This window comes from Streptomonospora nanhaiensis (assembly GCF_013410565.1).
GTDB classification, from domain to species: domain Bacteria; phylum Actinomycetota; class Actinomycetes; order Streptosporangiales; family Streptosporangiaceae; genus Streptomonospora; species Streptomonospora nanhaiensis.
The window spans coordinates 2341805-2455436 of the sequence record NZ_JACCFO010000001.1 but is presented as its reverse complement, the minus strand read 5'-3'; the positions used below and the strand labels follow the sequence as shown (position 1 = coordinate 2455436).

General features: G+C 73.8%; 98 protein-coding genes, 3 rRNA genes, 1 pseudogene and 1 riboswitch (1 of these 103 only partly in view). Of the genes and pseudogenes, 74 read left to right on the top strand and 28 right to left on the bottom strand.

The annotated features are described in order from the left end of the window. Positions 1-57: 57 nt before the first annotated feature. Entirely contained in the window at positions 58-735 is a 678-nt protein-coding gene (nucS, locus tag HNR12_RS10555; RefSeq protein ID WP_179767324.1) for an endonuclease NucS, read from the bottom strand. 303 nt (positions 736-1038) lie between these two features. Between nucS and HNR12_RS10550 the strand changes: the two genes are divergently transcribed. From HNR12_RS10550 to HNR12_RS10535, 4 genes are all read left to right on the top strand, one after another. After that, complete coding sequence (locus tag HNR12_RS10550) at positions 1039-1425, top strand: SCO5389 family protein (protein ID WP_179767323.1); 387 nt, start codon at positions 1039-1041, stop codon at positions 1423-1425. A 199-nt stretch (positions 1426-1624) separates the two neighbouring features. Further along, on the top strand, positions 1625-2815 hold the full coding sequence (locus HNR12_RS10545) for a 3-hydroxyacyl-CoA dehydrogenase (RefSeq protein ID WP_179767322.1): 1191 nt from the start codon (positions 1625-1627) through the stop codon (positions 2813-2815). Between the two features lie 85 nt (positions 2816-2900). Continuing rightward, positions 2901-3227 carry an ATP/GTP-binding protein gene (locus HNR12_RS10540; protein WP_179767321.1) on the top strand — a complete coding sequence of 109 codons (327 nt, stop codon included), beginning with the start codon at positions 2901-2903 and terminating at the stop codon, positions 3225-3227. An 86-nt stretch (positions 3228-3313) separates the two neighbouring features. Further along, positions 3314-4057 carry an alpha/beta hydrolase gene (locus HNR12_RS10535; protein ID WP_179767320.1) on the top strand — a complete coding sequence of 248 codons (744 nt, stop codon included), beginning with the start codon at positions 3314-3316 and terminating at the stop codon, positions 4055-4057. A 154-nt stretch (positions 4058-4211) separates the two neighbouring features. On the opposite strand, the gene HNR12_RS10530 is transcribed toward HNR12_RS10535, so the two are convergent. After that, on the bottom strand, positions 4212-5522 hold the full coding sequence (locus HNR12_RS10530) for a DivIVA domain-containing protein (RefSeq protein ID WP_179767319.1): 1311 nt from the start codon (positions 5520-5522) through the stop codon (positions 4212-4214). A gap of 602 nt (positions 5523-6124) precedes the next feature. After that, complete coding sequence (mce, locus tag HNR12_RS10525) at positions 6125-6571, bottom strand: methylmalonyl-CoA epimerase (RefSeq protein ID WP_179767318.1); 447 nt, start codon at positions 6569-6571, stop codon at positions 6125-6127. Positions 6572-6676: 105 nt separating this feature from the next. On the opposite strand from mce, the gene HNR12_RS10520 reads away from it, so the two are divergent. Continuing rightward, complete coding sequence (locus HNR12_RS10520) at positions 6677-7870, top strand: acetyl-CoA C-acetyltransferase (protein WP_179767317.1); 1194 nt, start codon at positions 6677-6679, stop codon at positions 7868-7870. A 150-nt stretch (positions 7871-8020) separates the two neighbouring features. Then, the gene (locus tag HNR12_RS10515; protein ID WP_179767316.1) at positions 8021-8650 is read left to right on the top strand and encodes a DinB family protein; all 630 of its coding nucleotides are present in this window, start codon (positions 8021-8023) and stop codon (positions 8648-8650) included. Positions 8651-8743: 93 nt separating this feature from the next. Here the strand turns inward: HNR12_RS10515 and HNR12_RS10510 are convergent, their stop codons facing one another. The 3 genes from HNR12_RS10510 to HNR12_RS10500 form a co-directional block, all read right to left on the bottom strand. Further along, complete coding sequence (locus HNR12_RS10510) at positions 8744-9088, bottom strand: CU044_2847 family protein (RefSeq protein ID WP_179767315.1); 345 nt, start codon at positions 9086-9088, stop codon at positions 8744-8746. Continuing rightward, positions 9085-9552, bottom strand: coding sequence for a hypothetical protein (locus HNR12_RS10505; RefSeq protein ID WP_179767314.1), 468 nt, complete (start codon positions 9550-9552; stop codon positions 9085-9087). Before HNR12_RS10505 ends, HNR12_RS10510 begins: the two co-directional genes overlap by 4 nt. Before the next feature lie 214 nt (positions 9553-9766). Beyond that, on the bottom strand, positions 9767-10618 hold the full coding sequence (locus HNR12_RS10500; RefSeq protein WP_179767313.1) for a trypsin-like peptidase domain-containing protein: 852 nt from the start codon (positions 10616-10618) through the stop codon (positions 9767-9769). A gap of 340 nt (positions 10619-10958) precedes the next feature. Between HNR12_RS10500 and meaB the strand changes: the two genes are divergently transcribed. The 28 genes from meaB to HNR12_RS10360 all read left to right on the top strand — a co-directional run bounded on the left by meaB (position 10959) and on the right by HNR12_RS10360 (position 37341). Then, on the top strand, positions 10959-11903 hold the full coding sequence (gene meaB / locus HNR12_RS10495) for a methylmalonyl Co-A mutase-associated GTPase MeaB (protein ID WP_179767312.1): 945 nt from the start codon (positions 10959-10961) through the stop codon (positions 11901-11903). Between the two features lie 162 nt (positions 11904-12065). Next, on the top strand, positions 12066-12596 hold the full coding sequence (locus tag HNR12_RS10490) for a MarR family transcriptional regulator (RefSeq protein WP_179767311.1): 531 nt from the start codon (positions 12066-12068) through the stop codon (positions 12594-12596). Between the two features lie 236 nt (positions 12597-12832). Beyond that, the gene (locus tag HNR12_RS10485; RefSeq protein WP_179767310.1) at positions 12833-13459 is read left to right on the top strand and encodes a hypothetical protein; all 627 of its coding nucleotides are present in this window, start codon (positions 12833-12835) and stop codon (positions 13457-13459) included. Between the two features lie 104 nt (positions 13460-13563). Continuing rightward, the gene (locus HNR12_RS10480; RefSeq protein WP_179767309.1) at positions 13564-14268 is read left to right on the top strand and encodes a hypothetical protein; all 705 of its coding nucleotides are present in this window, start codon (positions 13564-13566) and stop codon (positions 14266-14268) included. 477 nt (positions 14269-14745) lie between these two features. Then, a complete protein-coding gene (locus HNR12_RS10475) occupies positions 14746-15564 on the top strand; it encodes a hypothetical protein (RefSeq protein WP_179767308.1) in 819 nt (272 codons plus the stop codon). A gap of 295 nt (positions 15565-15859) precedes the next feature. Continuing rightward, the gene (locus HNR12_RS10470) at positions 15860-17629 is read left to right on the top strand and encodes an acyl-CoA mutase large subunit family protein (protein WP_179767307.1); all 1770 of its coding nucleotides are present in this window, start codon (positions 15860-15862) and stop codon (positions 17627-17629) included. A 263-nt stretch (positions 17630-17892) separates the two neighbouring features. Beyond that, on the top strand, positions 17893-18462 hold the full coding sequence (locus tag HNR12_RS10465; RefSeq protein ID WP_179767306.1) for a hypothetical protein: 570 nt from the start codon (positions 17893-17895) through the stop codon (positions 18460-18462). A gap of 114 nt (positions 18463-18576) precedes the next feature. Continuing rightward, positions 18577-19221, top strand: coding sequence for a hypothetical protein (locus tag HNR12_RS10460; protein ID WP_179767305.1), 645 nt, complete (start codon positions 18577-18579; stop codon positions 19219-19221). 101 nt (positions 19222-19322) lie between these two features. Beyond that, positions 19323-19574: a hypothetical protein gene (locus tag HNR12_RS10455; protein ID WP_179767304.1), complete on the top strand. Its 252-nt coding sequence runs from the start codon at positions 19323-19325 to the stop codon at positions 19572-19574. Continuing rightward, positions 19553-19945, top strand: a complete 393-nt coding sequence (locus HNR12_RS10450) for a hypothetical protein (protein ID WP_179767303.1) — start codon at positions 19553-19555, stop codon at positions 19943-19945. The genes HNR12_RS10455 and HNR12_RS10450 overlap by 22 nt, the downstream gene beginning before the upstream one ends. A gap of 121 nt (positions 19946-20066) precedes the next feature. Beyond that, complete coding sequence (locus HNR12_RS10445; protein ID WP_179767302.1) at positions 20067-20477, top strand: hypothetical protein; 411 nt, start codon at positions 20067-20069, stop codon at positions 20475-20477. A 575-nt stretch (positions 20478-21052) separates the two neighbouring features. Beyond that, a complete protein-coding gene (locus HNR12_RS10440) occupies positions 21053-21871 on the top strand; it encodes a helix-turn-helix domain-containing protein (RefSeq protein WP_179767301.1) in 819 nt (272 codons plus the stop codon). Further along, on the top strand, positions 21846-22025 hold the full coding sequence (locus HNR12_RS10435; protein WP_179767300.1) for a DUF397 domain-containing protein: 180 nt from the start codon (positions 21846-21848) through the stop codon (positions 22023-22025). Before HNR12_RS10440 ends, HNR12_RS10435 begins: the two co-directional genes overlap by 26 nt. A gap of 12 nt (positions 22026-22037) precedes the next feature. Next, positions 22038-22214 carry a DUF397 domain-containing protein gene (locus HNR12_RS10430; protein ID WP_179770532.1) on the top strand — a complete coding sequence of 59 codons (177 nt, stop codon included), beginning with the start codon at positions 22038-22040 and terminating at the stop codon, positions 22212-22214. 68 nt (positions 22215-22282) lie between these two features. Beyond that, a complete protein-coding gene (locus HNR12_RS10425; protein ID WP_179767299.1) occupies positions 22283-23230 on the top strand; it encodes a tetratricopeptide repeat protein in 948 nt (315 codons plus the stop codon). A gap of 247 nt (positions 23231-23477) precedes the next feature. Further along, on the top strand, positions 23478-24200 hold the full coding sequence (locus HNR12_RS10420; protein WP_179767298.1) for a cytidylate kinase-like family protein: 723 nt from the start codon (positions 23478-23480) through the stop codon (positions 24198-24200). 371 nt (positions 24201-24571) lie between these two features. After that, positions 24572-26035, top strand: coding sequence for an NAD-dependent malic enzyme (locus HNR12_RS10415; protein ID WP_308118591.1), 1464 nt, complete (start codon positions 24572-24574; stop codon positions 26033-26035). A gap of 96 nt (positions 26036-26131) precedes the next feature. After that, positions 26132-26719: a YqgE/AlgH family protein gene (locus HNR12_RS10410; RefSeq protein ID WP_179767297.1), complete on the top strand. Its 588-nt coding sequence runs from the start codon at positions 26132-26134 to the stop codon at positions 26717-26719. Positions 26720-26893: 174 nt separating this feature from the next. After that, entirely contained in the window at positions 26894-27130 is a 237-nt protein-coding gene (locus tag HNR12_RS10405) for a DUF3039 domain-containing protein (RefSeq protein ID WP_179770531.1), read from the top strand. Between the two features lie 322 nt (positions 27131-27452). Further along, positions 27453-28259 carry a class E sortase gene (locus tag HNR12_RS10400; protein WP_179767296.1) on the top strand — a complete coding sequence of 269 codons (807 nt, stop codon included), beginning with the start codon at positions 27453-27455 and terminating at the stop codon, positions 28257-28259. Between the two features lie 7 nt (positions 28260-28266). Continuing rightward, on the top strand, positions 28267-28434 hold the full coding sequence (locus HNR12_RS10395) for a hypothetical protein (RefSeq protein WP_179767295.1): 168 nt from the start codon (positions 28267-28269) through the stop codon (positions 28432-28434). Positions 28435-28535: 101 nt separating this feature from the next. Then, on the top strand, positions 28536-28934 hold the full coding sequence (locus HNR12_RS10390; RefSeq protein WP_179767294.1) for a hypothetical protein: 399 nt from the start codon (positions 28536-28538) through the stop codon (positions 28932-28934). A gap of 168 nt (positions 28935-29102) precedes the next feature. After that, positions 29103-29615 (top strand): hypothetical protein, encoded by a 513-nt coding sequence (locus tag HNR12_RS10385; RefSeq protein ID WP_179767293.1) that lies wholly within the window; start codon positions 29103-29105, stop codon positions 29613-29615. A gap of 146 nt (positions 29616-29761) precedes the next feature. Then, positions 29762-31477 (top strand): DEAD/DEAH box helicase, encoded by a 1716-nt coding sequence (locus HNR12_RS10380; protein WP_179767292.1) that lies wholly within the window; start codon positions 29762-29764, stop codon positions 31475-31477. Positions 31478-31718: 241 nt separating this feature from the next. Then, a complete protein-coding gene (locus tag HNR12_RS10375; RefSeq protein ID WP_179767291.1) occupies positions 31719-32798 on the top strand; it encodes a zinc metalloprotease in 1080 nt (359 codons plus the stop codon). A gap of 575 nt (positions 32799-33373) precedes the next feature. After that, a complete protein-coding gene (locus HNR12_RS10370) occupies positions 33374-35260 on the top strand; it encodes a serine/threonine-protein kinase (protein WP_179767290.1) in 1887 nt (628 codons plus the stop codon). A 74-nt stretch (positions 35261-35334) separates the two neighbouring features. Next, positions 35335-36345, top strand: a complete 1011-nt coding sequence (locus HNR12_RS10365; protein WP_179767289.1) for a tryptophan--tRNA ligase — start codon at positions 35335-35337, stop codon at positions 36343-36345. Positions 36346-36546: 201 nt separating this feature from the next. Then, positions 36547-37341, top strand: coding sequence for an FkbM family methyltransferase (locus tag HNR12_RS10360; protein WP_179767288.1), 795 nt, complete (start codon positions 36547-36549; stop codon positions 37339-37341). On the opposite strand, the gene HNR12_RS29510 is transcribed toward HNR12_RS10360, so the two are convergent. The 3 genes from HNR12_RS29510 to HNR12_RS10345 all read right to left on the bottom strand — a co-directional run bounded on the left by HNR12_RS29510 (position 37302) and on the right by HNR12_RS10345 (position 40811). Further along, on the bottom strand, positions 37302-38663 hold the full coding sequence (locus HNR12_RS29510; protein ID WP_308251391.1) for a PucR family transcriptional regulator: 1362 nt from the start codon (positions 38661-38663) through the stop codon (positions 37302-37304). The two genes, HNR12_RS10360 and HNR12_RS29510, sit on opposite strands and share 40 nt — an antisense overlap. 158 nt (positions 38664-38821) lie before the next feature. Further along, a complete protein-coding gene (locus HNR12_RS10350; RefSeq protein ID WP_179767287.1) occupies positions 38822-39394 on the bottom strand; it encodes an isochorismatase family protein in 573 nt (190 codons plus the stop codon). Between the two features lie 97 nt (positions 39395-39491). Beyond that, positions 39492-40811 (bottom strand): nicotinate phosphoribosyltransferase, encoded by a 1320-nt coding sequence (locus tag HNR12_RS10345; RefSeq protein ID WP_179767286.1) that lies wholly within the window; start codon positions 40809-40811, stop codon positions 39492-39494. A 261-nt stretch (positions 40812-41072) separates the two neighbouring features. Here HNR12_RS10345 and clpS point away from each other — a divergent pair, with 261 nt between their 5' ends. From clpS to HNR12_RS10310, 7 genes are all read left to right on the top strand, one after another. Beyond that, positions 41073-41363 (top strand): ATP-dependent Clp protease adapter ClpS, encoded by a 291-nt coding sequence (gene clpS, locus HNR12_RS28390; protein ID WP_246425051.1) that lies wholly within the window; start codon positions 41073-41075, stop codon positions 41361-41363. Between the two features lie 138 nt (positions 41364-41501). After that, positions 41502-42065 carry a DUF2017 domain-containing protein gene (locus tag HNR12_RS10335; protein ID WP_179767284.1) on the top strand — a complete coding sequence of 188 codons (564 nt, stop codon included), beginning with the start codon at positions 41502-41504 and terminating at the stop codon, positions 42063-42065. 80 nt (positions 42066-42145) lie between these two features. Beyond that, positions 42146-42559: a Mov34/MPN/PAD-1 family protein gene (locus HNR12_RS10330; protein WP_179767283.1), complete on the top strand. Its 414-nt coding sequence runs from the start codon at positions 42146-42148 to the stop codon at positions 42557-42559. Positions 42560-42760: 201 nt separating this feature from the next. Then, positions 42761-43039: a MoaD/ThiS family protein gene (locus HNR12_RS10325; protein WP_179767282.1), complete on the top strand. Its 279-nt coding sequence runs from the start codon at positions 42761-42763 to the stop codon at positions 43037-43039. Between the two features lie 4 nt (positions 43040-43043). Next, positions 43044-43991: a PLP-dependent cysteine synthase family protein gene (locus HNR12_RS10320; RefSeq protein ID WP_179767281.1), complete on the top strand. Its 948-nt coding sequence runs from the start codon at positions 43044-43046 to the stop codon at positions 43989-43991. Between the two features lie 141 nt (positions 43992-44132). Continuing rightward, complete coding sequence (locus HNR12_RS10315; RefSeq protein WP_246425050.1) at positions 44133-44993, top strand: thioesterase family protein; 861 nt, start codon at positions 44133-44135, stop codon at positions 44991-44993. 252 nt (positions 44994-45245) lie between these two features. After that, complete coding sequence (locus HNR12_RS10310) at positions 45246-46016, top strand: MBL fold metallo-hydrolase (protein WP_179767279.1); 771 nt, start codon at positions 45246-45248, stop codon at positions 46014-46016. Between the two features lie 16 nt (positions 46017-46032). On the opposite strand, the gene HNR12_RS10305 is transcribed toward HNR12_RS10310, so the two are convergent. Beyond that, on the bottom strand, positions 46033-46818 hold the full coding sequence (locus tag HNR12_RS10305; RefSeq protein ID WP_179767278.1) for a hypothetical protein: 786 nt from the start codon (positions 46816-46818) through the stop codon (positions 46033-46035). Between the two features lie 214 nt (positions 46819-47032). On the opposite strand from HNR12_RS10305, the gene rph reads away from it, so the two are divergent. From rph to HNR12_RS29145, 6 genes are all read left to right on the top strand, one after another. Beyond that, positions 47033-47752, top strand: a complete 720-nt coding sequence (gene rph, locus HNR12_RS10300; RefSeq protein ID WP_179767277.1) for a ribonuclease PH — start codon at positions 47033-47035, stop codon at positions 47750-47752. Beyond that, positions 47749-48399 (top strand): RdgB/HAM1 family non-canonical purine NTP pyrophosphatase, encoded by a 651-nt coding sequence (gene rdgB, locus HNR12_RS10295; RefSeq protein ID WP_179767276.1) that lies wholly within the window; start codon positions 47749-47751, stop codon positions 48397-48399. The genes rph and rdgB overlap by 4 nt, the downstream gene beginning before the upstream one ends. Positions 48400-49187: 788 nt before the next feature. Further along, positions 49188-50720 (top strand): 16S ribosomal RNA (locus HNR12_RS10290). 317 nt (positions 50721-51037) lie between these two features. Beyond that, positions 51038-54134: ribosomal RNA gene (locus HNR12_RS10285) — 23S ribosomal RNA — on the top strand. A gap of 84 nt (positions 54135-54218) precedes the next feature. Beyond that, a 5S ribosomal RNA gene (rrf, locus tag HNR12_RS10280) occupies positions 54219-54334 on the top strand. The 16S, 23S and 5S rRNA genes sit together here, the layout of an rRNA operon. A 558-nt stretch (positions 54335-54892) precedes the next feature. Continuing rightward, entirely contained in the window at positions 54893-58486 is a 3594-nt protein-coding gene (locus HNR12_RS29145) for a transglycosylase domain-containing protein (RefSeq protein ID WP_179767275.1), read from the top strand. A gap of 182 nt (positions 58487-58668) precedes the next feature. Here the strand turns inward: HNR12_RS29145 and HNR12_RS10270 are convergent, their stop codons facing one another. The 4 genes from HNR12_RS10270 to HNR12_RS10255 all read right to left on the bottom strand — a co-directional run bounded on the left by HNR12_RS10270 (position 58669) and on the right by HNR12_RS10255 (position 63175). Further along, positions 58669-59796, bottom strand: coding sequence for a prenyltransferase (locus HNR12_RS10270; protein WP_246425049.1), 1128 nt, complete (start codon positions 59794-59796; stop codon positions 58669-58671). After that, a complete protein-coding gene (locus HNR12_RS10265) occupies positions 59793-60527 on the bottom strand; it encodes a class I SAM-dependent methyltransferase (protein ID WP_179770528.1) in 735 nt (244 codons plus the stop codon). Before HNR12_RS10265 ends, HNR12_RS10270 begins: the two co-directional genes overlap by 4 nt. Before the next feature lie 25 nt (positions 60528-60552). Beyond that, entirely contained in the window at positions 60553-61830 is a 1278-nt protein-coding gene (locus HNR12_RS10260) for a glycosyltransferase family 4 protein (RefSeq protein WP_179767274.1), read from the bottom strand. 328 nt (positions 61831-62158) lie between these two features. After that, a complete protein-coding gene (locus HNR12_RS10255; RefSeq protein WP_179767273.1) occupies positions 62159-63175 on the bottom strand; it encodes an MBL fold metallo-hydrolase in 1017 nt (338 codons plus the stop codon). A 387-nt stretch (positions 63176-63562) separates the two neighbouring features. Here HNR12_RS10255 and HNR12_RS10250 point away from each other — a divergent pair, with 387 nt between their 5' ends. Next, positions 63563-64234, top strand: coding sequence for a TetR family transcriptional regulator (locus HNR12_RS10250; protein WP_179767272.1), 672 nt, complete (start codon positions 63563-63565; stop codon positions 64232-64234). 183 nt (positions 64235-64417) lie between these two features. On the opposite strand, the gene HNR12_RS10245 is transcribed toward HNR12_RS10250, so the two are convergent. Continuing rightward, a complete protein-coding gene (locus HNR12_RS10245) occupies positions 64418-65953 on the bottom strand; it encodes an RNA polymerase sigma factor (RefSeq protein ID WP_179767271.1) in 1536 nt (511 codons plus the stop codon). Positions 65954-66152: 199 nt separating this feature from the next. On the opposite strand from HNR12_RS10245, the gene HNR12_RS10240 reads away from it, so the two are divergent. Continuing rightward, entirely contained in the window at positions 66153-66497 is a 345-nt protein-coding gene (locus HNR12_RS10240) for a hypothetical protein (RefSeq protein WP_179767270.1), read from the top strand. 49 nt (positions 66498-66546) lie between these two features. On the opposite strand, the gene nadA is transcribed toward HNR12_RS10240, so the two are convergent. Further along, positions 66547-67545: a quinolinate synthase NadA gene (gene nadA, locus HNR12_RS10235; RefSeq protein WP_179767269.1), complete on the bottom strand. Its 999-nt coding sequence runs from the start codon at positions 67543-67545 to the stop codon at positions 66547-66549. 368 nt (positions 67546-67913) lie between these two features. Here nadA and HNR12_RS10230 point away from each other — a divergent pair, with 368 nt between their 5' ends. Beyond that, positions 67914-68570, top strand: coding sequence for an NUDIX hydrolase (locus HNR12_RS10230; RefSeq protein WP_179770527.1), 657 nt, complete (start codon positions 67914-67916; stop codon positions 68568-68570). A gap of 24 nt (positions 68571-68594) precedes the next feature. Here the strand turns inward: HNR12_RS10230 and HNR12_RS10225 are convergent, their stop codons facing one another. Next, positions 68595-69197: a class IV adenylate cyclase gene (locus tag HNR12_RS10225; RefSeq protein WP_179767268.1), complete on the bottom strand. Its 603-nt coding sequence runs from the start codon at positions 69195-69197 to the stop codon at positions 68595-68597. Between the two features lie 106 nt (positions 69198-69303). After that, a complete protein-coding gene (locus HNR12_RS10220; protein ID WP_179767267.1) occupies positions 69304-69690 on the bottom strand; it encodes a hypothetical protein in 387 nt (128 codons plus the stop codon). 214 nt (positions 69691-69904) lie between these two features. Between HNR12_RS10220 and HNR12_RS10215 the strand changes: the two genes are divergently transcribed. The 5 genes from HNR12_RS10215 to HNR12_RS10195 all read left to right on the top strand — a co-directional run bounded on the left by HNR12_RS10215 (position 69905) and on the right by HNR12_RS10195 (position 74428). Beyond that, positions 69905-70555, top strand: coding sequence for an HAD family hydrolase (locus HNR12_RS10215; RefSeq protein ID WP_308118569.1), 651 nt, complete (start codon positions 69905-69907; stop codon positions 70553-70555). A 241-nt stretch (positions 70556-70796) separates the two neighbouring features. Further along, positions 70797-71993: a betaine/proline/choline family ABC transporter ATP-binding protein gene (locus tag HNR12_RS10210; protein ID WP_179767265.1), complete on the top strand. Its 1197-nt coding sequence runs from the start codon at positions 70797-70799 to the stop codon at positions 71991-71993. Beyond that, the gene (locus tag HNR12_RS10205; protein ID WP_179767264.1) at positions 71986-72765 is read left to right on the top strand and encodes an ABC transporter permease; all 780 of its coding nucleotides are present in this window, start codon (positions 71986-71988) and stop codon (positions 72763-72765) included. The genes HNR12_RS10210 and HNR12_RS10205 overlap by 8 nt, the downstream gene beginning before the upstream one ends. Next, positions 72762-73445 (top strand): ABC transporter permease, encoded by a 684-nt coding sequence (locus HNR12_RS10200; protein WP_179767263.1) that lies wholly within the window; start codon positions 72762-72764, stop codon positions 73443-73445. Before HNR12_RS10205 ends, HNR12_RS10200 begins: the two co-directional genes overlap by 4 nt. A 74-nt stretch (positions 73446-73519) precedes the next feature. Next, entirely contained in the window at positions 73520-74428 is a 909-nt protein-coding gene (locus HNR12_RS10195) for a glycine betaine ABC transporter substrate-binding protein (protein WP_179767262.1), read from the top strand. Positions 74429-74751: 323 nt separating this feature from the next. Here the strand turns inward: HNR12_RS10195 and HNR12_RS10190 are convergent, their stop codons facing one another. Together HNR12_RS10190 and sppA are read right to left on the bottom strand one after the other, a co-directional pair. Beyond that, complete coding sequence (locus tag HNR12_RS10190) at positions 74752-75222, bottom strand: flavin reductase family protein (protein WP_179770526.1); 471 nt, start codon at positions 75220-75222, stop codon at positions 74752-74754. A gap of 44 nt (positions 75223-75266) precedes the next feature. After that, positions 75267-77054, bottom strand: a complete 1788-nt coding sequence (gene sppA / locus HNR12_RS10185) for a signal peptide peptidase SppA (RefSeq protein ID WP_179767261.1) — start codon at positions 77052-77054, stop codon at positions 75267-75269. Positions 77055-77156: 102 nt separating this feature from the next. On the opposite strand from sppA, the gene HNR12_RS10180 reads away from it, so the two are divergent. Next, on the top strand, positions 77157-77834 hold the full coding sequence (locus HNR12_RS10180) for a hypothetical protein (RefSeq protein WP_179767260.1): 678 nt from the start codon (positions 77157-77159) through the stop codon (positions 77832-77834). 55 nt (positions 77835-77889) lie between these two features. Here HNR12_RS10180 and glgB read toward each other — a convergent pair whose 3' ends face one another. The 4 genes from glgB to HNR12_RS10160 form a co-directional block, all read right to left on the bottom strand. Next, on the bottom strand, positions 77890-80094 hold the full coding sequence (gene glgB / locus HNR12_RS10175) for a 1,4-alpha-glucan branching protein GlgB (RefSeq protein WP_179767259.1): 2205 nt from the start codon (positions 80092-80094) through the stop codon (positions 77890-77892). Between the two features lie 100 nt (positions 80095-80194). Beyond that, positions 80195-81637, bottom strand: a complete 1443-nt coding sequence (locus HNR12_RS10170; RefSeq protein ID WP_179767258.1) for a maltokinase N-terminal cap-like domain-containing protein — start codon at positions 81635-81637, stop codon at positions 80195-80197. A 22-nt stretch (positions 81638-81659) separates the two neighbouring features. Further along, a complete protein-coding gene (treS, locus tag HNR12_RS10165) occupies positions 81660-83519 on the bottom strand; it encodes a maltose alpha-D-glucosyltransferase (RefSeq protein ID WP_308118570.1) in 1860 nt (619 codons plus the stop codon). 162 nt (positions 83520-83681) lie between these two features. Continuing rightward, positions 83682-85655: an alpha-1,4-glucan--maltose-1-phosphate maltosyltransferase gene (locus tag HNR12_RS10160; protein ID WP_179767257.1), complete on the bottom strand. Its 1974-nt coding sequence runs from the start codon at positions 85653-85655 to the stop codon at positions 83682-83684. Positions 85656-86192: 537 nt separating this feature from the next. Between HNR12_RS10160 and glgP the strand changes: the two genes are divergently transcribed. Together glgP and HNR12_RS10150 are read left to right on the top strand one after the other, a co-directional pair. Continuing rightward, positions 86193-88820 carry an alpha-glucan family phosphorylase gene (glgP, locus tag HNR12_RS10155; RefSeq protein WP_179767256.1) on the top strand — a complete coding sequence of 876 codons (2628 nt, stop codon included), beginning with the start codon at positions 86193-86195 and terminating at the stop codon, positions 88818-88820. Between the two features lie 315 nt (positions 88821-89135). Continuing rightward, complete coding sequence (locus HNR12_RS10150; protein ID WP_179767255.1) at positions 89136-89918, top strand: DUF899 family protein; 783 nt, start codon at positions 89136-89138, stop codon at positions 89916-89918. Between the two features lie 141 nt (positions 89919-90059). On the opposite strand, the gene HNR12_RS10145 is transcribed toward HNR12_RS10150, so the two are convergent. Further along, positions 90060-90548 (bottom strand): MarR family winged helix-turn-helix transcriptional regulator, encoded by a 489-nt coding sequence (locus tag HNR12_RS10145; protein ID WP_179767254.1) that lies wholly within the window; start codon positions 90546-90548, stop codon positions 90060-90062. Positions 90549-90664: 116 nt separating this feature from the next. On the opposite strand from HNR12_RS10145, the gene HNR12_RS10140 reads away from it, so the two are divergent. Beyond that, positions 90665-91738: an NAD-dependent epimerase/dehydratase family protein gene (locus HNR12_RS10140; RefSeq protein WP_179767253.1), complete on the top strand. Its 1074-nt coding sequence runs from the start codon at positions 90665-90667 to the stop codon at positions 91736-91738. 262 nt (positions 91739-92000) lie between these two features. On the opposite strand, the pseudogene HNR12_RS27810 reads toward HNR12_RS10140, so the two are convergent. Then, a pseudogene (locus HNR12_RS27810) lies at positions 92001-92804 on the bottom strand (serine hydrolase); the annotation flags it as partial. Continuing rightward, on the bottom strand, positions 92783-93076 hold the full coding sequence (locus HNR12_RS10130) for a serine hydrolase domain-containing protein (protein ID WP_246425415.1): 294 nt from the start codon (positions 93074-93076) through the stop codon (positions 92783-92785). The pseudogene HNR12_RS27810 and the gene HNR12_RS10130, both read right to left, overlap by 22 nt. 936 nt (positions 93077-94012) lie before the next feature. On the opposite strand from HNR12_RS10130, the gene HNR12_RS10125 reads away from it, so the two are divergent. From HNR12_RS10125 to HNR12_RS10075, 11 genes are all read left to right on the top strand, one after another. Next, entirely contained in the window at positions 94013-95620 is a 1608-nt protein-coding gene (locus tag HNR12_RS10125; protein WP_179767251.1) for an MDR family MFS transporter, read from the top strand. Positions 95621-95836: 216 nt separating this feature from the next. Then, positions 95837-96652: a class I SAM-dependent methyltransferase gene (locus HNR12_RS10120; protein ID WP_179767250.1), complete on the top strand. Its 816-nt coding sequence runs from the start codon at positions 95837-95839 to the stop codon at positions 96650-96652. Between the two features lie 45 nt (positions 96653-96697). Continuing rightward, a riboswitch (TPP riboswitch) is annotated at positions 96698-96806 on the top strand. 104 nt (positions 96807-96910) lie between these two features. Then, complete coding sequence (locus HNR12_RS10115) at positions 96911-97513, top strand: ECF transporter S component (RefSeq protein ID WP_179767249.1); 603 nt, start codon at positions 96911-96913, stop codon at positions 97511-97513. Continuing rightward, complete coding sequence (locus HNR12_RS10110) at positions 97510-99201, top strand: ABC transporter ATP-binding protein (RefSeq protein WP_179767248.1); 1692 nt, start codon at positions 97510-97512, stop codon at positions 99199-99201. The genes HNR12_RS10115 and HNR12_RS10110 overlap by 4 nt, the downstream gene beginning before the upstream one ends. Further along, the gene (locus tag HNR12_RS10105; protein WP_179767247.1) at positions 99198-99995 is read left to right on the top strand and encodes an energy-coupling factor transporter transmembrane component T family protein; all 798 of its coding nucleotides are present in this window, start codon (positions 99198-99200) and stop codon (positions 99993-99995) included. Before HNR12_RS10110 ends, HNR12_RS10105 begins: the two co-directional genes overlap by 4 nt. A gap of 81 nt (positions 99996-100076) precedes the next feature. Then, positions 100077-100886, top strand: coding sequence for an enoyl-CoA hydratase/isomerase family protein (locus HNR12_RS10100; protein WP_372451126.1), 810 nt, complete (start codon positions 100077-100079; stop codon positions 100884-100886). 114 nt (positions 100887-101000) lie between these two features. Continuing rightward, positions 101001-101537: a YbaK/EbsC family protein gene (locus tag HNR12_RS10095; RefSeq protein ID WP_179767246.1), complete on the top strand. Its 537-nt coding sequence runs from the start codon at positions 101001-101003 to the stop codon at positions 101535-101537. 420 nt (positions 101538-101957) lie between these two features. After that, positions 101958-104063, top strand: coding sequence for a serine/threonine-protein kinase (locus HNR12_RS10090; RefSeq protein WP_246425047.1), 2106 nt, complete (start codon positions 101958-101960; stop codon positions 104061-104063). A 247-nt stretch (positions 104064-104310) separates the two neighbouring features. Continuing rightward, positions 104311-105090, top strand: coding sequence for an electron transfer flavoprotein subunit beta/FixA family protein (locus HNR12_RS10085; RefSeq protein ID WP_179767245.1), 780 nt, complete (start codon positions 104311-104313; stop codon positions 105088-105090). 29 nt (positions 105091-105119) lie between these two features. Further along, positions 105120-106064: an electron transfer flavoprotein subunit alpha/FixB family protein gene (locus HNR12_RS10080; protein WP_179767244.1), complete on the top strand. Its 945-nt coding sequence runs from the start codon at positions 105120-105122 to the stop codon at positions 106062-106064. 183 nt (positions 106065-106247) lie between these two features. Next, positions 106248-107423: a cysteine desulfurase family protein gene (locus HNR12_RS10075; protein ID WP_179767243.1), complete on the top strand. Its 1176-nt coding sequence runs from the start codon at positions 106248-106250 to the stop codon at positions 107421-107423. Positions 107424-107453: 30 nt separating this feature from the next. Here the strand turns inward: HNR12_RS10075 and HNR12_RS10070 are convergent, their stop codons facing one another. Then, positions 107454-108632 carry a DUF695 domain-containing protein gene (locus tag HNR12_RS10070; RefSeq protein WP_179767242.1) on the bottom strand — a complete coding sequence of 393 codons (1179 nt, stop codon included), beginning with the start codon at positions 108630-108632 and terminating at the stop codon, positions 107454-107456. Positions 108633-108757: 125 nt separating this feature from the next. On the opposite strand from HNR12_RS10070, the gene mnmA reads away from it, so the two are divergent. The 4 genes from mnmA to HNR12_RS10050 form a co-directional block, all read left to right on the top strand. Next, positions 108758-109849, top strand: a complete 1092-nt coding sequence (gene mnmA / locus HNR12_RS10065; RefSeq protein WP_179767241.1) for a tRNA 2-thiouridine(34) synthase MnmA — start codon at positions 108758-108760, stop codon at positions 109847-109849. Positions 109850-109967: 118 nt separating this feature from the next. Beyond that, positions 109968-110498: a DedA family protein gene (locus HNR12_RS10060; protein WP_179767240.1), complete on the top strand. Its 531-nt coding sequence runs from the start codon at positions 109968-109970 to the stop codon at positions 110496-110498. Positions 110499-110764: 266 nt separating this feature from the next. After that, positions 110765-112993, top strand: coding sequence for an MMPL family transporter (locus tag HNR12_RS10055; RefSeq protein WP_338119748.1), 2229 nt, complete (start codon positions 110765-110767; stop codon positions 112991-112993). A gap of 145 nt (positions 112994-113138) precedes the next feature. Continuing rightward, positions 113139-113632 carry the 5' portion of a methionine synthase gene (locus HNR12_RS10050; RefSeq protein WP_179767239.1) on the top strand. The gene runs 532 nt beyond the window's last position, so only the first 494 of its 1026 coding nucleotides appear in the window; it begins with the start codon at positions 113139-113141; the stop codon falls past the right edge of the window.

Here is a 113632-nt window from a genome sequence, read left to right as displayed (position 1 = left end):
GGCGCCGGGCGCGCTCGGGCGGCCCGCCGCGAGCGCGGGCCGCGGGTGCCGGGGCGCTCAGAACAGGCGCGGGGTGTCGGGCTCGATGCCGCGCAGGGCGTCGTAGTCGAGGGTGACGCAGCCGATCCCGCGGTCGGTGGCCAGGACGCGCGCCTGCGGCTTGATCTCCTGGGCCGCGAAGATGCCGCGCACCGGGCTGAGCGCGGGGTCGCGGTTGAGGAGTTCGAGGTAGCGGGTGAGCTGCTCCACGCCGTCGATGTCGCCGCGCCGCTTCAGCTCCACGGCGACCGTGGCGCCCGAGCCGTCGCGGCAGAGGATGTCGACCGGGCCGATGGCGGTGGGGTACTCGCGGCGGATGAGGGTGTAGCCCTCGCCCAGGGTGGTGATGTGCTCGGCGAGCAGTTCCTGGAGGTGGGCCTCGACGCCGTCCTTCTGCAGGCCCGGGTCCACGCCCAGTTCGTGGGAGCTGTCGTGGCTGATCTCCTCGATGCGCAGGACCAGCTTCTCGCCGGACTTGCCGTGGGTGACCGTCCAGATCGGGGTGCCGTCGTCGTCGGCGGACTCGCGCACCGTGCACGGGGGGTTCATCCAGTTCAGCGGCTTGAACGCGCGGTCGTCGGCGTGGACGGACACCGAACCGTCGGCCTTGAAGAGGATGAGCCGGGGGGCCATGGGCAGGTGGGCGGTGAGGCGGCCGACGTAGTCGACGCTGCACCGGGCGATCACGAGTCTCACGCTGCACGATCCTAGCCGCGCGCGGGGACCGCCGCGGGAGCCGCCCGAGAGTGGGGTGTGGCGCGCCTCACGCCGTGCCGGGCGGGTGTTTCAGCGCTTTCGGTGGCGTCGATTGAAAACGATAACTATTTTCATATGGCGTCGAGGCTAGTCAGGTATGGCCTTGACGTCCCGTGACGTCTGTGCGCGCGGGGGCTAACGTCGCAGGAAGGTGCGCGAATCCGACCGGTTTCCCCCGGTCAGGGAGGGGTTCGCGCGGCGGTCTGCCACAGACCCACCGACTTAGTTAGATAGGGACATCCCATGTCGCTGACGGTTTCACCGGAACTTCTGAGCAAGGCGAGGCGCGGCCCGGTTTCGGACGCCGACTTCATCGCCTGCATCCAGGAGTCACTGCCGTACGCCTGGAGTGTGGTCAGCGGGGTCGCCGAGCGCGCCGCGACCGCCGAGGCCGGCTACGAGGCCAACGAGGTACCGCCGCCCGGCGAGGCCGAGCGCGGCCAACTCCTGCGCCTCCTTGCCAGCGACGCCATGCGCGGCGCCGTCGAGCGCCACTTCGGTATGCGCCTGGCCTTCCAGAACTGCCACCGGGTGGCCCTGTTCCGCCCCGAGGCCGACTCCGCCTACACCGACTTCGTCACCCCGCGGGCCCAACTGCTCAACCAGGAGCCCGAACTCGTCGACTGCTGAGGCGCGGCCGCGGCGCGTGCGCGCGCCGCGGCCCGGGCGGGGGCCGGCGCCGCCGGCCCCCGCCGCCGTTCCGCCCCGCCGCGGCCCCGCCCGGTCCCGCGCCCGCCACCGCCCGGCGCCGCCCGCGGGCACCGCCCCGTGACCCGCTGCACGACCCTCGGGCCGCCGCGTCGGGCTACCAACGCGTAAGGTGATCCCCATGCAGGAATTCGACAAGGTCGGTGTGGTCGGGCTGGGCACCATGGGCGCCGGTATCGCCGAGGTGTTCGCCCGCGCGGGTTTCCACGTGACAGGGGTCGAGATCGACGGCGCGGCGCTGCAACGCGGCCGCGCCCACGTCGAGCGCTCGCTGGCCAAGGCGGTCGACAAGGGCAAGCTCACCGCCGAGGAGGAGCGCACCATCCTCGGCCGCATCTCCTTCAGCACCGACCGCGCCGACCTGGCCGACGCGGACTTCGCCGTCGAGGCCGTGCCCGAGCGCATGGACCTCAAGCGCGACGTGTTCGCCGACCTCGACCGCATCTGCCCGCCGGGCACCATCCTGGCCACCAACACCTCCTCCCTGTCGGTCACCGAGATCGCCGCGCTGACCGGGCGCCCCGACAAGGTCGTGGGCCTGCACTTCTTCAACCCCGCGCCGGTGATGAAGTTGACCGAGGTGGTCGCCACCGTCTCCACCGCCCCCGCCACCGTCGCGGTCACCGCCGAGGTCGCCAAGCGCATCGGCAAGACCCCCGTGGTGGCCGGCGACCGCGCCGGGTTCGTCGCCAACGCGCTGCTGGTGCCCTACATCAACGACGCCGTCAGCGTCTACGAGCGCCGCCTGGCCTCGCGCGAGGAGATCGACACCGCCGTCACCAAGGACGCCGGCCTGCCCATGGGCCCGCTGACCCTGGCCGACCTGGTCGGCCTGGACGTCTGCCTGGCGGTCATGGACGTCCTGTGGGCGGAGTTCCGCTCGCCCCGGTTCGTCGCGGCGCCCCTGCTGCGGCGCATGGTCGCCGCCGGCCGGCTGGGCCGCAAGACCGGGCGCGGCTTCTACGTCTACGGCGGCGCCGACAACCCCGCCGAGGAGCCGCCCACCGGCGTCCTCGCCGAGCGGGTGCGCTCCGGCGCGCACGGGTTCGACCTCGCCGGCCTGCTGCTGGCCCCCCACATCGACGACGCCCTGCGGATGGTCGGCGACGGCTACGCCACCGCCCAGGACGTCGACACCGCCATGCGCTTCGGCTGCGGCTACCCCAAGGGCCCCCTCGAACTCCTCGACGAGCGCGGCGTCGACTGGGTCACCGGGGTGCTGGGCGGCATGGCCAACGCCCACCTGGCGTCGATCCAGTGGGCGCCGCTGCTGGTTGACCTCATGCGCGAGGGTCGCCAGTCCCTGCGCTGACACCGCCTTCGGCGGCGCGGGCGGAGCGCGCGCCGGTGGGCGGGCCGCTGCCCGGACCTCCCGGCGGCGCCCCTACCCTGGAGGGGTGAGCCCGCGCCGCAACACCTCCCGCCGCGGCGCCCTCCGCAAGGGGGGCGGCCGCCCGTCCGGTGACGACGACGCCCTGTTCCTGCGCATCACGGGCGGTCAGGCCCGCGAGAACGGCCCCGACGGCGAGTGGGTCATCCGCCGCATCAGCGGCGCGGCCGCCGCCAAGCACTACCGCTGCCCGGGCTGCCACCAGGAGATCCCGCCGGGCATGCCGCACGTCGTGGCCTGGCGGCCCTTCGGCGACGGCGAGGACCGCCGCCACTGGCACTCCTCGTGCTGGGAGCGGCGCACCCACCGGGGCGTGCGCCACCCCCGGCGCTGAACCCGCGCGGCGCGGGCCCGTCGGGCCGCCGCGCCGCTGCCGCCGCCCGACCTCTTCGACCCGCACCTCCACCGAACCGAGGAGCCATGCAGATCCGCGCCACCACGGTGCTGCCCGCCGAGCGCCGCGCCGTCACCCTGCACACCGCCGACGACCTGCGCCTGGTGGGCGAACTCGCGCTGCCGGAGGGCCGCGACCCCGTCGCCACGCTGGTGTGCCTGCACCCGCTGCCCACGGCGGAGGGGATGATGGACAGCCACGTGCTGCGCAAGGCGGCGTTCCGGCTGCCCGCGCTGGCCGACGTGGCCGTGCTGCGCTTCAACACGCGGGGCACGTCGTCGCGGCACGGCACCAGCGAGGGCGAGTTCGGCGAGGGCGAGACCGAGCGCTTCGACGTCGCGGCGGCCATCGAGTTCGCCGAGTTCGAGGGGCTGCCCGCGCCGTGGCTGCTGGGCTGGTCGTTCGGCACCGAACTGGCGCTGAAGTGGGGCTGCGACCCCGAGGTCGCGGGCGCGATCCTGCTGTCGCCGCCGCTGCACCGCGCCACCGACGCCGACCTGGACACCTGGGGGCGGTCGGGCAAGCCGCTGGTGGCGCTGGTGCCGGAGTTCGACGACTACCTGCGCCCCGACGAGGCCCGGCGGCGCTTCGCGCGCGTGCCCCAGGCCGAGGTCATCGGGGTGGAGGGCGCCAAGCACCTGTGGGTGGGCGAGCCGTACGTGCGCCGCGTGCTCAACGAGGTGGTCGAGCGCGTCGCGCCCAAGGCCGCGCCGCTGCCCCAGGAGTGGGACGGCCCCTACGAGCGCGACACCTTCAGCACCCCCGCCTGACCCGGGGCCCGGCCGGCGCGTCCGCGCCGCGGTCCGGAGCGCCCCGCGCACAACGGCGGCGGCCCCGCCCCCGGTGAGACCGGGAGCGGGGCCGCCGCCGTCGCGTTGCGGCCCGTAGGCCGCGGTGTCCTGGAAGCCGGGCAGGCTGTGGGGCCTACTCCTGCCACCAGTCTTCGTCGTCGTTGTTCTTGCGGCCCGAGGCGGCGCCGACCGGCTGGCGCGGGGAGCGCTGGCCGCCCTGGCCCTTGGACTCGATGGCCGCCGGAGGCTCGGCCGCGGCGACCGGGGCGGGCTCGGGAGCGACCGGGGCCGCGGGGGCGCCGCCGCCACCGCCCAGGAGCTGGCGCAGCTGGTCCAGGTGCGACTGGATGCTGTCGCGCTGGCGGCTGAGCTCGTCGACCTCGTGCTGGGCGATGCCGCGGATGCGCTCGGCCTCGGCCTTGGCGTCGCTGACCAGGTGCTCGGCCTTGGACTTGGCCTCGGCCGTGATCTGCTCGGCGTTCTTCTTGGCGTTGGCGACGAGCTGCTTGGCGTGCTGCTCGGCGTCGCGGCGGGTCTGCTCGGCCTGGGCACTGGCCTTGGTGGCGCGCTGCTCGGCGCTGGCGGCCCGCTCCTCGGCCTCGGCCACGAGCTTCTGAGTGGCGGCCTGGGCGGCGGCCAGCCGCTCGGCGTCCTGGCGCTCGGCCTCCTCGCGGCGGGCGGCGAGCTGGATCTCGAACTCCGCCTCCTCCTGGGCCCGCTTGGCCTCGCTCTCCTCAAGCAGGCGCTGGGCCTGGGCGCGCATCTCGTCGGCCTGGCGCTTGGCGGTCTGGAGGGTTTCGTCGCGCTCGCGCTTGGCGGAGGCGCGGGCCTGGGCGCACTCGCGCTCGGTGGTGGTGCGCAGCTTGGCGATCTCGCCCTCGAAGGTCGCCCGCTTCTCGGCGATCTCGTGGTCGACGGCCGAGCGCTTCTTCTGGACCTCGCGCTCGGTGGTGGAGGTCAGCTCGTCGGCCTCGCGGCGGGCGGTCGTGCGGATCTCATCGGCCTCGCCCTCGGCGGAGGCGCGCATCTCGTCGGCCTCGCGCTGGGCGCTGGCGCGCAGCTCGGTGGACTCGTTCTCGGCGGCCGAGCGCATCTCGGCGGCCTCGATCTTGGCCTCGGCCTTGATGTCGTTGGCCTCGGCGCGGGCGCCCTGGACGAGCTCGGTGGCCTGCTCCTCGGCGAGGCGCAGCAGCTGCTCGATGCGCGCGCCCAGACCGGAGTAGGTGGGGCGCTCCTGCTCCTGGAGCTGGCGCTTGGCCTCGGCAAGTTCGTTCCGCTGGCGGTCGGACTCTTCCCTGGCGCGCTGGAGCTCGGACTTCAGTTGGTCGACGAAGGAGAGGACCTGCTGCCGGTCGAAACCGCGCAGCACCACGTCGAACTCGGTGGCTTGGTTGCCTTCCTCGAAGAAATTGGTGAGCTGGGCTTCAATATCGGACGACGACATGTGGCGGAATCCTGAACGAGTGACGAGACGGCTTCTGGACGGATGTTCGTGTCGAGTCGAGGCGCGGGCGATGACGCTTCGGCACGTGCTGCCGCTCCTCTCGCCACGATCCGGCGGTTGTGCGGGTACCTCTCGGGGGAGGGTACTCCGACGAGCGGGGCCCGCGTTGGCGGTTCACTCCATTGATACGGAGATGCACGTTTTGTTCGGCCGTGGGCCGCGGACGCCGTTCGCGACGTGCCCGACTCGGCCGGCCGCGACGGGCGGGGGACGGTGGTCGTACCGGGAAACCCGGCAGCTAGCAGACTTTATCAAGCTCAACGCCCCGCGGAGGAGGGTTTCCGGCACACCGAACGGTTCCCGGTGCAAACGGCGGTGCCGAGACGTGCGGCGATGCCCAATGTGACGGTTTCGTTACACCTGGCCGACGCCTCCCGCGGGGTGGCGGGACGCGCCACGGGTCCAGTGACGCATTAACAGCATAGTGCCGCAAGAGGGCCAAACGCCCCGATGTGTGCTAAAGAAGGGCGGTCTGGACCGGTTCTTCCGGCGGCCCCGGCCGCGCGCCGGCGCCGCCGGACGGCGCGGCCCGGCGCTCCGCCTCACCCCTCGCCGCGGCCGCCGCCCTGGTCAGCGGCCTGCACCAGCTCGGTGAGGACCCCGCCGCAGTCCTTGGGGTGCAGGAACACGATCCGGGAGTCCATCGAGCCGTGCCGCGGGGCGGGGTCGAGCACGCGCACGCCCCTGCCGCCGACCTCCTCGGCGGCGCCCGCCACGTCGGCGGTGCCGAAGGCGATGTGGTGGACGCCCTCGCCGTGCCGGGCGAGGAACTTCGCGACGGGGGAGTCGTCGCGGGTGGGCTCCAGCAGTTGCAGGTAGGTGGCGCCGCCGTCGTCGGTGCCGTTGACGCGCAGCATGGCCTCGCGCACCCCCTGCTCCTCGTTGACCTCCTCGTGGGCCACCTCGAAGCCGTAGGTCCGGCGGTAGAACGCGATGCTCGCGTCAAGGTCCACGCAGGCGATTCCGACGTGGTCGATGCGGGTCAGCATGGGACTCCAACCTCCTCAAGCTGCGGCCGGGGGGCGTCTATGTATGGTGGCAGACGAGGTGTGGCGCGAAGTCGAAAGCCGCTCAAACACTACGGAGGCACGCCAATGCCCGGATCCGTCATCGTCAGTGGAGCGCGGACCCCCATCGGCCGGCTGCTGGGCTCCCTCGCCGGATTCTCCGCCGTCGACCTCGGCGGCTTCGCGATCAGGGCCGCCCTGGAGCGCGCCGGCATCCGCGGGGAGCAGGTCGACTACGTCGTGATGGGCCAGGTGCTCCAGGCCGGGCAGGGGCAGATCCCCTCCCGCCAGGCCGCCGTCAAGGCCGGTATCCCCATGAGCGTGCCCTCGCTGACCATCAACAAGGTGTGCCTGTCGGGCCTGGACGCGATCGCGCTGGCCGACCAGCTCATCGCGGCCGGGGAGTTCGACGTGGTCGTGGCCGGAGGCATGGAGTCCATGACCAACGCCCCCCACCTCCTGCCCAAGTCGCGGCACGGCTACAAGTACGGCTCGATCGAGGTCCTCGACGCCACCGCGCACGACGGCCTGACCGACGCCTTCGACGGCGACTCCATGGGCGCCTCCACCGAGCGGCACAACGCCCGCCTGGGGATCGGCCGCGCCGAGCAGGACGCGTTCGCCGCCCGCTCCCACCAGCGCGCCGCCGCCGCCGTCAAGGACGGCCGGTTCGAGGCCGAGATCGTGCCGGTGCGGGTGCCCCAGCGCAAGGGCGAGGACCGGCTGGTCACCGAGGACGAGGGCGTGCGGCCCGACACCACCGTCGAGACCCTGGCCCGGCTGCGCCCGGCGTTCTCGCCCGAGGGCACCATCACCGCCGGGTCGTCGTCGCAGATCTCCGACGGCGCCTGCGCGGTCGTCGTGATGAGCCGCGCCAAGGCCGAGGAGCTGGGCTGCGAGGTCCTGGCCGAGGTCGGCGCGCACGGCAACGTCGCCGGGCCCGACAACGCGCTGCAGTCCCAGCCCTCCAACGCCATCCGGCACGCGCTGGGCAAGGCCGGGTTCCAGGTCTCCGACCTCGACCTCATCGAGATCAACGAGGCGTTCGCCAGCGTGGCCGTGCAGTCGATGCGCGACCTGGGAATCGCCGAGGACTCCGACATCGTCAACCCCGACGGCGGCGCCATCGCCCTGGGCCACCCCATCGGCGCCTCGGGCGCGCGGCTGGCCCTGCACCTGGTCTACGAGCTGCGCCGCAGGGGCGGCGGCCTGGGCGCGGCGGCCCTGTGCGGGGGCGGCGGCCAGGGCGACGCGCTGCTGCTCCGCGTTCCGGGGGCCTGACCCCACCGGCCGGGCGGCCCGGCCGGCCGGAGCCCGAGGGGCGCCGGCGGGCCGGGCCGCGCCCGTGTCCGGGGCGGACGCGGCCGGGGTTGTCCACAGCCGCCGGACCAACGCTTCCCGTGCCGGCGCCGGCGGCCTAGATTCGCCCCTATGACGGATGCGACACCCGGCCCCACCGCCCCCGCCGCCTTCTCCGCCTCCACCGACCCCGCCCGCCCCGTCGGCGACACCGCCCCGCTGCCCGGCCCCCTCACCGTCGACCAGGTGGCACCGTGGGTGCTGGGCACCACCACCGCCGACGAGCGCGCCACCCTCACCGGGTTCCTCGACTACCTGCGCTGGGCCGCCGCCCGCAAGGCGCGCGGCCTCACCGACTCCGACTCCCGGCGCCGCCTCGTGCCCTCCGACACCACCGTGGCCGGGGTGCTGCGCCACCTCACCCTGGTCGAGCGCAACTGGTTCCAGCGCGTCCTGCGCGCCGACCCCGCCGTCGAGGACGAGCTGCGGCCGCTCCTCGCGGCCGTGGAGTCCACGTTCACCGTCCCCGACCACACCCCGATCGCCGCGGTGATCGCCGATTACGAACGCGAGTGCGCCCGGTCCCGCGCGGCCGTCGCCGACCACGCGCTCGACCACGCCGCCGACCACGACGAACTCGGCCCGGTGTCCCTGCGCTGGATCCTCGTCCACATGATCGAGGAGACCGCCCGCCACGCCGGCCACCTCGACATCCTCCGCGAGCAGACCGACGGCACCACCGGCGACCGCGACCCCGCCTGACAACCCGGGCGGCCCTCCGGCCCCGTGCCCCGGCGGCGGCGCGGCCCCGCCGCCGGGGGTGGGGCCGGGCGGGGTCCACCGCCCCGGGGCGGGTCAGTCGGCGCGGGGTGGGCGGCAGGGGTAGGTCAGCACGACCGACAGCGACGCCTGGGCCGATCCGCTCAGCAGGATGACGTTGCCCTCCGTGGCGATGGTGATCCCGAACTCCACCGACACCGACTCCGGGCGCACCGCCTGGCGGCCGAGGTCGGCCACGGTCGAGGCGAACCGCGCGGCCACCGACACCACGGCGTCCTGGGCCAGATCCAGGGCCTCGACCGCCTTGCGGCCGGCGGCCTCCAGCCGGGCCGACGACGTCGGCTCCGACCCCGGCAGCCGCCGCACCTCGATGTAGACGTCCTGGCCGTCGATGGTGACCGGCACCAGTTCGGTGCTCACCGCTCGGCCCGCTGCAGAACGGCGGCGCCGCTGATCACCATGCCGCCCGAGGGCTGCACGTAGTACCCGGTGCCCGGCGGCAGGCCGTCGGAGTCGAAGAACTCCCGCACCAGGTAGCGCAGCGCCGGCGCGCCGACAGCGACCGCGACGCCCACGGGCGTGGGCCGGCGCAGCAGCGCCAGCAGGGACCGGGGGTTGATGAGCGGACGGTAGGTGCCGTCGGGGTCCTCGCCCGTGAAGTCCAGGGCCAGTTGGTAGTCGCGCCCCGCGGAGTCCACGTAGGTGAACCGCAGCAGCAGACCGTCCGCCTCGCGGATGAACGCGTGGCCGGGGGCGATGGGGAGGTCGGTGCGCTGCCCGTCGGCCAGCAGCAGCGGCAGGGTCATGGGGTGCCGGTTGGACCACGACACGCGGTCGAGCCAGAACGCATAGCCCCGGTCACCGGGGCGCAGGAACGAATCCACGGCAAGGACTCCTGTCGGGGTCAGGTGGGGGAAGAGGGAGCCGGAATCGGGTGCCGCATCGCGCGTCGTGGACGGGCGGTGCGGCGCGGGGCGCCGTGAGAGCGGGAGCACGGGAGGCCGCGCGTACGGGGGAGCGGGGGACACCGGGTGCCGCGGAGAAGGCCGGCGGGCGGGTCGCCGGGGCCGGGCGGATGCGGCGGGCGGCAGGGCGGCCTCAGAAGAGGTCGCGCAGCCACCCCAGCAGGCCGCCCTCGCCGTCGTCGGCGGCCGGACCGCCGCGGGTGCCGGACGCCTCGGCGGCCTCGGGCCCCGGCGGATCGGCGCCGGGCGACGGGGTGAGCGGTGGGGCGACGGCGGCCTCCGGCGCGCCGTCAGAAGCTCCGGGCCCGCCCCGGCGCAGCGCCGCGTCGGCGGCCTCGGCCGCCGCGACCGCGCCCGCCGCGGCCGCGAACTCCGCCCAGGGGCCGCCGCCGTCCAGGTCGGCCAGGCCCGCGCACAGGGCGCGCAGGTCCTCGGTCCGGGCCACCCACACGCTGTGCTCCAGCCAGCCGTCGGTGGAGTTGTAGCGGCCCGAGACCACGCCCACCACGGCGTCGTCGCGCCGCCGGCGGACCGGTGCGCCGCTCATGCCGCGCAGCACGTCGGGTGCGGTGATCCGGCCCAGCAGGACGTCGTCGGTGCGGGTGACGATCCCCTGCCAGGTGCCCAGCGCCTCCAGCGACCGGGGCCGCGGTGCCCCGGCCGCCTCGCGGAGTTCGGCGTGGCCCACGATCACCAGGGGTTCGGCGCGGTTGACCGACGCGGCGGGCCGCAGCAGCCGGACGCTGCCGGCGAAGGCGGATTCGGCGCGCAGGACGGCGAGGTCGCGCGCGCGGTCCTCGCGCACGATCTCGGCGGTCCGCACGGGATTGTCCGCACCCTCGGCGAGCGCGTCGAGGCGAAGGGGGCCGCCGTCGCCCAGCGACACGGCTTCCCGGGCGACGTGCCAGGCCGTGGCGATCACCGAGGGGGCCAGTTGGAAGCACGTGCCCAGCGGGGCTCCCGCGGGGGTGAGAACGCGCCCCATGTAATTCGGGACGGACTTTTCCGGTGGTTTTTTCACGTGGTTCGCCTTTCGGTGGCGGAAACCTCCGGATACCGGGGAAAGGAGAAAGAGGAAAAGCGGAATTCCTGCTTCGAAGGCTAACCCGGCGCCGTTGCCGCGGGCAGGTCCGCGGCGGAAACCGCCGCCGCCGGATCGGGGCCACATGCGGCCGGTGGAGATTGGGTCACGGCGTCATCCCCGGCCCACCCGGGGCGTCGGTACCCCCGGTGTGCGGCGTTTGCCATACTCGGGCCTCTGGACATGCGGCGACCGGGGCGGCTGGGCCACGGGCCGCGGTCGGAGCGGACGCGGAGGGAGCCCGATGCAGGTCGGCGAGCTGGTGGAGCGGGTGCGCGGCGGCGACCGCCGGGCCCTGGCGCGGACGATCTCCCTGGTGGAGAACGCCGCGCCGCAACTGCGCGAGATCACCGCCGGACTGGCCCCCGCCGCCGGCCGGGCGCGCATCACCGGGCTGACCGGGCCGCCGGGGGTGGGCAAGTCCACCTCCACCAGCGCGCTGGTCGCGGCGCTGCGGGCGCGCGGCGAGACCGCGGCCGTCCTGGCGGTCGACCCCTCCTCCCCGTTCACCGGCGGCGCGCTGCTGGGCGACCGGGTGCGCATGCAGGAGCACGCCACCGATCCCGGCGTCTACATCCGCTCCATGGCCAGCCGGGGCCACCTGGGCGGGCTGTCGTGGGCCACGCCGCACGCGCTGCGGGTCCTCGACGCGGCCGGGTTCGACCACGTCCTGGTCGAGACCGTGGGCGTGGGCCAGGCCGAGGTCGACATCGCCGCCCACGCCGACACCACGGTGGTGCTGGCCGCGCCGGGCATGGGCGACGGCGTGCAGGCGGGCAAGGCCGGTGTGCTGGAGATCGCCGACATCCTCGCGGTCAACAAGGCCGACCGCGAGGGCGCCCAGGCCGCGGTCCGCGATCTCCGCCAGATGGTCGCGCAGGTCGACCGCGCTCCCGAGGAGTGGAAGCCGCCGGTGGTGGCCATGTCCGCCGCGAAGGGGGAGGGGGTGGACGACCTGCTCAAACGCCTGGACGACCACGCCGCCCACCTGCGCGCGACGGGCGAACTGGAGCGCCGCCGCCGAGCCCGCGCCCGCCGCGAGATCGAGGCCATCGCGATGGCCGCGCTCGTGGAGCGCCTGGCCGACGTGCGCGGCCACGCCGCGCTCGACGCGCTCGCCGGTGAGGTCGCCGCGGGCGGCGACCCCTACGCGGCGGCCGACTCCGTGCTGGCCGCGCTGGAGGGCTGACCGGCGGGGCGCCGGCCGGCGCCCTTCGGTACCCGCCGACGCACGACCGCAGGAGGGCGCCGTCTTTTTCCGCACCGGCGGAGGCGGGGGCAACCCCGCCGAGCTGCGGTGACCACAGGGTGTGGGGGATCGGCCGCGCCCGGCGCTCGATACAGTGGCGGGGTGGGTAACCCGCTTAATCTTCCGTTCGACCCCATCGAGCGGGCGCACGAGAACTGGACGCGCCGCTGGGGGGCCAACCCGGCGATGGCGGCGGTCACCTCGATCATGCGCGCCCAGCAGATCCTGCTCGGCCAGCTCGACGCCGCGCTCAAACCCTACGAGCTGACCTTCGCGCGCTACGAGGCGCTGGTGCTGCTGACCTTCAGCTCCACGGGCGCCCTGCCGCTGGGCAAGATCGGCGAACGGCTGATGGTGCACCCCACGAGCGTCACCAACACCATCGACCGCCTGGAGCGCCAGGGCTTCGTGCGCCGCAAGCCCAACCCCAGCGACGGCCGGGGCACCCTCGCCGAGATCACCGACAGCGGCCGCCAGGTGGTCGAGGACGCCACCCGCGACCTCACCGCCATGGACTTCGGCCTCGACTGCTACTCCGACGAGGAGAACTGGCGGATCCACGCCATGTTCACCAAGCTCCGGGTGGAGTTCGGCGACTTCCCGGCGGACAAGGGCGGCGCGGCCGGCCGCTGAGGGCGCCGGAGCCGGGCCGCACTCGCCCGCGTTCGTGCGCACGAGGCGGGCGCGGCGACGCGGTGCAGTGTCGCGAGCCCCCCGGCCCGCCGCCGCGCGGGCCGTGCGGGGAAGGGTGAACCGGGCGCGGGAGGGCGGGCCGGGCCGGGAAGATTGCCAGGACGGCCGCCAGGCGCGATCATCGTCCTCGGCCCCGACCCCGCCGCTCGCAGACCCCCCACGACGGAAGGTGCGGCATGCCCGACGACCACTTCGGCGCCGTGGACGCCACGGCCATCCAGGCGGACCTGCAACGGCTGCGCACGGCCGGGGCCGGAGGGACCCGGCCCGCGCCGGAGGTCGGGCTGCTGGAGCGGGCGCTGGAGGAGTACGACCACGCCCGCGCGGCTTGGGGCGCGGGCGGCGACGACGCCCGGCGGGCCGACGAGCAGGCCGCCCGGACCCAGCGCGAGGTCGAGGCCCTGGGCGCGGACCGCCCCGCCGGACTGGCCGACCTGTCCGCCCTGCGGGAGCGCATCGCCGAGGCGGCCCGCCCGCCGGAGGCCGTGGTCCTCGCCTCGCGCCCGCCCGGCCCCGGCGCCGAGCCCGTGGAGCACTCCCGGCAGGTGGTGGCCGATGCCGCCGCCCAGGTGAACCAGGCCCGCAAGAGCCTGGAGGACCGCCACGGCACCCTGGTCGCGGCCACCGTGGACGCCCGCGACGCCGTCCGGCGGATCCGGACGGAGCTCGCGGCAACGGAGCGCGCGCGGGGCGGCGACGCCCGGCTGCCGAGGTCGCCGAAGGCCGCCGCCGCGCGGCGAAGGACCGTCCCGGCCCGGGGACCGCGCCCGGGCGAGGGCCCGGCCCGGGGCCGCGCCCGGTAGGGTCGGGGCGCGCGTGAAGCGGTCCGCGCGGGCCCCGGGGTTGCCGTGCGGACGTTCCCACGCCATCATCCGTTTCGGACCCCGCCCCCGTCCGTCATCCCAGCGTGCTCGTGTCGGACAACGGAGGCGGCATGGTCGAGAGCGGTTCCGCGGACGGTGTGAACCAGGACGGACTGGCGTACCTGGAGCAGTTGATGGCCCAGGCCAAGGGCTCCGTGCGTGAGGAGCTCGGTACGGCGGCCGCACAGTGGCAGGACGCCGTGGAGGCGTGGCGCAGCGCCCGCGAGAAGCTGTCAACCAAGCTCTCGACCGTGCATAGCCTCCGGGACCAGGCACGGGAGAACAACCATCCGGCCGCGGATCGGCTGAACGGCCTGATGACGGCGATCCACGTCGTGCAGTCCCAGCCCACCGACCTGTCGAAGACCGGTGCCGTGGCGGAGGTGCTGAAGAACCAGAACAGCGGCCTCACCGAACGGGTGCGGTCCATGGTCTCCCCGACGTACGCTCGGCAGGCCCTGCAGGAGGTGATCGACGCGCTCCGGCAGGACACCGCCAGGATCGGCAAGCAGTCCGCGAGCATGCGCGAGGACCTCGCGGCCATCGAGGCGTTCCAGAAGGAGCTCGACACCCCCCGCGAAGCGGGGGAGGCACGGGAGACGCAGGACCACCCCGCGCGGAGGATCGCGGGCGAGATGGCGGGCCGGCTCACGGGGAGGCGCGGCGCGCGCTCCGGTCCCGGCCCGACCCAGCCTTCGCGCGCCCCCGTCCCGCGGGCCCGCGACGGCCGGGGCGCCTCGAAGGCGTAGCCGCACCCGTCCGCGCCGCCCGGTCCGCCCGGTGAACGCCCGGCGGAGGGAGGTTGTCCGCAGGGCGGCGAACCGCCATGATCACTCACGACCCGACCCCCTTCCCCGCCGTTCCGGACCGCCCCCCGCCCCGTTAGCCGCTCATGTCGTTCGAACCTCCCGTCGAAGACGCGTCGATCACGCCCTACCTGCGATTCGAGGTCCACCGGCCCGGTGAAAGCTCCTATGCCGACCTGCGGCGGGAGAACGTCGCGGCCCGGGAGGGCTACGCCGAGGCGAGGGGGGTCCTCGGCCGGGCGGCCTGGGAGCTTTCGGACTTCCGAAAGGCGTTCGAGGAGAAGGTCAGCGAGCTGACGGCGTCCTCCGAGAACCCCCGCCTCGCCGACGCCTGGCAGCGGCTGTCGGAGACGGACCGCCAGACCAAGCGGGAGAACACCGGCCCCCACGCTGCAACTCCAGGCGGGCCGGCGGCAGCGGTTGCGGCATCCGACGGAACGCTCCCACGGGGCCGCGGTCGTCGACGGCGCCAAGCGCACCCTGGAGTCCGACACCCGCCGCCTCTCCTACGAGACCGCGAGGTCCATGGCAGCGGCGGCGCGGGCGCGGGAGGCGCTGGCGACGACCGAGCGGGTCCTGGGGGACGCCCTGCGAGCGGCCCGCGCGGGCCGCTCCTCCTACCGGGAGTTTGAGGTGGACGACAGGGCCGTCCAGGGCGCTTTGGAGGCCGTCCGCGCCGACCCGGCCACGGCGCACCACGCGGCGTCCTACTCCGACCTGCTGGACCGCTACAGCGAGGTCCGCCTGGCGCGGGCGAAGGAGATGCGCGAGTTGCGGGCCGCGGCCGAGCGGATCCCGCCCGAGGTCGGAGTGCCCGGCCACGAGGACTTCGACGCCGCCTTCGTCGTCAAGACGACGGTGACCTACCTGGACAGCAGACTGACGCGGGAGGTCAGTCTCGCCCCGCTCGCCGGGGCCGAGCGGCAGCAAGACCCCGTCTCCATCGTCAAGGACGCCAAACGCTTCCTCACCCGCGAGATCGTGGCCCTGGTCGATCAGCGGGCGTCGATCGCCCAGATGGCCGACACGGCCCGCGCCGTGCTGAAGTCGGACGGGGTGAAGGCGGAGGCTCCCGCCCCCGAGCACCGCCCCGACCGCGCCGCGGCCGCCGACGCCCCGCGCCCGCCCCGCGACGCCGCCGCGTCCCCACAGCGCGAGCCCAAGCGCACGGTCATCCAGCCCGCGAGGCCTCGCCGAACTTCGCCCGGCGGAGCCCGGCGCGCGCACAACCACCGCTAGCACCTCCCCTTCCGCCCCCACGGAGCCGCCGTGCCCGACCACGGCCGCCTCGACGATCGGCGCTGAAGCCGTACCCGTCCTACGATCCGCGGACGACGCGTGCGGTCCCCGGCCACGAGAACTGGAGCGGACGCGCCCAAGGGCGTCGCGCTGGGCAAGGCCGACCCCCAGCGCGGCCGAGTCCGCGCGGCACCGCGCGCCGGCGCTCCCGCGGCCTCCCGCGCGGCGTTCCTCGCGTAACGGGCGCGGCGCGCGGTTCCTATACAAATTTAGTTGGACGTCCTAATATTGGGGCATGGCCAAGGCTGAGGAGATCGCCGCGGGCCGGGCCCGCTGGCAGGCGCGCTACGACGCCGCGCGGGCACCGCGCCAGGGGCGCGGCGCCGCCGCGCCCGAACCCCGCACCACGCTGTCCGGGCAACCGGTCGATCCGGTCTACGGACCCCCGCCCGGCGCCGACGTCCCCGGGTTCGAGCGCATCGGGTGGCCGGGGGAGTTCCCCTTCACCCGCGGCCTGTACCCCACCGGCTACCGCGGGCGGCCCTGGACCATCCGCCAGTTCGCCGGCTTCGGCAACGCCCGCCAGACCAACGAGCGCTACCGGATGATCCTGGCCTCCGGCGGCGGCGGGCTCTCGGTGGCCTTCGACATGCCTACGCTCATGGGCTACGACTCCGACGCCCCCATGGCGCTGGGCGAGGTCGGCCACTGCGGCGTGGCCGTCGACTCCGCCGCCGACATGGACGTCCTGTTCGACGGCATCCCGCTGGACGAGACCACGACGTCCATGACCATCAGCGGCCCGGCCATCCCCGTCTTCTGCATGTACCTGGTCGCCGCCGAGCGCCAGGGCGCCGACATCACCACGCTCAACGGCACCCTGCAGACCGACATCTTCAAGGAGTACATCGCCCAGAAGGAGTGGCTGTACCCGCCCGAGCCGCACCTGCGCCTCATCGGCGACCTGATGGAGTACTGCACCGAGAACATCCCGGCGTTCAAGCCGCTGTCGGTGTCGGGCTACCACATCCGCGAGGCCGGGGCCACGGCGGCGCAGGAGTTGGCCTTCACGCTCGCCGACGGGTTCGGCTACGTCGAACTGGGGCTCTCGCGCGGGCTCGACGTCAACAAACTGGCGCGCGGGCTGTCGTTCTTCTTCGACGCCCACATCGACTTCTTCGAGGAGATCGCCAAGTTCCGCGCCGCCCGCCGCATCTGGGCCCGCTGGATGCGCGACCGCTTCGGCGCCACCGACGACCGGGCCATGTGGCTGCGCTTCCACACCCAGACCGCCGGCGTCTCCCTCACCGCCCAGCAGCCCTACAACAACGTGGTCCGCACGGCCGTCGAGGCGCTGTCGGCGGTGCTGGGCGGCACCAACTCCCTGCACACCAACGCCCTCGACGAGACCCTGGCGCTGCCCACCGCCACCTCCGCCGAGATCGCGCTGCGCACCCAGCAGGTGATCATGGAGGAGACCGGCGTGGTCAACGTCGCCGACCCGCTCGGCGGCTCCTACTACGTCGAGGCGCTCACCGACCGGCTGGAGGAGGAGGCCGAGCGGATCTTCGAGCGCATCGAGCGCATGGGCGCCGCCAAGGAGGCCGAGCGCGCCGAGGACGCCGCGGCGGCCGGCCGCGACGCCGCCGAGCACGCCATCGGCCCCATCACCTCCGGCATCCTGGCGGGCATCGAGAACGGCTGGTTCACCTCCGAGATCGCCGAGTCGGCGTTCCAGTACCAGCAGGCGCTGGAGAAGGACGAGAAGCGCATCGTCGGCGTCAACTGCCACACCTCCACCATCACCGGCGAGGTCGAGACCCTGCGCATCAGCCACGAGGTCGAGGAGGAGCAGCGGCGGGTGCTGGCCGAGCGCCGCGCCAAGCGCGACCAGGCCGCCGTCGACGCCGCGCTGTCCGACCTGCTCGACGCCGTGCGCGACCCCGCCCGGCCCAACCTGATCCCGGTCATCCTCCAGGCCGCCCGCGCCGAGGCCACCCTGGGCGAGATCTGCGGCACGATGGGCCAGGAGTTCGGCACCTATACCGAGGACCCCCGGCTCTAGGACGGCGCGCGGCGCAGCGCGGCACGCGAAGGGGCGGCCGGACGCATCGGTCCGGCCGCCCCCTTCCGTTTCCGTGTGCGCGAAGGCGCTCACCCGTCGCGCGTGCCGGTGGACCGGGGTTGTGCAACCGGGGGCGGGCCGCCATCATCGTCCGAACGTCCGGGGCCGGTCCCGGAAGCGAGGAGAAGAGACGAGGGACACGCCATGAAGACGTTCTTCAGAGAAGGCGACTACTACGAGAGGCTCGCGCCGGCGCTGGCAAGGTGCCCCATGTCGTCGCGGAGCAGTTCGGCGACGCCAGGAAGGCATACCGGGACGCCCTGAAGCCGCTGCGCGCAGCCGAGAGCGGGTTGACGGAAAGGCTCAAGCGGATCCGCGAGATCCGTGAAGCCTCCACGGACAACCACGAACGCTGGGAGGCGCTTGGGAAGGTGCTGGCGCAGGCGGAGTACTTCTGGGCCGACTCCCCTCCCCGCGAGCCCGCCTACTGGGACTACCCCGGGTCCGCCCTCGATAGGACGTTCCGGCTGGCTCGTCTGGTCGCCGCGGGCACAAACCTCTACGAACGGCAGACGAAGACCGTCCAGCACAGGACGTCGAAGGCGAACGAGTTTTTGGCCAAGCTCGACGCCGCCATCGCGGAGCACGGGACGCCCCCACCCGCCGAGGCGGCGGACAACGCCGCCGCCCAGGTGCCCACGCCTACCCGTGACAACGCCCGAGGCTCCGGCCGTCGGCAGCGCACCACGATCAAAGCGGGGCGCCAGCGGGGCCGCGCCGCCGCCGGCCGCCGCCCGGACTCCTCCGAGAGCGGCCGGGGGCGCTCCGCCTAGCGTCTCCACGGGTTGTGCGGCGCGCGGGAGTGCACCATGATCGCTGTGCACACCGCCCTTCCCACCTTCCGGCTCGCGGCCGGGGGCGCGCGGCACGGACACGAGAGGCGAGCGATGGTTGCGATCCACGCGCACGAGAGCGACTACCACGCCATGCTGGCGCCCGTTCTCCACCTGGCCTCCGACGAGCTTCAAAAGCAGTACGCCGGTGCCCGGAGGGACTACCAGGCCGCCGCCGGTGAGCTGCGGAAGGCCGCCCGCGCCGTGGCGGGGCGGCTCGCCGAGTTGAAGGAGATCGTCCGCGGCCTGCCCGACACGCCGCTCTCGGACGCCGACGGCTCCCGCGCCTCTGTCGACCGCCTGCGGACCCTGCTGCACAGGGGCGAACGGCTCGTGGACGAGAGCGCCTTCAACGAGCCCAACCTGTGGGTCTACTCCAACGATCCGCCCCGGGACGCCGCGACCAGGGTCGCCATAGGCGCCCGCGTGTACCGCGGCAAGACGGAGGTCGCCCAGACCCGGACGGCCAAGGCGAACGCGTTCGCCGGTGAACTCGCCGATGTCGTCGCCCACTACCGGGAGCGCGAATCCGCCCGGTCCGCCGCTCGCGAGGCCGCCGCCAAGCCGCCGGTCACCCGGGACACCCCCCGAGGCCGGACCGCGCAGCGGCGCACCACGGTGAGGGCAGGCCGCCGGCGGGCAACCGCCGCCGTCCGTCAGGGCCGGGCCACCGGGCGCCGTCCGGGGCGTTCCGCGTAGCGCTCCCGCCGGCCGTGCGCGGGCGCGGCCGTGCGGCATGATCCCTGTGCACTACGGACTCCGCCCTGTCCGCTGAGCGGTGCGGGGGGGGAAGGAGAGAGATGGCGGAGCAGTACTACCGCGCGGAGACCGACTACTTCCAGAACCTGGTGCCGGTGCTGGAGCGGGTCTCTCCGGAACTGAGGAGCCAGGTCTACCGGAAGCGCGAGGACTTCCGGCGCGCGGTGAAGGCCATGAGGCAGGCGGCCGAGACGATGGCCGACAAGAGCGCCGAACTCGCCACGCAGGCCGCAAAGGCAGCCCCCGCCTCGATCCCGGGTTCATGCGGCAGGTGGACGCCTGGATCCGCATGACCACCCGCGCGCTGTCGGACACGTCCTACCACGAGCCGGGCGGCTGGCTCCTCGGGCCGGTCGAGTCCGTGCCCGGCAGCACGGGCGAGGCCGCGCAGGTGGCCGCTCAGGCGATCGCCCACTACGAGGGCAGGACGCGGGACGTGGAGCGGCAGACCGCCGTCGGTGAACTGAAGGCGCGGCACCTCGACCGGGTGTCCGGTGAGCTGGAGCGGCACGAGGCCGCCCTTCGTGCGGCGGACCGGCCGACGCCTGTCCTGCGCGACCGTCCGCGCCGCCGGGTGGAGCGGTGCGGCAAGCGCAAAGCCACCGCCGACGCGGCCCGTCGCCTGCCGCCGTCCCCGGGCGCGAAGAAGGGACCTACGGCATAGCCGTTTCGGGTTGTCGAACCCGCGGTGAACGACAATGATCTTTCCGGACCCTGCCCCGTCCGGTTTCAGTGCCATACGTGGAAAGCGAGAGGCGACAATGGCGTTTTCCCAAGATGAGAAGATGGACCTGCGCGCGGCGGTCGAGGTGCGCGACGAGGAGCCGCAGCCCCAGGTGGCGCCGACAGACGGCCCGGAGGCGGTCCGGTCCGGGGCGGAGATGGCGAAGCTGCTTGAGGGCGCTGCGCGCGGCATGACCAGGGCCGCCGTCGGTACCGCGGTCGGCATCCCGGGCATGGACGCCATCAACCTGGACGCGCCCGCCGCGCCCGCCAACGGCGACCCCCAGGGCGCGGCCGCGGCCGTGGCCGCGAAGTTGGGCTCGGTGTTTCTGAAGAAGAAGGGCGGCGAGCGCCCAGGTGTCACGGACCTCGCCAAGGGCGCCAAGGTGAGCCTCGACAAGGGGCTGACGCGGAGCGAGCGGCCTGCGGTCAACGGCGCCCCGCACACCATGACCAAGGCGCGCACGCTCTGAGCTACGGGCGAGGGGCGGCCGCAACGTGGGAGAAGAACGCGGCCGCCCCTCTGTGTTGTGGGCGGGGGCTGGCACTCCCCGCCCGGCGGGGCTATGCCCTACCCCGCCTTATCCGGCGGTGGCCGCAGTGCTGGTGAGACAGCCGACCGCCGTTGGGAGAGCGCCCGCGACGGCGCCCTCCTCCCTCAACCCTCGTCCCGACCAGGGAGTGCCGGGGGGAGGGGAGTCGGGTACTGGGTGGTGCCGGAAGTGCCGGTGCACGTAGGGCCGGATCCGGGAGGCCCTTCGGACCCGTCGAACGGGTCTTTTATGCGGGAGCGGCGGGAGCGTCGCATTGGCGCTCAAAGGATTTCCGCAGTACCCGCATACCTCCTCAGTGTTGTTGGGCCTGGTGCAAAGCCGACATTCCCACCCTTCTGTCTTTTCCATTCGCGCCTCCGGGGTTCGGATGGTGCTGCTCGGTTCGTGCTTCCAGCATGCCCGCTCCCAGGCTGACCTGCCACTATGGATACATAGTTCTTCCCTTATTGAGAACACGGCGCGAGAGTGAGCCTTGGTGGCGCATAATCGCTCACATGGTGGAGCGTGTGAACGAAAAATGGAAGCGTTGGGGAACGGAGTTGCGTCAGACGCGGCGGCTGGCCGGGGAGACGATGGACTCCCTCGGTCGAAAGGCGTGCATAAGCCGCCAGATGATCGGCAAGTACGAGGCGGGCACACGATGGCCACCACGTGACAAGGTGGAAGCCCTCGATGACGCGCTTACGACCGGGGGCGCGCTTCGGCAACTGTGGGAGGAGTTGGTCCAAGACGCCCATGTGCCAGGAGAGTTCAAGAACGCTCTGAAGATGGAGCGGCGGGCGCGAGAGATTCGCGAGTACCACTCGATACTGGTCCCCGGCCTGCTTCAGACCGCAGACTACGCGCGGAGCCTCATCAGTGCTCGCAAGGTGCGCAGCACGGCGGAAGAGGTCGAATACATGGTGCAGACGCGAGTCGAGCGAATGGCGCACCTGGCGGATACGCGACCTTTGCTGTGCTTTGTTGTCGAAGAGGTGGCGATTTCGCGCGTGGTCGGGAACGTGCAGATCATGCATGAGCAGCGGCAGCGTCTGATCGATCTGGCGGAGGGTGGAAACATCCGGTTGTACCTGATGTCGGATGTGCCCCGGCATCCCGGCCTGTGTAGTGCCTTCCGTCTGATGAACCTGGACGACTCCCGAGTCGTCGCGTTCATCGACGATCCGTTGGGAGGCCGTAGCATCACCAAACCGCAGGAGACCGCCGAACTCAGTACGATCTTCGGGCTGGTCCAAGGCGAGGCGCTGTCCCCGGCTGAATCTCTCAAGCGGATCAAGGAGATAGACAATGTGCAGAGAGTGGCACAAGAGTAGCTATAGCGACGGCAGTGGCGGTGAGTGCGTCGAGGTCTCCGAGGGCGAGCAGACGTTGGTCCGCGATACCCAGCACCGGGACCTCGGGTGCCTTGGGTTCTCCGGGGATGAGTGGAGTGCCTTCCTGGCGGGGGTCAAGGCAGACGAGCTGTAGTAGGTGAGGGCGATGCGAGGCTGGCACAAGAGCAGCTACAGCGGGCCGAAGGGCGCCAACTGCGTCGAGGTGTCCGAAGGCAAGCAGACGCTGGTCCGCGACACCCAGCACCGGGACCTCGGGTGCCTTGGGTTCTCCGAGGATGAGTGGAGTGCCTTCCTGGCGGGGGTCAAGGCGGGCGAGTTGTAGTCCGGTGTGACCCGACTCGGCCTGTGGATACTTCACTCGCGACCTCCCGCATGCGGCAGGATGGAGGCATGCAGCCTTCGGACTACTCCATGCAGGGCGCGGTCGACCTCGGTGCTCGCAAGGCGGCCTTGGAACGCGAGGCCAAGCGGCAGGCCGAGGCGTCGTCCGGTCACGCCAACCCCTACGCCATCGACATCAGCGAGGAGAACTTCCAGCAGGAGGTCCTCGAACGCTCGATGAGCGCCCCCGTCATCCTCGCGGTCCTCCAGACCCGCTCCGAGCAGTCGAACCAGGTCGAGAAGGCCCTCGACAGGCTCGCGGTCGAGGCGGGCGGCCAGTGGGCCGTCGCCAAGGTCGACGTCCAGGCCAGCCCGCAGATCGCCCAGGCGCTGCGCGTGCCCGGCGTGCCCATGGTGGCCATGGTCATCGGCGGGCAGGTCGTGCCCGGCCCCGTCGGCCCCGCCAACTACGACCAGCTCCGCGACTGGCTCGGCCAGGTCTTCGACGGCCTGCGCCAGCAGGGCATCCTCCCCCAGGAGTACGCGGGCCTGGGCCCCCAGGGCGAGGCGGGCGAGGAGCAGGCGGCCGGACCGGCGGGCGGGGGCGACCCCGCCGACGTCGAGGCGCAGGAGGCGCTGCAGCGCGGCGACTTCGCCGCCGCTGAGGCCGTCTACGCCAAGGCCGTCGAGGCCGACCCCAAGAACGACGAGGCCAAGTCCAAGCTGGCGCAGGTCCGCCTGCTCACCCGGGTGCACGCCCTCGACGCCAACGCCGCGCGCAAGGCCGCCGCCGACGACCCCCAGGACGTCGAGGCCCAGATCAACGTCGCCGACATCGACATGTACGGCGGCAAGATCGAGGACGCCTTCGACCGGCTGATCGCCACGGTCAAGCGCACCAGCGAGGACGACCGCGACCGCGCCCGCAAGCACCTGCTGTCGCTGTTCGAGATCCTGCCGCCCGGCGACCCCCGCGTGGGCAAGGCGCGGCGCGCCCTCACCTCGGCGCTGTTCTAGCCGCCGACCGCACCGGCCACCGCGCCGCGGCCGGCACCCGGGCGCTCGCCCGGGCGGCCCGGATCCGTCGACGCTGCTGGTCCGCCCCGCCCCGCCGCCGCGCGGGGCGGGGCGGACGCCCCGGGCCGCCGCGCGCGTGCGCCGGTCATCAAACCGGCACATATGGGGCGGCGGGCGGCTAGGTCCGCCCCGTTGCGGGTACCACCCTGGCACGGAAGAGCACAGCCGACACCGGGCGGTGGCTGCGATGACCCACGTGGTGACGATTTCCGCGACCTTCGGGGCGGGCGGCAGCGTGGTCGGCCCCTCCCTCGCCGAGCGGCTGGGGGTGCCGTTCGTGGACCGCGCCATCCCCACGGCCGTGGCCCGCGAGATCGGCTGCTCCCTCCAAGAGGTCCTGGAGCACGACGACCGCGCCCCCACCGGCTTCCAGCGGCTGCTGGCGAGCGCCGCCCGGCTGCCCGCCATCACCCCCGGCAGCGTGGACATGACCTACATCCCCGCCGCCGACGGCGAAGGGCGCCTGCTGTTCGACCACGAGTTCGTGGACCGCACCGAGCAGGTGATCCGCAAGGTCGCCGAGTCCGGCGGGGTGATCCTGGGCCGCGCGGGCGCCGCGGTCCTGGCCGACACCCCGCGCGCCGTGCACGTGCGGCTGGACGGCCCGCCCGAGCGGCGGCTGCGCCAGGCAACCGTGCTGCGCGAGTCCACCGGCCGCGAACCGGCGCACGGCCAGGGCGGCGACGGCGACGACCGCGAGGCCGGCCACGCCCAACTGTGGAGCCCGCCCACCATGCGCGACCTGCGCGACAACGACCGCGCCCGCGCCGCCTACGTGCGCCGCTTCTACCAGCGCGACCCCGCCTCGGCCGCGCTCTACCACCTGGTGCTGGACTCCACCGTGATCGACCTGGCCACGTGCGCCGACATCATCGAGCGCGTGGTCCGCGAGCGCGCCGCCCAGGAGTAGCCGCCGCGGGCGGGCGGCCCCGGCCGCAAAGCCCGGCCGCCGTCCTCTCCGCCCTGCCACCGCCGCCCCACCGCATCCGCCGCCGCCGAACCGGACGGGAGGCGACACGGCGCGGAACAATCCGGAATACCGTGTGCGATGTCCGCTTTCTCACGATGAGGCCGCACGGAACGAGCGGTGGTGATGGCACTATGAGAGATGCGGCTTGACGCGGCCGTCCGGCCGGCCGGTGCCCGGCCTCTGCCCCGCGCCGCCGCGGCAGCGACCGCCCCGCGCCCCGGCGCCCGGCCGAGTTCCCCCCGCCGCCAAGGCACCCGGCACGCCAAGGCACGTCGCGACCTGTGCCAGATCCGTGAATCAGAGGAGCTTACGTGGCCACCCTTCCCAGCGTTTCCTACTCCATAACGGTTCGTCTGGAACTCGACGGACACGGCAGCGCGGTGGGCAGCCTCACCAACGCCGTCGAGCACGTGGGTGGCGTCATCACGGCCCTCGACGTCGCCTCGGCGGGCCACGAGCGCATCCGCATCGACGTCACCTGCGCCGCCCGCGACACCGACCACGCGCAGGCCATCGTCGACGCGCTCGGCGCCATCGAGGGCGTCACCGTGCACAAGGTCAGCGACCGCACCTTCCTGATGCACCTCGGCGGCAAGATCGAGATGAAGTCCAAGGTGCCGCTGCGCAACCGCGACGAGCTGTCCATGGCCTACACGCCCGGCGTCGCCCGGGTCTCCCAGGCCATCGCCGCCAACCCCGACGACGCCCGCCGCCTCACCATCAAGCGCAACAGCGTCGCCGTGGTCACCGACGGCTCGGCCGTGCTGGGCCTGGGCAACATCGGCCCCCAGGCCGCCATGCCGGTCATGGAGGGCAAGGCCGCGCTGTTCAAACGCTTCGCCGACATCGACGCCTGGCCCATCGCCCTGGACACCCAGGACGTGGACGAGATCGTGCGCACCGTGCAGATTCTCGCCCCCGGGTTCGGCGGCATCAACCTGGAGGACATCTCCGCGCCGCGCTGCTTCGAGGTCGAGGCGCGGCTGCGCGACCTGCTGGACATCCCCGTCTTCCACGACGACCAGCACGGCACCGCCATCGTGGTCCTGGCGGCGCTGCGCAACGCGCTGCGCGTGGTCGGCAAGAACCTCAGCGAGGTCCGCATCGCCATGTCGGGCGCCGGCGCGGCCGGCACCGCCATCCTCAAGCTGCTCATGCACGCCGGGGCCAAGGACGTCATCGTCTGCGACATCCACGGCGCGGTCCACTCCGGGCGCGACGACCTCGACCCCAACCTCGCCTGGATCGCCGAGAACACCAACCCCGAGGGCTACTCCGGCGACCTGCGGGGCGCGGTCAACGGCGCCGACGTGTTCATCGGCGTCTCGGCGCCCAACGTGCTCACCGGCGACGACATCGCCGAGATGAACGACGACTCCATCATCTTCGCGCTGGCCAACCCCGACCCCGAGGTCGACCCCGAGGTCGCCCACCTGCACGCCGCCGTCGTCGCCACCGGCCGCAGCGACTACCCCAACCAGATCAACAACGTGCTGGTCTTCCCCGGCGTGTTCCGCGGCCTGCTCGACGCCCAGAGCGACCACGTCGACTCCGACATGATGGTGGCCGCCGCCAAGGCGCTCGCCGACGTGGTCACCGACGACGAGCTCGGCCCGCACTACATCATCCCCAGCGTGTTCCAGCCCGACCTGTCCGGGCACGTGGCCGCCGCCGTGCGCGAGGCCGCCCTGCGCGAGCAGGAGCGCCGCAACGAGCGGCGCGGCCGGGCCGACGCCGCGGCGCGCGCCGACCGGGGTGACGCGGGCATCCGCTGAGGCCGCCCCGGGCGGGCCGCCCCGGCGCCCGCCCGGCCCTCCACAGCCGGTGCCGCGCCGTTGGCGTCCACGCCGCGATCGGGGTAAAGGTGGAGCATGAGCGAGCCGACCCTCACGGGGAGCCTGCTGGTGGCCACGCCCCGGCTGGAGGATCCCAACTTCCGGCGGGCCGTGGTGTTCGTCGTCGACGACGACCCCGACGAGGGCACCCTCGGCGTCATCGTCAACCGGCCCTCCGACCTCCCCGTCGGTGAGGTGCTGGGCGACTGGAGCGGGTTCGCCAGCGACCCCGCCGTGATGTTCTCCGGCGGGCCCGTGGGCACCGGCGCCGGGCTGGCGCTGGGCCTGGCGGGCGGCGGCCACGCGCCGCTGGGCTGGCGCCCGCTTGAGGGCCGCACCCACGAGGGCTCCCGGGTCGACGGCCTGGGCGTGGTCGACCTCGACACCCCGCCCGAGATCCTGGGTGGCGCGCTGGGCCGCTTCCGCGTCTTCGCCGGCTACTCGGGCTGGGGCACCGGCCAGCTCGCCGGCGAGATCGCCGAGGGCGCCTGGTACGTCCTGCCCGCCGTCGCCGACGACGTGTTCTCCGCCGACCCCGACTCCCTGTGGCCGCGGGTGCTGCGCCGCCAGGGCGGCGATCTCGCCTTGGTCTCGACCTTTCCCGACGACCCGAGCCTGAACTGAGCGGGGGCCGCTGCCGATACCGTGGAGGAAGCGCGACACGGAAGCGGCGACGGCGCCTGCGCAAGGCCCCCGCCCGCCCACGCCGGCCGCGCGGCGAGGCAGGAGCGGTGCCGCGAGGGAGGCACCGCGTGTGAGCACCGAGGAGGTGAGGGCACGATGGCGATGGACACGGCCATGGACGTTGTGAGCAAGGTCAAGCCGGACAGCGAGACCCGGCCGGACATCTCGCACGACGACGGCGACCGCGAGCGGTTCGCGCACTACGTGCAGAAGGACAAGATCACCGAGAGCGCGGTCACGGGCAACCCGGTGATCGCGCTGTGCGGCAAGGTCTGGGTCCCCAACCGCGACCCCAAGAAGTTCCCGGTCTGCCCGGAGTGCAAGAAGATCTACGAAGAGATGATGCAGTAGCGGGCTGCGCGGCGGCCCGGGCGCGGCCCGCACCCGGGCACCCGCACGACCGCCGCCGCGTAGCGCCGCGCGGACGCCCTCGCCGGCCCTGCCCCCGTCCCCGGCCCGGCGGCCGAACCAGGCCGCCCGCGATCCGCCGATGACCGCTGTCCCGCCCCCGCGGGCGCGGTAGGCTCCTCACTGGACAGATCGCCGCATTCGGCCCAATGGAGCCGAACGCGCGGACTCCCCACCACCCGCACCGCCATGCCCAGGCCCCGGGCCACGCGCCCCGCTCTCAGCGCCCGGGCGCGCACGGGGCGGCACGTCGACGGCAGGTCACATGGTCTACACAGGCGAACGCCATTCGCACCGAGGGGCGCGCCGCCGCGGCTCCCGCGGCCGCAGGAGGCACCCCCACGCTCCGCGCGCGCGCTCGGGCGGCGACATCGCGCGCGGGATCGTCCGCGGTATCGGCGAGCTGCTGTTCACCGCCGGGCTGCTCATGCTGTTCTTCGCCGCCTACGAGGTCTACGGCAAGCAGTTCGAGACCGACCGCGAGCAGGACCAGCTCGCCCAGGGCCTGGAAGACCAGTGGGAGCAGCAGGAGGCCCGCGGCCCCGACTCCGAGCCGCTGCCCGGCTCGGCCAACAGCCGCCTCTACATCCCCGAACTGGACCTGCAGTGGGTGGTCGTCAACGGGGTCAGCCAGGAGGACATCCGCTACAGCCCCGGCCACTACGGCGACGACGCGGTCAGCGGCGGCGACGCCACGGCCGCCGGCCAGCGCGGCAACTACGCGGTGGCGGGCCACCGCACGCCCGGCATCTTCTGGGATCTGGACCTGCTGGAGAACGGCGACGAGATCGTCGTGGAGGACGCCGACAACTTCTACACCTACGAGGTGATCGAGGAGCGCACGGTCACCCCCGACCAGGTGGAGGTGGTCGACCCCGACCCCTTCGACCCGGAGAACAACGAGGACCCGCAGCGGTCCCTGCTGACGCTGACGACGTGCGCGCCCCGGCTCAACAACACCCACCGGCTGATCATCCACGCCGAACTGACCGACACCCGGCCCAAGGACGAGGGCATGCCCGAGAACATCGCCGACATGGCCCCCGAGACCCAGGCCGCGGCGGGGGAGTGATGCGCTGATGTACGGCCTGATCTGGCGCGTGCTGCCCGGCCCCTGGCCGGTGAAGCTGCTGCTGGCCCTCGTGCTGGTGGCGGGCATCGCCGCCGGCCTGTGGTTCTACGTCTTCCCGGCGATCGACCCCTACATGCCGTTCAACGACGGCGCGGTGGAGGTGGAGGGCGGCTGACGCCCCTCCGGTCGGCGCCCTGCGGCGGGAACCGCCGCAGGGCGCCGAACCTTCACCGAACGGTTACCTTCCGCCCGTCCCGTGTTGGCTAGGCTCCCGCCATGAGTCTTCCGATGCTGGCCTTGGCGAGCGTGGGCGGTGCCTTCGCGATCATGTTCGCGGTCTGGGCCGTCCAGGCCATCGCCTACAACGTCCGGGACGCCGTGCAGCGTCGGCGACAGGCCGTGGAGGATACCCGGCGCGCCAGCCAGCAGACGGCCGCAACCGTCGAACGTATTGAGGCCGGCTTGGCCGAGCAGAAGGCGGCGGCCCAGCAGGCCGAACGCGCGGAGCGCGCGGCACGGGTGCGCGCGACCTTGCGCAGGGAGCTGAACCGGGGGGCGCGCATGAGCAGGAGCACGGTGGGCGCCGCCCGGCGGCGCCGGCGCGCCGCGCAGCCCGCACGCCCCGACGCCCGCCCCACCCCCACCCGCCGGGGCGCCGCCGGACGAGGACGGTAGAGGCGGAACCGGCCGACACGGTGTACGCACCGGTCGGCCTCGGCGCTCGCCCGTGGCCGATGTCCCCGTGTGTGAGCGGGTTTCGGTCAACGCCCGCTTTCGCTAACGTTCCCCCGTGAATAGCGTCCTGAACTACTTCATGAACAGTGGTGACCTGAACCCCGCCGCGTGCGCATCGCCAGGCATATGGCAGATGTGGGCGGGCAGGCGGCAAAGCGCGTGAGCCAAGCGCTGGAAGCCGAGACGCGGTCGCCGACCTTCTCACCGCAGGAGGCGGCACAGGTACGAGGTGCCGACCCCGCCTTGGACCGCACCGTGGAGCGGATGGCGGCCACGCAAGAGCGGTTGCAGAGCAACGACCGCGTTCCCGAGGCCATCGTCGCGGCCCACGGGCAGCAGTTGGCCCTCGCCCAGGAGAACCAGGCGGCCCGGCGGGTCTCCGGCGCGGACGCCCCTCGCGGCCTCCGGCCGGGGCAGGGTGATGCGGCTCGCCGCCTCGACTTCCCGCGCGGTGCTCTCTCCCGGGCGGTCGGATCGGCCGGGCGAGTCAGCCCCGCCTCAGACGCCGCCCGGCGCGCGCAGGAGGGCGAGTCCAGGCAGCGCAACCTCGGGGAGGCCGCGGCCGCCCGGCGCGCGTGGGAAGGCGAGGCCGCGAAGCGCAGGCGGGCCGCCGGCCTGTGAAACCGCCACGACACCACCGGCCCTGCCCCCGCCGCCTTCCGCGCTCCGGCCCCGCGCGGAAGTGACCAACGCGCCCGCCGTTCCCCGCCGCTCCGGCCCGCTCGGGCGGATACCCTCATCCGAGTGAGTACCAGGGGAACCGCAGCATGACGCTTGTTGACACCACGACCGACGAACGCCTCGCCGGCCTGCGGCAATGGCAGCGCGAAGCGTTCGAGGAGTACTTCCGGCGCGAGCCGCGCGACTTCCTCGCGGTGGCCACGCCCGGGGCCGGCAAGACGACGTTCGCGCTCACCCTCGCCAGCGAGTTGCTGGCCCGCCACGTGGTGCGCGCCATCACGATCGTCTGCCCCACCGAGCACCTGAAGAAGCAGTGGGCCGAGGCCGCCGCCTACTTCGGCATCGCCATCGACCCCGACTTCAAGAACGGCCAGGGGGCGCTGGGCAAGCAGTACATCGGGGCCGCCGTCACCTACGCGCAGGTGGCCGCCCACCCCGCGCTGCACCGCAACCGCACCGAGGCCCGCCGCACGCTCGTCATCTTCGACGAGGTCCACCACGCCGGCGACGCGCTGAGCTGGGGCGACGCCGTGCGCGAGTCCTTCGACCCGGCGGCCCGGCGGCTGTCCCTCACCGGCACGCCCTTTCGCTCCGACGTCAACCCCATCCCCTTCGTGGACTACGTCCAGGACCACAACGGCGTGCGCCGGTGCTCGTGGGACTACAGCTACGGCTACGCCCCCGCGCTGGCCGACGGCGTCGTGCGCCCGGTCATCTTCATGGCCTACTCCGGTGAGATGCGCTGGCGCACCCGCGCCGGCGACGAACTGGCCGCGCGCCTGGGCGAGCCGCTGACCCAGGACGCCCTCGCGCAGGCGTGGCGCGCCGCGCTCGACCCCAAGGGCGACTGGATCAAGCGGGTGCTGGCGGCGGCCGACCGCCGCCTCACCGAGGTCCGCAACAGCTTCCCCGACGCCGGGGGCCTGGTGATCGCCACCGACCACGAGAACGCCCGCGCCTACGCCCGCATCCTGCGCCAGATCACCGGGCGCGGCGCCACGGTGGTGCTCTCCGACGACCCCACGGCGAGCAAGAAGATCAAGCAGTTCGCCGAGTCCGACGAGCGGTGGATGGTCGCGGTGCGCATGGTGTCGGAGGGCGTCGACGTCCCCCGGCTGATGGTCGGGGTCTACGCCACCTCCACCAGCACGCCGCTGTTCTTCGCCCAGGCCGTGGGCCGGTTCGTGCGGGTGCGGCGGCGCGGCGAGGTCGCCTCGGTGTTCCTGCCCTCGGTGCCCAGCCTGCTGGAGTACGCCGGGGAGATGGAGCGCGAGCGCGACCACGCGCTGGACCGGCCGATCCGCGAGGGCGACTTCGACCCCGAGCAGGACCTGCTCGACGAGGCGCGCAAGAAGCGCGACACGCCCGACGCCGGCGAGGAGCTGCCGTTCGAGACCATGGAGGCGTCGGCCGAGTTCGACCGCGTCCTCTACGACGGCGCCGAGTTCGGCGGCGGCGCCCCCGGCTCGCCCGAGGAGGAGGACTTCCTGGGGCTGCCGGGCCTGCTGGAGCCCGACCAGGTCGCCCAGCTGCTGCGCAAGCGCAAGGGCGAGCGGCGGGCCAACGAGCGCAAGGCGCCCAAGGACGCCTACGAGCCCCCGGCCCACGAGGTGCTGGCCGAGCTGCGCAAGGAGCTGAACACCCTGGTGGGGGCCTGGCACCACCGCACCGGGCAGCCGCACGGGGTGATCCACACCGAGCTGCGGCGGGTGTGCGGCGGTCCGGCGATCGCGCAGGCCAGCGCCGACCAGATCCGCGCCCGTATCGCCAAGATCCGCACCTGGGCCACGGGCGGCCGATAGCCCGGCACAGGAGACACAGCCGGGACCGGCGTACACCGGACAGCACAGCGGGGGTCGGGCGCGCCGAGGGGCGCCCGCCCCCGCCGCCGTGTCCCCGGCGCGGGCGGGCCCTCCGCCCGGTCCGGTTTCGGGCGGATGCCCCCAAACCGCCGCGCAATGACCGCCCATGGCCGGGCAAACACTTCGCAACGCGGGTGCGCCGGGACAGGCGTGCGGTAACCACACAACTACCGTCCGTGTAATGAATCAAGGTGGAAAGGCCCCGAGGGGCACGAAGATTCGCAAACCGGTCAGGACTGTCACGGCGTGGGGCGGCCTGCTGGTCGGCGCGGCGGCCCTCGCCGGGGTCGTCGCCACCTCCGCGGCCCAGGCCCAGACCGGGGACCACCCCGCACCGCCCGACTGCCCGCCGGAGGGCGCCGCCGCCCGCGCCGCCGAGGCGCGCCGCGACGACCCCGGCATGCTCAGCGCCGAGCAGGCCGCCGACTACGACCAGCGGCTGCGCGAGGAGCTGCGCCGCCAGCAGGCGCCCGCCGAATCGGCCGCCGGGGGGACCGTGCCCCTCGTCGTGCACGTCGTCCACGCCGAGGACGGCACCGGAAACGTCGGCGACGGCACGGTCGAGCGGCAGGTCAACGTGCTGAACAAGGCGTTCTCCGGCGGGTTCGCCGGAGCCGACACCGGCTTCTCCTTCGATCTGCGCGACATCACCCGCACCGCCGACGACGCCTGGTTCGCAGACTTCACCTCCCACGCCGAGGAGGCCAAGGAGCGGCTGCGCCGCGGCGGCCCCGAGACGCTCAACCTCTACCTGGTCAACATGGGCGAGGGCGTGCTCGGCCAGGCGACGTTCCCGCAGGAGTACGAGAGCGCCCCCGCCAACGACGGCGTGGTGGTGGACTACCGCACCGTGCCGGGCGGCAGCCGGCAGAACTACAACCTCGGCTACACGGCCGTCCACGAGACCGGGCACTGGCTCGGCCTGTTCCACACCTTCCAGAACGGCTGCGAGCGGCCGGGCGACTACGTGGACGACACGCCCTACCAGCGGGAGCAGTCCAGCGGCTGCCCCGAGGACAGCGACACCTGCCCCCAGCGGGGCGCCGACCCCGTCCACAACTTCATGGACTACAGCGACGACCCGTGCCTGAACAACTTCACCCGGGGCCAGGCGCGGCGGATGGCCGAGCACTGGGAGGCCTTCCGCTCGGGCGGCCGCACGCAGGCCCGGCCGGCGCCGCCCGAGGGTCCGGGCGCGCAGGTCGAGCCCCGGACACCCGACGGGGCGCCCGCCCCGGCGCCCGCGCCGCCGGCCGGATAGCCGCACCGGCGGCGGGCCCGGCGAGGGGCACGGCGGCGCGCGGGCGGGGCCGAGCACCCGAACCCCTCGGGGGAGGGCGCTCAACCCCGCCCGCGCGCCGTCTCCGGGGGGCGAAGGGGCGCCCTTCGCCCCAGCCCGCGGGCTGGGCGCCCGGGGCGGGCGCGGCCCCCGGCCCTCGCCGGGTTCGGCGGCCGCCTCGGCCCGTACGGCCCCCCACCCCGTCAACCCCACCCGGTCAACCCCGACCGACCCCGCCGGACGCGGCGGACCGGTCGATCCGCCGCGCACCGCCGCCACCGCCGGCCCGCCCCCCGCACGGCAGCCGACGGCGACGGCCGCCGAACCCGGGCGCGGCCCGCCCGCGTCACACCGGGAGAGGCCCTCGCGCGGCAACGGCGGAACGGGTGCCGGGCCGGCCGCGTCGGAACGGTAGTGGCTTACCGTCCGTCCGGCCGGTGCCGCTCAGGACGACGCCGCCCGACGGTCCCCGCAGGGGACGGCGGACGCGCGTGTGCGCTGGGCCGGTTCCGGCGGCCGTGCGAGTGGCCTGTGCCCGGTATGGAATGGATTCAGCCATGGCAGTCCCCCCAGTGCCCCCGACACCCCCCGAACCCCCGGAAGAACCCGCCCCCCGCCACCAGGCCCCCGTGCCGTCCGGCCCCGCCGCGCCCCCGCCCGGCGCGCCGGACCGCCTACCGGTCGGGTTCAGCCCCCTGCGCCCCGACGACCCCGCCACCGTCGGGCCCTTCGCCCTGGTCGGCCGCGTCGGCGAGGGCGGCATGGGCGTGGTCTACGGCGCCCTGGACTCCGCCGGGCGGCGGACCGCCGTCAAGGTGATCAAGCCCGCCCACGCCCGCAGCCCCGAGTACCGCGCCCAGTTCGCCCGCGAGGCCGACCTCCTCAGCCGGGTGAGCGCCGAGTGCGCGCCCGCCTTCCTCGGCGCCGAGACCACGGTGCCCCGGCCCTGGCTGGCCACCGAGTTCGTCCAGGGCGGCTCGCTCAGCGACCACGTCGACGCCGAGGGCCCCCTCAGCGGGCCGGCCCTGGCCGCGTTCGCCGCCGGCACCGCCGAGGCGCTGGCGGCCGTCCACGCGGCCGGGATCGTGCACCGCGACGTCAAACCGGCCAACGTCGTGCTGTCCCCGCAGGGCCCGCGCCTGCTCGACTTCGGCATCGCCCGCGCGCTGGACGACCCCCGACCCGAGGAGGCCGTCTACGGCACCCCCGGCTGGGTGGCGCCCGAGCGGCTGGCGGGCCGGCCCGCCACCCCGGCCGCCGACATGTTCGCCTGGGGCGCGCTGGTGGCCTGCGCGGCCACCGGCCGGCGCCCTTTCGGCGGCGGCGACCCCGACACCCGCAACCGGCGCGTGCGCTCCGGGCAGGCCGACCTCGACGGCGTGCCCGAGGACCTGCTGCCGCTGGTGCGCCGCGCGCTGTCCGCCGACCCCGCCGAGCGGCCCACCGCCGCCGAGGCGCTGGCCGCCGCGCTGGAGATCGCGGGCGCGCCGAGCGAGGCGGCCGGCACCGAACCGCGCCGCCGCCTGCGGTCGCTGCTCACCGCCTCCTGGCAGGGGTTCGGCGCCACCGGGCGCGGCGCCGGGCCCTGGGTCGCGGCGGCCTCGCTGCTGGCCGTCTCCTCGGCCACCGCAACGGGCGGGATCGCCGGCGGCGCGGCCCTGGGCGGCGCCGCCGGGGGAGCGGGCGCGGCGGGCGGCGGAGCGGGCGCGGCCGGAGCCGCCGGAGCCGGGACGATCCTGGGCATGAGCAAGGGCATGGCGCTGACCGCCGCCCTGGTGACCGCCACCGCCGCCGTCGGCGGGGGAGTGGCCGCCGGGAGGTTCCTCGGCGACGGCACCCCCGCGCCGAGCGCCCAAGCGAGCCCCAGCCCCTCGGACTCCGGCGAGCCCTTCCCCCAGCGCGCGGCCTACCGGTCGGTCGAGTTCGTCTTCCCCGAGGACTGGACCGTGGAGCGCATCGAGGACGACTTCCAGACCCCCGGCAGCCCCACACCGGAGTTCGAGGAGTGGATCGCGGTCTTCCCCGGCGGCGGCTCCTGCGACGCCGACCTGACGTGGACCTACCCCAGCGCCGAGGGCTGCGAGCACGTCAAGATCCTCGGCCCGCTCGGTATCGCCCGCGGCGGCCCCGGCTGGGGGCCCGTCGACCAGAACACCTTCTACGTGCCCAGCGGCGACGTCGGCCCCTGCCCCGAAGGCGTGGAGCGGCTGCCCTACGACCGCGAGGCCGACGTCGATCCGCCCGAGGCCGAACTGGCGCCCATCGGCGCCCTCGACGCCTACCACAACGAGTTCCTCGTGCCCTGCCTGGCCACCCCCGGCTTCGACTTCGCCGCCTACCGCCAGCGCACCTGGCTGCTGCCGGAGTCGGAGATCCTGGTGGTGGACAACATCGGCGTTGCCGAACTGCCCGACGTCCTGGCCGCGGCCGAGACCGGGAACTAGGACGCGGCGGCCGGTCCGCGCGGCCCCGCGCCGCCGGTCCGGCCGCCTTCCGGCGCCCCGATAAACTCGGCCGCATGGCAGCGACCAAGACCTACCTCACGGGGATCCAGACCTCCGGCATGCCCCACCTCGGCAACTACATCGGCGCGATCCAGCCCGCGCTCGCCGCCGCGGACTCCAACGAGACGCTGTACTTCCTCGCCGACTACCACTCGCTGAACACGGTCAAGGACCCGGCGAAGCTGCGCGAGGACATCCGGTCGGTCGCCGCCACCTGGCTCGCCTGCGGGCTCGACCCGCAGCGCACCGTGCTCTACCGCCAGTCCAGCATCCCCGAGGTCTTCGAGCTGGCCACCATCCTCGCGAGCGTCACCGCCAAGGGCATGATGAACCGGGCGCACGCCTACAAGGCCGCGCGCGACCGCAACGAGGCCGCCGGCAGCACCGAACTGGACGCCGGCGTCAACATGGGGCTGTTCAACTACCCCATCCTCATGGCGGCCGACATCCTGGTGATGGAGGCCGACGTCGTGCCGGTGGGCCGCGACCAGGTCCAGCACATCGAGTACACCGCCGACATCGCCGGGGCGTTCAACCACCTCTACGGCGACACCTACAGCTTCCCGATCCCCGAGGGCTCCTACCCCGAGGGCCAGGGCAGCGTGCTGCCGGGCGTCGACGGCCGCAAGATGAGCAAGTCCTACGACAACCACATCCCGCTGTTCATGCCGGAGAACAAGCTGAAGAAGCTCATCCGGCGCATCCCCACCGACTCCACCCCGGTCGAGGACCCCAAGGACCCCGACACCTCGGTGCCCTTCCAGCTCCTCACCCACTTCGCCGAGCCCGAGCGCACCGACGCCGTGCGCAAGCGCCTGGAGGCCGGCGGCATGGGCTGGGGCGAGCTGAAGAACGAGCTGTTCGAGGTGCTCAACGCCCGCTTCGGCGGCATGCGCGCGCGCTACGACGACCTGATGGCGCCCGGCAGCGAGCTGGACGACGTGCTGGCGGCCGGCGCCGTGCGCGCCCGCGAGCGCGCCCGCGCCACCCTGGCCAAGGTGCGCCGCGCCGTCGGGATCGACTAGGGCGCAGGGCTTGCCCCAGCGCCCGCCGGCCCGCGCACGCGCGGCCGCGCCGGTGCGTGCGGCCGGGCCGCCGCGGGATTAGCATGGCCGAGCCGCGGCGGTTTCGGGCCCGGCCCAAACCCCGGCGGCACACCGGACGAATCCCGTCCGGCACCGCGTACCCGTCGCCATACCTCGCCACACGTCTTTCAGGGATACGGCATGACCACTCGACCGCGGCCGCAGGACGTCCCCGCCCCCCGCAGCGGCCCCGCGCCGCTGCGCGCGGTCGGCGCCGCCCTGCGCGGCCTGTCCCCGCACGCGTTCTTCATCGAGCGCGAGGTCGCCGGACTCGCCGAGGTCGTCCGGCCCGGCGCCGTCTGCCTGGACGTCGGCGCCGAGTACGGCCTCTACACCTTCACCCTCGCCGACCTGGCGGGCCCCGCCGGCGCGGTCTACGCCGTGGAGCCGCTGCCCGGCCCGGCGCGCTTCCTGACCACGGCCGCCAGCGCCCTGGGCGCCGACAACGTGCGCGTCCTGCGCCGCGCGCTGGCCCGCGAGGAGGGCACCGGCACGCTCAGCCTGCCGCTGCGCCGGGGCCTGCCCGTGCACGGCCGCGCCTACCTCACCACCGGCGCCGCCTCGCCCGGCCCCAACACCGAGTTCTCCGCCGCGCGCACCGTGACCGCGCCCGTCAGCACCCTCGACTCCCTCGCCGCCGAACTCGGCTTCGACCGCCTCGACTTCGTCAAGGCCGACGTGGAGGGCGCCGAACTCGCCGTCATCGACGGCGGCGCCGCGACCCTGGAGCGCCACCGCCCCGCCCTGCTGCTGGAGATCGAGGACCGCCACCTCGCCAAGTACGGCGCCCGCGCCGCCGACGTCGCCGACCGGCTGGCCGCGATGGGCTACCGGATGCGCGTGTGGGTGGCCCGCGCCTGGCGCGACGCCGACCGGGTGCGCGAGGGGCACCGCAACTACCTGTTCACCGCCGAGGGAGCCGACCGCCGCGCCTGAGCCGCACGGGCGCGCCCGCCCGCCCGGCCCGGCGGATCCGCCCGCCCCGGCCCTCCCGCCGCTCCCGGCGCCTCGCGCGCCCCGTCGGCCGCGCCGCGCCGGGCCAGCCGCTCGGCGCGCAGCACCATCTCCAGCTCGAACCGGTGGTCGGGGTCGCGCAGCCGGTCGCCGAACAGCCCCTCCACCTGCCGCAGCCGGTAGCGCACCGTCTGCGGGTGGACGTGCAGCCGCGCCGCCACCTCGTTGGCGTTGAACCCCGACTGCAGCCAGGCCAGCAGCGTGTCGGTGAGACGCTCGCGGCGGTCCGGCCGCAGGCCCCGCAGCGGCGCCAGCCGCGTCTCGGCCATCGCCGCCATCAGCTCGGGATCGCGCAGCAGCAGCACCGCCGCCAGGTGGTCGCGCCAGCGCACCACCCCCTCGCCGGGCACCACCCCCGCCGTCACCAGCGCCAGCGCCTCGCGCGCCCGCTCCAGCGACACCCGCGCCCGGGTCACCGCCACCGGCGGTCCGGCCGCCGCGTCCCAGTCGCGCAGGCCCAGGCCCAGCGTGCGCAGCCGCCCCGGACCCTCGGGGTCGGGCACCACCAGCACGGGGTCGGCCCGGTTGAGGTCGGCCAGCACGTCGGGCGGCAGCACGGGCGTCCGGGCGCTGTCGGGGTCGCGGGCGTGCAGCGCCACCACCGCCACCTCGGCGGGCAGCCGCCAGTGCGCCGCCCGCGCCAGCTCGGCCACCGCCTCGGGCGTGGGCGGGTCCTCGGCCAGCAGCAGGTTGACCAGGCGGCCCCGGCGCCGGCGCAGCTCGCCGGCCGCCTGCGCGCGGGCGCCGGCGTAGCCCTCCATCGCCGCGGCGGCGATCTCCTCCAGGAACAGGAACGCCGCCTCGGCCATCGGCCCGATGTAGCGGCGGGGGAACGCCGCCGGCTGGTCCATCTGGAGTTCGGTGATGCGCCGCCAGGCGATCACGGCGGTGGTGCGCATGGCGGTCTGCAGGCTGTCGAGGCTGCGCCCCTCGTGGGCCTCGCCCGCCCCCAGCGCGCGGAACCGCTCGCGCAGCTCGTCGCCGGGCGGGTCGGGCGCGCCGATGCGGTCCAGGAACGCGCCCAGCGCGTCGCGCACCGACACCCGCATGGCCTTCAGGTACACCTGGTCGCTGGGCCGGTCGTACTCGGCGATGCGCGCCTGGATGGCGGCCACGATCTGCTCGATGGTGTCGTCGAAGTAGGGGCGCAGCCGGTCGGCGATCTCGGGCGGGATCCCGGCGAGCGGGTTGGCCGTCCCGCCGGGCTCGACGGCACCCGGCGGCACGGGGCATGCGGAGTCCACACGAACCTCCAGACACCCCCGTCGCGGTCCTCCACCCAACGCTAGCCGCGGCGCCCGCGCGCGCCAGTGCCTTTGGCCACAAAGCCGCCGGCGCGGTGCTGTCACCGGGATGACAACACCGCGCCGCAACGGGCGGCCGCGCCGCCGACCCCGCCGGGCTAGGCCACGACGGGTTCGCCCTCCAGGACGACGCCGCGCTCGGCCAGGCCGGCCAGGGCGGCGTCGATGGTGGCGCGCGACACCCCCGCGGTGAGGCCGAGGAGCACGCGGGTGGCGAACCCGGCCTCGTCGGCGTCGACGGCGGTGGCGCGCACGCAGTGGTCGGTGGCGATACCCACCACGTCGACCTCGGTCACGCCGCGCTCGCGCAGCCAGTCCGCCAGCGGGCGGCCGTCGTCGTCGGCGCCCTCGAACCCGCTGTAGGCGGCGGAGTAGGCGCCCTTGCTGAACACGTTCTCGACCGCGCCGGTGTCGAAAGCCGGGTGGAACTGCGCCCCGGTGGTGCCCGCCACGCAGTGCGGCGGCCAGCTGTCGACGAAGTCGGGGGTGTCGGAGAAGTGCGAACCCGGGTCGATGTGGTGGTCCCGGGTGGCGACGATGTGGGCGTAGTCGCCCCGGTGGTCGGCGATGTGGCGCGAGACCGCCGCCGCCACGGCGGCGCCGCCCGACACCGCCAGGCTCCCGCCCTCGCAGAAGTCGTTCTGCACGTCGACCACGATCAAGGCCCTCATTGGCTCATTCCTTCCACTGTTCCACGGCCCGTGGAACCCGCCCGGCCGGTGCCGGGCGGACCCTCCCGGGGGTCTACCTGCCCCCTCGCGGCCCGGCTCAGACCTGGACGGGCTGGCCGAAGCGGGTGGGGATCACCGGCTCGCCGCGGGTCATGCGCCGCGCGGTCTCCGGCAGCTCGGCCACCGAGCGGGCGTGCCGCTCGCGCGCCTCGTCCAGCGGCTCGCGGCCCACCACCTCGCCGCCCGCGACCAGGTGCCGCAGCAGCGGGCGCACGCGCTCGCCGGGGGCGGGGTCGTCGCCGCGCTCCAGCACCAGTTCGGCCACCGCGGTGCCCGCGGCGTCCAGCTGCCGGAAGCCCCACTTGCGCCCGCCGCGGCTGGGCTTGCCCACCGACCGCTTGGCCACCGGCAGCAGCGGCCCGCCGGCGTCCTCGCCGGAGCGGGCCACGAGCTTGTAGACCAGCGACGCGGTGGGCGCGCCCGAACCGGTGACCAGCGCGGTGCCCACCCCGTAGCCGTCCACGGGGGCGATGGCCAGCGCCTGGATGGCGTGCTCGTCGAGGTCGCCGGTGACCACGATGCGCGCGGCCGAGGCGCCCAGGCCGTCGAGCTGGCGGCGCACCCGCGCGGCGATGTCGCCGAGGTCGCCGGAGTCGATCCGCACCCCGCCCAGCTCGGGCCCGGCCAGCTCCACGGCGGTGCGCACCGCCTCGTCCACGTCGTAGGTGTCCACCAGCAGCGTGGTGCCGGCGCCCAGCGCCGCCAGCTGCGCCTCGAACGCCGCCCGCTCGGAGTCGTGGACCAGCACGAAGGCGTGCGCGCTGGTACCCGCGGTGGGCACGCCGTAGCGCCGCCCGGCCTCCAGATTGGAGGTGGAGGCGAAGCCGGTGATGTAGGCGGCGCGGGCGGCGGCCACGGCCGACATCTCGTGGGTGCGCCGCGAGCCCATCTCGATGATGGGCCGCCCGCCCGCGGCCAGCGTCATGCGCGAGGCGGCCGAGGCGATGGCGCTGTCGTGGTTGTAGATCGACAGGGCGACCGTCTCCAGCAGCACCGACTCCGCGAACGTCCCCTCCACCACGAGGATCGGCGAGCCGGGGAAGTAGGCCTCGCCCTCGCCGTAGCCCCACACGTCGCCGGTGAACCGGTAGTCGGCCAGCCAGGAGAGGGTGGCGTCGTCCAGCCCGCCGGAGTCCGCCAGGTAGTCCAGGGCGCCGGTGTCGAAGCGGAAGCGCTCCAGCGCGTCGAGGAAGCGGCCGGTACCGGCCACCACGCCGTAGCCGCGGTTCTCCGGCAGCCGCCGGGCGAACATCTCGAACACCGCGCGGCGGTGGGCGGCACCGCTGCGCAGCGCGCCCTGCAGCATGGTCAGCTCGTATCGGTCGGTGAGCAGCGCGCTGCTGGGTTCATCGGTCATAGCGTGCAAGCCTAGTTTGTGTCTGTCGGTATCAAAATGGGGCGTCCGCTATGACACTGCCCACGAGAACACCCCCGCAACGGTGGGACAATGGAAGCCGCGGAGGGGCCGCGCCCGAGGGAAACCCGGAGCGCCCCCCGCGCGTTGGTCCGGGCGGACGCCCGCGCGGGCGGGTGCCCACCCCCGCCGCGCCGCGCCCCGGCCGGCGGACAACCCGAATTCAGGCCGCCACACACGCGGACGGAGGCAGGTGAGCCACCCTTGACAACGGCACCGGTCGAGCTGGAGCGGCCGGAGACCGAGGAGCACGTGCGGCCCGACCTCCCATGGGTCACGATCGTCTGGAACGATCCGATCAACCTGATGTCGTACGTCACCTACGTCTTCCAGGCCGTTTTCGGCTACTCCAAACGCAAGGCGCACGCGCTCATGCTCGACGTGCACCACAAGGGGCGCGCGGTGGTGTCGTCCGGCACCCGCGAGGAGATGGAGCGCGACGTGTCGATCCTGCACGAGTACGGCCTGTGGGCCACGCTCCAGCAGGACACCTGAGCCGGCGGCGCACCGGCGCGCCACCGGCCGGCGGGGCGCCGCGGACGCGGCGCCCCGCCCGGGCCCCGGCCGCGCCCCGCGCGGGCGCCCCACACCCAGCAGGCAACCCCACAGCAGGCGAAACGGCGGATCTCGCAGATGACCAAAGGCTTCCGTCCCGTGCGCGGCGGCGTGACCATCGACCTCGACGCCGACGAGGTCGAGGTGCTGCGGTCCATGGCCGCGCTCGTGCTCGACCTGGTCGAGCCGCCGCCCGAGCGCGACGAGTTCGAGAGCATCGTGGGGATCGGCACCAGCTCCACCCGGCCCGACGACCCCGTGCTGGCGCGCCTGTTCCCCGACGCCTACAGCGACGACGCCGAGTCCGCCGGCGACTTCCGCCGCTACACCGAGGACGGCCTGCGCCGCCACAAGCGCGAGAACGCCCAGGCCGTCGCCGCGGCGCTGCCCCCGCGGGGCGGCGGCCGCATCACCCTGGACCTCGGCGACGCCCACGCCTGGCTCAAGGCCCTCAACGACGTCCGCCTGGTGCTGGGCACCCGCCTGGGCGTCGAGGAGGAGACCTTCGAGGCCTACCTGCGCGGCGAGTACACCGTGCCCGAGTCCGAGGCCGTGGCCATGCACGTCTACGACTGGCTGGGCGGCCTGCAGGAGACCCTGGTGCAGGCCCTGTTCGGCGCGGGGTCCAAGGGCCGCCGCTGAGGCGCCCGCCGGCCGGCCCGCGCCGGGCAAGCCATACCCAGCGAGTGGGTATGGATAGCGCCTCGGCTAGGCTGAGCCCCATGCTGAGGATCAACCGCGCGCTCTATGCGCGGATCGTCGCCCACGCGCGCCGCGACCACCCCGACGAGGCGTGCGGGGTCGTGGCCGGCCCGATCGGCTCCGACCGCCCCGAGCGGTTCATCGAGATGGTCAACGCCGAGCGCTCCCCGACCTTCTACCGGTTCGACTCCCACGAACAGCTCAAGGTCTGGCGCGAGATGGACGACCGCGACGAGGAGCCGGTGGTGATCTACCACTCGCACACCGCCACCGAGGCCTACCCCTCGCGCACCGACATCTCCTACGCCTCGGAGCCCAACGCCCACTACGTCCTGGTGTCCACCCGCGACCCCGAAACCGTGGAGTTCCGCTCCTACCGGATCCTCGAGGGCCAGGTCACCGAGGAGCCCGTCGAGATCGTCGACGCCGACTGACCGCGCCCCCGCCGCGCCCCCGGCCCCCCGCGCGGCGGAATCAGCGGCGCGCCGCGCCTGTTGCACTGCACGGCGGGGCCAGGCGCGACCCGAGCGCGCTTGGGCCCGGTGCGGCGCGGCCCCGGGGCGAATCCCCGGCACCCCCGCGCGCCCGCGACCCAGCAAGACGCACACGCCCACACGCTTACGAAAGAGACGCACATGGCCATCGAGGTCCGCATCCCCACCATCCTGCGCAACCTGACCGGCGACGCCAAGGCCGTCGAGGGCGAGGGCGCCACCCTCAGCGAGCTGATCACCGACCTCGACAAGCGCCACCCGGGCCTGCAGGACCGCCTGGTCGAGGACGGCAAGCTGCGCCGGTTCATCAACGTCTACCTCAACGACGAGGACGTCCGCTTCCTCGGCGGCCTGGAGACCCCCGTATCCGACGGCGACACCGTCACCATCCTGCCCGCCGTCGCGGGCGGCATGCGCTAGCGCCATGCGATTCGACTCCCTGCTGGACTCCCTCGGCCGCACCCCGCTGGTGGGGCTGCCGCGCCTGTCCCCGTCGCCGGAGGTCCGGCTGTGGGCCAAGCTGGAGGACCGCAACCCCACCGGCTCGGTCAAGGACCGCGTGGCCTTCTACATGGTCGAGCAGGCCGAGAAGGACGGCCTGCTCTCGCCGGGGTGCACCATCCTGGAGCCCACCTCCGGCAACACCGGCATCTCCCTGGCCATGGTCGCCAAGACCCGCGGCTACCGCATGGTGTGCGTGATGCCCGAGAACACCTCGGCCGAGCGCAAGCAGCTGCTGGAGATGTGGGGCGCCGAGATCCACTTCTCGCCGGCCGAGGGCGGCTCCAACGAAGCCGTGCGGGTGGCCAAGCGCATGGCCGCCGAGCACCCCGACTGGGTGATGCTCTACCAGTACGGCAACCCGGCCAACGCCCGCGCCCACTACGAGACCACCGGGCCCGAGCTGCTGGCCGACCTGCCCGACATCACCCACTTCGTGGCCGGGCTGGGCACCACCGGCACGCTGATGGGCGTGGGCCGCTACCTGCGCGAGCAGCGGCCCGACGTCAAGATCGTCGCGGCCGAGCCCCGCTACGGCGAACTCGTCTACGGCCTGCGCAACCTCGACGAGGGGTTCGTGCCCGAGCTGTACGACGAGTCGGTGCTGACCACCCGGTTCTCCGTGCCCGCCGACGCCGCGCTGCGCCGCACCCGCGAGCTGCTGCGCAGCGAGGGCGTTTTCGCCGGGATCTCCACCGGCGGCGCGCTGCACGCCGCGCTGGGCATGGCCGACAAGGCGGTGCGGGCCGGCGAGCGCGCCGACATCGCGTTCGTGATCGCCGACGCCGGGTGGAAGTACCTGTCCACCGGCGCCTACGAGGGCACCCTCGAAGAGGCCGAGCAGCGCCTCGACGGCCAGCTCTGGGCGTAGCCGGCCCCGGGCGGCCCCGGGGCGGCCCGGGGCCCACCGGCGGTCCGCCCGCCGGGTCGGCGGGCGGACCGCCGACCCGGCGGCGCGACAAGGCGGGGGCCGCCGCACCCGACTGGAATCCCGTTCGGTTCAATGGTCCCCATGACGCGATTCGACACCGCGACCGCGGTCACCCCGACCGCCGAAGGACGCTACGCCGCCGACCTCGACCCCGGCTACCTCATCGGCAAGGCCATGAACGGCGGCTACCTCATGGCGGTCATGCAGCGCGCCGCGCTCGCCGCCTCGCCCCACCCCCACGCGGTGTCGTCCTCCTTCCACTTCCTGCGCCCCGCCGGCCCCGGCCCCGCCGAGGTCGAGGCCACCGTCCTCAAGAGCGGGCGCACCGTCACGACCGTGCGGCTCGACCTGCGCCAGGGCGACACGCTCGCGGTCACCGGCACCATCGCCACCGGCACCATGGACGGCGCGGCCCAGCCCGAGTACACGGTCGCCCCGCCCGCGGTGCCGCCCATCGGCGAGTGCCGCCGCTACGACCCCCGGATCGCCGCCCGGGCCGCGTCCTCCGGCGAGCCCACCGAGGAGCAGTACGCCCAGGCCACCAAGGACGTCGCCGACTTCACCGGCCGGGTCGCCCAGTACTACTCCGAGGACACCTGGCGGCGCTTCCGCGGCGCCGACCCCGAGCCCGTCCCCGAACTGCTGGGCCACGTCCACCTCGCCGAGGAGGACGGCGACCCCGTACCCGCCGACACCGCCCTGTTCCTGCCCCTGGCCGTGGACGCCCTGCCGCCGGTGGTCACCGTCTTCGGCACCTGGCGCTGGGCGCCCACCGTCGAGCTGACCTGGCACATGCGCGCGGTGCCCGAGCCCGGGCCGCTGGTGTTCCGCTCACGCGCCGACGTGGTGAGCGACGGCTGGTTCGACGAGACCGTCGACCTGTGGGACGTCAAGGGGCGCCTCGTGGCGCAGAGCCGGCAGCTCGCGCGCGGCGGCCGGTAACCCCCGCCGCCGGGGGACCGGAACCCCCTGCCCGTAATCCGCCGGTACGCACCGGCGGGCTATGCTTCGTTGCCAAATGTGAACAGGTCACATGTGACTCACGACGCGGGAGACGCGAGTCACATTCGGTACCACCTGGCGGGTCATTGGGGTAGACCCGTAACACGGAGCACACGCGCTGGCCCACCGCCGGATACATCGGAGTCACGCGCGCGTCTCCCCGGAGGCACCCCAGCGAGAAGGCAAAGCGACGTGCGACTCACCATCATCGGCTCCTCGGGCAGCTTTCCCGGCCCGGCCAGCCCCGCCTCCTGCTACCTGGTGGAGGCTGACGGGTTCCGGCTGCTGCTCGACCTGGGCAACGGCGCGCTCGGCATCCTGCAGCGCCACGTCGACATCTACGGCATCGACGCCGTCTACCTCAGCCACCTGCACCCGGACCACTGCTCCGACCTGTGCTCCTACTGGGTGGCACGAACCTACTCCGAAGGCGGGCCCAAACCCCGCATCCCCGTCTACGGCCCGCCCGGTGTCGCCCAGCGGATGGCCGACGCCTACGGGCTCGACCCCGACCCCGGCATGACCGAGACCTTCGACTTCCACGAACTGGCTCCCGGCAGCCTCGCCATCGGCCCGTTCACCGCGCACCTGAACCGCGTCAACCACCCGGTCGACGCTTTCGGCATCCGCCTGGAGCACCAGGGCACCAGCCTCACCTACAGCGGCGACACCGGCGCCTGCGACGAACTCGTCGGCCTGGCCGCCGGCACGGACCTCTTCCTGTGCGAGGCGTCCTTCCACGACAACCGCGACAACCCCAAGGACATGCACCTCACCGGCAGCGAGGCCGGCGACCACGCCCGCCGCGCCGCCGCGCGCCGCCTCGTGCTCACCCACCTCGTGCCCTGGAACGACGTCGAGACCACCCTGGCCGAGGCCCGCAGCACCTTCCACGGCCCCATCGACATCGCCCGCTCCGGCGCCGTGTTCGAGGTCGGCGGCGCCGCCCTCGAAACCGTCTAGCGCGGGCGCCCCGCCGTCAGCCCCGCTCGGTGCCGGCGGCGTCGCCGGCACCGCCGCCGGCCGCGCCCTCGTCCGCCTGCACCGCCGGGTCGCTCGTGCCGGTCGCACTGGGCGAGGCCTCCGGCGCGGCCGGCGGGTGCTCGGCCACCAGGCCGCCGGCCGTGGCGGTGACCGCCTCCAGCAGGTCGGCCGCCTCCACCCGCGGGGTGTTGGTCGTGGTCGACACCAGCAGCCCGGGCAGGTGCAGTTTCACGCCCGAGAACATCTCACCGGCGTCCCACTCGGCCACGCCGCCCAGGTCCGCCACCTCGTTGGTGACGAAGAACGCCGGGTCGCGCTGGGCCTGCACCGGCACGTGCCCCGAATACGCCACCAGGCTCTGCTCGGGCGCGAAGGTCACCATGACCACCTCGCTGCCCTCACTGGGGTCGAAGCCCGCCCACGAGCACTCCAGCCGGGTGTCGGTGCGCACCTCGGTGAACTCGGGCTCGGCGAGCCGGCCGGTCACGCCGGCCATCTCCTCCTCGATCCCGATGGCCGCGCACGAGGCGGGCAGCGGCATCGGCTCCACGCGCAGCGCGTCGACGTCCTGCTCCATCGGGCTGGGCGTGCCCATCGCCTCGGTGACCGGCCGCCCGCCGACATCGGCCCACTCCGGTGTGGGCGTGGCCTGGGGGGCGGAGGGCGACTCCTCGGACCCGGCCGAACCGGGGCCGGACGAGCAACCGGTGGCGAGGGCGGCGACGGCGAGCGCGGCGAGCGCCCACCGCGCCCGCGGCACGTCTCTCGAAACGAGTCTCATCGCTTGGGGACCTCTACCAGCCGGGGGTGCACGGGAACGTACGCGGGGGTTCGTCCGCGTCGCCACCCCCATGGTGTCACCTTCCGGAAGGAATCCGGCGCGCGGCGGGGTGACCGTAAGCCAAGGGAGACCTCCGGTGCACCCGGGCGCCACGCGGCCGACCCCCGCCCGTCGCCGCGGCCGGACGGCCGACGGGCACCGATAGGCTCTGCGCATGGCTCGACCCGACGGACGCACTCCGAACCAACTCCGGCCCGTGACGATCACCCGCAACTGGCTGCGCCACGCGGAGGGATCGGCCCTCATCGAATTCGGCGACACCCGCGTGCTGTGCGCCGCGAGCGTCGAGGACGGAGTCCCCCGCTGGCGGCGCGGCACCGGTGAGGGCTGGGTCACCGCCGAGTACGCCATGCTGCCCCGCTCGACCGACACCCGCGGCGCCCGCGAGTCGGTCAAGGGCAAGATCGGCGGCCGCACCCACGAGATCTCCCGCCTGGTCGGCCGCTCGCTGCGGGCCGTGGTCGACTTCAAGGCGATGGGCGAGCACACCATCACCCTCGACTGCGACGTCCTCCAGGCCGACGGCGGCACCCGCACGGCCGCGATCACCGGCGCCTACGTGGCGCTCGCCGACGCGATGAAGTACCTGCGCAAGCGCCGCAACCTCAAGAACAACCCGCTGACCGGCTCGGTCGCGGCGGTCAGCGTCGGCGTCATCCAGGGCCAGCCGCGCCTGGACCTCAACTACCTGGAGGACTCGGTCGCCCAGACCGACATGAACGTGGTGGCCATGGGCGACGGCCGCTTCGTGGAGGTGCAGGGCACCGCCGAGGGCGCCCCCTTCGACCGCGGCGACCTCGACACCCTGCTCGACCTCGCCCTCGCCGGGTGCGCCGAGCTGACCGAACTCCAGAAGAAGGCCCTGGCCGGATGAGCGTGGAACGTGTGCGGGTGGTGCTGGCCACCCGCAACGCCAAGAAGGTGCCCGAGATGCAGGCGATCCTGACCGGGGCCGGGATCGCGGCCGAGGTGGTCGGGCTCACCGAGTTCCCCGACGCGCCGGAGGTCCCCGAGACCGAGCCGACGTTCGCGGGCAACGCCCTGCTCAAGGCGCGCGCGATCGCCCGCCACACCGGGCTGCCGGCCGTCGCCGACGACTCGGGGCTGCGCGTGGACGAACTGAACGGCATGCCCGGGGTGCTGTCGGCTCGGTGGTCGGGCGGCTTCGGCGACGCCGCTCCGGACAAGGACGCGGCCAACCTGCGGCTCGTGCTCGACCAGCTCGCCGACACCCCCGAGGAGCGGCGCGGCGCGGAGTTCGTCGCGGCGGCGGCGCTCGCCGTGCCGGCGCGCGACGGCGCCGCCGTGGAGATCGCCCGTGAGGAGGTGGTCGAGGGCACCCTGCGCGGCCGCCTGCTGGACCACCCCCGGGGCGAGAACGGGTTCGGCTACGACCCGATCTTCGTCCCCGAGGGAGAGACCCGCACCACGGCGGAGATGTCGGCCGAGGAGAAGAACGCCATCAGCCATCGCGGCATCGCGTTCCGCAAGCTCGCGGAGCGGCTGCGGGAGGTTCTGTAGCCGCGCTCCCGCGCGGCGGTGCGGAGCCCGGCGCCCCGCGGGGGGCCGGGTGAGGGCTTGGCCAAAGCCCTGGCCTGGGGACTTGTCATGCGCGAGCCCCCGGGTTACAGTGGAGGGCTGATGCGGACGGGAGCCCATCGGAGCGGCACCTTCGGGGCCGCGGCGGTGGCGCACTTCCGCCCGTGTCGCCGCCTCAACGGAAAAACGGTTCGCGGCACTGTCCGCGGGCTTGTAACCTAGAGGAAGCACAGGCCGAGCCCCGAACATCCCCCCTGGGATGGGCGGTCGGCCGAGTCCCTCACAAAGTTCACGTGCGATGACCGCCCAGGCGGGCGTCGCGCGGCACTGGACGAGAGTCTCGCTCGAACACGGTGGACGGTTTGTTCCGCCACCGATGGGAGTGGGAACCCGAACCACACTGCGACGAAAAGCCGCTCGTGGCGGCGTCGTCGTGGATAAAGTGCGGTTACGTGGTGGACGCATTCGCGTTGTCGAAAGAACGAAAATCGTCGATTTGGCGGTTTGCCGGGCGCCTGATAGCGTGAAGACACAACAAAGCGGAAACGCGGAGATTGATCCGCCCCGTGGGGGAAGAGCCTTTGCGGGCCTGCCGATTGAGTGGGTTCGGGGTTTGTACCCGGTGAGCGGTTGCTTCTTGAGAACTCAACAGCGCGTGTATGACATTCTTTGTGCCATGTTTGTTTTGGCCCCGTTGAACACCCTCGGGTGTTCGGGGTTCCTTTGATGGGTCCGCCCTGTGTGGGTGGGCCGGTCAGGATTGAAGACCTTTAATGGAGAGTTTGATCCTGGCTCAGGACGAACGCTGGCGGCGTGCTTAACACATGCAAGTCGAGCGGTAAGGCCCTTCGGGGTACACGAGCGGCGAACGGGTGAGTAACACGTGAGCAACCTGCCCCTGACTCTGGGATAAGCCGGGGAAACCCGGTCTAATACCGGATACGACACCGGATCGCATGATCTGGTGTGGAAAGTTGTTTCGGTTGGGGATGGGCTCGCGGCCTATCAGCTTGTTGGTGGGGTAGTGGCCTACCAAGGCGGTGACGGGTAGCCGGCCTGAGAGGGCGACCGGCCACACTGGGACTGAGACACGGCCCAGACTCCTGCGGGAGGCAGCAGTGGGGAATATTGCGCAATGGGCGGAAGCCTGACGCAGCGACGCCGCGTGGGGGATGACGGCCTTCGGGTTGTAAACCTCTTTTACCACTGACGCAGGCCCCCATATCGGTGGGGGTTGACGGTAGGTGGGGAATAAGGACCGGCCAACTACGTGCCAGCAGCCGCGGTAATACGTAGGGTCCGAGCGTTGTCCGGAATTATTGGGCGTAAAGAGCTCGTAGGTGGTGTGTCGCGTCTGCTGTGCAAGTCCGGGGCTTAACTCCGGTTTTGCAGTGGATACGGGCATGCTAGAGGTAGGTAGGGGAGACTGGAATTCCTGGTGTAGCGGTGAAATGCGCAGATATCAGGAGGAACACCGGTGGCGAAGGCGGGTCTCTGGGCCTTACCTGACGCTGAGGAGCGAAAGCGTGGGGAGCGAACAGGATTAGATACCCTGGTAGTCCACGCTGTAAACGTTGGGCGCTAGGTGTGGGGGCTTTCCACGGTTCCCGTGCCGTAGCTAACGCATTAAGCGCCCCGCCTGGGGAGTACGGCCGCAAGGCTAAAACTCAAAGGAATTGACGGGGGCCCGCACAAGCGGCGGAGCATGTTGCTTAATTCGACGCAACGCGAAGAACCTTACCAAGGTTTGACATCGCCGGTAATCCATCAGAGATGGTGGGTCCTTTTTGGGATCGGTGACAGGTGGTGCATGGCTGTCGTCAGCTCGTGTCGTGAGATGTTGGGTTAAGTCCCGCAACGAGCGCAACCCTTGTTCCATGTTGCCAGCACGTGATGGTGGGGACTCATGGGAGACTGCCGGGGTCAACTCGGAGGAAGGTGGGGATGACGTCAAGTCATCATGCCCCTTATGTCTTGGGCTGCAAACATGCTACAATGGCCGGTACAGTGGGCGTGCGATGCCGTGAGGTGGAGCGAATCCCTAAAAGCCGGTCTCAGTTCGGATTGGGGTCTGCAACTCGACCCCATGAAGGTGGAGTCGCTAGTAATCGCGGATCAGCAATGCCGCGGTGAATACGTTCCCGGGCCTTGTACACACCGCCCGTCACGTCATGAAAGTCGGCAACACCCGAAACTTGTGGCCTAACCCTTCGGGGAGGGAGTGAGTGAAGGTGGGGCTGGCGATTGGGACGAAGTCGTAACAAGGTAGCCGTACCGGAAGGTGCGGCTGGATCACCTCCTTTCTAAGGAGTCTTTTCGAGTCGACAGTGTCTGGTGGTCGTTGTGGCTGCTGGTCTTGTTTGTCGGCGGACTCGTAAGTGGACCTGGTTGGTTCTGCCTGGCTTGTCTGGGTGGTTCTTTCTGGGATGGCATTGAGATGTTGTCACGCGCTGTTGGGTGTCTGAGGGGGCAACCGTTGGTTGTTTCCTGCTTGCCACCCTGATGAAGACCCGTGGTCTTGGTGTCGGAGGTTTTGGTCTCCGGTCCTTGGGGTTGTGGTTGGGTGTGTGGCTGGTGTTTTGATTTGTGGATAGTGTGCGCGAGCATCTTGTATCTGTGGTGGCCAAGTATGTGTGGCATACGGTGGATGCCTTGGCACCAGGCGCCGATGAAGGACGTGGGAGGCCGCGATAGTCCACGGGGAGTTGTCAACCGAGCTGTGATCCGTGGGTGTCCGAATGGGGGAACCTAGCCCGAGTTGTGTCGGGTTGCCGCTGCCTGAATGTATAGGGCGGTTGGTGGTGACGCGGGGAAGTGAAACATCTCAGTACCCGCAGGAAGAGAAAACAATAGTGATTCCCTGAGTAGTGGTGAGCGAAAGGGGATGGTGGCTAAACCGCGGGCGTGTGATAGACGGCAGTCGTTGCGTTCGTGGGGTTGTGGGGCGTGTCTGTACTGGGTCTGCCGGCCTGGTGTGGGGTGTGTTCTGTTAGCTGAAGCCGTTGGGAAGCGGCGCCGTAGTGGGTGAGAGTCCCGTAGGTGAAGGCAGGGCATGTCTCATTGGATGCGTTCCCGAGTAGCGCGGAGCCCGAGGAATTCCGTGTGAATCTGGCAGGACCACCTGCTAAGCCTGAATACGTCCTGGTGACCGATAGTGGACGAGTACCGTGAGGGAAAGGTGAAAAGTGCCCCGGTGAGGGGTTGTGAAATAGTACCTGAAACCGTGTGCTGTCAAGCCGTCAGAGCTCTGCTTTGGTGTGGGGTGATGGCGTGCCTTTTGAAGAATGAGCCTGCGAGTCGTGGTGTGTGGCGAGGTTAACCCGGGTGGGGTAGCCGTAGCGAAAGCGAGTCTGAATAGGGCGTTGAGTCGCATGCTGTGGACCCGAAGCGGGGTGATCTACCCATGGCCAGGGTGAAGCGGAGGTAAGACTTCGTGGAGGCCCGAACCCACCAGGGTTGAAAACCTGGGGGATGAGCTGTGGGTAGGGGTGAAAGGCCAATCAAACTCCGTGATAGCTGGTTCTCCCCGAAATGCATTTAGGTGCAGCGTTGTGTGGTGCTCCCTGGAGGTAGAGCTACTGTTTGGCTGATGGGCCCGACAAGGTTACTGAGGTCAGATAAACTCCGAATGCCGGTGGAGTGGAGCATGGCAGTGAGACTGCGGGGGATAAGCTTCGTAGTCGAGAGGGAAACAGCCCAGATCATCAGCTAAGGCCCCTAAGTGTGTGCTAAGTGGGAAAGGTTGTGGAGTTGCTGAGACAACCAGGAGGTTGGCTTAGAAGCAGCCATCCTTTAAAGAGTGCGTAATAGCTCACTGGTCAAGTGATTCTGCGCCGATAATGTAGCGGGGCTTAAGTACACCGCCGAAGCTGTGGAGCCTGCACGCGAGTGTGGGTTGGTAGGGGAGCGTCGTGCGTCCGGTGAAGTTCCAGAGTGATCTGGGGTGGAGGGTGTGCGAGTGAGAATGCAGGCATGAGTAGCGATACCGGAGTGGGAAACTCCGGCGCCGATTGACTAAGGGTTCCTGGGGCAGGTTAATCCGCCCAGGGTGAGTCTGGACCTAAGGCGAGGCCGACAGGCGTAGTCGATGGATAACGGGTTGATATTCCCGTACCCGTTTGTGCGCGTCCATGTTGATAGCCCTGATGCTAACCGGGCGTGTCTGGGGTTGGGCCTTCGGGTCTGGCCTTGTGGTGCGTCTGGGATCCGATGGGTGTGTAGGCAAGTGATGGGGTGACGCAGTGGGGTAGCTCTACCCGGCGGTGGTTGTCCGGGGGTAAGCGTGTAGCCCGGGGTGTTGGTAAATCCGTGCCCTGTGAGGGGTGAGGCGTGATGCCGAGCCGTTTTTGGTGAAGTGAGTGATCCCGTGCTGTCGAGAAAAGCCTCTAGCGAGTGCGCAGGCGGCCAGTACCCGAAACCGACGCAGGTGGTCAGGTAGAGTATACCGAGGCGTTCGGGTGAACCGTGGTTAAGGAACTCGGCAAATTGTCCCCGTAACTTTGGGAGAAGGGGAGCCCTGTCTGGTGATCAGGCTTTGCTCTGTGAGCTGGGTGGGGTCGCAGATACCAGGGGGAAGCGACTGTTTATTAAAAACATAGGTCCGTGCTAAGTTGTAAGACGCTGTATACGGACTGACGCCTGCCCGGTGCTGGAACGTTAAGAGGACTGGTCAGCCCTTTTTTCGGAGGGGTGTCGCTGGGAATCTAAGCGCCAGTAAACGGCGGTGGTAACTATAACCATCCTAAGGTAGCGAAATTCCTTGTCGGGTAAGTTCCGACCTGCACGAATGGCGTAACGACTTCCCCGCTGTCTCAACCGCGGGCCCGGTGAAATTGCAGTACGAGTAAAGATGCTCGTTTCGCGCAGCAGGACGGAAAGACCCCGGGACCTTCACTATAGCTTGACATTGGTGTTTGGGATGGTTTGTGTAGGATAGGTGGGAGCCTGTGAAGCTGTCACGCTAGTGGTGGTGGAGGCGTTGGTGAAATACCACTCTGGCTGTTTCGGGCATCTAACCTTGGGCCGTGATCCGGTTCGGGGACAGTGTCTGGTGGGTAGTTTAACTGGGGCGGTTGCCTCCTAAAGGGTAACGGAGGCGCCCAAAGGTTCCCTCGGCCTGGTTGGTAATCAGGTGGTGAGTGTAAGTGCACAAGGGAGCTTGACTGTGAGACGGACGTGTCGAGCAGGTGCGAAAGCAGGGACTAGTGATCCGGCACCGGCGTGTGGAAGTGGTGTCGCTCAACGGCTAAAAGGTACCCCGGGGATAACAGGCTGATCTTCCCCAAGAGTCCGTATCGACGGGATGGTTTGGCACCTCGATGTCGGCTCGTCGCATCCTGGGGCTGGAGTTGGTCCCAAGGGTTGGGCTGTTCGCCCATTAAAGCGGCACGCGAGCTGGGTTTAGAACGTCGTGAGACAGTTCGGTCCCTATCCGCTGCGCGCGTTGGAGACTTGTGGAGGGCTGTCCCTAGTACGAGAGGACCGGGACGGACGAACCGCTGGTGTGCCAGTTGTTCCGCCAGGGGCATGGCTGGTTGGCTACGTTCGGGAGAGATAACCGCTGAAGGCATCTAAGTGGGAAGCTTGCTCCGAGATGAGGTCTCCTGCCCTGTTGTGGGGGTAAGGCTTCCAGTTGATGACTGGGTTGATAGGCTGGTGGTGGAAGCGTTGTGAGGCGTGGAGCTGACCGGTACTAATGGGCCGAGGGCTTGTCCGCCATGGATGCTGGGTGTTCGCGCACACTGTTCATTGTTTTTGGTTTTCCCTGGGCCTGCTTTGTTGGTGGGTGTGGGGGTTGGGTTTGCGGTGGTTATGGTGGGAGGGTCACACCCGGTCTCTTTCCGAACCCGGTCGTTAAGCCTCTTTACGCTGATGGTACTGCCCTGTTGTGGGGTGGGAGAGTAGGTTGCTGCCGCAATTCACTTTGGGGGGACTCCTGTATAAGGAGTCCCCCCTTTTTTTGTGTCTATTTCGACGCTGCGGAACGTCCGGATTCCGCCGGCCCCCTGCCTCGGCGCTGAGCCCGGCCAGGCCACGATGGGTTTGGCGAACACCCACGGTTACCCACTCCGCTGGATCGTCACTTTCTGTGGTGGATTGGCGACCCTTGTGATGTCGGCTGCACCTTTCGCCGGCTGTCCGCGTGGTAAGGCGGGCAGAGGGGGCGGGTATCGTGTTGAGCGGGCGTCAGCAACCTCCCCCGTAGCGCCGAACTTAACAAGTTCGTGTTGAACGATTCGGCCTGTTCAGGCGTCTTATTCACGAGTGATGCAAGTCGGGCGATTCGAGAGTGCCAGGGGGCAGCCAACTGAGTGACAGCACCGACGGCGACGGTAAGAGCACACCGCGCCACCACACCGAAACGCCCGATGACGATGGTCGTACAACGGGGGAAGCCGCGCGCGGGGACGGCCCCGCTGGGCGCGATTCTGGCAAAGAGATCGACGACCGTGTGAGCAGACACGATGGTGCCTCGATGATGAACGAGAGTGACGACACCTCCCGGAAGAAGGACGAAGACCTGCCGCAGCAGCCCTCGGCCGACAAGGGGGAGGCCGCGGAGCGGCAGCCGGTCGAGCAGCCGGAGGCCGAGGCGGGCGCCGAGCGGGCGTCCGCCGGTTCCGCGCGCCCCGGCGAGCCCGGTGCCGACCCCGCCGAAGGCGGGCCGGGCGCCGGCCCCGCTTCCGGTTCCGCTGCCCGCGGCGACGACGCCCCGTCCTCCGGGTCCGCGGCCGCCGCGGACACCGAGAAGCCCGCAAAGACCGCGGAGCCGGACGAACCGGCCGCCGGCGCGGACGAGTCCGCCGGCGCGGCCGCCGCCTCGGCCTCCGGGGCCAGCGCCTTCAAGGACAGCGGCAGCTTCTTCCGTGACCGGGTCGCCCGCAGCCTCGCCGAGCAGGGCTTCGACCTGGGCGGCGACCGCAGCGCCTGGCGCGCCCCCGCGGAGACCCCCGCCGACGAGCCCGCGCAGGCGGGGCCCGCCTCGCCCGAGGCCGACGACGCCGCGGCCCCGACCGCCGACCCGGCCCCCGTCGGCGAGTGCGGCTCCGGTGAGCCCACCGCCTCCTACTACGAGGAGGACCCCGGCGCGCAGAAGCCGTTCTACGCGGAGTACGACGAGGACTCCGGTGCCGAGGGCGAGCCGCGGCGCTCGGAGACCGGCCCGGCGGAGAAGGCCGGTACCGACCAGGGCGCCGACACGGTCGAGGCCCCCCTCGCCCCCGAGCTGCCGGGCCCCAGCGCCTCGGCGCCGGGCGAGCCGGACGCGGCCCCCACCTCCGCAGCCCCCGCTTCGGGCGCCTCGGCCGCCGCTGTCGCGGGAACCGCCGCCGAAGGCTCCTCAGCGTCTTCCGCATCCTCCGCCTCCTCCTCCCCGGAAACCCCCGCCTCCTCCGAAGGCTCCTCCGCTTCCTCCGCCGACCCCGCCGCCTCGGCCGCGCGCTCCGAGGGCGCCGACGATCCGCAGACCCAGCGCCGCACCCCGACCTTCCAGCCCCCGGAGGAGCGGACCGTCCAGTCGCCGTACCTCTCGTCCGGCGACGACACCGCCCCCGGCGGCGGCGCGGACGAGGCGGCGCCGCCGACCGCGCCCTCCGCCGAGTCGCGGAGCGAGCCGCCCAAGCGCTCCAGCGTCGCCGACGCCTTCAAGCCGTGGCCGGGCGCCCGCAACGCCGGCGCGGCCGGTGCCGCCGGAGCGGCGGGCGCCGCAGCTGCCGCCGGAGCGGCCTCCGCGGGCCAGGGCGGCGGGGCGGGCCTTCCCCCCACCGGCGGGTCCGGTGGCGCGGGTACGCCCGGCGGGCCCGGTGACGGCTCCTCCGGCGGTACCGGCGGTGCCGGTGACCCCGGCGATCAGCCGCACTCCGCCCGTTCGGGCGGCGGCGGCATACCGCTGCGTCCCGGTCGGGGACCGCGCAAGCCCAAGGGCGCCGCGGGTCCCGCGGGACCCACGGGCCCCAAGGGCCCGAAAAAGCGCGGCAACGAGCTGAAGCCCAAGAAGCCGCTGTGGTGGCGGATCACCCGCGTCGGCCTGGTCGGCGTGGGGCTCATGGCCGTGCTCGTGCTCGGCGGCTTCGGGATCGCCTACGCGACCATCCCCGTGCCCGACGTGGCCAAGCAGGAGGCCGTCGACCAGGGCTCCACCTTCTACTACGCCGACGGCGAGACGCAGTTCGCCGAGCGCGGCGTGGACCGCGACCCGGTCGACTACGACCAGATCCCCATGCACGTCCAGGACGCGGTCATCTCGGCCGAGGACCGCGACTACTGGACCTCCCCGGGCGTCTCGCTCACCGGCACCATCCGCGCCGTGTGGTTCACCGTCACCGGCCAGCAGGTGCAGGGCGGCTCCACGATCACCCAGCAGTTCGTCCGCAACTACTTCGAGGGCGTCAGCCGCGACCAGACGATCTCCCGCAAGCTGCAGGAGATCATCATCGCGCTGAAGGTCGACCAGTCCCCGGACATGGACAAGAAGTGGGTGATGGAGCAGTACCTCAACACCATCTACTTCGGCCGCAACGCCTACGGCATCCAGTCCGCCGCCCAGGCGTACTACCACAAGGACGTCGGCGAGCTGACGGCCGCCGAGGCCGCGTTCCTGGCGGCGGCGATCCAGCAGCCGACCCTCTACGGCCAGGCCGACAGCAACACCACGCCCGAGATGGAGCAGCGCTGGCAGTACGTCGTCGACGGCATGGTCGAGACCGGCTCCATCAGCGAGGCCGAGGCCGGTGAGATGGAGTTCCCCGAGCCCAAGGCCCAGCGCCCCGCCAACAGCACCGACCTGAGCGGGTACAAGGGCTACATGCTCCAGCAGGCCATCAAGGAGCTGGAGGAGCTGGGCTACACCGAGGACAACATCAACCGCGGCGGCTACAAGATCATCACCACGTTCGACCAGGACCTGATGGAGGCGGCGCAGGAGGCCGTCGAGCAGTCGGTCGACGTCGACGCGATGCCCGAGGGCGTCCAGGCCGGGCTGACCGCCATCGAGCCCTCCACCGGTGAGGTCGTGGGCTTCTACGGCGGCAAGGACTACATGGAGAACCAGTACGACAGCGCGTTCAACGGCTCGGCCCAGGCCGGGTCGTCGTTCAAGCCCTACGTGCTGGCCACCGCGCTGGAGAACGGCTACAGCCTGAACAGCGTCGTGGACGGCAGCTCGCCCATCACGGTGGAGGGCAGCTCCATCGCCAACTACGGCGACGCCAGCTACGGACCGATGACCCTGGTCGACGCCACGCGGGAGTCGCTGAACACCGGCTACGTGCAGCTGGCCCAGGAGGTCGGGGTGGACAACGTCCGCCAGACCGCCTACGACGTCGGCATTCCCGAGTCCATGATCAAGGACGAGCAGGTCGTGCCGACGATCGCGCTGGGCGTCACCAACGTGCGCCCGATCGACCAGGCCAGCGGGTTCGGCACCTTCGCCAACGGCGGCGAGCACATCGAGGCCCACGTCGTGCGCGAGATCGTCAACAAGGACGGTGAGAACGAGCGCCCCGAGCCCGAGCGCAACCAGGCGGTCAGCGAGGAGACCGCCGCCAACGTCAGCTACGCGCTCCAGCAGGTCGTGACCGGCGGTACCGGTACCTCGGCCGCGCTGCCCGACGGGCGGCCGGTGGCGGGCAAGACCGGCACCACCGACAACTACGTGGCGGCGTGGTTCGCGGGCTACACACCGCAGCTGTCCACGGCGGTGGGTGTCTACAACGGCAACAACCAGCCGTTCTCCATGCCCGGCTGGGGGTCGCTGACCGGCGGTTCGCTGCCGGCGACCATCTGGCGGAACTTCATGACCCAGGCCATGGAGGGCAAGGACGTCAAGGAGTTCCCGGCGCCCGACTACGGCGGCCAGGTGCACGACCTCGCGCCGGACGTGGCCACCCCGGAGCCGGGGACCTCCGCGCCGCCGTCCCCGGTGGAGCAGGAGGCCCGGCCCGAGGAGACCGAGCCCGTCCCGCCGCCGGAGCCCGAGGTGCCCGAGACCACGCTCCCCGAGGAGCCGGAGTTCCCGCCGCCGTTCACACCGCCGGCCGACCCCGGCTCGGAGCCGCCGCCGCCCCAGTAGGCGGCGGCCGGGGGCGGCCGTCCCGGCCGCCGCCCGGCCTCGGCGCGCACGCCGCGCACACCGCACACGACTGCCCGGTCCCCGTTCGCGGGGGCCGGGCAGTCGTGTGCGGGGGGCGGTGGATGTGGGGGTGCCGGAGCGCCGGGACAGGACGAAGGAGCGGCGGGCCGGGCGCGGCCCCGCTAGCGCACCAGGGCCGGGCAGCCGCAGCCGGCGGGCTCGGGGTCGGCGGCCACCGGCGGGTGGGCGGTGAACACCCGGGCGCCGGGTGTGGTGGCCGACAGGGCGTCGGCGGCCAGGATGACGGCGGCCGAGGTCCAGGTGCTGCGCTCCACCGGCCAGCGCACGTCCTCGGCGAACTGGTAGCCGGTCCAGTAGGCGCCGTCGTCGGTGTCGCGCAGGTGCTGCATGTCGGCGAGCAGCGCGGTGGCGCGCTCGGTGTCGCCGACGGCGGCCAGGGCGAGCACCAGTTCGCAGGTCTCGGCGCCGGTCACCCAGGGCTGGTCGCTGACGCAGCGGATGCCCAGCCCCGGCACCACGAACGTGTCCCAGCGGTCGGCCAGCCGCCGAAGGGCGGCCTCGCCGCGCACCGCGCCGCCCAGGACGGGGTAGTACCAGTCCATGGAGTAGCGGGAGCGGTCGGCGAAGACCGACTCGTGCTCGGCGACCAGGTGGCCCAGCCGGGCGGCGGCCAATTCCCACTCGGGCTGGGGGCTGCCGAGCCGCTCGCCCAGCGCGGCGCCGCAGCGCAGGCCGTGGTGGATGCTGGCGCAGGCGGTGAGCAGCGCGTGGTCCCCGGCGCGGCCGGCGGAGTCGCGCGCCCAGCGGATCTCGCCGCGCTCGGTGCGCAGGCCCAGCGCGAACTCCACGCCGGCGCGCACGGTCGGCCACAGGGCGGCGGCGAACGCGGCGTCGCCGGTGACGAGGAGGTAGTGCCACAGCCCCACCGCCGGGTAGGCCGCGTGGTTGGCCTCGCGCAGCGGGCTGGCGGGGGTGTTCTGGCGGAGCTTGGCGGGCCAGGAGCCGTCGGGGAGTTGGACCGTGCCCAGCCACCGGTAGGCGCGGCGGGCGGCGTCGGTGTGGCCGGCGGCGGTGAGGGCCATGGCGCACTCGACATGGTCCCAGACGTCGGTGTGGCCGCCGGGGAACCACGGGATGGCGCCGTCGGGCCGCTGCGCGCCGAGCAGGTAGCCGGCCGAGGCCAGGACGTCGGCGGCGGTGAGCACGCCGGGGAGTTCGGGCACGGCGCCGGCGCGGTGCGCGGGCGCGCCGGGGAAGTCGGGCGCGGTGCGGGGTTCGGCGCGGCTCATCCGCGGCGCCCGGCGTCGGCGAGGGGCTTGCGCACGTAGACCACGACGCTCTTGCCGATGGCGGGGTTGAGGAGGCGTTCGGCGGTGCGGGTGAGCGCGGGGGCGCGCATCATGTCCCACACCAGCAGCCGGTGGTAGGCGGCGGCCAGGGGGTGGTCGTCGTTGGAGGGGCCCACGGCGCACTTGATCCACCAGTAGGGGGAGTGGAGGGCGTGGGCGTGGTGGTGGGGGCCGACGGCGAACCCGGCGGCCTTGAGCTTGGCCTCCAGTTCGGCGCGGGTGTAGATGCGGATGTGGCCGCCCTCGTTGGTGTGGTACTCCTCCGACAGCGCCCAGCACAGCCGCTCGGGCAGCCAGCTGGGCACGGTCACGGCGGCGATGCCGCCCGGGCGCAGCACCCGGTACAGCTCGGCCATGGCGGCGGTGTCGTGCGGGATGTGCTCGAAGATCTCGGCGGCGATGACGCGGTCGAAGGCGCCGTCGTCGAAGGGCATGGCCAGGGCGTCGCCCTTGACGGTCTCGGCGGTGGCGTCGGCGGGGGCCTCGCCCTCGGCGCGCATGGCCGCGAACATGTCGGCGACGGCGGCGAGGTCGTTCTCGTTCTGGTCGAAGGCCACGATGTCGGCGCCGCGCCGGTAGACCTCGAAGGCGTGCCGGCCGCCGCCGCAGCCGAGGTCGAGGACCCGGTCGCCGGGGCCGACGGGCAGCAGGGTGAAGTCGACGGTGATCAGTGCTGGCTCCTTGGGTTCGTGCCGGTCACGGTCGGGGCGCGCCCGCGCGGCGCGGCGCGGCGGCGATGGCGGCGGCGTACTGGCGGGCGGTGGACTCGGCGACCGCGCGCCAGGTGAAGCGCTGCTGGACGCGGTTCCAGGCGGCTTCGCCCATGGCCGCGCGGCGGTCGGGGTCGTCGAGCAGGTCGGCGATCGCGGCGGCCAGCTCCTCGGGGTCCCCGGGTGTGGTGAGGCGGGCGGCCTCGCCGTCGGGGCCCACGACCTCGGGGATGGCGCCGGCGCGGCTGGCGACCAGGGGGGTGCCGCAGGCCATGGCCTCGACCGCCGGCAGGGAGAAGCCCTCGTAGAAGGACGGCACGACGGCGACCTCGGCTTCGGCGAGCAGGCGGGCCAGGGCGGTGTCGTCGATGCCGCTGACGAAGGTGACGCGGTCGCGCAGGCTCAGTTCGTCCACGAGGCGGTCGGTGGGGCCGCCGGGGGTGGGCCGGCTGACCACGGTGAGGGTGACGTCGCGTTCGGTGGCGAGCTTGGCGGTGGCGCGCAGCAGGGTGGCGACGCCCTTGAGGGGGCTGTCGGCGCTGGCCACGCAGACGAGCCGGCCGGGCACCCGGGGGGTGTCGGCGTGGGGGCGGAAGTAGCGGGTGTCGACGCCCAGGGGGACGATCTCGACGGCGGAGCGGCGCACGCCGAACTCGCGGACGATGTCGTCGGCCGAGGAGCGCGAGGGCACCAGGATGGGCCGGACGCGGCGGGCGACCCGGCCCTGCATGCCCACGAAGCTGTACCAGCGGCGCTTGGTGAGGCGCTGCCAGCCGGTGGCCTGCTCGACCTCGATGCGGCGGTCCACGGTGATGGGGTGGTGGATGGTGGTGACCAGGGGCAGGCCGGCGGCGGGGATGCCGAGTTGGCCGTAGCCCAGGGTCTGGTTGTCGTGGACGACGTCGAACTCGGCGGCGCGGCGGCGGAGTTCGCGCAGCGCCCGCAGCGAGAAGGTGAGGGGTTCGGGGAAGCCGGCGGTCCACATGGTGGTGACCTCCAGCACGTCGATCCAGTCGCGCCACTGCCGCAGGGGCGGGGTGGTGAAGGGCGCCTCGTCGTTGTAGAGGTCGAGGCTGGGCACCTTCTCCAGGATCACGCCGGGGTCGAGTTCGGGGTAGGGCTGGCCGGAGAACACGGTGACGCGGTGCCCGAGCGCGGCGAGCTCGCGGGAGAGGTGGCGGACGTAGACGCCCTGGCCGCCGCAGTGCGGTTTGCTGCGGTAGGACAGGAGCGCGACGCGCAGGGGGCGGTCGGAGTGCGGCATGTATCTACCCCATCGGCTGCGGTGTGGCGGGTGGCTGCGAGGTGTGCGGCTGCCCGTGGGCGGGGAGGGCGGAGCGGGCGCGGTGCGGCGGGTCCCTCGGGCAGGGTCACTCGTTCACCTCGTTCGTCGCTCGCGCGGTGGCCGCCGCGGGTCGCCGGGGCGAGACTGCGCCGCCGAGCCGGGTGTCGTGCGCGCCCGCATGTTACCGCCCAGTCAGTTTAGTGCGTGGCCGTTTGCCCCGTGGTGTGTGCTTCCTTCCAGGATGATCGGTGGCCGCCGCGCGGCGGGCGGCGGGGTGGGTCGGTGAGGCGGGGCCCGCGCGCGGGGGTCAGGGGCGGGCGGGTGCGCGGGGGGCGGTCCAGCCGGGGGTGCCGCCGGGTGCGTCGCGGCGGCGGGCGCGGCCCCGGCGCTCCAGGGTGCGCAGGTGGGCGGCTGTCTCGGCGGCGGCCATGCGGCGCGCCAAGGTGCCCATCTCGGCCCAGGGGCGGGCCCAGGGCAGGCGGGCGCTGAGGTCCCACAGGGTGGCGGGGCGGGCGTCCAGGAGGGCGGCGAGGCGGTCGAGTTTGTCCTCGTGGTGGGCGGCGATCTCGGCGGCGCGCGCGGCGGGGCCGGTGAAGCGGTGCTCGTGCGCGGGCAGGGCGCGGGTGGCGGGCACCGCGTCGAGCCCGGTGAGGGAGTCCAGGTAGGCGCTCAGCGGGTCCTCGTCGGTGTCGAGGGTGTAGAGGCCGAGGTGGGGGGTGATGCGGGGCAGGACGTGGTCGCCGGTGAAGAGGACGTCGGCGTCCTCCAGGTGCAGGCAGATGTGGCCGGGGGAGTGGCCGGGGGTCCACACGGTGCGCAGTTTGCGCCGCGGCAGGTCGAGGAGGTCGCCGTCGGCGAGTTCGCGGTCGGGCGGGGCGGGCGGCGCCATGCGGGGCGGGGCGGCGCGCAGGCGGGCCACCTCGTCGGGGGAGGCGCCGGCCTCGGCCATGCGCTCGGCCTGGAGGTCCCGGTGCTCCTCGGGGGTGTGGGCGCGCAGGCGGCGCACCAGGTCCGCGTCGGCTCCGTGCATGGCGATCCAGGCACCCGAGGCGGCGCGTACGCGCTCGGCCAGGCCGGAGTGGTCGGGGTGGAAGTGGGTGAGGACGACCCCGTGGACGTCGGCGACGCCGGTGCCGATGGCGGCCAGTCCGGCGGTGAGGGCGCCCCAGGAGTCCTCGTGGGGCCAGCCGGCGTCGACCAGGACCGGGCCGCGAGGGCTCTCCAGGACGTAGACCAGGGTGTAGCCCAGCGGGTTGCCCGGGATGGGCACCGGAACGCTCCACAGGCCCTCGCCCAGGTCCTCCACCGGTGGTGTCGCGCGCACGGCCGCCCCTTCCCCTTGAAACCAGAACCGGATTCTAGAGGGCCGTGGCCGGGCGAGTTCCGGCCGGGGCGGTGGTAGGGGCGGCGGCGGTCGGTGGCAAGACAAAGTAGAACACATTACAGCGGGATGTCGGGCGGCCGGAAGGCACACCGCATATCGGCCGGTGCGTCGCCCTAACATCGTGTAATGAGGTCTTCTCCACAGTTGTCGCGAGCTGAATTGGTGAGCGATCCTTAGATAACGTGTTCTCGCACGGCGTTCAGGTCTGAACGCCGCACGCCCGCTCCCGTGCGGGGCCGCGCCCACGGTTCCGCCGGAGTCCGCGGCGCCGGGCCCGCGGGCACCGACACCGCACGCCGGGCGGACGACGACGATGGGAGAGGCAGCGTGGCGGTCCAGGCGCCGATCGGAGTGCGGTCCCGAAGCCAGAACCAGCGCCGCAAGCGGATTGTGCAGACAGCGGCGGCCCTGGCGCTGCGCGGCGGCGTGGAGGCCATGCAGATGCGGGCGGTGGCCGAGCGCGCCGGTGTCGCGCTGGGCACCCTCTACCGCTACTTCCCCTCCAAGATGGACCTCGTGGTGGCCGTGGTCACCGAGGAGTTGGACCTGCTGGAACGCAGCATCAGCCGCCGCCCTCCCGGTGCCGAGACCGCCGCCGGGCGCGCCGTCGACGTGCTGATGCGGGCCACGCGCGGACTGATGCGCGAACCCGAACTCGCCGACGCGCTGGTGCGCTCGCTGATCATGGCCGAGGTCAAGACCGAGTTGGGCCCGCGCATCACCGACCTGCTGTGGCGGGTGGCCACCGAGGCGCCGGTGCCCCTCCACGACGGCGACCCCGCCGAGCCCGCCGCCCACCCCGACCGCGAGGACCCCGCCTACGTGCGGGTGGCGTCGCTGTCGAGCATCTGGATCTTCGAACTGCTGGAGGTCCTCAAGGGCGACCGCGACATCGAGCGGGTGCGCGAGCGCCTGGAGATCGCGGCCGAGCCGCTGCTGGCCGTCTGCGACCAGGACCGTGTTCCGGAGGCCCGAAAGCCCGAGGAAACGCGGAATTAACCTCGGGCGGTGCGGCCGGGTTTCGGGGTATTCGTTCTCCCGGCCGTTCCGGGCCGCTTGCTAGAACGCGTTCTCGCGGGCGCGCGGCGGCGCCGGGCCGCCGTTTCCCGGCGGGCCCCTGCGAAGGGCGTTGGCGCAGGTCCGGGCGTACGCGGGGGCGGTTTCCGGGGAGACCGGGGAGCGCTACCGCTCGGGTGCGGTGGACCCGCCGAGCAGCCCCAGCAGGCCGCCGACGAGTTCGGAGAGCGGCCCCCGCCGCCCGGGCTCGGATCCGCCGTCCGAATCCCCTTCGCCGTCTTCGCCGCCGGGCTCCTCGGTGTCGTCTCCGCCGCCCTGCTCGGGCTCACCGCCGCCCTCGGGCGCGGCCGCGCCGCCGGAGGCGGGCGGGGCGCCCCCGGCCCAGCCGGGGCCCTCCGCGCCGTCGCCGCCGCCGGCTTCAGCCGGGGGCGGCTCGGCCGCCGGCGCCGAGGGAGCGGGGGGCGCCACCGTCTCGGCGGGCACCGGGGCGGATGAGGGCGCGGGCGGCCCGGGGCCGGTGTCGGGTTCGGCGGTGGCGTCGGCGGACCCGGCGCCGTCGTCCACGGGGGAGCCGGTGCCGGGCGGCGCGGGCAGCCGCGCGCCGGTCACCGCGTCGCTCCCGCCGCCGCGCACGGCGGCCACCCCGCCCCACAGGCACAGCACGACGGCGACGGCCGCCACCGTCGCGGTGAGCGCCCGGGGCCGGCGGCGCCGCGCGGTGCCGCCGCCGGTCTCGTCGGTGTCCGGGGCGGGCCGGGCGAGGGCCTCGGCGCGGGCGGGCACGGGCACGTCGCGGGTCGTCACCCGGTCGCGGGGCAGCGCGGCGGCGGACTCCCGCGCGCCGTCACCGCCGTCAGCGCCCTCGCCGCCGTCGGCGGCGGGCGCGGCGGCCGGCGCGGCGGCGCCGGCCGCGGCCGTGCGGTCGCGGTGCAGCGGGAAGCCGTCGGCTCCCAGCGGCGCCAGCGCGTCGGCCGCCGCCCGGCGCTCGGCGCCCTTCAGCGGGGAGGCGCAGTCGTGCAGCACCCGCTCGCGCAGCGCCCGGGGCGGGGCCGGGGGCTCCAGCAGGGCCAGGACGTCGCGCACCCCGCGGTCGGGGCCGCGCCCGGCGGCGTCGCCGGGCGCGAGCCGGTGGCGCACCAGCAGGTCGGCGGCGTGCAGCACGGCGGTGCGGCACAGGTCGGCGGCGGTGTCGGGGCCCAGGCCGGCGACGCGCGCGATCTGGGCGGTGGGCACGTTGTGCCGCAGGTACAGCTCCAGCAGTTCGCGGCGGCTGGGGGGCAGCAGCCGCGACAGCTCCACCGCCGCGCGCTCGCGGGGCATGACGGGCAGCCGGGCGTAGGGCGACTCCGCGCAGAACCCCCGCCGCCGGGCGGCGGCGCGCACCAGCGCGAACAGCCACGGGACGAGGTCGTCGTCATCGGCGAGCGCGCCGATGTGGTGGGTGGCGGCCAGGAACGCCTCGTGCACCGCCTCGGCGGCGGGATCGGGCGCGCCGGGGTCCTCGGCCGGGCCCAGCAGCGACCAGCAGTACCGGTACAGGCGGGTGGCCAGCAGGTCGTAGCACCAGCCGTGCCTGGTGCCCCGGCGCAGCGCGTCGGCCATCTCGGCGGCGGGCACCGCGCTGTGGCGGCCCGCCGCGCGGCGGCTCGCTGAAGGCCCGCCGGAGCCCTCGGCCCGGTCGTCGGTGGAATGCGCGGTCACGGCCCCTCCCCAAAAGCGCGACACGCACCGGCCCAGCTGCCCGCATCGGGCGGATAGGCCGGAGTTGTCCGGTAACGCTAGCGAGCGGCGCGCGACATTGCCCGGTACCCGGGGCAGTTGCCGCGCGAAGGTAAGGGTTTTGTTACCCCGCAGGGGAGGGTGCGTACCGGAGCGGGGTGTCCGACGTCGCCCGACGTGCGTGGCCGGTCCCGGACGGCGAGGTGAACGGCCCGCGCGGCCCTGCTGGTGGACTCCTGCCGGGAGGGGGGACGCCACGCTCCGGTTCACCGGGGCGGACGCCCGGTACGCCTATGCGGCCGACGACGCCCGGACCCACGGGGACTGCGTCGAGACCGCCCGGGCGGGCTCCGGCGACGAGCTGAACGCCTCGATCCCGCTGGACGCGATCGGCGCCGGAGAGCGGTTCTGCGTGCTCGACCTGTACGACACGGGCGCGATCGACGCCGACCTGGTCACGGTCGAGGAGGTGGACCCGGCCGAGGGCACCCTGACGCTTGGCTTCACCGCCTGGGGAGACGCGTGAGGGCGGCCCGGCCCTGCGCGCCGGGCCGCCCTCCGCGACGGCCGCGCGGCTACTCGCCGCCGCGCGAGGGCGAGCCGATGGCCACCATGCGCTCCACCGAGCGGCGGGCGCGTGCGGCGGTCTCGGCGTCCACGGTGATCTCGCCGGTGCCGTGGCGCAGGGTCGCCAGCAGCTTGTCGGCGGTGATCATCTTCATGTAGTGGCACTCGGCGCGCGGGTTGACCGGCTCGAAGGTGGTGGTGGGGTTGGCCGCGCGCAGCTGGTGCAGCATGCCGGTCTCCGTGGCGATCAGCACCTTGCCGGCCGAGGACTTCTCGGCGGCGCTGAGCATGCCGCCCGTCGACAGCACCTTCACCCGCTCCTGGGGCACCGCGCCCGAGCCCACCAGGTACAGCGCCGAAGTGGCGCACCCGCACTCGGGGTGCACGTACAGCTCGGCCTCGGGCTCGGCCGCGACCCGCTCGCGCAGGGTGTGGCCGTCGATCCCGGCGTGCACGTGGCACTCGCCCATCCACACGTGGATGTTGTCGCGCCCGGTGACCCGCTTGACGTGGGCGCCGAGGAACTGGTCGGGCAGGAACAGGATCTCCCGGTCCTCGGGGATGGACCGGATGACGTCGGCGGCGTTGGAGGAGGTGCAGCAGACGTCGGACTCCGCCTTCACGGCCGCCGAGGTGTTGACGTAGGCCACCACGACCGCGCCGGGGTGCTGGGCGCGCCAGGCGCGGACGTCCTCGGCGGTGATGGTGTCGGCCAGGGAGCACCCGGCCGCCAGGTCGGGCAGCAGGACCGTCTTCTCCGGGGAGAGGATCTTGGCGGTCTCGGCCATGAAGTGGACGCCGCAGAACACGATCGTGCTCGCGTCGACCTCGGCCGCCAGGCGCGACAGCGCGAGGGAGTCGCCGGTGTGGTGGGCGACGTCCTGGATCTCGGGCCGCTGGTAGTTGTGCGCCAGGATGACGGCGTCGCGCTCGCGGGCCAGGCGGTGCACCTCCTCGGCCCACTCCTGCCTGCTCATGGTGTCGGCGACGGCGGTGGGAGCTGTCATGACCGTGTTCTTCCTTCCAGAAAGACGTCCGGTGATCCGGTGTCCGTGTCCGGACGCCCTGCGCGGGTGGCGGGGATCCGCCCGCATCCGGTTTTTGTCTTGCAGGCTAAAACTGCTGACAGCTTAACATGGGGTGTCATGGAGGGGACAGGGGCAGCCCGCGCACACCGCGCCGGCCGCGTCAGGGTGCCGGGCGCGCCGGGCCCCGCGCGGGCCGCGCGCACGGGCACCACGAGCACCACGACCAGGAAGACGGGGACCCCATCGGCACCGGGCGCGAGGGCACGCGGGTGAACGCACACGACACCACGGTCGAGGGGGCCGCGCCGCGCGCGCCCGCTCCGGCCCCGGCGGGCGCCGCGCACGAGGTGCTCGCGGTGGTCTTCCAGATCCGCCAGGACCGGCTGAGCGTGCTGCTGTGGCGGCGGGCGCGGCCGCCGTTCGAGGGCCGCTGGTCGCTGCCGGGCGGGCGGCTGGGCGCCGACGAAGGGCTGGACGACTCCATCCGCCGCCAGCTCGCGCAAAAGGTCGACGTGCGCGATCTCACGCACCTGGAGCAGCTGGAGACCCGGGGCGACCCCTGCCGCCACCCCCAGGGCCGCATCCTGGCAACGGCCTACCTGGGCCTCGTGCCCGCCGACATCGACCCGCTGGTACCCGCGGACACCCGGTGGCACCCGGCCTCCGACCTCCCGCCGATGGGCTTCGACCACGCCGCCATCGTGCACTCCGGCCGCCGGCGCCTGCGCGCCAAGCTGTCCTACACCAACGTGGGCTTCGCGCTGGCGCCGCCGGAGTTCACCATGTCGCAGCTGTCGCGCTACTACCGCGCGGCCCTGGGCCACGACGTCGCGGCAACCAACCTGCGCCGGGTGCTGCTGCGGCGCGGCCAGATCGAGGAGACCGGCCGCTTCGTGCCCTCGGGCCGCTCGGGCGGCCGCCCGGCCGCACTCTTCCGCTTCCGCGCCCGGCGCCTGGAGATCACCGACGCGTTCGCGGTCCTGCGCCCGCCGGGCGGCGCCTAGCGCCGGCGCCGCCCGGCGGGGGCCTCAGCCGCCGCTCGCGGTGCGGTCGGGGGAGCCCGCACCCGGATCGGGGTCGGCCTCGGCATCGGCGAACAGCAGCACGGGCTCGGCGAGGATGTCGCGGCCGGCCTCGCTGCGGTAGATCTCGTCCACGCTGCCGAACCGGGCGCGGGCGTAGTCGAGCCCGAGCAGGGCGGCCGCCCCGCGCACCGAGTCCTCGTCGGGCCCCTCGACCTCCAGGAAGGTGGGCAGGCCCGGCCAGGTGTCGAAGTCGAACACGACCTCGCCCAGGCGCCACTCCTCCCGGTCGTTCTCCTGGTAGCGCGCCTGGCGCAGGCCGACGCGCTCCAGGATCTCGGCGACGGCGCGCGGGTCGCCGACCTCGGTCTCGACCTCGGTGGTGCCGTCGATGGCGGTGGCGTCGGTGACCTGCTTGAGGGTGAGCGTGGACCGGGTGCCCTCGTCCCGCAGGCGCACCCACGCCCCGGCTTCGAGGGCGCCGCCCTCGAAGATCCGGCGGGTGAACCGGGTCCGGGGGAACACCCGGACGGCGCCGAGCCCCTCCAGTCTGGTCCGCAGGTCGGCGGTGTCGACGGCGAGGAACGTCGCCTCGTACTCGTGCTGCATGCGCTGGTCTCCCGTGGTCGCGGCCGAGGGTTTGGACCGCGCCGGCGCGCCCCCGGTTCCCGCCGCCGGCCGTGCTCCGGGGCCCCGCTCCCGAAAGGAGCCCGACTCAGCCGCTGAACAGGACGAAGGACAGGCACGCCCAGGCGGTGACCCCCGCCACCGTGGTCCACACCGCCCAGGGCGCGGGCTCGTACTCCTTGGCGCCGATCCTCTCCCCGGCGGCGCTCCGGCGGTTCAGCTCCCTGAGCCCGCGCCGGGAGGCGAACAGCGTCAGCGACAGCATGGCCAGTGCTCCGCCGAGCGAGAACAGGATCATGTGCGCCGGCTCCCCCTGGGCGACTCCACCGCCGATCCCGGCCGCCGGCGGGAGCACGGCCCACAGCAGCGGTGCCCGCTGCCGCCAGGTGACGGTGACGGCGCAGTAGCCGAGCGAGAAGGCGGCGGCGCCGAGGACGAACACGGCGACGGCGAGCGCGGCGGGCGGGGACGGCATGAGCGGACCTCCGGGTTGTGCGGCCCCCGGGGAGGCGGGCGGGTGCCGGGGAGCATCCTCGCAGGGGCGGGGTGACGGAGGACGTCCGCGTCCCCGCCTCCCCGGCCGCCGGCTGTGTCGCCCGGTGCCCCCGGTGCCCCCGCGCCCCGCGGGGATCACACCGGAGCGGGCAGCCGGTTTGTCGCATGCCCGTGTTAGCGTCCCTTTTGTGGCGATTCGCAGTGTGGTGTTCGACGTCGGTGAGACGCTGGTCAACGAGGACCGCATCTTCGAGCGGTGGGCGGACCGCCTGGGGGTCCCCCGGCTGGCCTTCTTCGGGCTGATGGGCGCCGTTCTGGCCGAAGGCCGCCAGCTGACCGAGGCGTTCCGGCTGGTCAAGCCCGGCTTCGACCTGGGGTCCGAGTGCGCGGCCTGGAAGGCCGAGGAGCCCGAGTCCCTGCGGGAGAACTTCGACGCCGACGACCTCTACCCCGACGTGCGCCCGGCCCTCGGCGCGCTGCGCGGCATGGGCCTGGGGGTCGTCATCGCGGGCAACCAGCCCAGTTCGGCCGCCGCCGCGCTGGCGGCCATGGACCTGCCCGCCGACCAGATCCACGTCTCCGACGACTGGGGCGTGGCAAAGCCCGACCCCGCGTTCTTCGCCCGCGTCGGCGAGGTCGCCGGCTGTCCGCCCGCCGAGATCCTCTACGTCGGCGACCGCCTGGACAACGACGTCCTGCCGGCCAAGGCGGCCGGCATGCGCGCCGCCCTGCTGCGCCGGGGCATGCTCGGCTACCTCCACGCCGGGCGCGCGGAGGCCGCGCGCGCCGACGTCGTCCTCGACGGGCTCGACCAGCTGCCGGGGTGGATCGCCGAGCACGGCTGAACCGCGCGCGCCGTGCGGCGCGGCGCGGTTTGGAGCCGGGCTGGACGGGTACCGCTTACCGGCGCGACGGACCTGCGCAATCGACCGCCAAGCAGGCGAAGACCCGCCAAACCACACCATCACCGGCCCGACCCGTCCGAGCCGTTCCGGCTCCGCGCCCGGCACCGGCCCACCGCACCGCCGCAGCCCGACGGACCACGACGCCCGCCCCGCGGACCGCCCGAGGAGACACCAGCACGCCATGATCACCTTCGAGGGTGTAACCAAGCAGTACCCCGACGGCACGGTCGCGGTGGACGACCTCAACCTCACCGTGCCCACCGGCAACACCACGGTCCTGGTGGGGTCGTCGGGCAGCGGCAAGACCACCGCGCTGCGGATGATTAACCGGATGGTCGACCCCACCGGCGGCCGGGTCACCATCGACGGCCAGGACGTGCGCGGCCAGGACCCGCCCGTGCTGCGCCGCTCCATCGGCTACGTCATCCAGCAGGCCGGCCTGTTCCCGCACCGCACGGTCGCCGACAACATCGCCACCGTGCCCCGGCTGCTGGGCTGGCCGAGGTCCCGCGCCCGCACGCGCGCACACGAGCTGCTGGAGCTGGTGGGCCTGGAGCCCGAGCACGCCCGCCGCTACCCCCACCAGCTCTCCGGCGGCCAGCAGCAGCGGGTGGGCGTGGCCCGCGCGCTGGCCGCCGACCCGCCGGTGCTGCTCATGGACGAGCCCTTCAGCGCCGTGGACCCCGTGGTGCGCGCCGGCCTCCAGGACGAGCTGCTGCGGCTGCAGGCCGAGCTGCACAAGACCATCGTGTTCGTCACCCACGACATCGACGAGGCGGTCAAGCTCGGCGACAGCATCGCCGTGCTGCGCCCCGGCGGCCGGCTGGCCCAGGTCGCCACGCCCGAGCGGCTGCTGGCCGAGCCCGCCGACGACTTCGTGGAGTCCTTCGTGGGCTACGACCGGGGTGTGCGGCGGCTGTCGTTCTTCCCCGCCCGCCACCTGCGGCTGCGCACCGATGTCATCGTCACCGCCGACCAGACCGCCCAGGAGGCCGGCACGCTCGCCCGGCGCCTGGGCGAGCCCTGGCTGCTGGTCGTCGACTCCGGGCGCCGGCCGCTGGGCTGGGTCGCCGCCGAGGCGCTGGCCGCCACCGAGGGCCACCGCACCCTGGGCACCCTCGACCTGGTGGGCTACGGCCACGTCTTCACCGTCTCCACCGACTCCCTGCGCGCCGCGCTGGACGCCGCCGTGCTGTCCCCGGCCGGGCGCGCGGTCGGGGTGGCCGACGACGGCACGGTGCGCGGCGCCGTGGCCCAGACCGAGCTGGGCGCGGCCATCTGGGCGGTGGGCGGCGACGACGAGCCGCCGGCCCAGGACCGCGCCGGCGGGCCCTCGGCGGCCGAGCGGGCCGCGGCGCGGGGCGGCGCCCATGAGTAGTGAGGCGGCGGCCGCGGAGCACCCCCTGTGGGGCTGGGCGGTGGAGAGCTGGAGGTGGGGCTGGGCCAACCTGGACGACCCCGTCGCCCCGCTGCTGGGCGAGCACCTGCTGCTGTCGTCGGCCGCCATCGCCATCGGCCTGGCGGCGGCGGTCCCGCTGGGCCTGCTCAGCGTGCGCTACCGGGTCCTCTACCCGCCGGTGCTCACCGGCGTGAACACGCTCTACGCCGTGCCCTCGCTGGCGCTGTTCTTCCTGCTGCTGCCCTACACCGCCTTCTCGCCGTGGACGGCCATCCTCCCGCTGGCCCTCTACACCCTGGCCATCCTGGTGCCCAACGTGGTCGACGGCCTCACCCAGGTGCCCGACCACGTGCGCCAGGCCGCCGTCGCCATGGGGTTCGGCCCGCTGCGGCGGCTGCTGCTGGTGGAGCTCCCGGTGGCGCTGCCGGTGATCATCGCCGGGCTGCGCGTGGCGTCGGTGGCCACGATCAGCATGGTCAGCGTGGCCTCGCTGGTGGGCCTGGGCGGCCTGGGCGGGCTCATCACCGACGGCTTCAACCGCGACTTCGCGGCGCCGGTGGTGGTGGGCATCGTGCTCTCGGTGCTGCTCGCCTTCGCCGCCGACGGGGGCCTGGTGCTGCTCCAGCGCGCGCTGACCCCCTGGGCCCGCCGCGATACCCGCCCCGGCCGCCGCCGGCGCGCCGCCGACCGGGCGGCCCGCGCCGCCGCCGCGCCCCGCACCGCCGCGCCGGAGCCCGAGGAGGCCCCGTGAACATCGTCGCCGCCGTCGCCGACTGGTTCGCCCAGCCCCAGCACTGGCAGGGCCCGGCCGGGATCTGGGCGCGCCTGGCCGAGCACGTCTACTACTCCGGCCTGGCGCTGGCGCTGTCGGCCCTGCTGGCCGTCCCGCTGGGACTGCTCACCGGGCACACCGGCCGCGGCGGGTTCCTCGCCATCAGCCTGGCCAACTTCGCCCGCGCGCTGCCCACCATCGGCGTGCTGACCCTGGTGGTGCTGGGCCTGGGCCTGGGCGTGGTGCCGGTCCTGGTGGCGCTGGTGGCCCTGGCGGTGCCGCCGATCCTGGTCAACACCTACGAGGGGGTCCGCGGGGTGGACCCCCGGCTCAAGGACGCCGCCGCGGGCATGGGCATGCGCGGGGGCGAGGTCCTGTGGCGCGTGGAGGTCCCGCTGGCCATGCCGCTGATCCTGCTGGGCCTGCGCACCGCCGCCATCCAGGTGGTGGCCACCGCCACCATCGCCGCCTACGTGGGGATCGGCGGCCTGGGCCGGTTCATCGTCGACGGCCAGCGCCAGCAGTTGATCGAGCAGATCCTGGGCGGCTCCGTGCTGGTGGTGGCGCTGGCGCTGGCCGTGACCGCCCTGTTCGCGCTGCTGCGCCGGCTCGTGGTGGCCAAGGGCCTGCGCGTCCCGCCGACCGGGGCCGCCCGTTGAACCGCCCGCCCCCTCGACCCCGCCCGCACCAACCCGTCACGCACGCTCACGTCGTACACACAAGAAGGTGGATCATGCGCAACCCGACGCGTCTGGCGATCGCCGGAGTACCCCTCGTCCTGCTCCTGGCCGCCTGCGGCGGCGGCGAGGACCCCTACGCGCCCTCCGGCGAGGGCGGCGGCGGGGGCGGGCCCATCGTGGTGGGCTCGGCCAACTTCCCCGAGAGCACCCTGCTGGCGCAGATCTACGCCCAGGCACTGGAGGCCGAGGGAATCGAGGTCGAGACCCAGCTCGACATCGGCAGCCGCGAGGTCTACTACGACCAGATCGCCGAGGGCAACCTGTCGGTGTTCCCCGAGTACAACGGCGCCCTGCTGTTCCACCTCGACCCCGAGGCGACCTCCGGCGACACCGAGGCCACCAACGAGGCGGTGCGCGCGGCCCTGCCCGACAGCCTGGAGATCCTGGAGTCCTCGCCCGCCGAGAACAAGGACTCCATCACCGTCACCCGCGAGACCGCCGAGGAGGAGGACCTGGAGAGCATCGCCGACCTCGCCGACGCCGCCGGGGACATGACCCTGGGCGCGCCGGCCGAGTTCGAGACCCGCACCCAGGGGGTGCCGGGCCTGGCCGACGTCTACGGCGTGGAGTTCGGGGAGTTCCGCCCGCTGGAGGGCAACCTGCTGGTGGAGGGCCTGCGCGGCGGCGACGTCCAGGCCGCCAACCTGTTCACCACCGACCCGGCGTTCACCTCGGGGGAGTTCGTCGCCCTGGAGGACACCGAGAACCTGTTCGGCTCGCAGAACGTGACGCCGCTCATCAACGCCGAGGCGGTCGACCAGGAGGCCCGCGACGTGCTCAACGCGGTCTCGGCCGAGCTGACCACCGAGGCGCTGACCGAGCTGGACTCCCGGGTGCAGGTGGACCACGAGGAGGCCGACGAGGTGGCCGCCGACTGGCTGGCGGAGGCCGGCCTGGCCTGAGCGGACGCCCGGACACGGACGGCGCCGTACCGGTCCCCTCGGGGGGCGGTGCGGCGCCGTGGTACTACGTGCGGTACTCGGTTCCGGTTCGGTGTCGTGGCGGGCGCGGCCGTGGCCGCGATCGAGGGCGGGGTCGCCGGCGGCCGGGGAACCTCAGAGGATCATGGCGAGGACGAGCCCGACCACCAGAATCCCCAGCGCCGTGTAGAAGCCATCCATACCCTCCATTGGACGACGCGCCACGGCCCGCGCGGAACTAGCCCGCACGCACAGATTGAGGTTACGGCCGGAACGCGAAGGGTTATCTCTAGAGAAAGTTTGAGCTAGCCCAAAGTGCGGTATCGCCCGCCGAACCGCAGCAGCGGACCGGCCTGGTCGGCCCGCCCCCGGCCCACGTCGGGCAGCCCGGCCACCTCGGCGATGTAGAGCACGTGGTCGCCGGCCGGCACCCGCTGGGCCACCACGCACTCCAGCGCCGCCACGGCGTCCTCCAGCACCAGCGCGCCGGTGCGCTCGCCGCGCCGGTGCGGCTCCTCGGCCAGCAGCAGGCGCGCGCTGGGCCGCCCCTCGGCGGCGAACCGCCCGGCCAGCGCCCGCTGGTCGGCGGCCAGCACGCTCACCGCGAACGCGCCCTGGGCGTCGAGCACCTCGCACAGGTAGCTGTGCGCGGCCAGCCCCACCAGCACGCTCGGGGGGTCGGCCGAGACGGAGGTGAAGGCGCTCACCGTGCTGCCGATGTCGTCGCGGTCGTCGCGCACCGTGAGCACGGTCACCCCGGTGGCGAAGCGGGCCATGGTCTCGGTGTAGGCGGCGGGGGCCACCGAGGGGGCCGCCCCGCTCACCGGACCTCCCACCGCTCGGGCATCACCAGCGGCGCGCCCTGCGGCCACCCCGCCAGCACCGCCAACTCGCCCAGCAGGCCGTGCGCGGGGACCAGGCCGGAGCGGGGCGCGGCCGCGCGGTCCTCGCTGGAGTCGGCGGGCACCAGCCGGTCCCAGGCGCCGCCCGTGGGGAAGGCGCGCAGCCTCCCGCCGGGCAGCCCGGCCTTCTCGCGGGCGATGCGCACCGCCGCCGGGAGGCCGCCCAAATCGTCGACCAGGCCGTGTTCAAAGGCGTCGCGCCCGGTCCACACCCGGCCGCGCGCGACCCGGTCGACCTGCTCGGGGGTCAGCCCCCGGGCCGCGGCGACCTTGCCGGTGAAGTCGGCGTAGACGTCGTCCAGCAGGGCGTTGACCCGTTCCCACTCCGACTCGCTGAACCCGCGGTCGGTGCCGAACATCGCGGCGTGCGGCCCGCCGTCGACCCGCTCGACCGCGATCCCCAGGCGCTCCAGCAGCCCGGTGAGCACCGGCTTGCCGCTGTAGACGCCGATGGAGCCGGTGATGGTGCCGGGCCGGGCCACGACGGCGTCGGCGCCCAGCGTGACGTAGTAACCGCCGGAGCCGGCGACGTCGCCCATCGAGGCCACCACGGGTGTGCCCGCCTCGCTGGTGAGCCGGACCTCGCGGCGGATCAGGTCGGAGGCCACCGCCGAGCCGCCGGGGCTGTCGACGCGGAACACCACGGCCCGCACGTGGGGGTCGCGGCGGGCCGCGCGCAGGGCCGCTGCGACGGTGTCGGCGCCCATGGTGGCGCCGCTGAGGGGGGAGCGGCGGCTGCGCCCGGAGGTGATCATGCCGGTGGCGGTGATCAGCGCGATGTAGGGGGCGGGGCGGGCGGCGGGCACGCGCTCGGCCACGGCGGCGCGGTGCCGGTAGCGTCCCACGTAGAGCAGGCGCGCGCCGCCGTCGCCGCCGGGGGAGGAGCCGGGGTCCGCGCCGCCCCGCTCGGACGCGGCCGAGCCGCCGGATCCCCCCGAGCCGCCGGAGCCGGCGCCGTGGCGGCGCCGCAGGTCGCCGTAGACCTCGTCGCGGTAGGCCAGCCGGTCGACCAGGCCCGCCTCCAGCGCCTCGGCGGCCAGGAACGGCCCGCGCTCGATCAGCTCCCGCACCCGGTCGGCGGTGAGGCCGCGCCCCTCGGCGATGCCCTCGACCACCTGGTCGGTCAGCGAGTGCACGATCCGCTCGACCACCTCGCGGTGGGGCTCGGTGAAGGACCGCTCGGTGAACCGGTTGGGCGCGGTCTTGTACTCGTGGCGCGCGCCGCCCTCGAAGCGGACGCCCAGCCGCTCGGCGGCGCCGCCGTAGAAGGTCTGGCCCAGGCTCACGCCGGTCAGCCCCACCGACCCGGTGGGCACCAGGGCGATGTGGTCGAAGGCGGTCGCCAGGTAGTAGCTCACGGTGCCCGGGCCCAGTTCGCCGAAGGACTCGCTCCAGGCCACGGCCTCCTTGCCCGCGGCGCGGAAGGCGGCCACCGCCGCGCGGACCTCCTGGACCTTGGCGACGCCCAGGGCCTGGCCGTCGATCCGGGCGACCAGCGCCTTGACGCGGGGGTCCTGGGCGCCGCGCCGGATGCCCTCGACGACGTCGAGGAGCTGCTGGCGGCGGCGGGCCACGACCTCGCCGAGCGGGGTGACCGGGGCCTCCTCGGCCAGGCCCCCGGTGAGGTCGAGTTCGAGGATCAGCGGCCCACTGCGCCGCCGGCGGTACTGGGACACGGGTTCGAGCAGCTTCGCGACGTCCACCATGCCCACAGGCTAGCCGCTGCCGCCCGCGCGACCGGATGACGCGAAGGCCGCGATTGCCCGCTATCGTCGGGGTGGTCACCCCCGCAGGCAGAAGGGAAGCCCATGTCCGGCACGTCGGGTTCGGTGCGGTCCTCGGCCGCCGCGGCCGGCGCCGCGGTGGCGGCGCTGGTCCTGCTCACCGCCTGCGGCGGCGGCTCGGGCGGCTCCGGCGGCGGCCCCGAACCGGAGTCCTCCTACAGCGCCGTCGTCGCCGCGGCCGAGCCCCCGCCGGCCGAGGGCTTCACCCCGGTCGAGGTCGAGGGCATCAAGATCAACGCGCCCAAGAACTGGAGCGTCGACAACACCGGCGGCACCCTGTGCATGCGCCCGCCCGGCCAGGACGGCTGCGGCTACGGCGCGATCCAGGTGCTGCCGCACGTGGCCGAGAACGATCCCAACAAGTGGCCGCGCAAGCAGTACGACGCCGCCAACGGCTGGGCCTCCACCCCCGACAAGTGCCGCAGCCTCACCACCGCCGCGGCCGCCGACGTGGGCGTGGCCGGGGCCGAGAAGGTGCCGGTCGACGACCCCCAGGGGCTGGCCCAGCACGCCGACGGCCTGAAGTCCCACCACCGCGTGTGGGAGGTCACCTGCCAGAACGACGACACCTTCGAGGTGCGCCTGTGGTTCCTGCCGCAGAGCGACGTCGCGGTGTACGTGTGGTCGGTCGACGCGCAGTACTCCACGCTCTACGACGAGGTGGCCGCCTCGATGGACGTCACCGCCTACAACGACCGCTGAGGCGGCTCGCGCGGGCGGCGCCCGGCGCCCCCGGGGGCGCCGGGCGCGCGCCGCGCTAGGCCCGCTCGACCGGCGCCAGCCACACCGCCGCCAGCGGCGGGAACACCACCTCGGCCGAGGCGGGCTGGCCGTGCCCGGGTAGGTCCTCGGCCACCACGGCGCCCTCGCCGGCCTCGGCGCCCGGCGCCGCGCTGATCCCGCCGCCCCCGTAGACGCGCGCGTCGGAGTTGACCACCTCGCGCCAGGCCCCGGCGCGCGGCAGCCCCAGACGGCGGCCCGTGCGCGGCTCCGGCGAGAAGTTCACCAGGCAGGCCATCACCGAACCGTCCTCGCCGTGGCGCAGGAACGACAGCGTGTTGCCCCCGGAGTCGCCGCCGTCCAGCCAGGTGAACCCGGCGGGCTCGGTGTCCAGCGACCACAGCGCCGGACTGGTCTGGTAGGCCCGGTTGAGGTCGGCCACCAGCGCCTTGACGCCGCGGTGGTAGGCGTGGTCCAGCAGCCACCACTGCACCCCGGCCTCGTGCGACCACTCATCGCCGTGGCCGATCTCGCCGCCCATGAACAGCAGCTGCTTGCCGGGGTGGGACCACATGTAGCCCAGCAGTCCGCGCAGGCCGGCGAAGCGCCGCCACTCGTCGCCCGGCAGCTTGTACAGCAGCGAGGACTTGCCGTGCACGACCTCGTCATGGGACAGCGGCAGCACGTAGTTCTCGCTGTAGGCGTAGACCATGGAGAACGTGACCTCGCCGTGGTGGTACTGGCGGTGCACCGGGTCGCGCTTGAGGTACTCCAGGGTGTCGTGCATCCACCCCATGTTCCACTTGAACCCGAACCCCAGGCCGCCGGAGTCGGTGGGCCGGGTGACCCCGGGCCAGGCGGTGGACTCCTCGGCGACCATCATGATCCCCGGGTTGCGCCGGTAGGCGGTGGCGTTCAGCTCCTTGAGGAAGTCCAGCGCCTCCAGGTTCTCGCGGCCCCCGTGGACGTTGGGGGTCCACTCGCCGTCGCCGCGGGAGTAGTCCAGGTACAGCATGGACGCCACGGCGTCGACCCGCAGGCCGTCGATGTGGAACTCCTCCAGCCAGAACAGGGCGTTGGCCACCAGGAAGTTGCGGACCTCGCGGCGGCCGTAGTCGAAGATCAGCGTGCCCCAGTCGGGGTGGCGGCCGCGCCGGGGGTCGGGGTGCTCGTAGGTGGGCGAGCCGTCGAAGCGCGCCAGGGCCCACGCGTCGTCGGGGAAGTGCGCCGGCACCCAGTCCACCAGCACGCCGATCCCGGCGCGGTGCAGTTCGTCGACCAGGGCGCGGAAGTCGTCGGGCGAGCCGAACCGCGAGGTCGGCGCGTAGTAGGAGGTCACCTGGTAGCCCCACGACCCGCCGAAGGGGTGCTCGGCCACCGGAAGGAACTCCACGTGGGTGAAGCCCATCTCGCGCACGTAGGCCACCAGCTCGGTGGCCAGCTCCAGGTAGGACAGGCCCGGGCGCCACGAGCCCAGGTGGACCTCGTAGACGCTCATCGGCCGCCGGGTCCACTCCTGGGTCTTGCGCTCCGAGAGCCAGGAGTCGTCGCGCCACTGGTGGCGCGAGGTGAACACCACCGACGCGGTCTCGGGCGGGCGCTGGGTCGCGAAGGCCATCGGGTCGGCCTTGTCGCGCCACACGCCGTCGCGGCCCAGGATCTGGTACTTGTACAGCGCGCCGTCGCCCAGGCCGGGCACGAACAGCTCCCACACCCCGCTGGAGCCCAGCGAGCGCATGGGGTGGGCGGTGCCGTCCCAGTGGTTGAAGTCGCCGATGACCCGGACCCCCTGCGCGCCGGGCGCCCACACCGCGAACCCCACCCCGGCGACCTCGCCCATGGGCGAGGGGTAGCGGCGCGTATGGGCGCCCAGGGCGCGCCACAGCTCCTCGTGGCGGCCCTCGCCGATCAGGTGGAGGTCGAGGTCGCCCAGCGTGGGCAGGTGGCGGTAGCCGTCGTCGCCGACCGACTCGCCGGCGCCGTCGTAGGCCACGGCCAGCCGGTAGTCGGGCACCGCCGTTCCCGGCAGCACGCCGGAGAACACCCCCCGGTGCTCGTGGCGCAGCTCGACCCGGGTGCCGTCGGCCAGCACCGCGTGCACCGACCGGGCCAGCGGGCGCAGGGCGCGCACGACGACCCCGTCGGGGCCGGGATGGGCGCCGAGCAGGCTGTGCGGGTCGTGGTGGCGGCCCTCGACCAGGCGGTCGATCTCGGTCGTCGGAACGGGCGTGGGGACGCTCATGGGAATCGTCGCAATCCTGGTAGGACGGGGCTGGCAGGGACGGGATGGTGGGTGTGCGGCCGCCGCGCCGCGCCGGACGGGCGGGCGCGCCGGACGCCCGCTAGGCGGCCAGGGCCGCGATGGAGTCGAGCGGGATGCGCAGCCACGAGGGCCGGTGGTGGGCCTCGTAGAGGACCTCGTACACCGCCTTGTCGTACTCGAAGGCGCGCAGCACGGTCTGGTGCTTCTCGGGGTCGACCCCGCCGCCGAAGGCGTAGCCCGCGCTGAACGCCTCGCGGTTGCGCTGTGCCCAGGCCCGGGCGGCCGGGGCCAGCTCGGGCGCCCGCGAGGAGCCCACGAGCTGGTAGCGGGCGGCGTAGTCGAAGCTGCGCAGCATCCCGGCGACGTCGCGCAGCGGGCTGGAGGGCCGCTGGCGGTCGGCCACCGGGGTGGCGGGCTCGCCCTCGAAGTCGAGCAGCACCCAGCCGGAGTCGGTGCGCACGACCTGGCCCAGGTGGTAGTCGCCGTGCACGCGCTGGATGGGCAGCGGCTCGTCGACGCGCGCGAACGCCTCGTAGGCCGTGCGCAGCACGCCGACGTAGGGGTGCAGCTCGGGGACCTCGGAGGTGGCCAGGTGCAGCCGGTCCATCATCGCCCCGGCGAGTTCGCGCAGGGCGGCCGGGGTGAGGACGTCGGTGGGCAGTTCGCGGGCCAGGGCGCGGTGCACGGCGGCGGTGGCGGCGCCCAGCCGCTCGGCCTCGCCGGCGAAGTCGCCGCCGGCCTCGCCCGGCGGGAGTTCGGGCGTGGCGTAGAGGTCGCGCACGCTGGTGGCGGCCAGGACCCAGCCGTCGGTGGCGCTGCGCATGTACTCCTGGAGCATGGCCAGGGTGGTGGACGTGGTCGGCGGCCTCCCGCCGGTGCCGCCGGCGCCCGCGGTGCCGTCGGCGTCGGCCCGGGTGCCGGTGCTGATGTCGGTCTCGATCCAGGCGTAGGGCCGCGCCACGTAGGGGGAGCCGGCCAGGGCGGCGGTCAGCGCCAGGTCGGGGTTGACGCCCGGCCACAGCCGCCGGAACGCCTTGAGGACGTAGTCCTCGCCGTAGACCAGCGAGGTGTTGGACTGCTCGCCCTTGAGCACCAGGCTGCGCAGGCCGGTGCGCACGGTGGCGCCGGGCAGGCGGCGGAAGCGCACGGGCTCGCCGCCGCCGGCGGCGGGCGGGGTGCCGGGGCCCTCGGCGAGGCGCTCCAGCAGGAGTTCGGTGAGTTCGGGGTCGTGTGCGGCGTCGTAGACGGCCCGCGGTTCGCCAAAGCCGAGGTCGCACACCCCGATGGCGGCGTGCGCCAACTCCTCGGGCAGGGTCCCCGCGGGGCGGAGCCCGAGGAGCACCTGGTATCGGGACACGGTTCCGCGCTGGCCGATGGCGACGACCAGGACGCGCAGGCCGGGTTCGCCGCCGAGCAGGGGATGGTCGCCCTCGACACGCAGGGTGTCGATCGGCGCCCCCTTTCCGGCGAACCACCGCTGCCGTGGGATCCAGTCAGCCAGAAGCTCCTCAAGCTGCGTCATGTCGCTAAGACCTCTTCCGCTTTTATCGCCGCGTTCCCGGCGCGCCGGAGGAGCCGGTGGGGCCGGCGGTGCGCGGCGCCCGGGCCGCCGTGGTGGCCGGATGTGCCGGGCCCGCAGCTGCCGCGGGGGCCCGCCGCGCGGTGGTCGTGCCGGGCTGCGGGGTCGGTGGCGTCTGTCGGTTGCGGTCGTCGGTGGTGGGCCCGTCGGCCTCGTCCAGGGGAGGCAGTTGGAACCAGTAGAAGCCGTGTCCGGGAAGCGTCAGTAGGTAGGGGAGTTCCCCGATTGCGGGGAACCGAACGCCCCCCATGCACTCGACGGGCGTGACGTTCTCGAATCTGCGCAGGTCCAGCTCCACCGGCTGGGGGAAACGCGACAGGTTGTTGACGCAGAGCATGCGGTCGTCGCCGTACTCGCGGACGAACGCGAACACGCTGGGGTTGCTCGCGTGCAGCTCGGTGAACTCGCCGGTGCCGAACACCGGGTGGCGCTTGCGGATCTGGATCATCTTGCGGGTCCAGTTGAGCAGCGAGCCGGGGTTGTCGCGCTGGGCCTCGACGTTGAGCGCCTGGTAGCCGTGGATGGGGTCGAGGATCAGCGGGAGGTAGAGCCGCGCGGGGTCGCACCGGGAGAATCCGGCGTTGCGGTCGGAGGTCCACTGCATGGGCGTGCGCACGGCGTCGCGGTCGCCCAGCCAGATGTTGTCGCCCATGCCGATCTCGTCGCCGTAGTAGAGGACCGGCGAGCCCGGCAGGGAGAGCAGCAGGGCGGTGAACAGCTCGATCTGGTCGCGGTCGTTGTCGAGGAGCGGCGCCAGGCGGCGGCGGATGCCGACGTTGGCCCGCATGCGCGGGTCCTTGGCGTACTCGGAGTACATGTAGTCGCGCTCCTCGTCGGTGACCATCTCCAGCGTCAGCTCGTCGTGGTTGCGCAGGAAGATGGCCCACTGGCAGTTGCGCGGGATCTGCGGGGTCTGGGCGAGGATCTCGGAGATCGGGTAGCGCTGCTCGCGGCGCACCGCCATGAACATCCGCGGCATCAGCGGGAAGTGGAAGTTCATGTGGCACTCGTCGCCGCCGGACTCGAAGTCGCCGAAGTAGTCGACCACGTCGGCCGGCCACTGGTTGGCCTCGCTCAGCAGGACGCGGTCGGGGTAGAGGCGGTCGACCTCGGCGCGGATGCGCTTGAGGAACTCGTGGGTCTCCTTGAGGTTCTCGCAGTTGGTGCCCTCGCGCTCGTAGAGGTAGGGCACGGCGTCCAGCCGGAAGCCGTCGATGCCGAGGTCCAGCCAGAAGCGCAGGACCTCCAGGATGGCCTCCTGCACCGCCGGGTTCTCGAAGTTGAGGTCGGGCTGGTGGGAGAAGAACCGGTGCCAGTAGTACTGCCCGCGGACCTCGTCGTAGGACCAGTTGGACTGCTCGGTGTCGACGAAGATGATGCGGGCGTCGCCGTAGCGCTCGGTGGTGTCGGACCACACGTAGAAGTCGCCGTAGGGCCCTTCGGGGTCCTCGCGCGAGGCGATGAACCAGGGGTGCTGGTCGCTCGTGTGGTTCATGACCAGGTCGGCGATGACCCGGATGCCGCGCCGGTGCGCCTGCTCGACCAGCTCCACGAAGTCGGCGATCTGCCCGAACTCGGGCAGGATCTTCATGTAGTCGGAGATGTCGTAGCCGCCGTCGCGCAGGGGCGACTCGTACAGCGGCAGGAGCCAGACGCAGTCGATACCCAGCCATTCGAGGTAGTCGAGCTTCTCGATCAGGCCGCGGAGGTCGCCGGTGCCGTCGCCGTTGGAATCGAAGAAACCGCGGACGAGCACCTCGTAGAAGACCGCGTGCTTGTACCAGTAGGGATCGCGTGGTTTCTCGTGGGTGAACGTGTCGGGCACCGCCGCGAGCGGCGCGTGGGACGTGCTCGACCTGGTGCCTGGCACCGGCTCTGAAGTGGTCACGAGGCTACTCCACCAGTTGGGCGTTCCAGCGCCTGCCGCTGCAGTGGCTCGCGAAGGGAGCAGGTGGCCTCGATAAGGCGGCGCTCCGTTGCGAATGCCTTATTCAGCGGGGACTGCTGTGAAAATGTGTGCGGACTGGATATGCGGGTCAAGGCGGACATAATTGGCCGCTCCCCAGTGGTACGATTCCCCCGAAATCTGGTCGGTAACGGTTATCCCTGAGTCAGGGGGGAATCCGAGAGCGGGCATATCGAGCCACACCGTCGCTTCATGCGCGTGGTGCGGATCGAGGTTGACGACCACGAGGACGACGTCGTCGCGTCCTTGATCGCCGGCCCCGGCCAGCCGTTTGGAAAAGCAGATCAGCTCCGGCTGGTCGACATGATGGAACCGCAGGTTACGCAACTCCTGCAGTGCAGGGTGGTTTCGCCTTAGCCAGTTTAGCCTGCGCAGGAGCGGTGTGATGGTCTTTTCCTCGGACTCGGCCGCGGCCCAGTCGCGAGGGCGGTACTGGTATTTCTCTGAGTCCAGGTATTCCTCACTTCCCGGGCGGACGGGGGTGTTCTCGCAGAGTTCGTAGCCGGAGTAGATCCCCCATGCCGGCGACAGCGTCGCGGCGAGGACCGCGCGGATCTCGAAGGCCGGCCGCCCCCCGTGCTGGAGGTAGCCCGACAGGATGTCGGGGGTGTTGGCGAACAGGTTGGGCCGCAGGAAGTGCGCGGTCTCCTGGGTGAGTTCGCGCAGGTAGTCCTCGATCTCCTCCTTTGTGTTGCGCCAGGTGAAATAGGTGTAGGACTGGTGGAACCCGACCTTGGCCAGGGTCCGCATCATGGCCGGCCGCGTGAACGCCTCGGAGAGGAAGAGGACGTCGGGGTCGGTGGCCGCGATGTCGGCCAGCAGGCGCTCCCAGAACGCCACGGGCTTGGTGTGCGGGTTGTCGACTCGGAAGATCCGGACACCGTGGTCCATCCAGTGCCGGACCACGCGCAGGACCTCGGCGTAGATGCCCTCGGGGTCGTTGTCGAAGTTGAGCGGGTAGATGTCCTGGTACTTCTTGGGCGGGTTCTCGGCGTAGGCGATCGAGCCGTCGGCCCGGCGCGTGAACCACTCGGGGTGCTCGACTACCCACGGATGGTCGGGTGAACACTGGAGCGCGAGATCGAGTGCGACCTCCAGGCCGTTCTCGCCGGCCGCCGCGACGAAGTCGTCGAAGTCCGCCAGCGTGCCGAGGTCGGGGTGGACGGTGTCGTGGCCGCCCTCGGCGGCGCCGATGGCCCACACCGATCCGGGGTCGCCGGGCCCGGCCTCCAGGGTGTTGTTGGGGCCCTTGCGGAAGGACCGGCCCACCGGGTGGATGGGCGGCAGGTAGACGACGTCGAAGCCCATGTCGGCGATGGCCGGCAGGCGCTTGGCGGCGGTGGCGAGGGTGCCCGAGCGCCAGGTGCCGTCGGGGCCCTCCTGGGCGGCGCCCTCGGAGCGCGGGAAGAACTCGTACCAGGAGCCGTACAGCGCGCGGCGGCGGTGCACCACCAGCGGGAACCGCTTGGTGCGGGTGACCAGCTCGCGCAGCGGGTCGGCCGCGAGTTCGGCGGCGACCTCGGGGCCCGTGGCGATCTCCAGGCGGGCGGCGGGGGACAGGGAGTCGTCGCGCAGCGCGGCGGCGATGCGGGCCATGGCCGGGCGGCGGGGCACGCGCCGGGCCGCGCGCTCGAACAGCCGGGCACCCTCCTCCAGCATGAGGTCGACGTCCTGGCCCAGCGGGATCTTGATGCCCGCGTCGTGGCGCCAGGTGGCCATGGGGTCGCTCCACGCCTCCACGACGAAGCTCCAGCGGCCCTCGTGGTCCACGGTGACCTCGGTGCCGTAGCGGTCGGTGCCGGGGGCCAGCAGGCTCATGGTGCGCAGGGGGCGGCGGCGCCCCCGGGGGTCGTAGAGGACCACGCCGGCGCCCAGCGCGTCGTGGCCCTCGCGGATGACGGTCGCGCTGACCGGGATGGTCTCGCCGGTGGCCGCCTTGGCGGTGCCGTGGTCCAGGACCGGCGATACGTCGAGAATGGGAATGCGTCCAATCACAGGTGCACCATCGATGTCCAGATAGCCGAGCATGTCGGATTTGTCATTATGTGAGGCTCGCGAAAGCGCCGTTGGGCAGCGCGGCGCGGCCGAATAGCCATACACCGCGGCTTTCGGTCATTCAGGTCAAGCGTGCTCCCCTGTCTATCGTCAGGCCGGAACCGGGGCGGAGCCGACAGTCCGGGACCGGATATTTTTGTGATTGTCATCACACTCCCTTGGGAATCCCCTGACCAGCGGCGATGCGGGGTGCGGGGAGGTGGCGCGGCAAAGCGGGCGGATCGGGCGGGTGCATCGCGAGTATCTTCCGTCACCCGGGTTTCGGTTCGACATATAACGGAAACACTCGACGGATTATGTGCGTCCAGAGGTCGACGCGGAGTGAAAGCCGGGTGCGCAGTGTGCCCGATGGCATGCTTTATCCGGAATTTAGGGCGTGGCGTGAAACACCGTTGGAACACGGTATTTCCAACGATCTGGTGGAAATCGGCGCGGAAGGGTCGCGCCGGGGCCGCGCATTGACTAGCCTCACGCTGCGTGAAGGCGATTCGCAGGTTCACCGTCCGTACCGTCCTGCCCGAGGCGCTGGCGCCCCTGGAGCGGCTTGCCGCCAACCTCCGCTGGGCCTGGCACGCGCCCACCCGGGAGGTCTTCGCCGCCGTCGACCCCGCCGTCTGGCGCGACTGCGGCCACGACCCCTTCCGCATGCTCGGCGAGGTCGACCGCGAGCGGTTCGACCGGCTCGCCCGCGACGAGGACTTCCTCGCCCGGCTGCGCGCCGCAGACGCCGACCTCGACACCTACCTCGCCGAACCCCGCTGGTACCAGGAGTACGCCGCCCGGCGGCGGGCGCCCGCCGCCGTCGCCTACTTCTCGGCCGAGTACGGCCTGACCGCCGCACTGCCCCAGTACTCCGGCGGCCTGGGGATTCTGGCGGGCGACCACCTCAAGAGCGCCAGCGACCTCGGCGCGCCCGTCATCGGAGTGGGCCTGCTCTACCAGCACGGCTACTTCACCCAGGCCCTCTCGCCCGAGGGCTGGCAGCTGGAGGACTACCCCGAGGTCGACCCCCGGAGCCTGCCGCTCACCCAGCTGCGCGCCGGCGACGGCACCCCCGTCGACATCGTGCTGGACCTGCCCGGCGGGCGCCGCCTCAGCGCGCACGTGTGGGTCGTCCAGGTCGGGCGGGTGCCGCTGCTGCTGCTCGACGCCGGCCACGAGGGCAACCCCGCCGAGATGCGCGGGGTCACCGACCGCCTCTACGGCGGGGGCAAGGAGCACCGGCTGCGCCAGGAGCTGCTGCTGGGCGTGGGCGGCGTGCGGGCCGTGCGGGCCTACTGCCGCGTGACCGGCCACCCCGACCCCGAGGTCTTCCACATGAACGAGGGCCACGCCGGCTTCCTGGGCGTGGAGCGGGTGCGCGAGTACATCAGCACGGGCCTGTCCTTCGCCGAGGCCGTCGAGGCCGCCCGCGCCGGCACGGTCTTCACCACCCACACGCCCGTTCCGGCGGGCATCGACCGGTTCGCCCGCGACCTGGTGGAGGCCCACTTCACCGACGGCGACTCGGTCGCGGCGGGCGTGCCCTCCCACGAGGTCATGGCGCTGGGCGCCGAGGACTTCGCCGGCGGCGACCCCGGGGTGTTCAACATGGCGGTCATGGGCATGCGCCTGGCCCAGCGGGTCAACGGCGTCAGCCGGCTGCACGGCGCGGTGAGCCGCGAGATGTTCCAGGGGCTGTGGCCGGGGTTCGACACCGCCGAGGTGCCCATCACCTCCATCACCAACGGCGTGCACGCGTGCACCTGGGTGGCCGAGGAGGCCCAGGAGCTGGCGCACCGCATCGTGCCCGACACCGGCGAGTTCAGCGGCGTGGAGGGCTGGGAGAAGGTCACCGGCGCCGCCGAGGCCGAGCTGTGGGAGATGCGCCGCACCCTGCGGCGGCGCCTGGTCGACGACGCCCGCGAGCGGCTGCGCGCCTCCTGGCGGCGGCGCGGCGCCAGCGAGGCCGAACTGGGCTGGGTCGACGACGTCCTCGACCCCGACGTGCTGACCATCGGGTTCGCCCGCCGGGTGCCCTCCTACAAGCGGCTCACCCTGATGCTGCGCGACCGCGAGCGGCTGGCGTCGCTGCTGCTCGACCCCGACCGCCCGCTGCAGATCGTGATCGCGGGCAAGGCCCACCCCGCCGACGAGGGCGGCAAGCGGCTCATCCAGGAGATCGTCCGCTTCACCGACGACCCGCGGGTGCGGCACCGGATCGTGTTCCTGCCCGACTACGACATGGACCTGGCCCGGTCCCTGGTGCAGGGCTGCGACGTGTGGCTGAACAACCCGCTGCGCCCGCTGGAGGCGTGCGGCACCTCCGGCATGAAGGCCGCGCTCAACGGCGGGCTGAACCTGTCGGTGCGCGACGGCTGGTGGGACGAGTGGTACGACGGCTCCAACGGCTGGGCCATCCCCACCGCCGACGGGGTCGAGGACCCCGACCGCCGCGACGCCCTGGAGGCGGCGGCGCTCTACGACCTCATCGAGCAGCAGGTCGTGCCGCTGTTCTACGACCACGACGACGCCGGGCTGCCCAAGCGGTGGCTGGAGATGGTCAAGCACACCCTGGTGTCGCTGGGCCCCAAGGTGCTGGCCACCCGCATGGTGCAGGACTACGTCACGCTGCTCTACCAGGGCGCGGCGGACTCCTCGCGGTTGCTCGGCGCCGAGGACATGCGCGGCGCCCGCGACCTGGCGGCCTGGAAGCACCGCGTGCGCGGCGCCTGGCCGGGCGTGCGGGTGGAGCACGTGGAGGTCATGGGCATGGAGGGGCCGCCCCTGGTGGGCCGCGCCCTGGAGGTCCGGGCCTCGGTGGCGCTCAACGGGCTCGACCCCGCCGACGTCCGGGTGGAGGTCGCCATCGGCCGGGTCTCGGACTCCGAGCAGCTGGTGGACCCCGAGTTCGCGGAGTTGGCCCCTGACCCGGCCGCCCCGGCCAACGGCGGACCGGGCGCGGTGCGCTTCACCGGGGCGGTGCCGCTGGAGCGCGCGGGCAACTGCGGGTTCACCGTCCGGGCGCTGCCCCGGCACCCGCTGCTGAGCGACCGCGCCGAGCTGGGCCTGGTCGCCCTGCCGGAGGCGCCGGGCACCTCGGCCGACGGCATGGTGCTGCGCTAGCGGACGCGCCGGCGGCCGCGCGGCGCCGCCCCCGCGCGGGCGGGGCGGCGCCGCGTTCCCGTTGGCGGGGGCGGGGGCGTGGGGTCCGCTGGGACGTGGGTTCGTGGGGTGTGGGGTTCGCGGGGTCGCGGGGACCGGGTCCTGGTGCGCCGGGTCGCCGGCGGGCCGCACCCATCGGCGCGTCCCGGAGCGATGAGTTCCAATCCCGCCGGAGGTCGGTCCTGGTGACGGCCGTGGACGCCACCCGGCGCCGCACGGTCCCCGACACGGTACGGCCCACGGCGCCGTACGGCCCACGACACCGCGGAGGACACCATGACGACCACCCCCAACGACCCGGGCGCCGCACCGCGCGGCCGCCCGCCCGTCGTCGACCCCGCCACCTGGCAAGCGGCGCGCGACGAACTGCTGGTCCGCGAGAAGGCCCACACCCGCGAGGGCGACGCCATCGCGGCCGCGCGCCGCCGGCTGCCGATGGTGGAGTTCGACCCGGCGGTCGAGGTCGTCGGGCCCCACGGGCCGGTCCCGTTCCTGGACCTGTTCGAGGGCCGCGACGAGCTGGTGGTCTACAAGCACATGTGGCACGACGGCGCGCCGCACCAGGGGCAGTGCGAGGGCTGCACGACCACGGCCTGGCACGTGCGGGACGCCGTCTACCTCAACGCGCGCGGCGTCTCGTTCGCCGTCCTGACCACGGGGCGCTGGGAGGAGGTGGCCCCCTACGTCGCGTTCATGGGCTACACCCAGCCCTGGTACTCGGTGCGCGGCGCGGCCGAACCGGTCGGCGGCGCCATGGGCTACCTCGCCTGCTTCCTGCGCGAGGGCGACCGCGCGTTCCTCACCTACTCCACGACGGGGCGCGGCAACGAACGGGTCAACGGGTCGCTGGGCCTGCTCGACATGACGCCCTACGGCCGGGGCGAGGCGTGGGAGGACACCCCCGAGGGGTGGCCGCGGGGGCGCGAGGCGTGCTGGTACTGGCGCTCGGACGCCGGCGGCACCGCCGATTGGGGGCCGACCAGCCGCCCCGTGCCGCAGTGGACCCGCCCGGGCGCGCACCCGGTGGAGACCCTGGGCAGGCGGGGCCCCGGCCACTGACGCGCGTTGGGCGGCCGGGCGCCGAGGAGGCCGGGGGCCGTGCCGCGGGGGCGGGGTGGGGACGGGCGGGGGGCGTGCGGGCGCGGTCTGGGCCGGGTGCCGCGGTCCCGGTCCGCGCCTTGCGGGGCGCGGGGCCTTCCGTCAGTGGCTCTTGACCGGCGGCGGGTGCTCCTCAAGCAGCCGTCCGGCGACCTCGTGCAGCAGCGCGCGCTCGTCGTCTGAGAGGCCGCCGAACACCCGGGCCTCGACCTCCTCGACGACGCGCGCGCTCTCGCGCAGCAGCTCCCGGCCGCGCTCGGTGGGCGCCACGATGTAGCGGCGGCGGTCGGCGGGGTTGCGGCGGCGCTCCACGACGCCCTGGCGCTCCAGTTCGTCGATCACGCCGACCATGACGTTGGGGTCGATGCCCAGGCGGCGGCTCAGCTCCTGCTGCGAGGGCGAGTTCAGCGAGGCGGCGGTGGCCAGGACGTTGTACTGGCGCGGGCTCATCCCCAGCGGCGCGAAGGCGGCCTCGGTGGTGGCGAGGACCATCTCGCCGAGCTTGATCAGCCGGAACCCCGTGTTGCCCCACAGTGTGCTGCCCGGAACCGTGCCGCCCGGAGCCGTGGGGGCCTCATCTGCGCCGCTCATGGAGTTCATGCTAGTTCCGGCCCCGGGGGAGTGGTCGACCGACCGGCCGATATCGTATGCTCAGCATACGAAAAGTAGTGCGTGCCACTATCGGTCTTCACTGGATTGGAGTCACCGTGGCCGACACCGACGCCTCCGGCGCACCGCGGCGTTCCCTCGTGACCGGCGCCACCGGGCTGCTGGGCGGCAACATCGTCGCCCACCTGCTCGACGCGGGCGGCGAGGTGGTCGCGCTGGTCCGCGACCCCGAACGCGCCCGCCGCCTGCTGCCCGACCACGACCGCCTCACCGTCGCCGCGGGCGACATCACCGACCCCGGCGCCTACAGCCCCCTGCTCCCCGGGTGCGACGCGGTCTTCCACACCGCCGCCTACTTCCGCGAGTTCTACCGGCCCGGCGCCGACCTGGAGCAGATGGAGCGGGTCAACGTCACCGCCGTGGGCGACCTGCTGCGCGCGGCCGAGGCCGCCGGTGTCCCCGTCTTCGTCCACACCAGCTCCATCAACGTCCTGGCCGCCACCGGTCCCCAGCGCGCCGCCGACGAGGACACCGGTGTGCCCGAGCACTACCGCGACCTCGACCGGTCCGTCGACTACGCCTCCAGCAAGGTCCGCGCCGAGCGGGTGGTCCGCGACTACGCGGCCACCAGCGCCATGCGCGTGCCCATCGTGCTGCCGGGGTGGATGTGGGGGCCCGGCGACGCCGGTCCCACCTCGGCGGGCCGGCTGCTGCAGTCCCTGGCCACCGGCCGCATGCGGGCGGTCCCGGCACTGAGCAACTACGCAGTGGACGCCCGCGACGTCGCGGCGGCCTGCGTGCGCGCGGCCGTCCTGCCGGTCACGGGGCGGTTCGTGGTGGCCGGCGCCAAGCACACCATCCGCGAGATCGCCGAGGTGGTCGCCAAGGAGACGGGCACCCCGGTACCCCGCGCGGTGCCCGCCTGGCTGGCCATGGCGGTGGTCACGCTGATGGAGGTGTCGGCGCGGCTGCGGGGCACCGAGCCCACGGCCACGCGCACGGGCGTGGCGGTGCTGCGCGACGCGGCGGGGCGCAACATCTCCTCGGCCCGCGCCCAGCGCGAGCTCGGGATCGTCTTCCGCCCGATCGAGCGCACCATCGCCGACGAGGTCGCCTGGTACCGCGCCCAGGGCGTCCTCCCCGAACGCGACCCCGCGTCGTCCCCCCAGTAGCGCGGGGCCGGCCCGGCGGCGGGCACGGCAAGGACGGCAGCCACCGGTTTCCGCCCCAGATCCCCCGATGGCCGCAGGCAAGGCCCTCGCCCCTGCCGCTGCCCGCGTTGAGACGAGCGGCCTTCGCCGACCGTCGCCGTGGTCTCGGGCTCGGCCTTCGCTGTCGTCGCCGCCCTGTCGCGGGATCAGCCTTCGGCCGGGGTACCCGTGACCCCCGCGCCCGGGGCCACGGGGCGCGGTCATGACGCGGCCGCGGGTGCGGTCAGGTCGCGGGGGTGGGCCGGGGGGCGGGTGGGCGGGTGGCGTCCGGCGGTGCGGGGGAGCGGCGCTCGCGCACCAGGTGGAGGACGCGCGCGGCCAGGACGGCCGCGCTCGCGGCGGCGGCCACGACCGCCCACACGACCAGGGCGGGCCAGCCGTACCAGGCCGCCTCCCAGGTGACGTCCCGGGCGCCCATCACCAGGCCCGCGATGGCGGGCAGCAGCAGGCACAGCGCGACGGGCACGAGCCGGGGCGCCAGGGTGAGGACCAGCAGCGGCGCCGAGCGGCGGGCGCGGCGGCGGGCCCACGCCCCCGCGCGGCGGACCCGCAGCGCGCCGACCACCAGGGCGGCGGCGATCAGCACCGCCATGGCGGCGTCGGAGATGGCCGTGACGCGGACCGGGGCCGCGGGCTGCCCGCCGCCCTCCACGATCTCCACCAGGCCTTCGATGATCGTCATCTGCTCCGCTCCCAGGGCGCCGGCGCTGTTGAACGCCACCGCGATCCCGTATCCGGGCTCGCCTCCCTCGCCCGGCAGCAGGATCTGCTCGGCGCTGGCGGTGAACAGGGCTCCCCCGTGGTGGATGCGGGTGACGCGGTCACCGGACCGGTCGAGGTCCCATCCCATGGCGTAGTCGCCGCCGGCGGGACCGGGCGTGTGCAGCGTGTCGAGGGCCGACTCCGAGACCAGGCGGGTGCCGTCGGCCGCGGCGCCGCCGTTGCTGTGGACGATCAGCCACCGCGCGAGGTCCTCGGCGGTGGAGACCACCCCGCCCGAACCGTTCACGAAGTGGTCCAGCGGCGCGCGCGGCGCGAGAACCCCGGGTCGGCGGGCGCGAACTCCGGCAGGTGGCGCCGCACCGGGTCGTCGAAGGCCAGCAGGCCCTCGTCCGCGAGTTGGGCGACGGCCAGCGCGGTGACGGACTTGCTGAGCGAGCCGACGGCCATGGGGGAGTCCGGCGCCAGCGCCGCCCCTTCGGAGTCGTGGCCGTACCCGGCGGCGTGGACCACCTCGGTGCCGCGGGTGACCGCCACGACGGCGCCGGGCAGGCCGCCGTCCGCCAGCGCGGCGGTCATGTAGGCGTCGATGTCGGCCGGGGTGAAGGCGGCGTCGGCGGCCACGGGAGCCGGGGCGAGCACCGCCGGAAGCAGAGCGGCGAGCAGCGCGCCGCCGGAGGCGGCGGCCCGCGCGAGACCAGAATGCGGCATGGCCCCACCCTGGCTCGCAACCGCGCCCGAACCCATGGGGAGGCCCCCCGTCCCGCCTGCGGGAAACCCCACCCCGGTCCTGCGGGTCACCACAGCGCGCCCGCCCGGACCGGCGGCGTCCCCGCCACCGGCCCCGGCGCGGCCGCCGTGCACGCCCCGGTGGTGCCGACCGCACAGCCCGGCGCCTCCGTCCCGGGGCGCCCCACCCCGGCATCGGCGCTCCCCGCGTCGAGCACCGGAGTGCGCGATCGGCGTTGGCCGGCCCGGGACGGCCGGCCCGAGCCCGCCTTCGCACGGCGCCCGCGCGGTCGGCGGCAGCCCGACAGGGCCTGCCGGCGGCCTCCGGCCGGCGCTTGGGGTTCAGCCGCACGGCTGAGCGGCTGCGGTGCCGCCCTCGTGCTTTGGGCGGGCACCGGTCCGGTCGTCGGGGGCCCGCGGCGGCTGGCGATACCGCCGCGTCCCCTCCGCGGCCGCGGGTCGGTCGCCCACCGACCGGCACCGCGCGGCGCGTGGCCTCGCGCCTGTGCCCGGGGCGGGCGGTGTTCGCGGGGCTCCGCGCCGGGCGGCCGCGCTCGTGCGCGGTACCTCCGCCCCGTCTCCCATGGGGGTGTCCGGGGCGGTGGCCGGGGGGTTCCAACCGGCTTCCATCGCGGTGCCACGGGGGTCGCCCAGACTGGTCGCGGATGCCGCGCCGGCCGCGTCTCGCGGAAGCGCGGGTCCGGGTACGGCACGGGCGCGCTCGGTGGGCGGGCGGCGGCGGAAGGGGGGAGCGGCGGCGTCCGCTGCGGCGCGGTCGCGCGGCCTATGACCGAGACCGGAAGACGGGGCGGGACGCCCCCGGACCCCACCGCGTCCTCCGCCGCGCCGCCGGGCGGCGGCCCCGAGCAGGCGCGGCGCCTGCGGCCGGTGTTCGCGGGACTGCTGCTCGGGGTGATGCTGGGCTCGCTGGACCAGACCATCGTGGCCACCGCGCTGCCGGTCATCGCCGGCGACCTCGACGGCCTCTCGCGGCTGTCCTGGGTGGTCACCTCCTACATCCTCGCGGCCACCGTGGTGATGCCCGTCTACGGCAAGGCCGGCGACCTGTTCGGGCGCAAGGCCGCGCTGGCCGGGTCGCTGGTGCTGTTCCTGGTCGGCTCCGGGCTGGCCGGGGCCGCGACCGACATGGTGTGGCTGGTGGTCTTCCGCGCCGTGCAGGGACTGGGCGGCGGCGGGCTGCTGATCGGCGCCCAGGCGCTGGTGGGCGAGGCGTTCCCGGCCGCCGAGCGCGGGCGGCGGCTGGGGGCCGTGGGCGCCGTCATCGGGCTCTCGGCGTTCGCCGGGCCGCTGGTCGGCGGGCTGCTCACCGACGGCCTGGGCTGGCGGTGGATCTTCTACGTCAACCTGCCGGTGGGCGCCGTCGCCCTGTGGCTGGTGCTGCTGGCGCCGCGGCCGCGGCGCCCCGAGGGCGTCCGGCCGCGCCCGGACTACCCCGGCGCCGCGCTCATCGTGGTCGCCAGCGGGGCGGCGGTGCTCGTGGCCACGCTGGCCGGCGGCGCGCCCGGTCTGCTGGACCCCGCGCTGCTCGCCGCGACCGCCGCCATGGCCGCCGCGCTCGCGCTGTTCGTGGCGGCCGAGCGGCGCGCCGCAGACCCGCTGCTGCCGCTGCGGCTGTTCCGGGACCGCGACTTCACCCTTGTCGCGCTGGTCGCCGTGAGCGTCGGCGCCGTCATGTTCGGCACCGCCGCCTACCTGCCGGTGTTCATCCAGATGGTCGGCGAGGACTCCGCCACGGCCTCGGGCGTTCGGCTGCTGCCCCTGGTGGGCGGGCTGCTCGCCGGATCGGTGGGCGCCGGGCGCGCCACCTCCCGCCCCGGGCGCGCCCGCTGGGTCCTGGTGGCCGGGGCTGCGTGCTCGCTGGCCGGGGTGGCGGTGATGGCCGCCATGAGCCGGCACAGCTCCTATCCGCTGCTGGCGGGCGGCATGCTGGCGGTGGGCCTGGGCGTGGGGTCGGCCATCCAGACGCTGGTGCTGATCGCGCAGAACACCGTGCGCACCGCCGACCTGGGGGTGGCCACCTCCACGGCCAACTACTTCCGGCAGATGGGCGCCTGCGTGGGCACCGCCGCGATGGGCGCCGTCTTCGCCGGGCACCTGCGCGCCGGGCTCGGCGACCCCGAGGGCGCGCCCCCGGTGTCGGTGGACGAGCTCACACCGCAGGGCCTGGCGCGGTTCCCCGAGGACGTGCGCGCGGCGCTGATCACCGCGTTCGCCGACGCCGTGCCGATGGCCTTCCTGCTCCTGGTGCCGGTGGCCGCGGCGGGGCTGGTCCTGGCGCTGTTCGTGCGCGACCGCGCGGCTCCCTCGGCCGGCCTGCCCGCCGGCCCCGACGGTGCGGCCGCTGCCGACAGGCACGTCGACCCCCACGGGTAGGCCGACCTCCACGGGCGGGCCGACCGCGACGGCGCCGCCGCCTCCCTACCCCCTCCCCCGTCTGGGATTTCGGCCGCTCCGCCTGACGCGGGGCCGAATCCCCGGTGCCGCTCCGGTCCGCCCTGGCCGTGCCCGCCCGTCCGCCGCCCGGTCACGCGCCGGCCGGGCGAGGAAAACCGCTGGACCGCCCGGCGGCGCCGTTGGCAGGATCGGCGCATGGCCGACACGAGTCCGGGCACCCCGCGGGCGCCCGGCACGGGGGAAGAGCGCGGCTCCGCCGACTTCGCCGCGCTGGTCGCCGAGGCCGCCGCCGCGCCGGTGGAGGGCTGGGACTTCTCCTGGCTGGCGGGCCGCGCCACCGAGGAGCGCCCCTCGTGGGGCTACTCCCGGCTGATCGCCGACCGCCTGGCCCGCGCCGAATCCGCCCTGGACATCGACACCGGCGGCGGCGAGGTGCTGGGCGAGGCGCCCGTACTGCCGGCGCGCACCGCCGCCACCGAGTCCTGGCCGCCCAACCTCGCCCGCGCCGCCGCCCGGCTGCGCCCGCGCGGCGCCGCCGTGGTGGCCACCGGCGAGGGCGCCCCGCTGCCCTTCGCCGACTCCGCGTTCGACCTGGTGGTCAGCCGCCACCCCGTCGCCACCGACTGGGCCGAGGTCGCGCGCGTCCTGCGGCCCGGCGGCACCTACCTCTCCCAGCAGGTCGGCCCGGCCAGCGTGTTCGAGCTGACCGAGTTCTTCCTGGGCCCCCAGCCCCCGGAGGTCCGCGCCCGGCGCAACCCCGACGCCGCCCGCGCCGCCGCCGTGGCCGCCGGGCTGGAGGTGGTGGACCTGCGCATGGAGCGCCTGCGCATGCGCTTCCACGACATCGGCGCCGTCGTCTACTTCCTGCGCAAGGTGGTCTGGATCGTCCCCGGCTTCGACCCCGCGGCCCACCGCGACCGGCTGCGGGAGCTGCACGAGCGCATCCGCGCCCAGGGGCCGTTCACCGCGCACTCCACCCGGTTCCTGATCGAGGCCCGCAAACCCCGCTGAGCGGGGCCGCCTTGACCCCCACCGCCCGCAGGTCCCCATAATGGGAGAAACCGACAGGGGAGCGCTTCGGCGCTGAGAGTGCGGTCCCACGACCGCAGACCCTCACACACCTGACCTGGGTAATGCCAGCGTAGGGAGTCGTGAACCCGTCCGCCGCGGACCCCGCCGCGCGGCCTCCGCGCCGCCGTGCCCGCCCGGCCGACGCTCTTTGCCGTCCCGGCACCCCCTCTCGCCGACCCGCGCGAAGGGACCGCCCCGTTGCAGGAACACGAACCGCAGACCCACCCCTCCCCCCGGGCCCCGCTGCGCTACCGCACGGTCGACATCGTCGTGCCCGCCGTGCTCGGCGTCGCCGTCGGCGTCGTCTTCTGGCTGTGGAACATGCTCTGGACCGTCACCACGCCCGTCTTCGCCTTCTTCCCGCCCGCCCAGGCCCTCATCTACGGCATGTGGCTGCTGCCCGGCGTGCTGGGCGGGCTCATCGTGCGCAAGCCCGGCATCGCCGTGCTGACCTCCACCGCCGCCGCCGCGGTCTCCATGGTCCTCGGCGGGCCGTGGGGGGTGGAGATCGTGCTGGCCGGGTTCGTCCAGGGCCTGCTGTCGGAGCTGGTGTTCGCCGCCGCCCGCTACCGCCGCTGGGGCACGCCCACCGCCGTGCTCGCCGCGGCCGCCGGCGGCCTGGCCCCCGCGATCTGGGACAACGTCCGCTACTACGTCACCTGGCCGCTGTCCCACCAGATCGCCTTCGGGGTCATCGTCGTCATCAGCGCCGCGCTCATCGGCGGCGTCGGCGCGCGGCTGCTGACCTCCGCGCTGGCGCGCGCGGGGGCGCTGGCCCCCTTCCCCTCGGCGCGCCGATGAGCGGCACGGGCGCGGCGGCCGCCGGCGCCCGGGTCGAGCTGGCCGGCTGGGGGTGGCGGCACACCGGCCGCGCCGGATGGGCGCTGCGCGGCGTGGACCTGGTGATCGAGCCCGGCGAGCGCGTGCTGCTGCTGGGCCCCTCCGGCGCGGGCAAGAGCACCCTGCTGCACGCCATGGCCGGACTCACCGGCGACCAGGGCGCCATCGGCGGCGACGAGGAGGGGCGGCTGCGCGTCGACGGCCGCCCCGCCGCGGCGGCGCGCGGGCTCTGCGCCCTGGTCGGCCAGGACCCCGAGAGCCAGCTGGTGATGGCCAGCGCCGGCGACGACGTCGCCTTCGGGCCGGAGAACCTGGGCCTGGAGCGCGCCGAGATCTGGGCGCGGGTCCGCGAGGCGCTTGCCGCGGTCGGGTTCCCCTACGGCCCCGACCGCCCCACGGCCGCGCTCTCGGGCGGGGAGAAGCAGCGCCTGGTGCTGGCCGGGGCGCTGGCCATGCGCCCGCGCCTGCTGCTGCTGGACGAGCCGACCGCCAACCTCGACCGCGCCGGGGCCGCCCTGGTGCGCGGCGTGCTCGCCGACCTGCCGCGCCGCACCGGCGCCACCATGGTGCTGGTGGAGCACCGGGTGGCCGAGGTCGCCGGGGGCGCCGCCGACCTCGTCGACCGCGTGGTGGTGGTCGAGCCCGGCGGCGGCGTGGTGGCCGACGGCCCCCCGGCCGCCGTGTTCGCGAGCCACGGCCGCGCGCTGGCCGAGCGGGGCGTGTGGATCCCCGGCCGCGAGCCGCGCCCCCGCCTGCCGGCCGCGGCACCGGGCGCCGCGCTGGTCGAGGCCGCGGCGTGCGCCGCCCGCGCTCCCGCGCCGCCGGGCGTGCTCGGCGGCCGGGCCTCGACCGTGCTGCGCGACGCCGACGTGCTGGTGCGCGCCGGGTGCGCCACCGCCCTCACCGGCCCCAACGGTGCGGGCAAGTCCACCCTGCTGGGCCTGCTCGCGGGACTGGCGCGCCCGGCCTCGGGCACGGTCGCCCCGCGCGGCCGGCTCGCCGAGGTCAGTTCCCGGCCGCTGGCGCGCTGGCCCGCGCGGCGCCTGGCCCGCCACGTCGGCACGGTGTTCCAGCACGCCGAGGACCAGTTCGTCACGGGCAGCGTGCGCGACGAACTCGCCTTCGGCCCGCGCCGCGCCGGCCTGGGCGCGGCCGAGACCGCCCGGCGCGTGGCCGACCTGCTGGAGCGGCTGCGGCTGACCGGGCTCGCCGACGCCCACCCCTTCACGCTGTCGGGCGGGGAGAAGCGCCGGCTGTCGGTGGCCACCGCGCTGAGCGCCGGCCCCGAGGCGGCCCCCGACGTGCTGCTGCTGGACGAGCCCACGTTCGGCCAGGACACCCGCACCTGGTCGGAGCTGGTGGAACTGCTCGCCGGACTGCGCGCCGCCGACCGCGCGGTGGTGATGGCCACCCACGACGACCTGCTGCTGGACGTCCTCGCCGACACCGAGGTGGTGGTCGAGGGCGGGCGCACCGCCCCGGCACGGCCCGCGCGCGGCGCCGAGCCGCCCGCCGAACCCGCCGAACCCCGCGAACGCGCCGGTCCCGCCGGTCCCGCCGGTCCCGCCGGTCCCGGCGCGGAGCCGGCCGCCGCCGCGGCCCGCCGTGCCGACCGTGCCGGCCGTGCCGGCCGTGAGGGGGACCGGTGAGCGCGCCCGCCCGCACCCCGCACCCCGCGGCACCGCGCCCGCCCGCCGGACCCGCCGCCGCGGCGGGTCGCCGCGCGTGGCTCGCGCGGGCCAACCCGGCGGCCAAGCTGCTGGCCGCCGCGCTCGTCGCCGCCGGGCTGGTGCCCGTGGTCGACCCCGTCACCAGCGGGATCGTGCTCGCCGCGGCCCTGCCCCTGGCCGCGTGCTCCGGGCTGCGCGGCGCCCAGTTGGCCGCCGTCGGCCTGCCGCTGCTGGTCATGGCCGCCGCCATCGGGCTGGTCAACCTGCTCTTCGGCCAGGAGGGCTGGGCGGGCGCGCTGGGCGCCGCCGTGCGGCTGCTGGCCATCGCCGTGCCCAGCGTGCTGGCCGCCGTCACCAGCGACCCCACCGAGACCGCCGACGCGCTCGTGCAGCGGCTGCGGGTGCCCGAGCGCCCGGCCGTGGCGGTGCTGGCGGCGCTGCGGCTCATCCCGCTGCTGACCGCGCAGTGGCGCACCCTCGGCGCGGCCCGCCGGGCGCGCGGCCTGGAGGCCGGTGCCAACCCGCTGCGGGCGCTGGGCGTCTTCCTCGGCAAGGCGTTCGCACTCCTGGTGCGGGCGGTGCGCACCGGCACCACCCTGGCCATGGCCATGGACACCCGCGCCTTCGGCACCGGCCCGCGCGGGCACGCCCGCCGCAGCCGGTGGCGCGCCGCCGACACCTGGCTGGTGGCGGGCACCGCCGCGCTGCTGTGCGCCGCGCACCTGGTGTCGCTGGCGGCCGGCACCTGGCAGCCGCTGGGGATCGGCGGCTGACCCCGGCCCGCCGCCAGTGGTAGGTATGGAGGCGCCCGCCGCGGGCGGGGCCGGACGAACGGCGATGCGAAGGAGTGCCGGGTGAGTGGTGTGGACGAGACCGCGGGCGAGTTCGTACGGGTGGAGCGGGATTCCGGGACCGCGGCCGTGGCGGTCATCCGCCTGGACCGCCCCAAGATGAACGCCCTCAACGGCCGGATGCAGCGCGAGTTGGCCGATGCCGCCCGCCGGGTGGCCGACGACGACTCCGTGCGCGCCGTCGTGCTCTACGGCGGCGAGCGGGTCTTCGCGGCCGGCGCCGACGTCAAGGAGATGGCCGAGATGGGCTACGCCGCGATGGCCGCCCACTCCCAGGTCCTCCAGGGCGCCTGCACGGCCGTCGCCCGCATCCCCAAGCCCGTGGTCGCCGCCATCACCGGCTACGCGCTGGGCGGCGGCCTGGAGGTCGCGCTGTGCGCCGACTTCCGCGTGGCGGCCGAGGACGCCAAGCTGGGCCAGCCCGAGATCCAGTTGGGCGTGATCCCCGGCGCCGGCGGCACCCAGCGGCTGCCCCGCCTGGTGGGCCCGGCCCGCGCCAAGGACCTCATCTTCACCGGCCGCCACGTCGGCGCCGCCGAGGCCCTGGCCATGGGCCTGGTCGACGCCATCGTGCCGGCCGGCGACGTCTACGCCCACACGGTCGCCATGGCCGCCAGCTACGCCAACGGCCCGGCGCTGGCGCTGCGCGCGGCCAAGCAGGCCATCGACGAGGGCCTGGAGACCGACCTGGACACCGGTCTGGAGATCGAGCGGCTGCACTTCGCCGGGCTGTTCGCCACCGAGGACCAGAAGACCGGCATGCGCGGATTCGTGGAGCACGGCCCGGGCAAGGCGCGCTTCTCCGGCCGCTGAGGCCGGGGCCGGGCGCGCGGCGGGGCGCCCGGCCGCCCTCCGGCGGCGCCCGGCCGCCCTTCCCGCGGCCCGTCCGGCCGCACAGCCAACCACCGACGAAAGAAGACGACAGCCATGTGGGGATTGAAGACCGAGCCCGCGCTGGAGCGCGAGGACCTGCTGGCGGCGCCGGTCGCGGCCGCCCTGCGCGAGTGGGCGCCGGCCGTCCGGGTGCTGGCCGCGCCCATCGACCCCGACCTCGCCGACACCGCCAACTGCGCGGCGGCCTACGGCATCCCGATGGGCGCCTCGGCCAACTGCGTCGTCATCGCCGCCAAGCGCTCCGGGCAGGTGCGCATGGCCGCCTGCGTGGTCCTGGCCACCACCCGCGCCGACGTCAACGGGGTGGCCCGCCGCCACCTGGAGGCGCGCAAGGCGTCCTTCGCCCCGCAGGAGGACGCGGTGGCCGCCACGGGCATGGAGTACGGCGGAATCACCCCCATCGGCCTGCCCGCCGAGTGGCCGGTTCTGGTCGACCAGGCCGTGCTGGAGGCCGGGCACGTGGTCGTGGGCAGCGGTCTGCGCGGCTCCAAGCTGGTGCTGCCCGGCGCCGACCTGGGGGAGCTGCCCGGCGCCCAGCCCCTCGCCGGGCTGGGCGTGCGCACCGACTGAGCCCCGCCGGGCCCCGCCGGGCCTCCACGGCGCCGCCGCCGATACCCCGACGGCGGCGCCGCCCGCACCGCCGGGCGTCCGGTGCCCGCCGCCTCCGCCGCCGCCGGGCCCGGCGGCGGCGCGGATCCGGAACCAGCGCCGGTTTATCTGCGTCATACTCATGTGGTCGCCCGAACGCCGTGCCGCGGTCTGGGCCGCGGTCGGCGCCGTGCGCGACCGGGCGGTCGGGCCGGTGCGCCGGCCAGGGCGCCCGCCCGGCGGCGGGACCCCCGCCCGGCGGCGCCGGACGACGTGGTGCTTGTGGAGCGTGAGCGGTGGCGGAGCGGACCCTCGGGGCCTGACTCCGGCCTCCGGCCCGGCCGTCCCGCAGCGGATAGGCTGGAAGTCGTGGTGTGCCAGGTTTGAGGGGATGAATTCGCAATGGCAATGTCGGCAGGTTTCCCCGAGGGCGAGGAGCTGCCGGAACGCGTCGGCCCGTACCTGATCCGCCGCCGTATCGGCCAGGGCGGCATGGGCGTCGTGTACCAAGCCGTCGACCCCCGGCAGGACCGGCTCGTCGCGATCAAGGTGCTGCGCTCCGAGGTCGCCGGCGACCACATCGCCCGCGCGCGCCTGGCCCGCGAGGTCGACACCATGCGCCGGGTGCACAGCCGCAACGTCGCCGAGGTCATCGACGCCGACACCGACGCCGAACTCCCCTGGGTGGTCACCGAGTACATCCCCGGGCCCACCCTCGACTCCACCGTGACCGACCACGGGCCGCTGCGGGGCCGCGCGCTCACCCGGTTCGTCAGCGGCCTGGCGCGGGCGATCGACGACATCCACGCCGTCGAGGTCATCCACCGCGACCTCAAGCCGGGCAACGTCATCATCTCCAACGGCGAACCGATCGTCATCGACTTCGGGATCGCCCACGCCGTCGACGGCGCCAAGCTCACCCAGACCGGCACGTTCGTGGGCACGCCCAGCTACCTGTCGCCCGAGGTCATCGAGGGCACCGACCTCGGTCCGGCCACCGACATCCACGCCTGGGGCGCCACCGTGGCCTTCGCCGCCACCGGCCACCCGCCCTACGGCGCCGGGTCCTTCGAGGTGATCTTCTTCCGGATCCTCAACGGCGAGATCAACCTCGACGGCATGCCCGCCGCGCTCCAGCCGCTGGTCGAGGCCGCCGTCTCGCGCGACATGTCGGCCCGGCCCACCGCGGCCCAGCTCGTCGCCCAGACCAGCCGCCTCAACCTCGACCTCCCCTGGACCGAGGACGCCGCCTACACCGGCAGCGGCCTCACCGGCAACCACACCGTGCAGGCGCCCCACCACAGCCCCGGGCGCACCGCCGACCACGGCTCCGCCGGCGCCACCGGCTGGGGTACGGCCGCGGCCGCGGGCGCCGCCGGGGCCGCGGCCGGCGCCGGGGCGCTGGCCGGCTCGGCCATGGGCGCCGACACCCCGGGCGCCGACCTGGGCGGCCCCGACCGCACCATGGCCGCGGGCGCGGGCGGAGCGGACCGCACGATGGCCGCCCCGGGCGGCGCCGACCGCACGATGGCGGCGGGCGCGGGCGGAGCGGACCGCACCATGGCCGCCCCGGGCGGCGCCGACCGCACGATGGCGGCGGGCGCGGGCGGAGCGGACCGCACCATGGCCGCCCCCGACGACTGGGAGCAGCGCGAGACCGGCAAGGCCGGCCCCTACACCGCCGACGACGACGCCGACGACCCCATGGCGCCGCGCACCCAGTTCTTCAACTCCACGCTGCGCCCCGAGGAGTTCCGCGACATCCTCACCCCCGTCGAGGAGCGGCGCGGCGGCCAGGTCGGCCGCTACGGCGACGAGGACGACGGCGAGGAGGATCGCGGCGGGTTCCTCACCCGCTTCCGCCGGGGCGGCGGCGACCGCCTCAGCGACTACATCGACACCGACGACGACGCCGAGGACGACGACTACGAGGAGGAGCCGCGCCACCTGCCGTGGCTGCTGGTCATCCCCGTCCTGGCCTTCCTCACCGGGTTCACGCTGGCCATCCCCGACATCGGCGTGCTGCTCGGCGTGCTCGCCGCCTCGGTGCTGGGCGCCCTCGACACCGTCAAGGTCGAGCACGCCCGGCGGCTCCAGACCCGCGGCCCGCGCAGCTCCGACCACATGGTGATCGCGCTGAGCATGCCGTGGGCGGTGCTGCGCACCCTGGGCCGCACCCTGCTCTACGGGCTGGGCTACCTGCTGGCCGGGATCGTGGTGGGGATCGTCATCGGCCTGATCACCGGCACGAACAACCCCAACAACGTCACCGCCTACGCGCTGGGCCTGGTGGTGCTGCTCAGCTTCGTGGGCCCCAACGGCCGCGGCGCCATGCGCCAGGCCCGATCCACCATCGAGGGCATCGCCGTGCGCAACACCTACGTCTACTGGGGCGCGATCGTGGTGCCGGTGCTGCTGGCGCTGCTGGTGCTGTCCTACGGCCTGGGCGCGCACTCCTACTGGCTCATTCCGGGCGGCCCCTCCAACTGGGCGCTGTTCGGCGGCTGACACCCCCGCGCGCGGGGCCTTCGGCGCCCCGCGCCGCCAGGGGGCGGGTCGGGTTCGCCCCGAGTGCTACCAGCCAGTAACATCGGGGTGGAAAGCAGAGTACGCAGGCGGGAGGCGTGACGTGAACGCCGCCCCGCCACCCGATGGCATCGATTGCATTTGGCACCCTTAGGGGCCACGGACGCGCCAGGCGTCCGCGCCGTCCGAGTGGGCGACGCATGAGTGCAGGGGAGGTCGGCCACCGGCCATGAATATTGTCGTTTTGGTCAAGCAGGTCCCGGACACGGCGACCGAGCGCAAGCTCTCGTCCGATGACAACACGCTGGACCGCGCGGCGTCGGACGGCGTCATCAACGAGCTGGACGAGTACGCCATCGAGGAGGCGCTGCTCCTCAAGGAGAAGCACGGCGGCGAGGTCACCATCCTGACGATGGGACCCGACCAGGCCACCGACTCCATCCGCAAGGCCCTGTCCATGGGCGCCGACAAGGCCGTCCACCTCGTGGACGACGCGCTGCACGGCTCCGACGCCCTCCAGACCGCCTACGCCCTGTCCAAGGCGCTGGGCACGCTGGAGTACGACCTCGTCGTGCTGGGCTCGGAGTCCACCGACGCCCGCACCGGCATCGTCGGCGCGGCGCTGGCCGAGTACCTGGGCCTGCCGCAGCTCACCCTCGCCGGCAAGGTCGAGGTCGACGGCCGGGCCATCAAGATCCAGCGCGCCACCGACTACGGCTACGACGTGGTCGAGGCGCAGCTCCCGGCCGTGGTGTCGGTCGTCGAGAAGATCAACGAGCCGCGCTACCCGTCGTTCAAGCTCATCATGCAGGCCAAGAAGAAGCCGGTCGCCAAGCTCAGCGCCGCCGACGCCGGCATCGACACCGCCCTGGTGGGCCTGGCCAACGCCGCCACCGAGACCGTCGACTTCGCGCCGGCCCCGCCGCGCGCCGCCGGCACCGTGATCAAGGACGAGGGCGACGGCGGCGTCAAGGCCGCCGACTTCCTCGCCGAGAAGAAGTTCGTGTAGGTCCGGCGAGACAGGAAGGATTGACTGACATGGCTGAAGTCCTCGTCCTCGTCGACCACGTCGACGGTGAGGTCAAGAAGGTCACCACCGAGCTGCTGACGGCCGCCCGCCGTGTCGGCGAGCCCGCGGCGGTCTGGATCGGTGACGGCGCCGAGGCCGCCCAGGCCCGGCTCGCCGAGTTCGGCGCGGTCAAGGTCTACGCCGCCTCCGCCGAGCTGAACGACTACGTGGTGGCCCCCAAGGCCGAGCTGCTGGCCAAGCTCGCCCAGGAGAAGTCCGCCGCGGCCGTCCTCGTCTCGGCCACCCCCGAGAACAAGGAGGTCGCCGGCCGCACCGCCGTGAAGCTCGGCTCGGGCGTGCTCACCGACGTGGTCGACCTCACGGCCGACCTCGTGGCCGAGCACAGCGTCTTCGGCGGCGCCGTGGTCACCCACGCCAAGGTGCGCACGGGCGTGCCCGTCGTCGCGGTGCGGCCCAACTCCGTGCCGGCCGAGCCCGCCCCGGCCCAGGCCGAGGTCGAGCAGGTCGCCGTGGAGCTGTCGGCCGCCGCCACCGCCGCCCGCGTGGTCGAGCGCGTGGTGCAGGAGAAGGGCGCCCGCCCGGAGCTGACCGAGGCCGCGATCGTGGTCTCCGGCGGACGCGGCGTGGGCTCCGACGACTTCTCCGTCGTGGAGAACCTGGCCGACGCCCTCGGCGCCGCCGTGGGCGCCTCGCGCGCCGCGGTCGACTCCGGCTGGTACCCCAACCAGTTCCAGGTCGGCCAGACCGGCAAGACCGTCAGCCCCAACCTCTACGTCGCCCTGGGCATCTCCGGCGCGATCCAGCACCGGGCCGGCATGCAGACCTCGAAGAACATCGTCGCGGTCAACAAGGACCCCGAGGCCCCGATCTTCGAGCTGGCCGACTTCGGCGTGGTCGGCGACCTCCACACGGTGGCGCCGCAGCTCACCGAGGAGATCAACAAGCGCAGGTGAGCGCCGCGGGCGGCGCGTCCGCCCACGGCGCCCGCACGGCCCCGGGAGGCGTCCGCCGCCCGGGGCCGCGGCGCGTCCGGGGCCCGCCGACCGGGACCGCGGCGCCCCGCCGGGCGCGGGGGTGCCCCTAGGCCGGGGCGCGGCCGAGCGCACCCGGCGCGCCGCCGTATGCTGGACACCGCCATGGTGTACCTGGATCACGCCGCCACCACCGCCGTCCGTCCCGAGGTAGTCGCGGACATGACGGAGGAGTTCGGCCACCTCGGAAACCCCTCCTCGCTGCACGGCGCGGGGCGCCGCGCCCGCCGCGCGGTCGAGGAGGCGCGCGAGAGCATCGCCGACTCCCTCGGCTGCGCCCCCAACGAGGTGGTGTTCACCGCCGGGGGCACCGAGGCCGACAACCTCGCCGTCAAGGGCCTGTACTGGGCCCGCGCCCAGGAGTCCCCCCGCCGCCGGCGCATCCTCGTCAGCGCGGTGGAGCACCACGCGGCGCTCGACCCCGCCCGCTGGATGGCCGACCACCAGGGCGCCGTCTACGAGGAGGTCCCGGTCGACCGCCACGGCCGCGTGGCGCCCGAGGCGCTGCGCGCCGCCATCGAGCGCGACCCCGACGACGTCGCCCTGGTGTCGGTGATGTGGGCCAACAACGAGGTCGGCACCCTCCAGCCGGTGGCCGAGCTGGCCGCGGTGGCCCGCGAGTACGGCATCCCCTTCCACAGCGACGCGGTGCAGGCGGTGGGCACCCAGCCGGTGTCCTTCGCCGAGTCCGGGGCCTCCGCGCTGACCGTCAGCGCGCACAAGATCGGCGGGCCCGTGGGCGTGGGCGCCCTGGTGCTGGCGCGCGGCGTGGAGCCCACCCCCGTGCTGCACGGCGGCGGTCAGGAGCGCGAGCTGCGCTCGGGCACGCTGATGACCCCGCTGCTGCGCGGGTTCGCCACGGCGCTGCGGCTGGCGGCGGCCGAACGCGCCGCCCACGCCCGCCACCTGGCCCGGCTGCGCGACTCCCTGGTGGCGGCGGTGCGCGAGCACGTGCCCGACGCCGTCCTCAACGGCCACCCCACCGAGCGCCTGCCCGGGATCGCGCACCTGTCCTTCCCCGGCTGCGAGGGCGACGCCCTGCTGATGCTGCTGGACGCGCGCGGGATCGCGTGCTCCACGGGGTCGGCGTGCTCGGCCGGGGTGGCGCAGGCCAGCCACGTGCTGCTGGCCATGGGCGCCGACGCCGAGACCGCGCGCAGCTCGCTGCGGTTCTCGCTGGGGCACGGCTCCGGCCCGGCCGACATCGCCGCGCTGGGCGAGGCGATCGGCCCCGTGGTCGAGCGCGCGCGGGCGGCCCGCCGCAAGCGCCGCGCCGCCTGAGCCGCCCCCGGCGGCCGGGGGCGGGCCCGATCAGCGCTCCAGCTGCCCCCGGATGGGCCGCAGCAGCTGCTCGATGGTCTGCCACTCGGGGTCGAGCCGGCTCTGCACCACCGCGCGGCCCTCGCCCCAGTCGCGCACGGCCGCCTCGAAGTCGGCCATCACCCCGGAGTCGGGGTCGATGTAGAAGTAGAACTGCCGCTGGCCGCCCGCGGTCTGCTGGGCCAGTAGGGCGCCGTTGTCGCCCAGCAGCGTGCGCAGCCCGGTGGCGAACTCCTCCAGCGCTGTGGTGGAGGGCTCGGTGGGCAGCCGGTCGCCGTCGCTGGCGGCGTAGGGCAGCACCACGTGGGCGTAGAGGGTGAGCGCCGGGAAGTCGCGGCGGTGCAGCGGGTGGCGCACCGCGATCTCGATCACGCCGCGCAGCGGCACCCGGCCCTGGAGGGTCACCCAGCCGCCCAGCGCGCCGGAGAGCTGGCTCACGACCGAGGGGATGGAGGTGGGCGGCAGCGGGTCCAGCGGCTTCTCCACCAGCGGCTCGGTCCGGCCCACCCAGCGCACGTAGTCGTCCTCGCCCAGCGCCAGCATCACCACGTGGTCGGCCAGCCCGGCGCGGGTCTCCTCGGACACGAACATGAAGTCGGGGTGGTAGACCCCCACCTCGACCTTGCTGCGCCGCTGGTCGACGCGCATGGACACGCTGCTGTGCGCGAGGTCGAACTCGTGGTCGTCCCAGCGCGTCGTGCGGCCCAGGCGCTCGGGGTCGGCCGGCAGCGCGGGGAAGAACCGCCAGCCGGGCTCCTCGGGCGCCGCCCGCGCCCAGCGCTCGGTGAGCACCCGCGCCTGGTCGTCGGGCCCGGCGGTGAGCACCAGCGCGTGCGTGGAGCCGTTCTCCAGCGAGGCCAGGGGGTCGTCCAGCGCCGCCATGCGCGCCATCAGCCGCCCGGGGTCGGTGTCGTCGTCGAGCCCGAGGTCGCCCAGCCCGCCCAGCCCGGAGTCGGCGTCGCGCGGCGCCGTGGAGACCTCCCAGTTGAGGTCGGGGTGGATCCGCGCCACCGCCTGGGACACCCGCTCGGCGACGTCCTCGGGCGGCGGGGTGCCGTTGTCGACGGAGGCCGCCAGGGCGGTCCGGAACTCCGGCCACTGGCGCCAGAACTCGTCCACGGCGACGGCGGATTCGGACTGCTGAGAGCGGCGGCGACGGAACAGAGCCATGGCCCTGATTTTCGCAGAACGCCGCGGCGGGCGCGCCAGAAGGTCCCCGCGCGGCGCGGGCGGGGCGCGGCCCGGCGAAACCCTGTCGAGGCGGGTGCCCGCCAGGACATAGGCTGGGAGGCGCTATGACTCTGCGCGTACTGGCCGCCATGTCCGGCGGCGTCGACTCCGCCGTGGCCGCCGCCCGCGCGGCCGAGGCCGGCCACGACGTCACCGGCGTCCACCTGGCCCTCTCCAAGAACCCGCAGTCCTACCGCAGCGGCGCGCGCGGCTGCTGCACGGTCGAGGACTCCCGCGACGCCCGCCGCGCGGCCGACGTCATCGGCATCCCCTTCTACGTGTGGGACATGGCCGAGGAGTTCGACCGCGACGTGGTGAGCGACTTCGTCGCCGAGTACGCCGCGGGCCGCACCCCCAACCCGTGCCTGCGCTGCAACGAGAAGATCAAGTTCGCGGCGGTGCTGGACCGCGCGATCGCGCTGGGCTTCGACGCCGTGTGCACCGGCCACCACGTCCGCAAGGTCGACGGCCGGCTGCGGCGCAGCGTCGACCTCGGCAAGGACCAGTCCTACGTGCTGGGCGTGCTCACCCGCGAGCAGGTGGCGCACGCCATGTTCCCGCTGGGCGACTGCACCAAGGTCGAGGTCCGGGCCGAGGCCGAGCGGCGCGGGCTGGCGGTGGCCGACAAGCCCGACAGCCACGACATCTGCTTCATCGCCGACGGCGACACCGCCGGATTCCTCAACGACCGGCTGGGCGGGGAGCCCGGCCCCATCAAGGACGAGTCCGGCGCCGTGCTGGGCACCCACCAGGGCGCGCACACGTTCACGGTGGGCCAGCGCAAGGGCCTCAACCTGGGGGGCGCCGTCAAGCGCCGCTACGTGCTGTCCATCGAGCCGGTGAACAACACGGTCACGGTGGGCCCGCGCGACTCCCTCAAGGTCGACGAGATCACCGCCGAGCGCCCGGTGTGGAGCGGCTGCGCGCCGCTGACCGAGCCCACCGCCTGCCGGGTGCAGCTGCGCGCCCACGGCGAGGTCTACGGCTGCCGCGCGGTGGAGCGCGACGGCCGGCTGGTGATCGAGCTGGACGAGCCGGCCACCGGGGTGGCGGCGGGCCAGGCCGCCGTTCTGTACGGCGGCGAGCACGGCGACACCGTGCTGGGGTCGGGCACCATCGCGGCCACCGCCCGCCGCAGGCAGGACTCCCCGGTCTAGCGCGCCACCGGCGCCCGGCGCGGGCGGGGTCTGGTCGGCCACAATTCGCCGCCGCCGACCTCCGTACAGGTTAGGTAAGGCATAGCATGGTTGCCTGATCCGTGTGCGGAGGGGTGCGATGGAGTACGGGTTCCTGGACGGCCGGCCCTTCTGGATCGTCTACGCCGCCCTCTTCGCCATCGTCTTCGCCCGCACCCAGGCCACCTACTGGATCGGCCGCGGCCTGGGGATCGGGCTGCACCGCTCGCCCGCCGGCCGGCGGCTCGGCGACCGCCTGGAGCGGGCCGAGTCGCTGATCAACCGCTTCGGGCCGCCCGTGGTCACCCTCTCCTACGCCACCGTGGGCTTCCAGACCGCCATCCACCTGGCGGCCGGGGCGATGCGCATGTCGTTCGTGCGCTACCTGGTGGCCATGCTGCCCGGCTGCGCCGGGTGGGCGGCCGTCTACAGCCTCGGCGGCCTGGCCGTCCTCGCCGTGTGGTGGGACCTCTTCCTGCGCTCGCCCGCCCTGGCGGCGGCCGCGGGGGTGCTCCTGATCGCCGCGGCGGTGGCGGCGGTGCTGCTGGCGCGCCGCCGCCGCGCGCGGTCGGCCGCGCCCGCTGACGGCACAGAGCCGGCCGACACGCCCTCGGCGTCCTCCGCCGCCTGAGCCGCGGGCACGCTCCCGCCCCCGCATCCCCGCGCGGCGCCCGCCGCCGGGCACCTGGCCGCGCCGCCGCGCCCCGCGTGCCTTCACCGCGCTCTACCCGCCCTTCACCGCGTCCCGGGGCGGGGTGCGTTCCCCGATTGTGGGTAATGCATACGATATTGACTCCATATGATCTGCTGTATATACAGTAGCTGCGCCCGGGAGTCCCCGGCGCCCCTTTCCCGCCGGCCTCGGGCCGTCCCACTCCGGAAGGCAGCGCAGCAGACGTGTCCATCACCCGACCACCCGTCACCGCCGACCCCCCGCCCGGCCTGCGGTCCTCCGCCCTGCGCCGCCTGGGCCGGTTCACCGCCCGCCGCTCCGGGACCGTCCTGCTGGCCTCGGCGGTGCTCACCCTCGTCGCCCTGCTCGCCGCCGCCGGGACCCTCGACCGGCTGGTGCTCAGCAGGTTCGTCAGCCCCGGATCGGAGTCGCTGCAGGCCGCCCAGATCCTCCAGGAGGAGTTCGGCACCGGCACCCAGGGCGTGCTGCTGCTGGTCACCGCCACCGAGGGCACCGTCGACTCCCCGGACGTGCGCGAGGCCGGCCTGGCCGTGGAGCGCGCGTTCGCCGCCGAGGACGGCGTGGCCGAGACCGCCTCCTACTGGTCGCGCGGGGAGTCGCCGTCCATGCGCGGCGAGGACGGCACCCAGGCCCTGATCATCGCCCGGCTGTCCGGCGACGTCACCGAGGCCCGCACCCGGCTGGCCGAGCTGTCGCCGGAGTACACCCTGGAGCGCGACGCGATCCGGGTGGCCGTCGGCGGCGGCGACGAGGTGTTCCGCCAGGCCGCCGAGCAGGCGCGGGCCGACTTCCTCACCGCCGAGATGATCGTCCTGCCGATGGTGCTCCTGCTGCTGTGGGCGATCTACCGCCGGCTGCCCGCCGCCGTGCTCACCGTGGCCATGGGCCTGTTCTCCGTCGTGGCCACCCTGGCGCTGCTGCGCGGGGTCGCCGCGGCCACCGAGGTCTCGACCTTCGCTGCCAACCTCGCGCTGGTGATGGGCCTGGGGCTGGGCGTGGACTACTGCCTGTTCATCATCAACCGGTTCCGCGAGGAGCTGGGCGAGGGCCGGACCGTCCCCGAGGCGGTGGAGCACGCGGTGGCCACCGCGGGGCGCACGGTCGCCTTCAGCGGCCTGACCGTGGCGGTGTCCCTGCTGTGCATGCTGCTGTTCCCCTTCCCGTTCCTGCGCTCCTTCGGCTACGCCGGCGCGGGTGTGGTGCTGACCTCGGTGTTCGCCGCGCTGGTGATCATGCCCGCCGCGCTGGCCCGGCTGGGCGCGCGCGTGCGGGTGCGCAGCCTGGACGGCCGGGGGAGCGGGGCGCGGTGGTGGCACAGCACCGCCGTGCGGATGATGCGCCGCCCGCTGCTGTACGGGCTGCCCGCGCTGGGCGTGCTGCTGGTGCTGGCCGCGCCCGTGCTCAACCTCTCCTTCGGCCTGCCCGACGACCGCATCCTGCCGCCGGGGACCTCCAGCCGCGAGGTCCAGGACAGCATCCGCGCCAACTTCCCCCAGGAGGAGATGGACGCGCTCCAGATCGTCGCCCAGGACCTGCCCGGAACCGCCGACAACGCCGAGGCGATCGCCGGCTACGCCGCCGAGCTGTCGCGGGTGGAGGGGATCGCCCAGGTCGACGCGCTCACCGGCGTCTACGTGGAGGGGGAGCGGGTCCGCGAGCCAGGCGACGCCGCGCAGCGGTTCGCCGCCGAGGACGCCACCTGGTTCTCGGCGGTCCCCGCCACCGCCGCGCTGGAGGGCGTGGGTTCGGTGGACGAACTGCTGGCCCAGGTGCGCGCGGTCGAGGCGCCCGGGACCGTCCTGATCGGCGGCTACCCCGCCGAGCTGAACGACTTCCGCACCGACCTGGTCGACGCGGTCCCGCTGGTGTTCGGCCTCATCCTCGCCGTCACGTTCGTCATCCTCTTCCTGATGACCGGCAGCCTGCTGCTGCCGCTCAAGGCCATCGTGCTCAACGTGCTGAGCATGGCGGTCATGTTCGGCGCCCTGGTGTGGGTGTTCCAGGAGGGCAACCTCGCCGGCCTCGTGGGGGTCACCGCCATCGGCACCCTGGAGCCCACCTTCCCGCTGCTGATGTTCTGCATCGCCTTCGGGCTGTCCATGGACTACGAGGTGTTCATGCTGGCCCGCATCAAGGAGGAGTACGACCGCACCGGCGACAACACCTCGGCCGTGGCCGCCGGGCTGGAGCGCAGCGGCCCGCTGATCACCGCGGCCGCCGTCATCCTGGCCGCGTCCTTCGCCGCCTACGCCTTCTCCGGGGTGATGTACCTGGTCATGCTGGGCCTGGGCATGGCGCTGGTCATCCTCGTCGACGCCACCCTCATCCGGGCGGTGCTGGTACCGGTGCTGATGCGCCTGGCGGGGCGCGCCAACTGGTGGGCGCCGCGCCCCCTGCGCCGCGTGCACGAGCGCTTCGGCATCAGGGAGTGACCCGGCGCGGCCCGGGAGCCTCGGGGCAGGCCCGGGGCCGTGCCGCCCCGTCCCGCCCGCCGCGGGGGCCGGTCCGTCCCGCGGGCGCCCGCCCCCCGCGGCGCGCGGTCGGGCCGGGGCCCGCGGCCCTCTAACCTGGTGACCTGTGAAGGACGTGGACTACCCCTGGCCGCCGACCGCCGCGACCGGCGTGGGCTCCTACCCCGGCACCGACCCCGACGAGGCCGTGCGCACCGTGGTCGGCGAGCTGGGCGAGCTGCCGCACCTGCCCGAGCTGCCCGAGCGCGGCGTGGGCGCCGACATGGTCGGGCGCACCGGCGGACTGCTGGTGGACCTGCCGCTGGAGGTGCGGACCTCCGGCTGGCGGGTGGCCCCGCGCCCCGGCCGCGACCTCCAGCGGGCGCGCGGCCACCTCTCGCGCGACCTCGACGCGCTGGAGGAGCACACCCAGGACTACTCCGGCCCGCTGAAGATCCAGATCGCCGGGCCCTGGACCCTGGCCGCCTCCGTCGAGCTGCGCTCGGGCGAGAAGGCGCTGGCCGACCCCGGCGCGGCGGCCGACCTCGCCGCCTCGCTCACCGAGGGGGCGCCGGCCCACATCGCCGAGGTCCAGCGGCGCGTGCCCGGCGCGCGGCTGCT

What these genes read in the sequence shown, in the direction of transcription:
- HNR12_RS10550 (WP_179767323.1), top strand. Translation starts at nt 1,039, where the DNA reads ATGTCGCTGACGGTTTCACCGGAACTTCTGAGCAAGGCGAGGCGCGGC.
- HNR12_RS10545 (WP_179767322.1), top strand. Translation starts at nt 1,625, where the DNA reads ATGCAGGAATTCGACAAGGTCGGTGTGGTCGGGCTGGGCACCATGGGC.
- HNR12_RS10535 (WP_179767320.1), top strand. Translation starts at nt 3,314, where the DNA reads ATGCAGATCCGCGCCACCACGGTGCTGCCCGCCGAGCGCCGCGCCGTC.
- HNR12_RS10530 (WP_179767319.1), bottom strand. Translation starts at nt 5,522, where the DNA reads ATGTCGTCGTCCGATATTGAAGCCCAGCTCACCAATTTCTTCGAGGAA.
- mce (WP_179767318.1), bottom strand. Translation starts at nt 6,571, where the DNA reads ATGCTGACCCGCATCGACCACGTCGGAATCGCCTGCGTGGACCTTGAC.
- HNR12_RS10520 (WP_179767317.1), top strand. Translation starts at nt 6,677, where the DNA reads ATGCCCGGATCCGTCATCGTCAGTGGAGCGCGGACCCCCATCGGCCGG.
- HNR12_RS10515 (WP_179767316.1), top strand. Translation starts at nt 8,021, where the DNA reads ATGACGGATGCGACACCCGGCCCCACCGCCCCCGCCGCCTTCTCCGCC.
- HNR12_RS10500 (WP_179767313.1), bottom strand. Translation starts at nt 10,618, where the DNA reads ATGGGGCGCGTTCTCACCCCCGCGGGAGCCCCGCTGGGCACGTGCTTC.
- meaB (WP_179767312.1), top strand. Translation starts at nt 10,959, where the DNA reads ATGCAGGTCGGCGAGCTGGTGGAGCGGGTGCGCGGCGGCGACCGCCGG.
- HNR12_RS10485 (WP_179767310.1), top strand. Translation starts at nt 12,833, where the DNA reads ATGCCCGACGACCACTTCGGCGCCGTGGACGCCACGGCCATCCAGGCG.
- HNR12_RS10470 (WP_179767307.1), top strand. Translation starts at nt 15,860, where the DNA reads ATGGCCAAGGCTGAGGAGATCGCCGCGGGCCGGGCCCGCTGGCAGGCG.
- HNR12_RS10460 (WP_179767305.1), top strand. Translation starts at nt 18,577, where the DNA reads ATGGTTGCGATCCACGCGCACGAGAGCGACTACCACGCCATGCTGGCG.
- HNR12_RS10455 (WP_179767304.1), top strand. Translation starts at nt 19,323, where the DNA reads ATGGCGGAGCAGTACTACCGCGCGGAGACCGACTACTTCCAGAACCTG.
- HNR12_RS10445 (WP_179767302.1), top strand. Translation starts at nt 20,067, where the DNA reads ATGGACCTGCGCGCGGCGGTCGAGGTGCGCGACGAGGAGCCGCAGCCC.
- HNR12_RS10440 (WP_179767301.1), top strand. Translation starts at nt 21,053, where the DNA reads ATGGTGGAGCGTGTGAACGAAAAATGGAAGCGTTGGGGAACGGAGTTG.
- HNR12_RS10435 (WP_179767300.1), top strand. Translation starts at nt 21,846, where the DNA reads ATGTGCAGAGAGTGGCACAAGAGTAGCTATAGCGACGGCAGTGGCGGT.
- HNR12_RS10430 (WP_179770532.1), top strand. Translation starts at nt 22,038, where the DNA reads ATGCGAGGCTGGCACAAGAGCAGCTACAGCGGGCCGAAGGGCGCCAAC.
- HNR12_RS10425 (WP_179767299.1), top strand. Translation starts at nt 22,283, where the DNA reads ATGCAGCCTTCGGACTACTCCATGCAGGGCGCGGTCGACCTCGGTGCT.
- HNR12_RS10420 (WP_179767298.1), top strand. Translation starts at nt 23,478, where the DNA reads ATGACCCACGTGGTGACGATTTCCGCGACCTTCGGGGCGGGCGGCAGC.
- HNR12_RS10410 (WP_179767297.1), top strand. Translation starts at nt 26,132, where the DNA reads ATGAGCGAGCCGACCCTCACGGGGAGCCTGCTGGTGGCCACGCCCCGG.
- HNR12_RS10405 (WP_179770531.1), top strand. Translation starts at nt 26,894, where the DNA reads ATGGACGTTGTGAGCAAGGTCAAGCCGGACAGCGAGACCCGGCCGGAC.
- HNR12_RS10400 (WP_179767296.1), top strand. Translation starts at nt 27,453, where the DNA reads ATGGTCTACACAGGCGAACGCCATTCGCACCGAGGGGCGCGCCGCCGC.
- HNR12_RS10395 (WP_179767295.1), top strand. Translation starts at nt 28,267, where the DNA reads ATGTACGGCCTGATCTGGCGCGTGCTGCCCGGCCCCTGGCCGGTGAAG.
- HNR12_RS10390 (WP_179767294.1), top strand. Translation starts at nt 28,536, where the DNA reads ATGAGTCTTCCGATGCTGGCCTTGGCGAGCGTGGGCGGTGCCTTCGCG.
- HNR12_RS10380 (WP_179767292.1), top strand. Translation starts at nt 29,762, where the DNA reads ATGACGCTTGTTGACACCACGACCGACGAACGCCTCGCCGGCCTGCGG.
- HNR12_RS10375 (WP_179767291.1), top strand. Translation starts at nt 31,719, where the DNA reads ATGAATCAAGGTGGAAAGGCCCCGAGGGGCACGAAGATTCGCAAACCG.
- HNR12_RS10370 (WP_179767290.1), top strand. Translation starts at nt 33,374, where the DNA reads ATGGCAGTCCCCCCAGTGCCCCCGACACCCCCCGAACCCCCGGAAGAA.
- HNR12_RS10365 (WP_179767289.1), top strand. Translation starts at nt 35,335, where the DNA reads ATGGCAGCGACCAAGACCTACCTCACGGGGATCCAGACCTCCGGCATG.
- HNR12_RS10360 (WP_179767288.1), top strand. Translation starts at nt 36,547, where the DNA reads ATGACCACTCGACCGCGGCCGCAGGACGTCCCCGCCCCCCGCAGCGGC.
- HNR12_RS10350 (WP_179767287.1), bottom strand. Translation starts at nt 39,394, where the DNA reads ATGAGGGCCTTGATCGTGGTCGACGTGCAGAACGACTTCTGCGAGGGC.
- HNR12_RS10345 (WP_179767286.1), bottom strand. Translation starts at nt 40,811, where the DNA reads ATGACCGATGAACCCAGCAGCGCGCTGCTCACCGACCGATACGAGCTG.
- HNR12_RS10335 (WP_179767284.1), top strand. Translation starts at nt 41,502, where the DNA reads ATGACCAAAGGCTTCCGTCCCGTGCGCGGCGGCGTGACCATCGACCTC.
- HNR12_RS10330 (WP_179767283.1), top strand. Translation starts at nt 42,146, where the DNA reads ATGCTGAGGATCAACCGCGCGCTCTATGCGCGGATCGTCGCCCACGCG.
- HNR12_RS10325 (WP_179767282.1), top strand. Translation starts at nt 42,761, where the DNA reads ATGGCCATCGAGGTCCGCATCCCCACCATCCTGCGCAACCTGACCGGC.
- HNR12_RS10320 (WP_179767281.1), top strand. Translation starts at nt 43,044, where the DNA reads ATGCGATTCGACTCCCTGCTGGACTCCCTCGGCCGCACCCCGCTGGTG.
- HNR12_RS10315 (WP_246425050.1), top strand. Translation starts at nt 44,133, where the DNA reads ATGACGCGATTCGACACCGCGACCGCGGTCACCCCGACCGCCGAAGGA.
- HNR12_RS10305 (WP_179767278.1), bottom strand. Translation starts at nt 46,818, where the DNA reads ATGAGACTCGTTTCGAGAGACGTGCCGCGGGCGCGGTGGGCGCTCGCC.
- rph (WP_179767277.1), top strand. Translation starts at nt 47,033, where the DNA reads ATGGCTCGACCCGACGGACGCACTCCGAACCAACTCCGGCCCGTGACG.
- rdgB (WP_179767276.1), top strand. Translation starts at nt 47,749, where the DNA reads ATGAGCGTGGAACGTGTGCGGGTGGTGCTGGCCACCCGCAACGCCAAG.
- HNR12_RS29145 (WP_179767275.1), top strand. Translation starts at nt 54,893, where the DNA reads ATGATGAACGAGAGTGACGACACCTCCCGGAAGAAGGACGAAGACCTG.
- HNR12_RS10270 (WP_246425049.1), bottom strand. Translation starts at nt 59,796, where the DNA reads ATGAGCCGCGCCGAACCCCGCACCGCGCCCGACTTCCCCGGCGCGCCC.
- HNR12_RS10260 (WP_179767274.1), bottom strand. Translation starts at nt 61,830, where the DNA reads ATGCCGCACTCCGACCGCCCCCTGCGCGTCGCGCTCCTGTCCTACCGC.
- nadA (WP_179767269.1), bottom strand. Translation starts at nt 67,545, where the DNA reads ATGACAGCTCCCACCGCCGTCGCCGACACCATGAGCAGGCAGGAGTGG.
- HNR12_RS10225 (WP_179767268.1), bottom strand. Translation starts at nt 69,197, where the DNA reads ATGCAGCACGAGTACGAGGCGACGTTCCTCGCCGTCGACACCGCCGAC.
- HNR12_RS10220 (WP_179767267.1), bottom strand. Translation starts at nt 69,690, where the DNA reads ATGCCGTCCCCGCCCGCCGCGCTCGCCGTCGCCGTGTTCGTCCTCGGC.
- HNR12_RS10210 (WP_179767265.1), top strand. Translation starts at nt 70,797, where the DNA reads ATGATCACCTTCGAGGGTGTAACCAAGCAGTACCCCGACGGCACGGTC.
- HNR12_RS10205 (WP_179767264.1), top strand. Translation starts at nt 71,986, where the DNA reads ATGAGTAGTGAGGCGGCGGCCGCGGAGCACCCCCTGTGGGGCTGGGCG.
- HNR12_RS10195 (WP_179767262.1), top strand. Translation starts at nt 73,520, where the DNA reads ATGCGCAACCCGACGCGTCTGGCGATCGCCGGAGTACCCCTCGTCCTG.
- HNR12_RS10190 (WP_179770526.1), bottom strand. Translation starts at nt 75,222, where the DNA reads ATGGCCCGCTTCGCCACCGGGGTGACCGTGCTCACGGTGCGCGACGAC.
- sppA (WP_179767261.1), bottom strand. Translation starts at nt 77,054, where the DNA reads ATGGTGGACGTCGCGAAGCTGCTCGAACCCGTGTCCCAGTACCGCCGG.
- HNR12_RS10180 (WP_179767260.1), top strand. Translation starts at nt 77,157, where the DNA reads ATGTCCGGCACGTCGGGTTCGGTGCGGTCCTCGGCCGCCGCGGCCGGC.
- glgB (WP_179767259.1), bottom strand. Translation starts at nt 80,094, where the DNA reads ATGAGCGTCCCCACGCCCGTTCCGACGACCGAGATCGACCGCCTGGTC.
- HNR12_RS10170 (WP_179767258.1), bottom strand. Translation starts at nt 81,637, where the DNA reads ATGACGCAGCTTGAGGAGCTTCTGGCTGACTGGATCCCACGGCAGCGG.
- HNR12_RS10150 (WP_179767255.1), top strand. Translation starts at nt 89,136, where the DNA reads ATGACGACCACCCCCAACGACCCGGGCGCCGCACCGCGCGGCCGCCCG.
- HNR12_RS10145 (WP_179767254.1), bottom strand. Translation starts at nt 90,548, where the DNA reads ATGAGCGGCGCAGATGAGGCCCCCACGGCTCCGGGCGGCACGGTTCCG.
- HNR12_RS10130 (WP_246425415.1), bottom strand. Translation starts at nt 93,076, where the DNA reads ATGACCGCCGCGCTGGCGGACGGCGGCCTGCCCGGCGCCGTCGTGGCG.
- HNR12_RS10125 (WP_179767251.1), top strand. Translation starts at nt 94,013, where the DNA reads ATGACCGAGACCGGAAGACGGGGCGGGACGCCCCCGGACCCCACCGCG.
- HNR12_RS10120 (WP_179767250.1), top strand. Translation starts at nt 95,837, where the DNA reads ATGGCCGACACGAGTCCGGGCACCCCGCGGGCGCCCGGCACGGGGGAA.
- HNR12_RS10110 (WP_179767248.1), top strand. Translation starts at nt 97,510, where the DNA reads ATGAGCGGCACGGGCGCGGCGGCCGCCGGCGCCCGGGTCGAGCTGGCC.
- HNR12_RS10095 (WP_179767246.1), top strand. Translation starts at nt 101,001, where the DNA reads ATGTGGGGATTGAAGACCGAGCCCGCGCTGGAGCGCGAGGACCTGCTG.
- HNR12_RS10090 (WP_246425047.1), top strand. Translation starts at nt 101,958, where the DNA reads ATGGCAATGTCGGCAGGTTTCCCCGAGGGCGAGGAGCTGCCGGAACGC.
- HNR12_RS10085 (WP_179767245.1), top strand. Translation starts at nt 104,311, where the DNA reads ATGAATATTGTCGTTTTGGTCAAGCAGGTCCCGGACACGGCGACCGAG.
- HNR12_RS10080 (WP_179767244.1), top strand. Translation starts at nt 105,120, where the DNA reads ATGGCTGAAGTCCTCGTCCTCGTCGACCACGTCGACGGTGAGGTCAAG.
- HNR12_RS10075 (WP_179767243.1), top strand. Translation starts at nt 106,248, where the DNA reads ATGGTGTACCTGGATCACGCCGCCACCACCGCCGTCCGTCCCGAGGTA.
- HNR12_RS10070 (WP_179767242.1), bottom strand. Translation starts at nt 108,632, where the DNA reads ATGGCTCTGTTCCGTCGCCGCCGCTCTCAGCAGTCCGAATCCGCCGTC.
- mnmA (WP_179767241.1), top strand. Translation starts at nt 108,758, where the DNA reads ATGACTCTGCGCGTACTGGCCGCCATGTCCGGCGGCGTCGACTCCGCC.
- HNR12_RS10060 (WP_179767240.1), top strand. Translation starts at nt 109,968, where the DNA reads ATGGAGTACGGGTTCCTGGACGGCCGGCCCTTCTGGATCGTCTACGCC.